Here is a 115343-nt window from a genome sequence, read left to right on the forward strand (position 1 = left end):
TATGATACCGCATGAATTTTCATCCTCAGACGAGGCCGAGAAGCGCCTTGACGTCGGCGATATCGGAGGGCTTGCCGAAGTCGATCACGCCTTCGGCCGGGGCGATGCGGCGGATGAGGCCGGACAGCACCTTGCCGGCGCCGACTTCCACGAACTTGTCGACACCGGCGCCGGCCATGGCCGACACGCTCTCGCGCCAGCGGACGGTGCCGGTCACCTGGGCGACGAGCTGCTTGCGGATGGCCTCGGGATCGGCGGTCGGCGCGGCGGTGACGTTGGCGAAGATCGGCACGATCGGCGCGGCGATGGTCGCCGCGGCCAGCGCCTCGGCCATCGCCTCGGCCGCCGGCTGCATCAGCCGGCAGTGGAAGGGGGCGGAGACGTTGAGCAACATGGCGCGCTTGGCACCCTTGCCCTTGGCAATATCGACGGCGCGGATGACGGCGAGCTTGGCGCCGGACACCACCACCTGGCCGGGAGCGTTGTCGTTGGCCGCCTCGCAGACGTCGTCCTGCGCCGCCTCCCTGGCGACGGCGACCGCCGTATCGAAGTCGAGGCCGAGCAGCGCGGCCATGGCGCCCTCGCCCACCGGCACGGCCTTCTGCATGGCGTTGCCGCGGGTGCGCAGCAGGCGGGCGGCGTCGGTCACCGTCAGCGCGCCGGCGGCGGCCAGCGCCGAATACTCGCCCAGCGAATGACCGGCGACGAAGGCGGCGTGCTGCTTGATGGTGATGCCTTCGGCTTCCAGCGCACGGAGCGCGGCGAGGCTGACGGCCATCAGCGCCGGCTGGGTGTTGGCGGTCAGCGTCAGCTGGTCCTCGGGACCATTGAAGACGATATCGGACAGCTTCTCGCCGAGGGCGTCGTCCACCTCCTCGAACACCGCCCGCGCGGCGGCATAATGGTCGGCGAGGGCCTTGCCCATGCCGATGGCCTGACTGCCCTGACCGGGGAACACGAAGGCATTGGTCATCTGTTGGCTTTCCTCAGTGGTTTTCGGGGCGGACACGACCATTTGGCCGCCCAAGAGTCAAGGCCGCGCCGCCGAAATCCGGGCAAGAGCAATGCTATATCCGGCGCGGCAACAACGCCCCGACGGCAACCGCGAGCCAGCCGAGGATCAGCGCAACGCCACCCGAGGGCGCCGCCAGCGGGAACAGGCTCCTCGCCATGACCGCCTTGAAGATCAGGTCGCCGGAGAACATCAGGCAGCCGGCGACGAACAACAGCGCCGAAAGGCCCCGCAACCGCTGGCCGCCGGCATTGGCGAGGGCCAGGAGCGCCGCCGCGTGAAACAGCAATATGCTTCCCGCGACGTCGAGGTTGGCGTCGGTGATGGCATGCGCGCCGACGGCGAGCGTCGCCACGCCGGCCGCGCCGGCAATTCCCGCGGACAATCCGATCGGTCGATGGGCGGACATGGCTTTATCCTTTGGGCATGATCCTCTGGCCTTGTGGCCCTCCAGCTAATAACGGTGGCGTTTCCTGTCCACACATTTAAAAGCGGAAAGCGAAGTCATGCTCATTCCGGTCACCGACCCGGCCGATCCGCGCCTCATGCCGTTCATGAACGTCCGCGACCGCGATCTTCGGCAGACCCATGGCGATGCCTTCGTCGCCGAGGGCGAGAGCGTGCTCGCGGTCTTCCTGTCGCGGCGCTCGCGCTTCCGGCCGGAAGCCCTGCTGATCGCCGCCAACCGGATCGACGCTACGCTGGCCTTATCGCCGCCGGACGACCTGCCGGTCTTCGTCGCCGATCAGGGCGTGATGGATGCGATCGTCGGCTTTCCCATCCACCGCGGCCTGCTCGGCCTCGGCCGGCGCTTTCCTTCCCCTCCCCTCGCCGATCTGCTCGCCGACCGCCGGCGCGTCGTGGTCGGCCTGGTCGGCATCGCCAACCACGACAACATGGGTGGCATCTTCCGCAACGCCGCCGCCTTCGGCGCCGGCGCGATGGTGCTCGACGCCACGTCCTGCGATCCGCTCTACCGCAAGGCGATCCGGGTTTCGGTGGGCGGCGCGTTGACGGTGCCGTTCACCCGGCTCGAAGCGAGGGCAAACGTCGCCGCCACCCTCGCCGCCTCGGGCTATCGGGTGCTGGCGCTGTCGCCGCGCGGAGCCATGCGGCTCGACGAGGTGCCGGCCGACCGGCCGGTGGCATTGCTTCTGGGAACGGAAGGACCGGGGTTGCCGGCGGCCGAGATGGCCGGCGCCGAAACGGTGCGCATCGACATGGCCGGCGGCTTCGACAGCCTCAACGTCGCGACCACCAGCGGCATCGCGCTCTACGAGCTGACGCGCAGGATGGCTGCAAGCTCCTGAACGAATGCGGTCGAGGCGCCCGCCTTCTCCAACCGATCGATGGGTCGGGGAAGACGGACGCGCCCTCGATTCAACAGCCGCTGGAGATCACCGTGGCCATGTCGCGCCAGGAGCGCGCCGCCGTCGGCTCGCCCAGGGCCTTCTCCCTGGCGAACAGGGCGGCCTCGCGCTTGGCGATATAGTCGCGGGTGATCGGCACCACGTCGTTCCGGTGGGTGAGCTGGAACTGATAGACCACCACGTCGAGGAAGCGGAACGCCGCCTCGCACAGGGCGAGATAGCATTCCCACATGCGGCAGAACCGCTCGTCGTAAAGGGCGAGCGCCTTGTCGCGCTGGGCCATGAAGCGGGCGCGCCACTCGCGCAGCGTATCGGCGTAGTGGTGGCGCAGCACCTCGACGTCGGCCATCATCAGACCGGACTTCTCGACCGCGGTCACCACCTCGGACAGCGCCGGCAGGTGGCCGCCCGGGAAGATGTACTTGGTGATCCAGCCGTTGGTCAGGCCCGGCGTCGAGGTATGGCCGATGGTGTGCAGCATGAAGACGCCGTCGTCGGCGAGGAGGTCGGACGCCTTACGGAAGAAGGTGTCGTAATTCTCCGGCCCGACGTGCTCGAACATGCCGACGGAAATCAGGCGATCGAAGGTGCCGCGCGTGTTGCGGTAGTCCTGAAGCTCGAACTTGACGTGTTCGTAGCCCTTGTCGGCGGCGCGCTTCTGGGCGACGGCAAGCTGCTCGTCGGACAGCGTCACGCCCTTGACGCGGCCGGCCTCGCCCACCTCGGCGAGATAGAGCCCGAGCCCGCCCCAGCCGGAGCCGATGTCGAGCACGCTCATGCCGGGATCGATCAGGAGCTTGGCGGCGAGATGCCGGCACTTGGCGCGCTGCGCCTCATCGAGCGTCATGTCCGGCGCGGCGTAATAGGCGCAGGAATACTGGCGATCGGTATCGAGGAACAGGTCGTAGAAGGCGGCGTTGAGGTCGTAGTGATGGACGACGTTGCGGCGCGACCGCATCAGCGTGTTGCGGCCGAACAGGAAGTGCCGGATCTTGCGGGCCATCAGGAACAGCTTGCGGCCGGTGAACCTGCGCATGCCCACGCCGTGCTGGAGCAGCAGTTCGAGCAGCTCGTAAAGCGTACCCTCGACGATCTCCAGCCGACCATCCATGTAAAGCTCGCCGAACCGCACTTCCGGATCGCGGATCAGCTCCGTCGCCACCTTGCGGTCGGCAATGCGGACGACGATGCGTTTGCCACTGCCGTCACCAAACGTCCAACGTGTTCCGTTATAGAGCTCGACTTCGAACGAACCGCGCGTCACCAGCTTGTTCAGCAGGCCGCGGAGAATATTTTCCGCCCAGACCATCGCATGGTCCCCCACCTAACGCTATCGCGGCGCATCGGTTCTGCGGTCTTCAACAAGGCCGAAATCAAATACGCCCGATGGCGCCAACCAAAACTTCAACCAAGGCCGTAGAGGATCGTCGCAACGACAATTAAGTCCGGTCCGGAGCCGAGTCCGCCAGCGGCGGACGGCGGCCCCTGTCGGCGGCCCATTCGTAAATATGACCGAAACTCAAAAAGGTTCCAGAAAAATTCGTAACTTCCGCTGGAAGCGGGCGATCACGACTTTGCGACCCATCCGGCCGGCAGATCGGTCAGCGCCTTCGAAATAGATCGCCGGCGGCGAGCCTTCATCCCCGACGCCCGGCCGTCGTCACACCTTGCCGGCCGGCTCCTCGAGGGCCAGTTGATCGGGAATCGGCAGACCGCGCTCGGTGAACAGCCGGATCACCCCGGCCGGCATGGCGCGGCAGGGACAATTGGCCGCATGGCCGGTGTGCCAGGCCAGGCGCTCTGCGGGCGTCGGGTTGTTCGGCATGGGATTGGCCTCATGCCATTGGCGGTTGAGCCTGCTCATCGGTCACTTTCCAGCCCGAAAACGGAACGGCCCCCGTTTCCGGGGGCCGTTCTTCATGTCGTCAGAAAAGGCCTACCGGAAACCGGTCAGTCCTTGACGGTCCAGACGTCCGGCGCACGCTCGAGGCGGGCGACCAGCAGCTGGCGCTCCAGCTCCATTTCCTTGGGCAGGCGATCGCCGAACTTGGCGAAGTGCGACACCTGGTCCTCGGCCTCGGCCAGACCCTTGTCCTTCTCGACCTTGACGATCTCGTCGTACTTGGCCTTCGGGAAGTCGACGCCTTCCATGTTCAGGTCCGAGTAGCGCGGAACGAGACCATAGGGGCTCTCGACAGCGGCGGCCGTGCCCTTGACGCGGCCGACGATCCACTCGAGGGCGCGCATGTTCTCGCCGTAGCCCGGCCACATGAACTTGCCGTTCTCGTCCTTGCGGAACCAGTTGACGCGGAAGATGCCCGGAACAGCCGGCAGCTTGCGGCCGACGTTCAGCCAATGCGCCCAGTAGTCGGCCATGTTGTAGCCGCAGAACGGCAGCATGGCGAACGGGTCGCGGCGCATGGCGGCCTGGCCGACGGCGGCGGCGGTGGCTTCCGAGCCCATGGTGGCGGCGAGGTAGACGCCGTGGGTCCACGAGAAGGACTGCATGACCAGCGGGAAGGCCTTGGAGACGCGGCCGCCGACGATGAAGGCATCGATCGGCACACCGGCGGGATCTTCCCAGGCGGCGTCGATCGACGGCACCTGCGAGGCCGGAGCGGTGAAGCGGCTGTTCGGATGGGCAGCGGCGCGGCCGCAATCCGGGGTCCAGTCCTGACCGGTCCAGTCGATGAGGTGCTTCGGCTTCTCGCCGTCGAGACCTTCCCACCACACGTCGCCGTCGTCGGTCAGAGCGACGTTGGTGAAGATGCAGTTGGCCTTGAGGGTGGCAAGCGCGTTCGGGTTCGACACGGCGTTGGTGCCGGGGGCGACGCCGAACAGGCCGTTCTCGGGGTTGATGGCGCGCAGGCGGCCATGGGCGTCCGGCTTGATCCAGGCGATGTCGTCACCGATGGTGGTGACTTCCCAGCCCTTGTAGGTCGGCGGCGGGATCAGCATGGCGAAGTTGGTCTTGCCGCAGGCCGACGGGAAGGCGGCGGCGACGTAGGCCTTCTCGCCCTTGGGGTTCTTGACGCCGAGGATGAGCATGTGCTCGGCGAGCCAGCCCTCGTCGCGGGCCATGACCGAGGCGATGCGCAGGGCGAGACACTTCTTGCCGAGCAGCGCGTTGCCGCCGTAGCCCGAACCGAACGACATGATCTCGCGGGTTTCGGGGAAGTGGACGATATACTTGGTCTCGTTGGACGGCCAGGCGACGTCCTTCTGGCCGGGCTCGAGCGGGGCGCCGACCGAGTGGATGCACGGCACGAAATCGTCGTTGCCGAGCACGTCGAGCACCTTCTGGCCCATGCGGGTCATGATGCGCATGTGGACGGCGACGTAGGCGCTGTCCGAAATCTCGACGCCGATCTGGGCGATGTCGGAACCGAGCGGGCCCATGGAGAAGGGGATCACGTACATCGTGCGGCCCTTCATGCAGCCCTTCAACAGGCCGTTCATGGTGGCGCGCATCTCAGCCGGATCGGCCCAGTTGTTGGTCGGGCCGGCCTCATCCTTGGTCTTCGCGCAGATGAAGGTGCGGTCCTCGACGCGGGCGACGTCCGACGGGGCGGAACGGGCCAGGAAGGAGTTCGGGCGCTTCTCGGGATTGAGGCGGATGAAGGTGCCGCCGTCGACCAGCTCCTGGCAGAGACGATCATATTCTTCCTGCGAACCATCGCACCAGTAGATGCGGTCCGGGGTCGTCAGCTTGGCGACTTCTTCGACCCAGGCAATCAGCTTGGCATTCTTGGTAGGAGCTTGTGACATCAGCTTTCTCCGATGGACATATCGCCGCCCGTTCCGGTCTCATTTGCGAGAGAGGACTTATGAGACGATGCGCCGACAGGGGTGGGTAAGGTTCGCAGCCTGAAGAAAAAGACTTCTGCCTTGGTGGCTACACCATAAAAGAGCATCGCCGGGAACCCTATGGCCCCCATCAGACAACCCCATGACAGTCGACTCTCCTGACAGTCTCTCCAACGCCCGGCACCCATAACCGAGCGGCCCGGATTAGCGTTCCTGAAAAAGACAATACCGACTGAAGTATGAGGGATCAATCGTTGTAAGACCGTACGGAGCGGTCGGCGGAGACTGGCAAATTACAGAACAAAATAGGAACAAATTAACACGCCGAAGGCTAGTCAACTGAGCATTTCGGCTAATTTCCGCCCTTTTTCCTGCTCCACACGATCCGGTTACGAATTTCGCCCAAAGTTCTACGTGCCATTACGTATTGAGTACGTAGTTTATACTAAGAAATCGGGAAAAGCATTCCGTCTCATGTCCGTCTCGGGCAATTCCCTGCCCAAAAGCCGGGATCGGCGGCATTCAATCGATTATGATTCCCGCCGCCGCAACGGCAAACGACGGGCGCAGGCAGGCCGGGCAGCCGGTTCACGCAACGAGCTCGATGCGTCGCTCGATGCCGATGGCTTCGAGAAAGGCCTCGTCGTGGCTCACAACTAAAAGTGATCCGTCAAAAGCGCGAAGACCGGCCTCGACGGTCTCGATCGACTCGATGTCGAGATGGTTGGTCGGCTCGTCGAGAATAAGGAGCTGCGGCAGCCGGGCGCGTCCGAGCACGCAGGCGAGCCCGGCCCTGAGCCGTTCGCCGCCCGACAGGCTGCCGACCGTCCGGAGCGCGGCGTCGGCCCGAAACCTGAACCGGGCGAGGCTGGCCCGGCAGGCCTCCTCGCCGACGCCGGGATCGAGGCGCCGGTAGTTGTCGCGGATGGTCGCCGCCTCGTCGAGCAGCGAGACCCGCTGGTCGAAGAAGGCGAAGTCGACGCGCCGGTCGACCGTGCCGGACAGCGGCGCGAGGTCGCCGGTGATCGCGCGCAGCAACGTCGTCTTGCCCGAACCGTTGGGTCCGGTGACGGCGATGCGCTCCGGGCCCCTGATCTCCAGCGACAGGTCGCGAACGAGCGCTCTGCCGCCATGGCCGACGCAGACCCGATCGAGCCTCAGCACGAGGCGGTCGGCGACGAGGCCTGTGGGCGGCAGGCTGACCGAGAAGGGCACGAGAATCTCCAGCTTGCCGCGCGCCTCGCCGACGGCCGAGACGGCGGCCGACATGCGGCGCTCGGCAAGACGGGCATCGGCGGCGCGCGTCTCCTCGGCCTTGCGCTCGAGACCGCCGGCCACGATCTTCGGCATGTCGCCCCGCGCCGCCTTGCGCGCCCCTGCCCCGGCCCGCCGCGCCTGCTTCTCCGCCTGGGCCTGGGCGGCCTGCCGCTCGCCGGCGAGCCGCCGCTCGGCGTCGTCGAGATCGTGGCGGGCGGCGGCGAGCTCGATGGCCTTGCGCGCCCGGTAGGCGCTCCATCCGCCGCCGTAACGGCGGGCGCCGAGCGACGTCAGCTCGACAATGGCGTCCATGGTCTCCAGCAGTTCGCGATCGTGGCTGACCACGACCGCGCCGCCGCGCCAGCCGGCCAGGAGATCGATGACCGCCCGGCGGCCGTCGCGATCCAGGTTGTTGGTCGGCTCGTCGAGCAGCAGCATGTCCGGTTGGTCGAAGGTGAGCGCCGCCAGCGCCGCCCGTGTCGTCTCGCCGCCCGACAATGCGGCGAGCGGCGTATCCGGCCGGACGGCGAGGTCCAACCTGGCCAGCGAGGCCTCCAGCCGCGACGGCAGCGTCCAGTCGGCATCGGTCAGTTCGGCAAGGCTGGCGGCGCCGGCTTCGGCGCGGTCGAGCAGCTTAAGCGCCTCGCGCGCGCCATAGAGGTCGGCGACGGTCAGCTCGGGCGGCGGCGCGACGATCTGCCGCAGCACGGCGAGGCGACCGGCCGTGGAGACGCTGCCGGCGCGCAGCGGAAGCTCGCCGGCAATCAGCCGCAGCAGCGTCGACTTGCCGACGCCGTTGCGGCCGACGAGGCCGGTCCGTTCGGCGCCGAAGGCGATATCCAGATTGTCGAAGAGGGAGCGGCCGTCAGGCGTAGAATAGCTGAGACCGGAAAGCGTGATGGAAGCGGGCATGAATGCGAGTCCTGATGGCAGGAAAAACGAGGTCTGCGATCAGGCTGTCATTCATTGTGGCGCATCCGTCCGGCATCGGGCTCAGGTGCCCGGGCGGGGCGCGATATAGGCCCGCGGCCGGCAAGGCGCAAGAGGCAGCGCGGTAAAATTCGATGCCCGCGCCACCTTCGTCCACCGGAGGACCGGCCAATCGACGGATCGCACTATACGCAATCCCCTTTAGGTCTATACCATCGTCGCCGCACCTCACCTCCCAAACCGGCGCCGGATGGCGCGGAGTTTCCATGACCTCCCCTTCCTCCATCGGCGCGACGGCGCACGATCTTTCGCGCGGCCTGACGCTGGCCATGGCCGCCGCCGCCGGTATCGCCGTCGCCAATATCTATTACAATCAGCCACTGCTCGGCGTGATGCAGCGCGACCTTCAAAGCTCGCTCACCGCCTATATTCCGACGGCCACCCAGCTCGGCTACGCCGCCGGCCTGTTCCTGCTGGTACCGCTCGGCGACATTCTGGAGCGGCGGGCGCTGATCGTCGGCCAGTTCCTGCTCCTGGCGGCGTCGCTGGCGGCGACGGCCATGGCGCCGGGCGCGGCGCTGGTGCTCGTTGCCTCCTTTGCGGTCGGCCTCGCCTCGACCGTCGCCCAGCAGGTGGTGCCGCTCGCCGCCCATCTCGCCGCCCCGGAGCGGCGCGGCGCCACGGTGGGCACGGTGATGGCGGGGCTGTTCGCCGGCATCCTGCTCAGCCGCACGCTGGCCGGTTTCGTCGGCGAGCATGCCGGCTGGCGCGCCATGTTCTGGCTGGGCGTTCCCCTCGCCCTCGGCGCGGCGCTCTGGATGGGGTCGCGCCTGCCGAGAAGCCATCCGGGCGGCAGCCTCGGCTATGGCCGGCTGATGGTCTCGCTCGTCCATCTTTTCCGCGAATTCGCCGAATTGCGCCTGGCGGCGGCGACGCAAGCGCTGTTGTTCGCGGCCTTCTCGGCCTTCTGGACGGTGCTCGCCCTGCGCCTCGAGGATCCGCGGTTCGGCCTCGGCGCCGATGTCGCCGGCCTGTTCGGCGTGGTCGGGCTGGTGGGTATCCTGGCGGCGCCCCTGGCCGGCCATGTCGCCGACCGGCGCGGACCGCACGGGGTGATCGCCCTCGGCGCGGCCCTGACGCTGACCGCCTGGGCCGTCTTCGGCCTGTGGCCGGCGATCGCCGGCCTCGTCGTCGGCGTCATCCTGCTCGATTTTGCCGTCCAAAGCGCGCTGATCTCGCATCAGCACGTCATCTACGCGCTGCGCCCGGAAGCGCGGGCCCGCCTCAATACGCTGTTCATGGGACTGATGTTCCTCGGCGGCGCTGCCGGCTCCGCTCTTGCCGGCACGGTCTGGCCCAGGGGCGGCTGGCCTGCCGTCGTCGCGCTCGGCGTGGCGTTCGGGCTCGTCGCCACCCTGCTGCAAGTCGGCAGCCTCGTCCGGCGCCACGCCGGATGAGGCGGCGAGGGCTCAAAGCCGGGCAACGCCGCGCCGGCGCAAGAGGTCGATCAGCCGATCGGGCGTCTTGAAACAGGCAATGCCCAGGCGCTGCTGCTCGATGATCAGCTCCAGCATCATGAAACGGCCGGGCATGGCGTCGGGCGGCGGCTGCAGGCGGAACGCCCGGACCGACGTCAGGCCGAGATAGGTCTTGCGGTAAATATAGTGAGCGAAGAAGCGGCGCCGCGTCGGCGCATCGCGATCGACAATGACCAGCTCGCTGCCCGACAGCAGGATCAGCAGACCGGTGGTGACGCGCCGCCGGTTCCGGGCATTGCGACAGGACTTTCCCGGCGCCTCGAAGTGGATGGGCAACATGAACTGGCCGCCGTGGCGCTCCTCGGCCAGCACCGCGTTGAAAAAGAAATCCTCGAACTCCTCGGGGTCGTTGACCGCGCCGGGGGCGAAGTCGTCCGGTTCCACGAAATGCTGGCGGACGAAGGCGACGACGCGGGTCATCAGGTCGGCGGAGACGGAGTTGTAGGTCACCGTCAGCGCGTCGCCCTCCTTGAGCAGCAGCACGAAGTCGGAATGCAGAAGGTTGGTCACCGCCCTGACGGCGGCCACCTCGTCCCAGGCGACCTGACGGCCGACGAAGCCTTCGACCTCGTCGACGGCCGTAAGAAGGGTGAAGCCGTCGGTGTCCAGCGCGAACACCGCGCCATAGAGATCGGCCCCCGGATAGGCATCGCGCCGCTCGATGGAGCGCGGAACCTTGATCAGGTGGTCGGCATCCTTCAGCTCGGCATACGCCGGCCGGAACCGCCGGGGCATCTCGGCGGCCGACCTGACCGGCAGAAGCCACGGCCCGAAGGCATCGTATTCGCGCAGATCTTCCGGATCGGCATCGGCCCGATTCCAGGCCGGGCGCAGCGGCGAACGTCTTCCAAAGCGTCCAAACATGACGTTCCTCCTCCTCGTCAAGAAGCACGCCGGCGCGGGATCGACGGCCCACGGCATGTCGTGCGCCGGCTTTCCAACCCGAGGTCGAAGCTCTCCGCATGGCTTTGGCCATCGCGACGCGGATCGGGCCGATGGCCGCCGAGAGACTGTCGCTGGCGGCATGCTTCCCAAGAGCTCAGGCGAAATGTTCGGCCGCATTCTACCGGTGATTGCCCGGTTCCACAAAACCGACCTTCGGCCGACGGAACGAACGGCGCGGGGCACGATGAAGCGGCGTTCCCTTTCCGATAACGTTTCAAATTTACAAATTCCGTCCGGATCGGAAAGGCAGCCTTGATACCGCCCGAACCGGGACGCAAAACGCAAGCCGCCTTGCCCGAAAGCGCCCGAAACCGCGCCAATGCGCTTGCAGATATCCGCCATGTCTAGGTAGAAACCCAAGGTGAGCTTGCATCCGCCACCGAAATGGGCCTAGACCTTTAGTCGTATCGTTTTCGTTGGCTTCGTCAAAGAACGTCGCGTTTTCAACGCTCCAGTCGCGGGAGACCATTCGCCGCCTCAAACGCCCGCTTGGACATAAGTCGAAGTTGCGTCTATTGCTCGACAACGTCTCCTGTGCTACCTCATGGAAACGCTTCCACAACATGCTTGCTCACATGCACCCGACGATTAAGGACATAGCTGAGAGGGCTGGAGTCGGCCTTGGCACCGTCTCGCGGGTGCTGAACGACAATCCGCGCGTGTCCGAAACGACGCGCGAAAAAGTCATGGGCGCGGTGCGCGATCTCAACTACGTGCCCAGCCTGGCGGCCCGCGGCCTGTCGCTGGGCAAGACGCAGAGCATTGCCGTCATTGCGCCTTTCTTCACGCGCTCGGTTTTCGTCGAGCGGCTGCACGGCATCGAGGAGACGACCTCGGCGAACGGCTACGACGTCGTCATCTACAATGTCGACGCTACCGAGAAGCGAGACCGCTACTTCCGCACCGTCCCCGATCCGCGTCGCGTCGACGGCGTCATCGTCATTTCCCTGCCCCCGTCGACGCCGGATGTCGCGCACTTCCAGCGCTCGTCCGTTCCGATCGTTTTCGTCGACGTCGGCAGTCCGCTTTGCGAGCCGTTCGATCGTATCGTTATCAACGACGTGGAAGGCGGCCGCATGGCCACCCAGCACCTTATCGATCTCGGACATCGGCGGATCGGCTATCTCGGCGACATTCCGCAGGCCGGATTCAACTTCACCGCCGGCGAGGACCGTTTCGAAGGCTACCGCCGGGCGCTGGCCGGGGCGGGCATCGCCGTTCATCCGGAGTATCATCTCGACGGCCGCTTCGGCCGCGAGGTGGCCCGGACCCTCGCCCGCCGGATGCTGGGGCTGGCCGAGCGTCCCACCGCGATCTTCGCCTCCAACGATACCCAGGCGCTGGGCGTGCTCGAGGCGGCTCGCGACCTGGGCCTCGATGTTCCCGGCGACCTGTCGGTCGTCGGCTACGACGACATCGAGATGGCCGATTTCCTGGGGCTGACGACGGTCCGTCAACTGCTTTTCGAATCCGGGCGTCGCAGCGTCGAGGCCCTTCTCAGGCGACTTGGGGAGCCGGAGGGGGTGCCGATCTGCGATTCACTGCCCGTCGAACTCATCGTGCGCCGGACGACCGCTCCGCCACGCTGATGACGCGCCGCTTTCCGTCGAGCGGAAGGCGTCAAGGTCGCGCGCGGTGCGCGATTGTTCTGTTTAGGAAGACCCGAGTTGGGAGGTTTGCATGAAACTGAAATCGCTTAATGCCTGCCTGATGGCGTCGGCCGTCGTCGCCTTCGCCGCCGTCACGGCCGCCGCCGCGGCGGACAATGTCCCGCCGGAGCTGGCCGATGCTTTCGCCGGCAAGTTCAAGGGCACCAAGGTCACCGCCTTCGGCCCCTTCACCGCCGGCGACGAAGTCCGCTTCAACGACACCATCAAGGCGTTCGAGGAAGCCACCGGCATCGACATTCAGTATGAGGGCTCGAAGCAGTTCGAGGCGACGATCGCCACGCGTTCCGACGCCGGCAATCCGCCCGACATCGCCGACTTCCCGCAGCCCGGCCTGCTCGCCAACTTCGCCAAGGCCGGCAAGCTGGTCGACCTGTCCGGCGACAAGGACTACTTCCTGCAGCAGTACATCCCGAGCTGGGTGGACATGGCGACCAAGGAAGGCAAGGACGGCAAGCCGGCCATCTACGGCGTGTGGGAACGCGTCAACGTCAAGAGCCTGGTCTGGTATCCCAAGAAGGCGTTCGACGCCGCCGGCTACAAGGTGCCGACCACCTGGGCCGAGCTCGAGGCCCTGCAGGATCAGATCGTCGCCGACGGCGACACGCCGTGGTGCGTGGGCATCGAGTCCGGCGCCGCCACCGGCTGGCCGGCCACCGACTGGCTCGAGGAGTTCATGCTGCGCACGACCTCGCTCGAGAACTACGACAAGTGGACCGAGGGCAAGCTGCCGTTCGCCTCGCCCGAGGTGAAGCACGCCGCCGAGCTGATCGGCAAGATCTGGCTCGACGAGAAGTATGTCTATGGCGGCCGCAAGGGCATCGTGTCGACCAGCTTCGGCGACTCGCCGGTCAACATGTTCTCCGATCCGCCGAAGTGCTGGCTGCACAAGCAGGGCAACTTCATCACCGCCTTCTTCCCCGAGAAGGTCAAGCCCGGCGTCGATTACTCCTTCTTCTACCTGCCGGGCATCGATGAAGCCTACGGCAAGCCGGTTCTCGTCGCCGGCGACATCTGGGGCGCCTTCAACGACCGTCCGGAAGTCAAGGCCGTCATGCAGTACTTCGCCAAGGCCGAACATCTGAAGCCGTGGCTGGCCGTCGGCGGCGCCATCGCCCCGCAGAAGGACGCCGATCTCGCCTGGTACCAGAACGAGGTCGACAAGGGTGTCGCCGAGATCCTGGCCGGCGCCACCGCCGTCCGCTTCGACGGCTCGGACCTGATGCCGGGCGAAGTCGGCGCCGGCGCCTTCTGGAAGCAGATGACCGCCTGGGTGTCCGGCACCGCCGATCTCGACACCGCCCTCAAGGACATCGACGCCTCCTGGCCGAAGTAAGTCCTCGACTTAATCCGACTGGTCAACGAGGTTGACTTTCGGTTAAGACTTAGACAAGCGCGCTCCCGCTTGCCAACAAGTGGGGGCCGCGACCTGAAAAGGCGGACCGGAACATGACGATGCTTGCAGCAAGCGTCTTCCTCCAGACCGACTTTTCATGCGGATTCTTTATCGGGCAAAGCAAAGCGCGTTGTCCCGGCCGGAACCGGGCTTCGTATCGGACGCCTGGCCGGAATCCGCCGATCGGGTTGACGCCGGACTGGGAAGGCCCGGTCGGAGCACCCGGTTTTTCAAACGCCGCCGTGCATAAGGATGAGCCGGCCGCCACGGGCCGCGCTCCGGGGGAAAGACATGACGCTTCTCAATGCCGACGCGGATGAGCAGTCCGCCGAGCTTGCGCGCGCCCGCCGACGGCGCAACCGCGCGATTTTCACCCTTCTGAGCGGCATCGTCGCGGCGCTCGTGCTGTTCGAAGGCTTCTTCGTGCTGCGCGACAGCCAGGCCCCGAAGCTGGTGACGGCGCTGTTCGCCATGATCTGGGGCGGCGGCGGCATGGCGATCCTCTACCTGATCGCCAACCAGCTGGTGGAATTCACGCCGTCGCAATGGCAGCGCCGCCTGACGCCGATCGTCTTCGTCCTCCCCGCCATCGCCTTCGTCGTCTACTTTCTGGCGCTGCCGGCGATCCGCACCTTCATCGCCAGCCTGTTCGACCGCAACGGCTCCAACTTCGTCGGGCTCGCCAACTACATCACGGTGTTCACCGAGCCGTTCATGCTGGTGACCTTCCGCAACAACGTGCTGTGGATCGTGTTCGGCGCCAGCTTCACCATCATATTCGGCCTCGTCGTGGCGGCGCTGGCCGATCGCAGCCGGTTCGAGAACCTCGCCAAGGCCATCATCTTCATGCCGATGGCCATCTCGCTGGTCGGCGCCGGCGTCATCTGGAAGTTCATCTACGCTGTGCGCGACCCCAGCGACGTGCAGATCGGCCTGCTCAACGCCATCGTCGTCGCCTTCGGCGGCGAGCCGCAGGCCTGGATCGCCATGCTGCAGCCGTGGAACAACCTGTTCCTGATCGTCATCGTCGTCTGGATGCAGACCGGCTACGCCATGGTGCTGTTCTCGGCCGCCATCAAGTCGGTGCCGACCGACATCATCGAGGCCGCCCGCGTCGACGGGGCCGGCGAATTCAAGATCTTCTTCTCGATCATCATCCCGTCGATCATGGGCACCATCGTCACCGTGTCGGCCACCGTCATCATCTTCACGCTGAAGATCTTCGACGTGGTGCTGGTGATGACCGGCGGCCAGTACGGCACCGACGTGATCGCCACCCAGTTCTACAACCAGTATTTCGTCAACCGCAATTTCGGCCTCGGCTCGGCGATCGCCATCGTCCTGCTGCTGACCGTCATTCCGGTGATGGTCTACAACCTGCGCCAGTTCAACAAGAGGGAGACCCTGTGATGGCCAAGTCAAAGGGCAATCCCTTCCCGCGCGTCTTCGTCAACGTCACGCTGGTCGTCATCTGCCTTCTGTGGCTGATCCCGACGCTCGGCCTGTTCGTCTCCTCCTTCCGGCCACGCGACGAGATCATGTCGTCGGGCTGGTGGACGGTGCTGCCGCACCGCGTCTGGGTGACCACCGAGCAGTTCACGCCCGACCCGTCGATCGACCGCACCGGCGTCATGACCTTCGAGGGCGCCACCGGCACCTTCGAGCAACTGCGGCAGGGCGTCGAATCGGCCGACGGCAACAAGCGCGTCGTGTGGATCGGCAACCGACGGGCCGGCACCGTGCAGGTGCAGGAAAAAGAGTGGAGCGGCCTGCCGTCCACCACGCTGCAGAACTATCACGACGTGCTGGCCGGCAAGGACGTCACCATCCAGGGCGACGGCGAGGAGGCGACCCGCAAGGGCGAGGACATGTCCGACGCCTTCATCAACTCGATGGCCGTCACCTTCCCCGCCGTGGTCATCCCCATCCTGATGGCCGCCTTCGCCGCCTACGGCTTCGCCTGGATGCGCTTTCCCGGCCGCAAGCTGGTGTTCGCGCTGATGGTGGCGCTTCTGGTGGTGCCGCTGCAGATCGCCCTGGTGCCGGTGCTCAGCGACTACGTCCACCTGAAGCTCAACGGCACCTACATGGCGGTCTGGCTGGCCCATACCGGCTTCGGCCTGCCGCTCGCGGTGTTCCTGCTCTACAACTACATCTCGACGCTGCCGCGTGAGATCATGGAGGCGGCGATCGTCGACGGCGCATCGCACTTCAAGATCTTCTGGCGGCTGGTGCTGCCGCTGTCGACACCGGCGCTCGCCTCCTTTGCCATCTTCCAGTTCCTGTGGGTCTGGAACGATTACCTGGTGGCGCTGATCTTCATCGGCAACGTGCCGGGCGTGCAGGTGCTGACCATGCGGCTCGCCGACATGGTGGGATCGCGCGGCTCCGACTGGCATCTGCTCACCGCCGGCGGCTTCGTGTCGATGCTGCTGCCGCTGATCGTCTTCTTCTCGCTCCAGCGCTACTTCGTCCGCGGCCTGACGGCCGGCTCGGTGAAGTGAACGGCTGAACATGGGACAGCAACCCCGCGCGTGCGGTTCCGGCAAGACGGAACCCGCCGGGTTCAGGAAACAAGGGAGTAGCTTATGGCCAGCCTCACCATGCGCAACGTGCGCAAGAGCTTCGGACGGGTGGAGATCATCAAGGGCGTCGACCTCGACATCGGCGACGGCGAGTTCGTGGTGTTCGTCGGCCCGTCCGGCTGCGGCAAGTCGACGCTGCTCCGGATGGTCGCCGGTCTGGAGGAGATCACCTCCGGCGAGATCCTGATCGACGACAAGCTGTGCAACGACATCGCCCCCAAGGACCGCGGCATCGCCATGGTGTTCCAGTCCTACGCGCTCTATCCGCACAAGTCGGTCTACGCCAACATGGCCTTCGCGCTGGAGATCGCCGGCTTCTCCAAGGCCGAGATCGCCGAGAAGGTGGCCAAGGCGGCCAAGATCCTGCACATCGAGCACCTGCTCGACCGCAAGCCCGGCCAGCTCTCCGGCGGCCAGCGCCAGCGCGTCGCCATCGGCCGCGCCATCGTGCGCGAGCCGAAGATCTTCCTGTTCGACGAGCCGCTCTCCAACCTCGACGCCGCCCTGCGCGTCTCGACCCGCGCCGAGATCGCCAAGCTGCACGAGGACCTCGGCTCGACGATGATCTACGTGACGCACGACCAGGTCGAGGCGATGACGCTGGCCGACAAGATCGTCGTGCTGGAGGCCGGCAACGTCCGCCAGGTCGGCGCGCCGCTCGAGCTCTACCATCGGCCGCAGAACCTGTTCGTCGCCGGCTTCATCGGTTCGCCGAAGATGAACTTCCTGAAGGTCAAGGCGAGCGCCGTCGACGAGGACGGCATCACCATCGCCGGCGATGGCGTTCCGGCCCTCAAGGTGGCGGTGGATGCGGCCGGCGCGGTTGGCGGCGAGGAGCTGACGCTCGGCATCCGTCCCGAGCATATCAAGCTCGGCGCCGAGGGTGGGCTGCCGGTCACCGTCACCTTCGTCGAGCGCCTCGGCCACCAGACCATCGTGCAGGCCCATCGCGGCAGCGACGAGACGCCGCTGATCGCCGTGCTCGACGGCGACGTGCCGGTCAAGGCCGGCGAGCAGCGGCAGTTCGTGTTCTCCGGCGACGACTGCCACCTGTTCAACGCCGACGGCAACGCCTACGTCCGCCGCTTCGTGCCCGAATAAATCCGCCAGCCGGCGACAGGGTAGAGAGCCGCATCGCCGCCGGGCCGTACCCGGCGGCAGCCGCCGTTCATTTCCCGCGGAGACCAGCATCGTGAAGAACCAGGTCCAGCTCATCACCTATGTCGACCGGCTGACCGCCGGCGGCTTCTCCGACCTCAAGGCGCTGGTCGATGGACCGCTGGAGGGGGTGATCGGCGGCGTCCACCCCCTGCCCTTCTTCGACCCGATCGACGGCGCCGACGCCGGCTTCGACCCGATCGACCATACCCTGGTCGATCGGCGGCTCGGCGACTGGAACGACGTCCGGGCGCTGTCGGCCTCGGTCGACATCATGGCCGACATGATCGTCAACCACGTGTCGGCCAACTCGCCGGCCTTCAGGGACTTTCTCGACAAGGGCGAAGCCTCCGGCTTCGCCGATATGTTCCTGACCTTCGGCAAGGTGTTCCCGAACGGCGCCTCGGAGGATGACCTTCTCGCCATCTACCGGCCGCGACCCGGTTTCCCCTTCACGAAGATGACCTTCGGCGACGGATCGAAGCGCCTCATCTGGACCACCTTCACGCCGCAGCAGATTGACATCGATGTCTTCTCGCAGCACGGCGCCGCCTATCTCGACGCCATCCTCAACCGCTTCAAGGAAGGCGGCGTCACCGCCATCCGGCTCGACGCGGCCGGCTACGCCATCAAGAAGCCGGGCACCAGCTCATTCATGATCCCGGAGACCTACGCCTTCCTCGGCGAACTGGCCGACAAGGCGCGGTCGCTCGGCATGGAGGTGCTGGTCGAGATCCACAGCTACTATCGCGACCAGATCGACATCGCCCGCAAGGTCGATCGCGTCTACGACTTCGCGCTGCCGCCTCTCGTCCTGCACGCCCTGTTCACCGGCGAGGCGGGGCCGCTCGCCGAATGGCTGAAGATCTCGCCGCGCAACGCCATCACCGTGCTCGACACCCATGACGGCATCGGCGTCATCGACGTCGGCGCCGCCACCGACGGCCGGTCCGGCCTGCTTGCCCCGGCCGCGCTCGACGCGCTGGTCGAGACCATGCACGAGCGCTCGGGCGGCGAAAGCCGGCAGGCGACCGGCGCCGCCGCCTCCAACCTCGACCTCTACCAGGTCAACTGCACCTACTACGACGCGCTGGGAAAACGCGACGGCGAATACCTGATCGCCCGCGCCCTGCAATTCTTCGCGCCGGGCATTCCGCAGGTCTATTACGTTGGCCTGCTCGGCGGCGTGAACGACATGGAGCTGCTCGCCCGCACCAAGGTCGGCCGCGACATCAACCGCCACTATTACACGCCGGCGGAAGTGGCGGCGGCGCTGGAGAAGCCGGTGGTGCGCCGGCTCTGCGACCTCGCTCGTTTCCGCAATACGCATCCGGCCTTCGGCGGCGACTTCGCGGTCGAGCAGCCTTCGGCGAGCCGGCTGGTGCTGAGTTGGACGCAGGGCGATGAGCAGGCTTCGCTCGACGTCGACTTCAAGTCGATCACGGCGTCGATCACCCACAAGGGCGCGGGTGGTGAGGGCCGTTTCGTCGTCGGTTGACGGGCGCCCCAGTCTGCCTGAGATGGTCCGCCTTCGCGGACCATCAGCCCTCGCCGCCCTCGGCCCCGCCGTTCATGCGGTTCAGGTAGCGGTAGATCGTCGTCTGCGAGCAGCCGAGCTTTTCGGCGACGTATTTGACGGCGCCCTTCATCATGAAGATGCCCTTGGCGTTGAGGATCTCCACCAGCGCCAGCTTGTCACGGTGGCCGAGCCGCTCGCCGCTCGCCTCGCGCGACCGCAACTCCTCGTCGAGCAGATGGTCGGTGAGCTCGGTCAGCGAATTGGGAAAGCTCTCGCTGCCCTCGGCCGGTGGCGGCGTTGCCCGCACGGTCGCCGCCTCCTCGTTGTAGGCGAAGTTGGTCTCGACGAAGATGTCGGGGTGGCGCAGCTTCAGGATGCGGTCGCTGAGCTCGCGATAGCGGCTGTCGTCGAAGTTGATGCACAGCATGCCGACGAGGCGGCCCTCCTCGTCCTTGACGAAGAAGGTGGACGAGCGCAGCAGCTTGGTGCCGGCGACGCCGACATAGTTGAGGCGGTAGTCCTGCGTCTCGTAGGAGTGATTGACGATCGACTGCAAGGCCACCGAGGTGAGCGGCGCGCCGATGGTGCGGCCGCTGACGTGACCGTTGGCGATGGCGATGATCGACTTGTCGGCGTCGCCGAGGTCGTGCAGCACCACCTCATAATCCGGCCCGAGCACGGAGCCGAGAAACTCCGTCAGCTTCATGTAGCGCTGGATCCAACCGCCCGGCATCGGCACGTCCCCCTGCCGGACTCCATCCGGCCTTTCCGCCCGACTTGCGGTGGTCGCGCCGGTTTTGTCAATCCGGGTTCTGGGCCGGATGGCGGCAGCCGATCCCTCGTACATTTCCTGAAGGCCTCCCATTGTCGACGCAACTGTTGGCAAGCTTAGGGGCGTCAGACGCAAGAAAATTTCCATCTCTCGCGTCGATTGCAAAAATATCCACACTTTCGAAGAGAGAAATCCGCGCAAACCCTATCATTATGTAAATTAATTGACACTTATCAGCCGCGATGCCACAAATGTGAACACATGAGCCGCAGAATCCCGCTCATGTGGAAAAATGTTTGCAGATTCCTAGAGACGCTGTCCGCCAGTCGCTCGCGACGACCGGGGTGCCCAATGGTCTGTAGGAGGTAACGGACAATGGCTATCAAGTATTTCCCCGAACCGTTCCGGATCAAGGCGGTGGAGCCGCTTCGGATGCTGTCGGCGGAGGAGCGCGCGGCGAAGATCGCGGCGGCGCACTACAACGTCTTCAACCTGGCCGGCGAGGATTGCTACATCGATCTTCTGACCGACAGCGGCACCGGCGCCATGAGCCAGGAGCAGTGGGCCGGCGTGATGCGCGGCGACGAGGCCTATGCCGGTTCGTCGAGCTATTACAAGCTGCTCGAGGCGGGCAAGGACATCTTCGACTACGGCTATATCCAGCCGGTGCATCAGGGCCGCGCCGCCGAGAAGGTGCTGTTCCCCATCCTGCTCGGCAAGGGCAAGTTCGCCATTTCCAACATGTTCTTCGATACGACGCGCGCCCACGTCGAGCTGACCGGCGCCCGCTGCATCGACTGCGTGGTCGAGGTCGCCAAGGATCCGTCGCACCGCGCGCCCTTCAAGGGCAACATGGATGTCGCCAAGCTGAAGAAGACCATCGCCGAGCTGGGCGCCGACAACGTCGGCCTGATCGTCATGACGATCACCAACAACTCGGCCGGCGGCCAGCCGGTGTCGATGCAGAACATGCGCGAGGTGGCGGAGGTCGCCAAGGCCAACGGCATCCCGCTCGACATCGACGCCGCCCGCTATGCCGAGAACGCCTATTTCGTGCAGCGCGACGAGCCCGGCTACCAGACCAAGTCGATCAAGGAGATCATCCGCGAGATGTTCTCCTACGGCGACATGTTCACCATGTCGGCCAAGAAGGACGCCATCGTCAACATCGGCGGCCTGATCGGCGTCAAGGACGCCAATTCGCCGCTGATCCTGAAGATCAAGGCCAACTGCATCTCCTACGAGGGCTTCTTCACCTATGGCGGCCTCGCCGGCCGCGACCTCGAGGCGCTGGCCATCGGCCTTTACGAGGGTATCGACAACGACTACCTGCGCTATCGCATCGGCCAGGTGGAGTATCTCGCCGCCCGTCTCGACGACGCCGGCATCGGCTACCAGACCCCGGCCGGCGGCCACGGCGTGTTCGTCGACGCCCGCGCCATGTTCCCGCACATTCCCTACAACGAGTTCCCCGGCCAGGTGCTGGCCATCGAGCTCTACAAGGAAGCGGGCATCCGCGCCTGCGACATCGGCTCCTACATGCTGGGCAACGACCCGGATACGGGCGAGCAGCTCAAGGCCGACTTCGAGTTCACCCGTCTCGCCATTCCGCGCCGGGTCTACACGCAGGCTCACATCGACATCATGGCCGAGGCCCTGATCGAGATCAAGAAGCGCGCCCACACCGTCAAGCGCGGCTATCGCATCACCTGGGAGCCGCCGATCCTCAGGCACTTCCAGGCTCACCTCGAGCCGATCTCCAACGAGACCAGGCGGGTGAAGGAAGAGGAATACACGGTCGCCGCCCAGTGAGGACGGACTGACCGGACCAAGCAGGCGGGCGCCGCGGGCCGAGGAGGGACGGCGGCGCTCGCTCCGACAGGGGATCAACCGGACAACGGGCCGCCATGGCCCGTGCCATCCGGCTCAACGGGAGGACAATATGTCTTCGGAAACGCAATCGCATCTCGCGCGCGGTCTCAAGAACCGCCACATCCAGATGATCGCCCTCGGCGGAGCGATCGGCACCGGCCTGTTCTACGGCTCGGCCGCCTCGATCCAGCTGGTGGGTCCGGGCATCATCGTCTCCTACATCATCGGCGGCTTCGTGATGTATCTCATCATGCGCATGCTCGGTGAGATGTCGACCGAGGAGCCGGTGGCCGGCGCCTTCAGCCACTTCGCCTACAAGTACTGGGGCGAGTTCGCCGGCTTCCTGGCCGGCTGGAACTACTGGTTCCTCTACATCCTCGTGTCGATGGCCGAATTGACGGTCGTGGGCATCTACGTCGCCTACTGGTTCCCGGATTTCCCGGCCTGGCTGACGTCGCTGATCGTGCTGGTGTCGATCACCGCGATCAACCTGATCAACGTCCGCCTCTATGGCGAAGCCGAATTCTGGTTCGCCATCATCAAGGTGCTGGCGGTGATCGGCATGATCGTGCTCGGCCTGGTGCTGATCGTCTTCGGCCTGGGCGGCGAGGCGACCGGCCTCTCCAACCTCTGGGCGCACGACGGCTTCTTCCCGCATGGCATGTGGGGCCTGCTGCTGTCGCTGGTCGTCGTGATGTTCTCCTTCGGCGGCACCGAGCTGATCGGCATCACCGCCGGCGAAGCCGACGATCCCAAGAAGTCGATCCCGCAGGCCATCCGCCAGGTGATGTGGCGTATCCTGATCTTCTACATCGGCGCGCTGACGGTGATGATGATCATCTTCCCGTGGAACCAGGTCGGCATGGAAGGCAGCCCGTTCGTCACCATCTTCTCGAAGCTCGGCATCGGTTCGGCCGCCAACATCCTGAACTTCGTGGTGCTGACGGCGGCGATCTCGGTCTACAACTCCGGCATCTACTCCAACGGCCGCATGCTCTACAGCCTCGCCGAGCAGGGCAACGCCCCCAAGGTGTTCACCAAGCTCGGCGGCAACAAGGTTCCCTACGTGGCGATCCTGTTCTCGTCGGCTTGCACGCTGGTGGTGGTCGCCGTCAACTACCTGATCCCGGAAGGCGCCTTCATGCAGGTGATGGCCGTCGCCACCACCGCCGCCACCATCACCTGGGTGATGATCGTGCTGGTGCACATGAAGTTCCGCAAGGCGCATGCCCAGGACGTCGGCAAGCTGACCTTCCCGGCGCCCTTCTACCCGATCGCCAACTATTTCTGCATCGCCTTCATGGCTATGATCATCGTGATGATGACGCAGATGGAGTCGATGCGGATGGCGGTCATCGTGCTGCCGGTCTGGCTGATCGTTCTCTACGTCGGCTTCATTTTCCGCGGCAACACCCGGACGGCCGCCGCCGAATAACCGGCGACGCCTCGAGGATACGAAACGGCGCGGTCCTCGTGGGGCCGCGCCGCTTTTTTTACCGTCAGATGAACAGCGCGGTCGCCGACCGCTGCGCCTCGCCTAGGAAGGTGGCGACGCCGCCGATCTCGACGCCGTCGATCAATTCCTCGCGGCGGATGCCCATCACATCCATCGACATCTGGCAGGCGATCAGCGCGGCGCCGCCGTCGACCAGCGCGGCAAGCAGGCTGGCCGGCGTGTCGACGTGCCTGTCGCCCATCACCTTGCGCATCAGCCGGCCGCCGATCCCGCCAAAATTCATGTTGGAAAGGCGGTTGAGCCGGCCGGCGCCCTTGGGCAGCAGGAAGCCGAAGGCGGCGTCGATCATCGGCTTGCGCGGGCTCGGCGCATCGGGTTTCCGCAGCACGTTGAGGCCCCAGAAGGTGAAGAACAGCGTCACCTTCGAGCCCATGGCGAGCGCCCCGTTGGCGATGATCAGCGATGCCATCACCTTGTCGAGGTCGCCGGAGAACACCACCAGCGTCGTGCCGTCCCGGGACGCCGCAGCCGGCCCGGCCTCGGCGGTGATCGCAGCCGGCGCCGCCTTGCGGACGCGGGCGGTGATGACGCCCTTGCCGGTCTCGACGCCGAGCAACCGGTGGCCGGTCCTGTCGGCCCAGGCGCGGATATCGCGGCCGAAGGCGGGATCCGATGCCTTCACCTCCAGAAGCTCACCGGTCTCCATCGCCTCGATGGCGCGGAAGGTCTTGAGGATCGGACCGGGACATTGCAGGCCGGTGACGTCGAGGACCTGTACGCCCGCTGTCACAGCCACGCGGCAATCCCCTTTCTGAGCTTCGATCTCCGACGGGTCGCGGCGTCGAATGTCTTCATAGTCGAAGATGTCCTGACTCGATTGCTTCTCGGTCGCCCAAGCGTAAGTCTTGAAGCCGCCGGTCAGGTTGCGAACATCCTTGAAACCGGCCTGTTTCAGGACGCGGTAGGCGAGATAGCCGCGCAGACCGACTTGGCAGAAAACGATCAGCGGCTTCTCCGGATCGAGTTCGCCGATCCGCTCGCGCAGGTGATCGAGCTCGATATTGCGGGCACCCGGCAGGGTGCGGATGGAGAATTCCTCCGGCGTACGTACGTCGACGAGCTGCACCGAAGCGGGAGCAACCCGCAGGAGATCGTGCAGTTCGCGCCAGTCGACGATCCGGTGGCTGCCGTTCAGTACGTTCTCGGCGACGTAGCCGGCGACGTTGACCGGGTCCTTGGCCGAACCGAAGGGCGGCGCGTAGGCGAGCTCCAGTTCGGTGAGGTCGGTCACCTTGAGGCCGGCGCGGATCGCCGTGGCGATGACGTCGATGCGCTTGTCGGCGCCGTCGATACCGACCGCCTGGGCGCCGAGAATGGTGCCGTCGAGGCCGTAGACCAGCTTCAGGCTGATCTGCTGGCTGCCTGGATAATAGGAGGCGTGCGAGCCGGAATGGGTGATGTTGGCCCGGTAGGGAATGCCGAGCGCCTTCGCCGCCGTCTCGCTGAGGCCGGTGCAGGCGGCCGCCAGATCGAACACCTTGAGAATAGCGGTGCCGAGCGTGCCGCCATAGCTCCTGTAGCCGGTGGGATCGGCAGAAAGCATGTTGTCGGCGACGATGCGCGCCTGCCGGTTGGCCGGGCCGGCCAGCGGGATCAGCGCCATGCGGCCGGACACCCTGTTCATCACCTCGACCGCGTCGCCGACCGCGAAGATATCGGGGTCGGAGGTGGCGAGATGCTCGTCGACCCTGATGCCGCCGACAGCCCCGAGTTCAAGGCCGGCATCGCGGGCAAGCTTGAGTTCCGGGCGAACGCCGATGGCCAGCACGACGATGTCGGCCTGGATGCGCTTGCCCGAAGCGAGGAAGACGATGGTATGGTCGGCCCGATCCTCGAAATGCTCGACCTTGTCGTCGAGGAAGAGTTCGATCGCCTTGTCGCGCATATGGGCATGGACGATGGCCGCCATCTCGTCGTCGAAGGGGGCGAGAACGTGAGAGGCACCCTCGACGACGGTGGTGAACAGGCCGCGCTCGTGGAAATTCTCGGCGACTTCCAGGCCGATATAGCCGCCACCGATCACCACCGCCCGGCGTGGCCTGGTCTCGGAAAGCGAGGCCATGATGCGATCGAGATCGGGAATGTTGCGCAGCGTGAAGATGCGCGGCGAGGCAATGCCGGGAATCGGCGGCTTCAGCACTTCGGCGCCCGGCGACAGCAGCAGGCGGTCGTAGCTCTCGGCCGTCTCCTCGCCGCTGTCGAGATTGCGCAGCGTCACCGTCCTGGCGGCGCGGTCGATGGAAAGCGCCTCGGTGCGCGGGCGGACATCGACGTGATAGCGCGCCTCGAACCCCGCTTCCGAGGTGACCAGCAGCTTGTCGCGATCGGCAATGGCGCCGGAGATGTGATAGGGCAGCCCGCAATTGGCGAAGCTGATGTAGGGACCTCGCTCGACGAGAATGATTTCCGCCCGCTCGTCGAGGCGGCGCAGGCGGGCCGCCGCGGTGGCGCCGCCGGCAACGCCGCCGATGATGATGATCTTCATGCCCGACTCCATTCCATGTAACTATTATATACGCATCTACTAAAATAATGATGCTACAACAAGACGGGGAAATAAGTAGGAGCGGCTGCCCGATGGAACGGAAGATCGCGGCGTCGCGTCCCTTTCGGAAAAGGCCGGCCCCGCCGGCGAGCCTCGACGCCGCCGCAAGCACCGGCGGCGCCATCCCTAAAGAGGATGCCCGGAGAACGAATTGGGAAGGACGCCTATCGGCAGTGCATCAGGGTGCCGTCAGCTATCGTCGCGCAGGAACATCACCGCAAAGCCCATCTGCACGCTGGAAAAGGTGAGCCCCACCGAAAAAGTGAGGACGGCCAGCGCCAGTGCGGCCGACGACGAAGCGAAAATCAGCGTCGCGATGCCGCCGATGTTGAAGGCCAGCAACAGCCCGACGAACAGCACGGCGACGCCGAATCCGATCGCCGCATGGCGGATGAGGAAGCGAACCAGAAGCGGCAGGCTGGAGATGGTCATCGTCTCGCCTCCTTCGTCCGGCGCCCGACTGCAGGGCTATGATAGCGCATTCAGGACGAGAAGACGAGAAACCTGAAAAACACTTTCATGTTCCCATCGCCGGGCATCATATTTCGCCGGACGTCTTTTCGGAACGAAAGCGCGATCGCTCGAACAGCAGCACCACCAGCAGCGCCATGACGAAGGGAATGATGAGGTAGAACAGGCGGAATACCAGGAGCGCGGCGATCACGTCGGCGTCGGCCATGTCCGGCAGGCCCATGACGAACACCAGTTCGAGCACGCCGAGGCCGCCGGGCACATGCGAGATCAGCGCCGCCGAGAAAGACATCAGGAAAATGCCGAGCACGACGAAATAGCCGGGATTGCCGGCGTCCGGCAGCGCGAAATAGATGATGCCGGCCGCCCCCAGCAATTCGCACGAGCCGATGGTGATCTGCGACAGCGTCACGTGCAGCGACGGATAGACGATGGCGAAGCGGCCGAGATGCAGCGGCTTCAGCCGCATGACGCTGCCGATCAGATAGAGCGCCACCAGAAACAGCAGAAAGGCGCCGGTGGCCCGCGACGCCGAGATGGGCAGAAGATCGCCGAAGCGAAGCACGATGTCGGGATCGAACACCAGGACGAGGCCGATCAGCGTTATCGTGCCGAGAATGAAGGTGAACGAGCAGAAGGCGATGAGAAGGCCGATCTCGGCCGGCGACAGCCCCTTGGTCGAATAGGCGCGATAGCGGACCACGCCGCCCGACACCACCGAGGCGCCGATGTTGTGCGACAGCGCATAGGTGGTGAACGAGCAAATGGTGATGAACAGCCAGTCGATTCGCTTGCCGAGGTGGAGGAGCGCCACCCGGTCGTAGCCGGCCAGCGCCGCGTAGGCGACCAGCGTCGAGAGGGCGGCGAGGGCCCAGTGGAGCGGCTCGATCGCAGCGAGACTGTCGCCGACCTTTTCCAAGGAAAGCCCGCGGAGTTCCCGGAGAAGAAGCCAGACGGAAAGCACGATCGTCGCCGTCGCCACCACCGGCCAGAAATAACGCTTCAGCTTCATTCGCTCCGGCCGCTACAGGCGCCTCGTATCGATGGGAGGCCCAGGGACCTCGGCGAAGCACCCAGTTTACGGGGGGCGACGGGACCGGATCAATCCTCAAGATTGTTCTCCGGAAAAATGCGCTACGTCATCCGCCTTAACTTGAGTTTGCGGGAAAACAAAGAACACCGTACCGTCCCGCGGCAAACTGCGAGCCGTTTGCAACTTGAGCCGAGACAGCGCCGTGGGCCGATGGGAGCATATGGCAAGGAGCATGATGGCGCTGGTGGCCGCGATGGCCCTGGCGCTGCAGCTCATGCTGCCGATGTCGCCGCCGGCCGCCGCGCAGACGACAGCCCTCGCCGACTGTCACGCGGACGCCGCCGCGCACCACGGCGGCAAGCACGATGCGCCGTCCGGCCGGGCCGGCTGCGACTGGTGCATGCTGTGCGGCAAGCTCGGCACGGCGGTGGGGCCGCTCGACCGTGTCGCCGACCTGCCGCAGCGGGTCGCCGCGCCGGTAGCGGTCGTCGCCGCCGCCGCTGACCTCGGCCATGTCATCGGCCGTCCGCGGACGGGATCCGTCGGAGCGCGGGCACCGCCGGAGATCGCATGATCGGACCCTATCCATCATTCGATCCCTAAGGACCCAATTCCATGACCAAGACCAAACTGGCCGCTCTCGGAGCCGCCGCGCTGCTCGTTGCCGCCTCCGTTCCCGCCCTCGCCCACGTCACGCTGGAGGCGCCGCAGGCGGCGGCCGGCTCCACCTATAAGGCCGTGCTCCGCGTGCCCCACGGCTGCGCCGGCGCCGCGACGCTGAAGGTGCGGGTGCAGATTCCCGAGGGCTTCATTGGCGTGAAGCCGATGCCCAAGGCCGGCTGGAACCTCGATATCGTCAAGGGCAAATACGAGCACGGCTACGACCTTCACGGCGGCAAGGTCACCGAGGGCGTGAAGGAGCTGTCGTGGACCGGCAACCTGCCGGACGACTACTACGAAGAGTTCGTTTTCCGCGGCACGCTGACCGAGGCGTTCGCCGCGGGAGCCACGGCGTATTTCCCGGTGGTGCAGGAGTGTGAGGGCGGCGTAGCCGAGCGCTGGATAGAGGTGCCCGCCGACGGCAAGAGCGCGGACGACTACGAGTCGCCGGCGCCCGGCGTCGAGATCGTCGCGCCCGCCAAGTGATCCAACGGGCGGCGCGGGCAACCGCGCCGTCCTTTTCCAAGGACGCTCCGATGCTGCGCTTCCTCGCAAGGCTCGCCCTGGTCGTCGCCGGCTGCGCGATGCTGGCCGGCCCGTGCTTCGCGCACGCCACCCTCCTCGGCAGCCAGCCCGCCGAGGGCAGCGTGGTCGCCACGCCGCCGGCAAAAATGCGGCTTTCCTTCAACGAGCCGGTCACCCCGCAGGTCTTCAGGCTGTTCGATCCCGACGGCCGGAGCGCCGACGTGACGGCGACGGCGCAGGACAACGATCTGCTTGTGGAGCTTCCCGCCGCCGGCGGCGAAGGCACCTATGCCCTGAGCTGGCGGGTCGCGTCCGCCGACGGGCATCCGATCGGCGGCACCGCCACCTTCTCCGTCGGTCACGCCAGCCATCGCGCCGCTGCCGAAACGGCGCGGACATCCGCCACCGCGCCGCTCATCTGGCTTATGCGGATCGGCGTCTATATCGGCTGGATCGGCGGCGTCGGCGGCGCCTTCTTCCTGATGGCCGTCGCCGCCGGGCGGCGTCCGGCCGTGGCGGATCGCGCCATCGCCGCGCTTCTCGGCCTTGGCGGCGTCGCGACGCTATTTTCCTTCGGCTTGCAGGGGCTCGACGAGCTCGGCGGAAATTTGGCCCACCTCGGCCGCGCCGCGCCCTGGCTCGCCGGCCTGCAATCGCCCTATGGCGGGACGCTCTGCCTCGGCGTCGTGGCGCTCGTTCTCGCCGCCCTCGCGCTTCGCCTGCCCGCCGGCAAAGTCGCGGCGGGAACGGCCTCGGCCGCGCTTGTCGCCGTGGCGTTCGCGCTGACCTTGAGCGGCCACGCCAGCACGGCCGCGCCCGCCTGGGCGGCGCGCCCTGCCCTCGCCCTGCACGGCGCGGCGGCGGCGCTGTGGGGCGGCTCGCTGCTGCCTCTGCTCCTTCTCGTTGCCACCCGCCACGAGGGCGCGGGCGGCAGCGCGCTGCGGCTTTCCGCCCTGCTGTTGCCGACGGTCGCCGTGCTGGCGCTGTCGGGCCTGACGCTCGCCGTCCTGCAAGGGGTGACGGTCGCAACGCTGGCCGGAACGGACTACGGCCGCCTCTTGGCCGGCAAGCTGCTGCTGGTGCTCGCCATGCTGGGCCTCGGCGCCCTGAACCGCCGCATCCTGGTGCCGCGGCTCGCGACCGGCGGCGACGGGCATTTTCGACACCTGGGCCGGGTGCTCATGGTCGACGTCTGCCTGCTGCTGCTGGTGCTCGCCGTCGTCGCCGGTTGGCGCTTCACGCCGCCGCCACGCAGCATCGCCGCTGCCGAGGCGGCACTGCGCCACCGTTCGATGCTGCATATCCACACCGCCCGCGGCATGGCGATGATCGAGATCGGCGGCCACGGCGACCTCGATATCCGCCTGAGCGGCGCCGACGGCCGGCCGCTTGCGGCGCAGGACGTCCGCGTCGGCCTCGCCAATCCCGCCGCCGGCATCGAGCCCTTGCAGCGGCAGGCAACGCTGGTAGCCAACGGGCACTGGCGGGTCGATGGGGTGAGCTTCCCGGTCGGCGGCGCCTGGACCCTGCGGCTCGGCGTGCTCATCAGCGACTTCGACAGCCTGTCGCTCGAAGGCACGCTGACGGTTCCGTGACGAACGGAACCGCACGCCTCCTCCGGTGGTTTCAACTGGCAGCCGGAGGACCATCGGATGGCACCCTACACATTCTGGAAGGGCTACCTGAAGCTGTCGCTCGTCACCTGCCCGGTGACCATGCGGCCGGCCACCAGCGACTCCGACAAAGTCCGCTTTCACGTCCTCAATGCGAAGACGGGCAATCGGGTCGTCAGCCGCTATGTCGATGCCGAAACCGGCAAGCCGGTCGAGGAGGACGACGAGGTCAAGGGCTATCCCGTCGACGAAAACGGCAAGCACGTCCTTCTCGAAGACGACGAGATCGAGGCCGTCGCCCTCGAAAGCACCCGCACGATCGACATCGACATGTTCGTGCCGGCCGATTCCGTCCCCTGGGTCTATTACGACAAGCCGCACTACCTCATGCCGAGCGATCCGGTCGGCGAGGAGGCGTTCGCGGTCATTAGGGAAGCCATGGCGTCGACCGAAACCGTCGGCATCTCCCGGCTGGTGCTGTACCGGCGGGAAAGGGCGGTGCTGCTCGAACCGCGCGGCAAGGGCATCGTCGTCTGGACGCTCCGCTACGGAGACGAGGTTCGGCCCGCAAAGGACTATTTCGGCGGGATCGGCGGCGACGGGATCGAACCTGATTCCATGAAGCTCGTGAAGGAGCTGATCGACAAGAAAACGCTGCCCTGGGATCCCGACATGGTGTCCGATCCCGTGCAGGAAAAGCTCCTGGATCTCATTTCGGCCAAGAAGAAGAAGCGGAAGCGCCCGGCCAAAGCCAAGGCGAAGGCGGAGGAAAAGCCGAGCAACGTCATCAACATCATGGACGCGCTGCGCAACAGCGTGGCGTCGGAGAAGAAGGGCAAGCCGCGGTAAACGGGCGCTGGCCGGCCTCGTCTCAGGCGGTTTTCCTTCGCCCTTTCCTCCCGGAAGCCAGAGGCACCGCCGCGGCGCGAAAACCGTCCCAGGGATCCGCCGTCATCGCCGCGAGGCGAGCGGGCAGATTCGCAACCGTGAAGTAGGCCGGACCGATAGCGGGCTCCAGTTCCTCCCAGGTCACCGGCGTCGAGACCGCCGCGCCCGGACGGGCGCGGGTGGAATATGGCGCCACCGCCGTGGAGCCGCGCTGATTGCGCAGATAGTCGACCAGGATCTTTCCCCGCCGCTTCGACTTGGTGATGGTCGCCACGAAACGCTCCGGGCTGTCGGACGCCATGGCCTCGGCCAGCGACTTGGTGAAGGCCTTGACCTCGGGCCACTCGGCAGACGGCTTCAGCGGCGCGACGACGTGCAGGCCCTTGCCGCCGGAGGTCTTCACGAACGGGTTGAGACCGGCATCGGCAAGGCGCTGCCGGACCTCCTGCGCCGCGTCGAGGACAGCCTGCCACGGTACGTCGTCGCCCGGGTCGAGATCCAGCGTGATGATGTCGGGCCGTTCCCAGTCGGCCACCGTCGAGCCCCAGGGATGGATTTCCAGCGCGGCCGACTGGACGAGCCCCATCAGCCCGTCGAGATCGTTGATGCTGACCAGCGGCTCCTCTTCGGGATCCTTGGGGTCGGTGACGATGGCGATGTTGGGATTGAGGCCCTTCCAGGCGTGCTTCTGGAAGAACCGCTCGCCCTCGATGCCGCTGGGGCAGCGGAGAAGCGCCAGCGGGCGGCCGACGACATAGGGCGCCATGAGGCGCCATACGTCGGCATAGAAGTCCGCGAGGCCTTCCTTGGTGATGCCCTCCTCGGGCCAGTACAGCCGGTCGGGATGGGTGAGCTTGACGGTCCGGCGCGGGGGCTTCGGCGCCGGGGCGCTGGCTTTCGCAACCTCGCGGGTGATCTCCTGCGCCGCCTTGTCTTCGCGCAGCCCACGGAAGGAGGCGTGGCGGAGATGTCCATCGGCGGTCCACGCCCGGAACTCGACCTCGGCGACCAATTCGGGGCGAACGTATCTGACGCCCCGGCGTTCGTCGGCCGTCATGGCGTTTTCGAACGGCTTCTCGTCGGTCCGGAGGCGCTCCAGCCGGGTCTGGAGAAGTTCGGCGACGCCGGCGCCGAAGCCGGTGCCGACGCGGCCGACATGCTGCAGCTTGCCGTCCTCGTAGATGCCGAGAGCCAGCGAACCGACGGCCGCGCGGGACACCGTCGACGGCACATAGCCGCCGATGACGAACTCCTGCCTTGCCGAGCACTTCGACTTGACCCAGGTTTTCCCCCGGCCCGGACGATAGGGCGCGTCGCGCTGCTTCGAGACGATGCCTTCCAGGCTGAGGCGGCAGGCGTGCTGCAGCACCATCGCGCCGCTTTCGTCGAGATGTCCGCTGAACCGGATGACGCCATTGTCCCGAGGGACCAGCTTTTCGAGCAGGCTCTTGCGCTCGATCAGCAGCAGGCCCCTGAGATCGAAGCCGTCGAGATAGAGGAGATCGAAGACGTAGAAGACGAAGCGATCGGTTCGGCCGGCGCTCAGGTCGGCCTGAAGCGCCGAAAAATCCGAGGCGCCGGAATCCGTTTCCACCACCAGTTCGCCATCGACGATGGCCGAGCCCATGGGCAGGTCCTGGAGGGCCGACGGCACGCCCTTGCCGAATTTCCGGGTCCAGTCCAGTCCGCTGCGCGTCAGCAGCTTGACCCGGCCGGCCTCGACATGGGCGAGAAGGCGGTAGCCGTCGAACTTGATCTCATGCAGCCATTTTTCACCGGTCGGCGCCGAGGATACCAATGTCGCCAGCATCGGCTCGACGACATCCGGCATGGGCGCTTTCCTGGCACCCTTGATATCGGCCGGATCCGGAGCGGCGGCTTCCGCTTCCGGCGCGGCCGGCGCCGGTTCCTCGGAAGATTTCTTCGGCTTGCGCGGCCTGGTGCGCTTTGCCGAAGCATTCGCGGCCACCTCTTCGAGCCCCCGGCCGGTCTTCACCGATTCCGGACGCTCCTCGAGAATGTCGGCGTCCGTCTCGCCGCGGGCGAACTCGTCGTCGCCTTTGATGAGAAGCCAGTTCTCGCGCTTTTCGCCGGGCTTGCCGTGCATGCGCACCAGGTGCCAGCGCCCCGTCAGCTTCTCGCCGGTAAGCTCGAACTCGAGGTGGCCCTTGGCATAGCCCTTGTGCGCGTCGCCGATGGGAGACCAGCTTCCCCGGTCCCACAGGACGACGGTGCCGCCGCCATATTCTCCCTTGGGAATCGTGCCTTCGAAATCGCCGTATTCGAGCGGGTGGTCCTCGACATGGACGGCAAGCCGCTTGTCGCCGGGGACGAGGCTGGGCCCCTTGGTCACCGCCCAGCTCTTGAGAACGCCGTCCATCTCCAGGCGGAAATCGTAGTGCAGGCGCGTGGCATCGTGCTTCTGGACGACGAAAGCCTTTCCCTCGGCCGAGGCGAGCTTTCCCTCCGGCTCGGACGTCGACTTGAAATTGCGTTTCCGGCGGTAGGTTTCGAGCGCCATCGTCAACCTGCCTTCCTGCGCGAGCCGGACCGCGATGCCGATGCGGCCTTGCCTTTCGACGGCTTGAGCGCGGCGCTTTCGCGAAGGGCGGCCATGAGGTCGACGACCTTCTCCTCCCTGACCTCCTTGCGGCGCGGGATCTTCCTGCCCTCGATCTTCGCCTTCACCAGTTCGGCCAGCGCCGTCTCGTAGCGATCGTCGAACTCGGTGATGTCGAACGTGCCCATCTTGGTGTCGATGATGTGCTCGGCCAGCTCGAGCATCTCGCCCTTGATCTTGAGGTCGGGAATGTCCCGAAACGCCTCCGCCGCCGCGCGGACCTCGTAGTCGAAGTTGAGGGTGGTGGCGATCAGCCCGTCGTCGTGCGGCCGGATCAGCAGGGTGCGGACGCGGCGGAACAGCATGGTGCGGGCGATGGCGGCGACCTTCTGCTCCCTGAGGCCTTCCCTGATGATGGCGTAGGCCTCCTCGGCGACGCGGTCCGACGGGGCGAGGTAATAGGGCTTGTCGAAATAGACGTCGTCGATGTCGCCGCAGCCGATGAAGGCCGACACCGACAGCGTCTTGTCGCTCTCGGGAACGGCGGCCGCCAGTTCCTCGGGCGTGAGCTCGATGTAGTTGCCCTCGCTGACCTCGTAGCCCTTGACCTGGTCCTCGCGGTCGACCGGCTTCTCGGTTTCGGAATCGATATACTGGCGCTCGACGCGGTTGCCGGTCGTCCGGTTGAGGGTATGGAAGACGATGCGCTCGGAGGTCGACGCCGCCGTGTAGAGCGAGACGGGGCAGATGACCTCGGCGATCTTCAGAACGCCCTTCCAGTTCGCGCGTGGTGCCATGGCTCTCGTCCCGCTTTCGAGGACAGGCGGCAATCGCCCTCTTCCGACGAAGCAGGAACTCACGGGCGGGAACCACGGTTCCGGAAAGCACGAGACCCCGGCAAATAAACGAAGCTCCGGACACCCTCGGGGTATCCGGAGCATTCTGCCTTGCAAAAAAGGCCGGTTAACTCAGCTACAGCCGCTCGTCGAGCCGCAGGTGTCGCACTTCAGGCAGGTGCCGTTGCGCACCATGGTGAAGTTGCCGCACTCCGAGCAGGATTCGCCCTCGTAGCCCTTCATGCGGGCGTGGGCGACGCGGGTGGCGTAGTCGGGCTGGGCCTGGGTCGAGCCGACCGCCGATGGCGCCGGCGTTTCCTCGGCGTCGCGGCGGAAGGCGGTGGCGGCCGAGCCGCCGACGCCGGTCACCGCCGCGCCGCCGCGCGCCGTCGCGAAGGCCGAGACGTTGGCGCCGGTCGCGCCGGCGCCGGCCGAGCCCTTCGGGTCCGGCGTGGCGGAGACCAGCTTGAGCTGCTTGCCGCGCACCAAGCCCTTGGAAACCACCGCCTCGCCGCCGCGGCCGCTGGTGTCCCTGCCCTCGCCGCCCGACGGCTTCAGGTCGTCCGGCACCACGTGCGCCAGCTCGTAGCGGCCGAGGTAGGAGACGGCGAGCTCGCGGAACACGTAGTCGAGGATCGACGTGGCGTTCTTGATCATCTCGTTGCCCTGCACCATGCCCGCCGGCTCGAAGCGGGTGAAGGTGAAGGCGTCGACATATTCCTCGAGCGGCACGCCCCACTGCAGGCCGAGCGACACCGAGATGGCGAAGTTGTTGAGGAGAGCCCGCAGCGCCGAGCCTTCCTTGTTCATGTCGATGAAGATCTCGCCGAGGCGGCCGTCGTCGTATTCGCCGGTGCGCAGGAACAGCGTGTGGCCGCCGATCTTGGCCTTCTGCGTGTAGCCCTTGCGGCGGGTCGGCAGCTTCTCCTGCTCGCGGTCGCGCACGTGCTTTTCGACGATGCGCTCGACGATCTTCTCGGAGATCAGTGCGGCGCGCGTGGCGGCCGGCAGGGCGGCCAGCGCCTCGGCGGCATCCTCGGCCTCGTCGTCCTCGTCGGCGAGAAGCTGCGAGTTCAGCGGCTGGCTGAGCTTGGAGCCGTCGCGATAAAGCGCGTTGGCCTTGAGCGCCAGACGCCAGGACAGCATATAGGCTTCCTTGCAATCTTCGACGGTGGCGTCGTTCGGCATGTTGATGGTCTTGGAGATGGCGCCCGAGATGAACGGCTGCGCCGCCGCCATCATGCGGATGTGGCTCTCCACCGACAGGAAGCGCTTGCCGATGCGGCCGCAGGGGTTGGCGCAGTCGAACACCGGCAGATGCTCGGCCTTGAGGTGCGGCGCGCCCTCCAGCGTCATGGCGCCGCAGACGTGGGTGTTGGCGGCCTCGATGTCGGCCTTGGAGAAGCCCATGTGGGCGAGAAGCTCGAAGGACGGATCGTTCATCTGGGCGTCGCTGACGCCGAGCTTCTTCATCTCGTCGTCGCCGAGCGTCCAGCGGTTGAACACGAACTTGATGTCGAAGGCGCTCTTCAGCGCGCCCTTCACCTTGTCGATGGCGGCGTCCGACATGCCCTTGGCCCGGAGCGAGCCGGGGTTGACGGCCGGCGCCTGGTCGATGGAGGCGTGGCCGACGGCATAGGCCTCGATCTCGGCGATCTGGCTTTCCGTGTAGCCGAGCGTGCGCAGCGCTTCCGGCACGGCGCGGTTGATGATCTTGAAGTAGCCGCCGCCGGCCAGCTTCTTGAACTTCACCAGGGCGAAGTCGGGCTCGATGCCGGTGGTGTCGCAGTCCATGACCAGGCCGATGGTGCCGGTCGGCGCGATCACCGAAACCTGCGCATTGCGGTAGCCGTGCTTCTCGCCGAGGGCGAGCGCGGCGTCCCACGACGCAATGGCGGCGTCGAGCAGCGGCTTGTCCTTGATCGAAGCGTGATCGAGCGGCACCGGCAGCGTGTTGAGCTTCTCGTAACCGGTCGCCTTGCCGTGGGCGGCGAGGCGATGGTTGCGGATGACGCGCAGCATGTCCTGGGCGTTCTTCTTGTAGCCGGAGAACGGCCCGAGCTCCCTGGCCATCTCGGCCGAGGTGGCGTAGGCGACGCCGGTCATCACCGCGGTGATGGCGCCGCAGATGGCGCGGCCCTCGGCGCTGTCATAGGGAATGCCCGACGACATCAGGAGGCCGCCGATGTTGGCATAGCCGAGGCCGAGGGTGCGGAAGTCGTAGGAGAGCTGGGCGATCTGGCGCGAGGGGAACTGCGCCATGGTCACCGACGTTTCCAGCACCACCGTCCAGAACCGGCAGACGTGCTTGAAGCCCTCGACGTCGAAGCTCTTGTCGGCGTTGAGGAAGGGCAACAGGTTGACGGAGGCGAGATTGCAGGCCGTGTCGTCGAGGAACATGTATTCCGAGCACGGATTGGAGGCGCGGATCTCGCCCGACTGCGGCGCGGTGTGCCAGTCGTTGATGGTGGTGTGGTACTGGATGCCCGGATCGGCCGACGCCCAGGCGGCATAGCCGATCTTCTCCCAGAGGTCCGACGCCTCCAGCGTCTTGACGACGCGGCCGTCCTTGCGGGCGGTCAGGTTCCACTTGCCGCCGGTCTCGACCGACCGCAGGAAGGCGTCGGTGACGCGCACCGAGTTGTTGGAGTTCTGGCCGGCGACGGTGAGATAGGCCTCGGAATCCCAGTCGGTGTCGTAGACCGGGAACTCGATCGAGGTATAGCCCTGCTTGGCGAACTGGATGACGCGGCGGATGTAGTTCTCCGGCACCAGCGCCTTCTTGGCGGCGCGCAGCTCGCGCTTGAGGCCGGCATTCTTCAGCGGATCGAAACGGTCGTCGCCGGTCGCCTCCTCGGCGGTGATCGCCGCCATGATGGCCGTGAGGTGCTTGGAACAGATCTTGGAGCCGGTGACCAGCGCCGCCACCTTCTGCTCTTCCTTGACCTTCCAGTTGATGTACTGCTCGATGTCGGGATGGTCGATGTCGACCACCACCATCTTGGCGGCGCGGCGCGTCGTGCCGCCCGACTTGATGGCGCCGGCGGCGCGGTCGCCGATCTTCAGGAAGCTCATCAGGCCGGACGACTTGCCGCCGCCCGCCAGCTTCTCGCCCTCGCCCCTGAGCTTGGAGAAGTTGGAACCGGTGCCCGAGCCGTACTTGAACAGGCGCGCCTCGCGGACCCACAGGTCCATGATGCCGCTTTCATTGACGAGGTCGTCCTCGACCGACTGGATGAAGCAGGCATGCGGCTGCGGATGCTCGTAGGCCGTGGCCGAGCGGACGAGCTTGCCGGTCTTGAAGTCGACGTAATAGTGGCCCTGGCTCGGGCCGTCGATGCCATAGGCCCAATGGAGGCCGGTGTTGAACCACTGCGGCGAGTTGGGGGCGACGCGCTGGGTGGCCAACATGTAGCGGAGCTCGTCGTGGAAAGCGTGCGCCGCCTCTTCCGACGAGAAATGACCGGCCTTCCAGCCCCAATAGGTCCAGGTGCCGGCCAGGCGGTCGAACACCTGCCGCGCATCGGTCTCGCCGATAATGCGTTCGGCCTCCGGCAGCTTGGCGAGCGCCTCCTCGTCGGGCACGGACCGCCACAGCCAGGAGGGAACGGAGTTCTCCTCGACGCGCTTCAGGACCGCCGGCACGCCGGCCTTGCGGAAATATTTCTGGGCCAGGATGTCGCTCGCCACCTGGCTCCAGGCGGCCGGCACGTGGATGTCGGCGGCGCGGAAGACGACGGACCCGTCGGGATTGCGGATCTCGCTGACCGCCACGCGGAACTCGATTCCGTCGTATGGCGAGTGCCCTTCCTTGGTAAAGCGCCGCTCGAACAACATTGTTTAGCCCCTTGAAATCTGCCGGAAACGCACCGCGCGGGCACGCCCGTTCATCCTGTTCGGTCCATTTTACGTCCGTGGACACCATTTGCGGAAATGACGCGGAATTCCGGTCGTTCGCCGGCTCCGCACTTCATCTTGTGCCCACACCGCTCAACTGGCCCCTACATGTAGGGTTCAGCCGATTCCGTAAATTAAGTGTTAACGCGTTTTCCCCAAACTTCGGAAGCTTTCAACAACCTTCGCCGGCCGGCCCGGATTTCACGCCTCGATGCATGATTACGTCTTGACGGAGCTTTGCCGGCAACCGATTCGCAGCGTCGATTCCCAACGCCGAACCAACTCGATAAAGGCCGGTGCCGTCCATGTGCCCGCTATCCCGAAGGCGGCGCGGACTCACTGGCGACAGAGGGGGGATTTTAGACCACTCCCCCGTCCATGACAACATCATGTAGCGCAGAAGTGATCGCATCATACCACATATAGAAAATATTGATTTTCCTGCATTTCCGGCGACCGGATTCAGACAACCTCAACCATATCGATTCAACGGTTCTTGAGGCTTTTCTGGTCTGATCGGCGTCACTGCCAATTCCGGCGCGCGCCTTTCCTGACAACGCGCGCCACCGTGCACGAGTTCCGGAGCCGACGCGACATGCCGCATCATGCCACCTATGCCGTTCCCAACGAGCAGCTTGATGTCGTGGTCATCGACGACTCCCGGACCATGCAGGGCATCATCCGCTCGATGCTGAACGCCATGAAAGTGCGGCGCATCCGGCTGTTCGACAGCACCGAGACCGCCCTGCACGCCATGCTGAACGAGCCTCCCAGCCTGATCATCTGCGAATGGAAGGCCGGTCTCGTCAGCGGGCACCAGTTGCTGCGCATGGTGCGGGCCCGCTTCATGGAGCCGCTCTGCTACGTTCCGGTCATCATCCTGACGGCGACGCCGACGCGCGCCATCATCGACAAGGCCATGGCGGCCGGCGCCAACCTCATCGTCGTCAAGCCGATCTCGCCGGCGGTGCTGCAGGAACGCATCGGCTGGCTGCAGCGCGACCAGCGCGAGCTGGTTCTCGGGCCACGCGGCGCCTTCGAGATCGAAGGGGTGCGCGAATCGATGCTGGCCCAGAAGGAGCGGGCCGCCGCCGTGCGCAAGGCGGCGATCACCAAGCCGGCCGCCAAGCCGGAAGGCGTAGCGCCGCCCGCCGCCCAGGAAGAGGCCGGCAACGGCAGCATGGCCGCCGACCAGTGGCAGGCCTTTCTGCGCACCAAGGAACAGCTCGAGCGCAAGGCCGGCCTCAAACCCGGCGAAGCCGCCCCGGCGCCGAAGCCGTCGATCAAGCCGGCCTGGACGGCGCTCCGCCGGGTATGAGCCCACTGCCGCAAAAAGCCGAAGGCGGCTCTGGACAAGACCTTGCCGCCTCGCCATAGTCCGCGCAACTACGTGGATGGCAAGGCCGTCGGTCGCGCCGATGCGATGGGTTCGGAGATCATGACCTTCAAGGAACTGCTGACCGAAATCTTCACCTGGTGGAACGGACAGACGCTCGGCACCCGCTTCTTCACCTGGAAGAAGGGCCAGCGCGTCGGCGAGGACGAGCTGGGCAACGTCTACTACCAGACGAAGAACGGCGCCCGTCGCTGGGTGATCTACAACGGCGAGGCCGACGCCTCGAAGATCTCGGCCAGCTGGCACGGCTGGATGCATTACCGCGTCGACGAGCCGCCGACCAGCGAGCATTATCGGCCGCGCGACTGGCAGAAGCCGCACCGGCCCAATTTCACCGGCACGGCCGCCGCCTACCGGCCCAAGGGGTCGCTCGCCTCGGCCGAGGGACGCCCGGCCGTGACGGGCGACTACGACGCCTGGACGCCCGGCTCCTGAATTTCGGGACCGGCGGGCACGCGCAGCGGACAGACGACGGGACGGATCGCTCCGTCCCGTTTTTCATTGGGCGGCGGAAAAGCCGGCCGGGGCGGCAGGCGCCGTTGGACTCGCCTTAGGGAAGCGGATAAGGTCGCAATTCAAATGGGTTAGTCCATTCGCCCACGATCGGTGGACGGTGAACGGAGGAATATTTCGGATGTCTCCACGCTCGATCATCATCGACACGGATCCCGGCCAGGACGATGCCGTCGCCTTCATGCTGGCGCTGGCCTTTCCGGAACAGATCGACGTGCTGGGCATCACCGCGGTCGCCGGCAACGTCGGCCTCTCCAAGACGTCGGGCAACGCGCTGAAGCTCCTGGAGCTCGTCGGCCGCACCGATGTCCCGGTGTTCGCCGGCGCCTCGGCGCCGTTCGCCGTCAAGCTCGAAACCGCCGAATACGTCCATGGCGAGACCGGCCTCAACGGCTGGACCTTTCCCGATCCGGTGACCCCTCTGCGCCCCGAGTTCGCGCCGGACTTCATCGTCGAGACGGTGATGAGCCGGCCGGAGAAATCGGTGACGCTGGTGCCGCTCGGCCCGCTCACCAACGTCGCCCTGGCGATCGCCCGCGAGCCGCGCGTCGCCAGCCGCCTCGACAAGATCGTGCTGATGGGCGGCGCCAACATCGAGGGCGGCAATTCGACGCCCGCCGCCGAATTCAACATCTGGGTCGACCCGCACGCCGCCCAGCGCGTCTTCCGCTCGGGGGCCGACATCGTCGTGATGTCGCTCGACGTCACCCACCAGGCGCTGATCCGCAAGTCCTGGCTCGCCGATCTCGCCGCACTGAAGCGCAAGGCCGCCGAGGCCTTCGTCGGCCTTCTGTCGTTCTACGAGCGCTTCGACGAGCAGAAATACGGCTCCGACGGCGGCCCGCTGCACGACCCGACCACCATCGCCTACCTGCTGAAGCCGGAGCTGTTCGAGGGCAAGTTCGTCAACGTCGAAATCGAAACCACGCCCGGCCTCTGCTTCGGCCAGACCGTGGTCGACCGCTGGTCGGTGACTGGGCGTGAGAAGAACGCCACCTGGATCACCAAAATCGACGCCGACGGCTTCTTCGAGCTGATTCTGGAAGCATTCCGGCGCCTGCCCTGATAAGGGATGCCAAGAGCTTGCCGCATTTGGCGTGTTGGGTGCCGGAAAGGCGGTTCGGCGCGCTGCGTCGAGCCTTACGCGAACCGGTGTCCACCTCGCTCGAAAATGCCCTAGAGCCACGCCAGCCAGATGTCCTCCATGACGATCAAGATCCTCCTCCCGCTTGCCGCCCTCGGCCTGACGACCGTCCTCGCCGGCCCGGCCGCGGCCGAGAAGATCGCCAACAAGGTGGCCGTCTTCACCGGGCTCGACAAGATCACCGGCCGGACCATCGATTTCGACGTCTATGTCGACGAGACCGTGCGGTTCGGCACTCTGCGCGTCACGCCCAAGGTCTGCTACAGCCGCCCGGCCACCGAGGCGGCGGAGACCGACGGGTTCGTCGACGTCGAGGAGATCACCCTCGACAACGAGATCAAGCGCATCTTTTCCGGCTGGATGTTCGCGGCGAGCCCCGGCCTCAACGCCGTCGAACACCCGGTCTACGACGTCTGGCTGATCGGCTGCCGCATGGACAGCGACGTTCCAGCGCCGGTCGCCGGCAGCACCGAGGTGCGCGTCGCGGTCTCCAATCAGGCCAACGAAGGCGCCGGCAGCGTCGACGATGGCGCTCCCGTCGTGCTCACCTTCGTCGGCGGCATTCCCCTTCCGCCGGACAAGCCCGCCGTTCCCAGCATGATGATGGAAGAGGCCCCGGCGGAGGAAGCCCCCGCCCAGGAAGGCACCGACGGCCAGATTCTCGACTAGCCCAGGTCCTCGGCTCGATTATTTTTCATTGCAACATATCAATGTAATGCAGCACTTTTCGAAAGTGCCGCATTAATCGCTGTGCGGCTCGCCGCTTTCCGGCGCCGGTAACCAGCGAAGCGCTTCCTCGCCGGAGATCGAAGGCGGCAAGGCACGGAAATTCCCTTGCGTGGCGAGCGCCGCCGTCAGCCGCTGCCCATAGATGCGTTTGGGGATTTCGATGGTGCCGAAATGCGCGAGGTGATCGGTGACGAATTGCGTGTCGAGCAACCGGTAGCCGCCGGCCCTGAGGCGCGCCACAAGGTGCACCAGCGCCACCTTGGAGGCGTCGGTCACCGCCGAGAACATGCTCTCGCCGAAGAAGGCGCCGCCGACCGACACGCCATAGAGGCCGCCGACCAACCTGCCGCCCTGCCAGCTTTCGACGGTATGGCAATGGCCCCGTTGGAACAGTTCGCCGTAGAGCTTGCGAATGGTGGCGTTGATCCAGGTCTTCTCGCGGCCGGGCGCCGGGGCGGCGCACCCGTCGACCACGCCGTAGAAGTCGGTGTCGACGCGCACGTCGAAGCCGCCTTTCCGTACGGTGCGGGCGAGGCGGCGGGGAATCCGGAAGCCGTCGAGCGGAATGATGCCGCGCCATTCCGGCTCGATCCAGAACAGGTTGGGATCGTCGGCGCTCTCGGCCATCGGGAACATGCCGACCGCATAGGCCTTGAGCAGGATATCCGCCGTGAGCGTGGGCACGCTCGATGTCCGATCCGCCATGTCCGCCCGTTCCTCCATCGCCGCAACCGATTGCACCTTCGGCGGGTTTTGCCTGGCGCGTTTATAAACCGTTTGGTCAGTTGTATAACTTAGTCTATCGCCTACTGCATCGGCGGCACAGCGGGGACGAGATGGGCGGCTTGTCAGGATACGAGATCGCAATCCTCTCCGATATCAGCACCATCCCCGCCCTGCTCGCCACGCCCGGCTTTGCGCGGACGCCCTTCCAGTCGCCCGGCTGGCTCGATGCCTGGTTCGCCGTCTTCCAGCCATCGGGCATGGACTGCTGCGTCGGCGTCATCCGCAAGGCGGGCGGCGGCCAGCCGCTGTTCCTGCTGCCGCTCGTTCGCGAGCGATGCCACGGCATGACCGTGCTGACCCTGCCCGACCGGGGCGTCAGCGACTATCACTCCGCTCTCGTCAGCCCGGAGTTCGCGCCGGACGAAGAGACCATGAACCGTCTCTGGGGCGCTCTCGTGGCGATGCTGCCCGCGGCCGACATCCTGTCGATCGAGCGTGTGCTGCCGGACATCGCGGCAGGCATGCGGATCGCCCACCTCATGCGCCCGTCCCGGTCTTCCGCCCACGCGCTGCCGATCGACGCGGATTTCGCGACGCTGCGCGACCGCCGGTTCGACCCCTCCACCGCCCGCCGGCTCGTCAAAAATCGCCGCAAGCTCGAACACAAGGGACGGCTGACCTTCGATTTCATCGCCGGACCGGAGGCGTTCGCCGATCTCGACAGCCTGCTCGACTGGCGCCGGCAGCGTTTTCAGGACGTCAACGACGACAAGCAAACGGCCATCCAGCGCCTCTTCTATCGTCGCTTGGTCGAAGAAGGATCCCTGGCGAAGGTCGGCCGGCTGCGCCTTGACGGCGAGCTCCTGGCCGGTTGCCTTGGCCTTATCGAAGGCGAGCGCATCCTGGTCCTGGTGCTCGCCTACAACACGCGCTTCGCCAACTGGGCGCCGGGCCTGTTGATGGTCGAGAGCTGCATCGCCGCCGCTGCCGCAATGGGGCTCACCGTCTTCGACTTGACGATCGGCGACGAGTCCTACAAGGAAATGTTCGGGACCGACAGCATCGCCCTTCTCGAGCTCCGCCAGCCGCTGACGCTGCGCGGCCGGCTGGCGCTTGCCCTGCTCGACCTCAAGCCGCAGGTCAAACGTATCCTTGAAAGGCTGGGACTGTTCGGTCTCGTCCAACGCCTCAGGGGGAAGGCAGCCCCTAAAAGCTGAAAGCTTCCTGCAAGAAACCAGCCCGCAAAAACAAGGACTTGGGTAAAACTCCGATCCGGTCGGCCGCTTTTTGATCTAGGCTGCGGCCAGCGGGCGGCGAATCGCCGCCATGCCGAGTGCCGAGCGGGAAGCGAGCCATGACGTCGGAGCGACCGAGAATCGCCATCTACTTCGCGAGCCACGACGGGCAGACCCGCAAGATCGTCGGCCGCCTCGCCGAGCACCTCGGCGCGCATGGCGTCGGCACGACCATCACCGAGCTCACGGCCGACGCCTCCCCCGCCGTCGATGCAAGGGCCGATCTCGTGCTGCTGGCCGCCGCCATCCGCTACGGCTTCCACCTGCCGGCCGCGCGGCGCTTCCTCGCCCGGCTGCGAAGCGAGGTTCCCGAACGGCGCATCGCCGTGGTCTCGGTCAACCTGACCGCCCGCAAGCCCGGGCGGCAGACCGCCGAGGGCAACGTCTACCTGCGCAATTGGCTGAAGCGGACCGGTCTTCGCCCCGCCCTGGCGGCCGCCGTCGCCGGCCGGCTCGACTACCCCGCCTACCGCTGGTTCGACCGGATGATGATCCAGGCGATCATGACCATTTCGGGCGGCCCGACCGACCCCGCGACCGTCATCGAATACACCGACTGGCAAGAAGTCGAGAATTTGTCGCAAAAGCTGGCGACTCTCGTCACGACCGCGCCGTAAAGACTTTCCTTACCATAACTTGCGATCCTGACCTCGGAACGGAGCTTTTCCGCCCGCCGGCGCCCTGATGTGGGAGCCGGCGCCGCGGGCTTCGTGCGTAGGCGTTGAGTGAGTTTTGGCATGGCGACGTTGGCAGCGTATTCAGGCGGTTACGAGCCGATCTCCATCAGATCGTCCATTCGTTTGTCGGGCCTGCCGGCCGCCTCCGCTTTCCTGACGATCACCGCCGCGGTCACCTTGTGGATCGGGCTCAGCCTTACCGCCGTCGGCACCGTCAGCGAGAGCCTTTCGGCCGCCCACCAGTCGATCTACGACTCCGGCCTGTCCGTCCGGCCATTGCCGGCAACGCTGGCGCCGGCGAAAAAGCCGACCAAGTTCGAGAAGCTGCCGGCGATCGCCGAACCGGCCGCCGGCACGCTCTCGGCCGACGCCATCCTGCTGTCCCGCCAGAACAAGGCGACCGCCGCCGTCGCCATGCGCCTTGCCGAAGCGGCCGCCGGGCTGAGGCAGCAGCAGTTCGAAGCCCGCTTCCAGTCGAACCTGCCCTTTGCGAGCCGCACCGCCCTGGCCGTCCGGCACGACCGGTTCGCCACTCCCGACGCCGGGCCGCGCCCGCCGATGGCGATCGCCGAAGCGCCGCTGCCGGTGCCGCGTCCGGCCCTGCCGACCAAGCCGGTCGAGATTGCGCCGGAAGCGCCGAAGATCGCGGCCGTCGCGCCGCCGGCAGCCGTGGCCCCGCCGGCGCTGCCGGAAAAACAGGAAAAGCCGGCTGCCGCCATCGTCGATCCGAAGCCAAGGGCCGAGGTCGCCGTCGTCGCGCCGTCGCGGCGGCCGGGCGTCGCCGTCTACGACATCACGGCCGGCGTCGTCCACATGCCCAACGGCGACAAGCTCGAAGCCCATTCCGGCCTCGGCGACATGATGGACGACGTGCGCTACGTCCACGTCAAGATGCGTGGTCCCACGCCGCCGGGAACCTACAAGCTCACCATGCGCGAGAGCCTGTTCCACGGCGTCGAGGCCATCCGCCTCACGCCGGTCGACGGCAAGAAGCCTTTCGGCCGCGACGGCCTGCTAGCCCACACCTACATGCTGCGCAAGCCCGGCGAATCCAACGGCTGCGTTTCGTTCCGCGACTACGGGCGGTTCCTGGCCGCCTTCAAGCGGGGGGAAGTCAAGCAAATGGTGGTGGTGTCGCGCCTCGCCACCAAGCCGGAGCCCAAGGTCGCCTCGCTGTTTTCCTGGTTCAAGAGCTGAGCTTACCGGTGCGCCGACGGGTCCCTTTGTTCCCCATATATAAAGCCGTCATCCTCGCGCAGGCGAGGACCTCGGGCAGAACAAAGCTCAACGCGGATATGGCGCTCCGGCAACGCTGGGGCACCTGATACATCCCTCATCACCTTCTCGTCCCGAGGTCCTCGCCTTCGCGAGGATGACACTCTATGGAGACGCCACGCTCGGCGACGACGGCGTGATGGGAACGTTCGGGTACGTCATCCTGCGTCCGTCAGGACGCATGGCGATCTAGGGCACGAAGACCCGGATCGCGCCCGGCCGCACGCTGAAAACCGCCGGGGTTTCGGTGACGATCTCGCCGTCGGCATTGACCGGCATCGGCCGCCGGGTGCGGATCTCGAAGCGGGTGCCGCTCATGGTCCGCACCTCGTCCTGAAGCCCGTGCCGCCCCTGCCGGAACGCCAGCGCCATGAAGGGCAGCTTCCAGACGTCCCTGAATTCGATGGAATAGAGGTCGAGGCGGCCATCGTCGATTTCGGCCGTTTCGTCGACGACCATGCCGCCGCCGTAATGGCGGCCGTTGCCGACGGCGATCTGCAGCGAGCGAACGACCACCTCTTCCCCGTCGTCGGGCCGAATGACGGCTCCGAACCGGCGAGCCTCGATCAGCACCTGGGTGGCGGTCAGCGCGTAGGCGAGCCGGCCCCAGCGACGCTTGGTCTCGCGGCTCAGCCGGTCGGCGAGCTTGGCGCTCATGCCGAGGCTGGCCACGTTGAAGAACGGCTTGCCGTTGACGTCGCCGACGTCGATGGCCCTGGTCCGGCCGGCGCAGATCACCCGCGCCGCTTCGGCCATGTCGGGCGGCAGGCCGAGGGTACGGGCGAGATCATTGGCGGTGCCGCCCGGCAGAATGCCGAGCGGCAGGCCGCTGTCGATCAAGGCCGGCGCCGCGGCGTTGAGGCTGCCGTCGCCGCCGGCCACCACGGCGAGATCGATCCTGTCGGCATAGCGGCGAATGGTGGCGGCCAGCGGCTCGCCCTCGCGCCAGGCCGGCCGAAGCACCTCGATGCCGGCGTTGCGCAGCTCGGCGGCGGCGGCGTCGACGCCGGTGCCGGCCGAGCGGCTGTGCGGATTGGCAAGAAGGAGGGCGTTTCGATTCATTTGGCTTCAGACAAAAAAACCGCCGAGATAGGCGGCGATACGGGCACCGGCGAAGATCAGCGCGGCCGTCCAGGCAAAGGTCGCCACTGTCAGAACGAGGCCGAGCATCAGGGCGAGGCCGTCGCGGGCGACCAGCGACAGGCCGATGACCAGGAGGCTGACCACCGGCCCGACGTTGCCGAACGGGATCGGCAACGCCAGCACCACGGCCAGCAGCAACACGGGGACGCCCACCAGCACGTGGCTGCACCGGCCGGTCAGCGATCGCCACCGCCCCTCGCGCACGAAGGCCTCGAGCCGCCTCACCCACGGCAATGCCCGCAAGATGACCGCCCTTACCCCATCGGCCGTCACATGGCGATCGGCGAGGAAGCGCGGCAAGGCCAGGCGGTGGCAGCCGATCAGCATTTGAAAGGCGATCAGCACCAGGCAGCAGCCGGTGACCATTCCGAACGGCCCGGGGATGGGAATCATCGCCGGCAAGGCCAGCGCCATCAATGCCAGGCCAAACCCGCTCTGCCCGAGGTGGCGCATCAGATCGCCGAGCGTCACACGGTCCCGGTTCGAAATATCGGCGGCTATGCCATGAAGCACCGACGAAGCGTGACCGCGGGCTTCACTGCCGGCCGTCATTGAGCGGATCTCCTGTCTCTACGCATCCCGGTGCCAACCGCGACGACCGCCGTTCCCTGCCATATTGGGATGCCGATAGGTACATTCAATTATAGTCCGCAAGATGACGGTTTCCGGCCCGCCGGCATGACGATGACCGCGCCCACGCCGCATAACCGTAAAATTCCTCAAGGTTTTCAAATGAGACTTTCGGAGCGGTCTTGGAGAAATCTTGCGAAATCGGCGGAGCATAAAAGCTTCTAGTTATTTCCCCGAGCTTTCTTGACCGCCCGGTAAAGATAATAGCGAGGGCTCCTGGGCTGAGACCCACTTTCCGCGGGCAACAGGCCGGCGGACAAGCAAGAACCATATTTCTGGGGGCTGGATTGAACCTCGCGAGAAAGAAAAGCATCGCCGACGTGATGGCGCAGGCGGCCGGCAAGGCCCTGCCGCGCACGCTCGGCGCCTTCGACCTGTTCATGATGGGCATCGGCGTCATCATCGGCACCGGCATCTTCGTGATGACCGGCGTCGCCGCCGCCACATACGCCGGACCGGGCATCATCCTGTCCTTCGCCTTCTCGGCGGTGGCCTGCGCCTTCATCTGCCTGGCCTATTCGGAACTCGCCGCCGCGCTTCCCGCCGCCGGCAGCTCCTATGCCTACAGCTACGCCGCCGCCGGCGAGTTCGTGGCCTGGCTGGTCGGCTGGAACCTGATCCTCGAATATACGGTGGGCGCCTCGGCGGTCGCCGCCGGCTGGTCGGCCTACTTCACCGGCATCCTGAAGTCCGGCGGCATCGAGCTGCCGCACGCGCTGACCGCCGTGCCGCACGACGGCGGCATCATCAACCTGCCGGCCGTGCTGATCATCGCCTTCCTGACGCTGCTGCTGGTGCTCGGCGTCAAGGAGAGCATCCGCCTGTCGCGCATCCTGGTGTTCATCAAGCTCGGCGCCATCTTCCTGTTCCTGCTGCTGGCGACGCCCGAGGTCAACCCGCAGAACTGGACACCGTTCCTGCCGTTCGGCCTCAACGGCATCACGGCCGGCGCGGCGATCATCTTCCTCGCCTATATCGGCTTCGACTCGCTGGCGACGGCGGCCGAGGAGACGACCAACCCGCAGCGCAACATGCCGATCGGCATCATCAGCTCGCTGGTCGCCTGCACCGTGCTCTATATGGCCGTGTCGGCGGTGCTGACCGGCGTCGCGCCCTATACCGAGCTCAACAACGCCGAGCCAGTGACCTACGTGCTGCGCAAGATCGGCTACAACTTCGGCTCGGCCATCGTCGGCGTCGGCGCCATCGCCGGCCTGACCACGGTCTGCCTGGTGCTGATCTACGCCCAGACGCGCGCCTTCTTCGCCATGGCCCGCGATGGGCTGATCCCCGCCGGCATCTGCAAGGTGCACCCGAAGTTCGGCACGCCGCATATCGCGACGATCTTCGTCGGCACGGTGATCGCTCTGATCGCCGGCTTCACGCCGATCGGCCTGGTCGCCGAGATGTGCAACATCGGAACGCTGTTCGCCTTCATCGTCACCTCGGCCTGCGTGCTGATCCTGCGCACGACCCATCCGGACCTCAAGCGGCCGTTCCGCTGCCCGGCCGCCTGGGTGGTCGCGCCGCTGGCCATCGTCTGCAGCCTGATCATCATGGTGAGCCTGCCGGGCGCCACCTGGCTGCGCTTCGTGCTGTGGAGCGTCCTCGGCGGGGTGATCTATCTCGCCTACGGTGCCCGCCACAGCAAGCTGGCAACGGCGGACGCCGTGGCGGCGCCCGCCGAATAACCGGCACCAAACTGCGCCGCCGCCGCTGATCGCTCGCGCGATTGTCATCGGCGGCGGCGGCTCCGACCCTTGATGCGATTGCCGGACGGCGGCACATAGGAGGATCACCGCACGGAGACCTCCATGCCGCCGCTTTCGATCCTCGAACTCGCCCGCGTCACCGAAGACACCGATGCGAAGGGCGCCCTCGACAACGCCCGCGACCTCGCCCGGCATGCCGAGCGCCTCGGCTACCGGCGCATCTGGGTCGCCGAGCACCACAACATGCGCGGCATCGCCAGCGCCGCCACGTCGATCGTCATCGCCCATATCGCGGCGGGCACCTCGACGATCCGGGTGGGCGCCGGCGGCATCATGCTGCCCAACCACGCGCCCTATATCATCGCCGAGCAGTTCGGCACGCTGGCCCGCCTCTACGGCGACCGGATCGATCTCGGCCTCGGCCGGGCGCCCGGCACCGACCAGTTGACGCTGCGCGCCATCCGGCGGCCACCGGAGGCGGCCGAGCACTTCCCCGAAGACGTCATCGAGCTTCAGGCCTATTTCGAGCCGGCGGCGGAAGGCCAGAGGCTGGAGGCCGTGCCGGCCGCCGGCACGCGCGTGCCGCTGTGGATCCTGGGTTCGAGCCACTTCGGCGCCCTCTTGGCCGCCGAGCTCGGCCTGCCCTACGCCTTCGCCTCGCACTTCGCGCCGGACCTGCTGCTGCCGGCGCTCGACATCTATCGCAGCCGCTTCAAGCCGTCGGAGGCGCTCGACCGGCCCTATGCCATGGTCGGCGCCAACATCATCGCCGCCGACACCGACGAGGAGGCGCGACGCCTGTTCACCACGCAGCAGATGTCGTTCGCCAGCATCCGGCGCGGCGCGCGCGGCCTGTCGAAGCCGCCCATCGACGACATCGACAGCTTCTGGAGCCCGGAGGAGAAGGCGGACGCCGGCCGCATGCTGGCCCGCTCGATCATCGGATCGCCGGAGACGGTACGGCGCGGCCTCGACGATCTCATCGGCGAGACCGGCGCCGACGAGATCATGCTGGTCTCCGACGTCTACGACCACGCGAAGCGGCTGAAGTCGATCGCCCTGATCGCCGAGGCGGCCGGCATGACCTCCGACGCGACGGTGGCGCTGCTCTGAGAGAACTTAGCTGAAGCCGACCACGGCGTGCGGCACGTATGGCGCTTCGAGCGCGGCGATTTCCTCGGCCGTCAGGCGAACGTCGAGCGCCGCCACGGCATCGGCGATCTGGCCGGGCTTGGACGCCCCGACGATGGGCGCCGACACCTCCGCCTTCTGAAGCACCCAGGCGAGCGCCACCTGGGCGCGCGGCAGGCCTCGCGCCGTAGCGATCGCCGCTACCGCCTCCACGATCTGGCGGTCGGACTCCTCGGTGCCGTTGTAGAGCGTCTTGCCGTAGGCATCGAGTTCCTGGCGGCGGGAGACGCTGTCCCAGTCGCGCGTCAGGCGGCCGCGCGCCAGCGGGCTCCAGGGGATGACGCCGATGCCCTCGTCGCGGCAGAGCGGCAGCATCTCGCGCTCCTCCTCGCGATAGAGCAGGTTCAGATGGTCCTGCATGGTGACGAACCGCGTCCAGCCGTTCTTTTCGGCAACGTATAGCGCCTTGGCGAACTGCCAGGCGAACATCGACGAGGCGCCGATATAGCGGGCCTTGCCGGCCTTCACCACGTCGTGCAGCGCCTCCATGGTCTCCTCGATCGGCGTCGCATAGTCCCAGCGGTGGATCTGGTAGAGATCGACGTAATCGGTGCCGAGCCGCCTGAGGCTGGCGTCGATGCCGGCGAAGATCGCCTTGCGGGACAGGCCGGAGGCGTTCGGCACCTTGCTGTCCTCGTTGAAGGCCAGCGGGAAATAGACCTTGGTCGCCAGCACGATCTCGTCGCGGCGGGCGAAATCCCTGAGCGCCCGGCCGACGATCTCCTCCGACGTGCCGTCGGAATAGCTGTTGGCGGTGTCGAAGAAATTGATGCCGGCCTCGACGGCCTGCCTGATCAGCGGCCGGGTCGCCTCCTCCGGCAGCGTCCAGGGATGGGCGCCACGCTCCGGCACGCCGTAGGTCATGCAGCCGAGGCAGATGCGCGAGACGTCGAGGCCGGTGCGGCCGAGCTTGGTGTAGTCCATGGCAATCCCCGATCGGTTCGATTTCGTCCGGAGCCTAGCAGGTTCGGCGGCGGGCGGAAAAGCGCCGGCCGGCAGGCCAGCCGTGCGCCTGAGGCTCATCGGCCGCGGAGAGCGGTGTCATCGGCAATGGCGATTTGTCGGCCGGCCCGCATCGCGATAAAACTTGCCGCTCACATCGTATGAGGGCGTCATGCAGAGCTTCACCTACTGGAACACCACCCGCATCCATTTCGGCAAGGGGCAGATCGCCCGCATCGCCGAGGAAGTGCCGGCCGACGCCCGCGTTCTCGTCACCTACGGCGGCGGCTCGGTGCTGAGGAACGGCGTCATGGACCAGGTGCGGGCGGCGCTGGCCGGCCGCACGGTGATCGAGTTCGGCGGCATCGAGGCCAACCCGCATTTCGAGACGCTGGTCAAGGCGGCCGAACTGGCGCGCGCCGAGAAGGTCGACTTCCTCTTGGCCGTCGGCGGCGGCTCGGTGGCCGACGGCACCAAGTTCGTGGCCGCCGCGGCGCTGTTCGAGGGCGACCCGTGGGACATTCTCGTCGAGCGCGGCACCAACGTCCGGGCCGCCCTGCCGGTCGGCTGCGTCATCACATTGCCGGCCACCGGCTCGGAAATGAACCGCAACGCCGTCATCACCCGCGCCAGCACGCAGGACAAGCTGCCGATGAACTCGGTGCACGTGATGCCGCGCTTCTCGGTGCTCGATCCCGAGACCACCTTCTCGCTGCCGCCGCGCCAGACGGCCAACGGCGTCGTCGACAGCTTCATGCACGTCCTGGAACAGTATCTCACCTATCCGGTGGGCGCCAAGGTGCAGGACCGCTTCGCCGAGGGCCTGCTGCTGACCATCCTGGAGGAAGGCCCCAAGGCGCTCGGCGAGCCTGCCAATTATGAGGTTCGCGCCAACCTGATGTGGGCGGCGACCCTGGCGCTCAACGATCTCCTGTCGCGCGGCGTGCCGGGCGACTGGGCGACCCACCGCATCGGCCACGAGCTGACCGGCCTCTACGGGCTCGACCACGCGGCGACGCTGGCGGTGGTGCTGCCGTCGCTGCTCAAGGTGAAGCGGGCGCAGAAGCGGGAGAAGCTGCTGCAATATGCCGAGCGGGTGTTCGGCATCACCACGGGCAGCGAGGACGAGCGCATCGACGCCGCCATCGAGCGGACGCGCGCCTTCTTCGAGGCGATGGGCGTCAGGACCAGGCTGGCCGACTACGGGCTCGATGCCAAGGTCATTCCCGAAGTGGCGGAGAAGCTGCGCCAGCACTGGCAGGTGCCGCTCGGCGAACACCGCGACGTCACGCCGGAGGTCGCTTCGGAAATCCTGGAGCTGGCGTTGTAAGGGCCTTTTGAAGGCGTTCGGCTCCATCGCCGAAGGCCTTCGGCCTCACCCCTCTCTCCAGCTCTCCCCCACAAGGGGGAGAGGGTTCGTCGAGCCGAAAGGTGCAATCTTTCAAGGCAATAAGTTCTGATCAGAACCAAGCCCTGCCCTCTCCCCCCTTGTGGGGGAGAGTTGGAGAGAGGGGTGAACACCACAGCCCAGGCTATAACGCCCCTCCCCCGATCACTGCAGCGGGCCGATCACCTCGACGTGGCCGGCGCCGGTTCTGGCCTGCCGTTCCGGGCGGTACATGTCCTCCAGCGTGGCGGCCGGCAGGTTGAAGCTGCCTGGGGCGATGGCGCGGACCATGTAGGCGAACTGGAACTCGGTGGTGTCCTTCAGGTCGAAGGCCACCGTGAAGCGGTCGGTCTGGTATTCGGTATGGGCGGCATTGTCGAGCGGCGCCAGCCAGTCGAGCGCCGCCACGTCGCCGGCCCTGACCAGCGACGGGTTGTCGATGGCAAAGCCGGCCGGCAGCGGATCGTTCAGCAGGAGGCGCGCCCAGCCGGATTGCGACGTGGTGACGGAGAGCACCACCACCATGCGGTCGCCGAGCTTGACCGCCGACGGGTCGATCCCGTTGCCGTCGAGGTCGTAGTAGGTGCGGGTCAGCTCGTAGCCGTTGCCGCCGGCCGGTTCCGGCGTCTCGGGAATGCCGGTCACCGTCACCCGGGCGTCGACCGCCGCCTTGCCGGTGTTCCTGATGGCAAGTCCGTTGGCAATATCGCCCGGCTGGTACTTGGCCGTGAAGACGCCGCCGTGCGGCGTGCCGCCGATATCGAGCTCGGGCTTCATGCCGTCCTTAAGCATGGCGTGGGCGGCCAGCAGCATCCAGGCCTGCTCCTGCGTCGAGGTCGTGCTGCTCGCCTTGTAGAGCTTGCCCACCTCGCGGCTGAGCCCCTGGTAGTCGAACGTCGACAGCTTCGATTCCGAGGCGAGCGCCAGGATGGCGGCGCCGTCGCGCAGGTCGGAGCCATAGTCGGCGCGCCAGAGACGGCCGCTGTCCTTGCCCTCGTCGAGCAGGTCGAGGGACGAGCGGAAGGCGCCGGCGGCCTTCTGGCCGTCGCCGTAGAGGGCGAGCGCCGCCCCGAGCTGGGCGCGGGCGAGTGGCGTCGCGAAGGCGTCCAGCTTGGTTTCGGCATAGAAGCGCAGGTCGCCGATCGACGCCCGTCCGTTGCGGGCCAGCACGTAGAGGGCATAGGCGACGTCCTCGCCGCCGTCGGTGAAGTCGGAGGCGTAGGCGATGCGGTTCTTGAGGTTGGTCACCGCCATGTCGTAGGCGATCGGCGGCACCGTGTAGCCCTTCTCCCTGGCGCGGGTCAGGAAGTCGGTGACGTAGGCATTCAGCCACAGGTCTTCCGAGCCCGGCCCCCACAGGCCGAACGAACCGTCCGAGCCCTGGTTGACCAGGAGCGCGTCGATCGCCTTCTGCACCCGCTCGCGCACCGGCGCCTCGCCGGCAAGACCGGCCGCCAGGATGACGTCGTCGAGATAGACGAGAGGCAGCGCCCGGCTGGTGATCTGCTCCGAGCAGCCATAGGGGTACTTGTCGAGCGCGTGGACGAGGCCGGGCAGGTCGATGCCGGCCACCGTGCCGACGGTCAGCGTGGCAATCCCGGTCGCCGGCCTGAGATCGGCGAACAGGTCGGCGGAAAGCCTCAGCTCGCCGCTTTCCGGCCGCAGCGAGAAATCGCTGACGCGGGTGACGGCCGGCTCGTTGTCGCGCACGCCGAGCGTCAGCGTCTTGGTGAGCAGCGTTCCGTCGGGCGCCTTCAGCGCGGCGGTGATGGTCTCGTCGCCGACGGCCTTGCCGGTGATCGGGATCAGCACGCGCGCCTTGCCCTTGTCGGCGAGCGTAACGGTGGCTTTGGCGAGCGTCCCGTCGAGGCCGACCAGATCGCCGGCCGCCGTCACTTCGAGGGAGAAGTCGCCCGCGGGACCCTCGACATGGGTGAAGTCGAGCGCGAGGCGCGAGCGGTCACCGGGCGCCAGGAAATTCGGCAGCGACGCCTGGATCACCACCGGATCGCGCACCAGCACGTCGCGCGCGGCATGGCCGACGCCGGTCTTCGACCAGGCGATCGCCATCACCTTCACCGTGCCGTTGAAGTCGGGCATCTTGAAGGAGGCACGGGCGAAGCCGTCGGCGCCGACCTTGGTGACGCCCTGGAAGAAGGCGACCAGCCGCTCGGTGGGCGGCGGTCCCATCAGGCGGGAAATGCCGCCGCCGTCGCCGCCGGTGCGCACCTCGCCGAGCGCTCCGAGCGTGGTGTCGATCAACTGGCCGTAGAGATCGCGGAACTCGATGCCGAGCCGGCGCTGGGCGAAATACCAGTCCTCCGGCGCCGGCGCCTTGAATTCGGTGAGGTTGAGAATGCCGACGTCGACGGCGGCGATGGTGACATAGGCGTCCTCGCCGGCCTTGACGCCATCCACCTTGACGGCGACGGCGAGGTCGGTCTGCGGCCGCATGTCCATCGGCGCGTCGATGGCGACGCCGAGCAGCCGCTCGCCGGGATCGACGCCGGCCCAGGCGAGGCCGAGGGCGCGCGACGGCATGCGCTTCTCGGCAAGATCGAGCGGCCGCAGCAGCGAGGCGGTCACGTAGGCGCCCGGCCCCCAGTCGGCGGTGACCGGCAGCTCGATGGTCGAGCCGCCGGCCGGCACCTCAACCGTCTTCATGGCGATCAGCCGGTCGTCGACCACCGACACCACGGCGACGCCGGCATAGCGCGGCTCGATGTGCGCCCTGATCGTGTCGCCGATGCCGTAGCGCGGCTTGTCGAGGGTGATCTTCAGGAGATCGGGCGTCTCCTCCGACTTGACCGGCACATACCAGCCGGCTTGGAAACCGGTCGATACCGGAATGACCGCGCCGTCGGCGCTGGTGACGGAAAGCTGGTACTCGCCCCACTCGACGCGCGCCTCGATGCGCGCCGGCTGGCCGGGCTCGACGTCGAGCTTGCCGTCGGCGACGCGGGTGGTCGTCTTGATGGCGTGATAGTCCCAGGAGCCGTCGCTCTGGTACCACTGGTAGTTGGTCTGAACGCGCGACAGCGTCCAGGAAAGGTCCTTGGCGCCGATCTTGGCGTAATCGGCGTCGAGCACGGCGACGTCGAAGGCGGCGTTGCCGCCCTCCTCCACCGAGCCGTCGAACAGCGGCCGGACGCCGATCCGCTCGTGACCGGTGGAGACCGGCAGCGTCATGCGGCGTTCGACCGGCCGGCCATTTGTGTCGAGCACGCGGACGTGCACGGCGGCCTGCAACGGCCGGGTGGTGTCGGCGACCTCGGGCGTCACCAGCGTGACGGTAGCGTCGCCGCTGTCATCGGTGCCGTCGGACTGGACGTCCTCGGCGGCCGAGGTGAAGTCGTCGTCGGCGAGGCCGAAGCGATAGCCGGGCGCCGAGGCGATGTCGGCGGCCGGCGTCACGTAGACCTCGCCCTCGATGGCGAGGCCCGCCGCCGGGGCGCCATAGAGCCAGTCGGCGTGCAGGCTCGCGTCGACCGTCTCGCCGGCGTGCAGCAGCGTCGCATCGGTCTTGACCGCGAAGTCGATGCGCTCGGGCTGGAAGTCCTCGACCTTGAAGGTCACCTCCTGCAAGGCGCTGGCCTTCGGATCGGTATAGGCGGCGGCGCGCCAGGTGCCGCGCTGCGCCTCGCCGGGCAGATCGAAGGACAGGTCGCGGCCGCCGGCGCCCTCGTCGGCGGCGACGCGGCGGACGAACTCGTTGCCGTCCGGCCGGCGCACCACCAGCGTCAGCGGCAGGTCGGGCAGCGCCGACGCCGTGGGATCGCGGGCCAGCACGGTGAGGTTCACCGTCTCGCCGGGCCGGTAGACGCCGCGCTCGGTGGTCATGAACACGTCGACCGGCCTGGGCGGATCGCGCCCCTCGACGCCGCGGTCGGTCAGGTCGAAGGCGGCCTTCTGCAGGTTCAGGAAGGCGAAGTCGCCATCCTTGGTGGCCAGCAGGAGCTGCGCCGCCGCGCCGCCGGTACCCTTGACCAGGCCGGCGTCGAAGCGGGCATAGCCCTGGTCGTCCGTCGTGGCCGAGCCGAGCACGTCGTTGTCGGCGGCGATCAGCTTCAGCTCGACGCCGGCCACCGCCCTGGCGTCGCTCAGCGCATGGATGACGACGTGCAGGCCGTCGTTGCCGGTCATGGCGGCGAGGCCGAGGTCGGAGACGACGAACCACTGCGTGGCGTCGGCCGACCATTCGTCCTTCTTGTTGACGTCGCGGACCACCAGCGCGTAGACGCCGGGCTCCAGCGTCTTCACCAGTTCGCTGACCGGCACGGCGGTGGTCACCTCGCGATTGGTGTCGCGCTTGATGGCGATCCGGCCGGACCAGACCTCGCGTCCCTCGCGGTCGGCGACGGCGTCGGCGCTCCACTTGTCGAGCTGGCTCAGGAAGCGATCCTCGCCGACGGCATTGACGAGGTTGCGGTCGCCCACCTTGAGGACGCGGGCGTCCAGCGTGTCGACGTTGACCGACACCACGGGAATGGTGGCGTTCGGCGTCTTCGGCAGCACGTAGGCCTTGCCGACGAAGCGCACCGACGGATCGCGGTCGCGGACGTAGACGTCGAGCTCGACCGTCTTGTTCAGCGCCTCCTCGCCGTCCTTGGCCGGCAGGCCTTTGCGGACGGTGACGTGATAGCGGTTGCCGTATTCGACGCCGGTGGCGCAGATCTGGTTGTCCTCGGCCTCGATCTCCAGCCTGTCGCCGCCCTCGACGGCGACATAGCCGGTCACCGAGGGGTCGTTGCGGGCGATCGGATCGGAGAAGGCGACGCAGAGGCGCGGCGTCGACGACTGGGTGTCCACCGAATTGTCGGTGACGCGGAAGCCATGCTGGGCGATCCAGTCGTCGAAGGCCGAGCGCCAGTCGGGATCGTCCTGCAGCGCCAGGCGGCGGCGCAGCGTCTTGATGCCGAGGTTCCAGTTGTCGCGGGTCACGAAGGAATTGGCGAGCGAGTTGAGGGCGGCGACCTGTTCGTCGACGTCGGAGGCGCGCAGATAGGCGTTGACGGCGGCGGCGGTCGATTCCCGGACGAAGGTGTCGTGCTTGTCGTTGTCGGCCGGCACCAGGATCGCCTGGTCGGAATAGCGCCACCAGAGGTCGTTGCGATCGGGATCGAGGCGGATGGCCTTGCGCAGGTCCCCGGCGGCCTTGAGGTTGTCGCCGGCGTCGATCGCCTTGTCGCTGTCGGCGAGCAGCCTGTCGAGATTGCCCTCGGCCGGCTCGTCGGCAATGGCGCCCTCGAGCTTGCGGGCCTCGTCGATGAAGCTCTGGCCGATGAAGCCGAGCTCGTCGCGGCGGGCATCGGCGACGGAGGGATCGACGGCTTCGGAGGTGACGATCCGGCCGGCCACCGCGCCGGCGAAGGTGCGGAGATCGCCGATCGTGCCCTTCTTGAAGCACCATTTGGCCTTGGTGTTGTAGGTGAAGGCGACGCAACGGTCGTCGCCGACGCAGGCCGCCTCGCAGTCGCCCAGCTCGACGCCCTTCAGCGTCTCGATATCCTCGCCGAAATAATCGGCATCCTCGGTGACGACCGCCCGCCGCTCCGCCGCCTCGCCCGGCACGGCAAGGGCAAGGGTCGCCGAGGAAAGACATGCGAGCGCGAAAAATCGCGCGAAATGCCGAACGGACAGCATGGATATCCCCCTCGGAAACCGGCGACCGGGCCGGACAATGACATCAATCAACGACAACTCTATAAAAACACCTATCCCAGCAATAGCCGCAGGACGGGCCGGCGGCAACTCGGCCAAAGGCGGTGTTTTCGTCGACGCGCAGCTAGGATGAGACCCTGGACGGGTCGGCGGCGTCGACCACCCGGATGTTGACGCGCGGCGCGCCCTGCCACCAGTCGAGATCGACGTGGCCGGCGATATGCACCGCCCCTCCCCGGCTCGCCGCCAGGAAGTCGCCGAGCGGCTGCCCGGCGGCGCGGAAGGCCATGGCCTTGACGCGGGTGCCGGCCGACGACGCCAGCGTCAGGCGAAGGTGGTTGCGGCCGACGGCGTCGAGATAGAGCAGCCGATGGGCCGGGAAGACGAACAGCGGCTCCGGCTGGGCCGAGCCGAAGGGACCGACCCGGCCGATCGCCTCGACGAGGTCGGGCGTCGCGCCGTCGGCGGTCAGCGCCGCGTCGATGTCCAGCGCCTCGGCGGCGCGGGCCAGCGCCACGCCGTCGGCGACGGCGGCTGATACGAAGGCGCGGAAAGCCTCGACGCCTTCGGCCGGCAGCGAGACGCCGGCGGCCATGGCGTGTCCGCCGCCCTTGGCGATCAGGCCGCGTTCGAGCGCGAGGCGCACCACGGCGCCGAGATCGACGCCGGGGATCGACCGGCCGGAGCCGACGGCTCCGCCCTCCCCGTCCAGGGCGATGGCGAAGGTCGGGCAGCGATAGCGTTCCTTGAGGCGGGCGGCGACGAGGCCGACGATGCCCGGATGCCAGTCGGCCGACGCCTCGACGATCACCGGCGGCGCAACGCCGTCGAGCCGGGCGGCCACCATCAGTTCGGCGGCGTCCACCGCCTCCGCCTCCAGCGTCTGCCGCTCGCGGTTGAGCCGGTCGAGCTCCATGGCGATGCGGCCGGCGGCGACGGAATCGTCGGAGGTCAGCAGGCGCGCGCCGAGGCCGCTGTCGCCGATGCGGCCGCCGGCGTTGATGCGCGGCCCCAGCATGAAGGCGAGGTTGTAGGGCGTCGGCGGTCCGGCCAGCTTGACCACGTCGGCCAGCGCGGCAAGGCCGCGATTGCCGCGCGCCCGCAGCACGGAAAGCCCCTTCACGACGAAGGCGCGGTTGAGCCCGATCAGCGGCACCACGTCGCAGATGGTGCCGAGCGCCACCAGGTCGAGCAGCGCCAGGAGATCGGGCGGCGGCGTGCCCCGCCGCTCGAACCAGCCGCGCCGCCTGAGCTCGCGGTTGACGGCGACCAGCGTCAGAAAGGTGACGCCGACGGCGGCGAGATGGCCGTGGCCGGACAGATCGTCCTGCCGGTTGGGATTGACCAGCGCCAGCGCCGGCGGCAGCTCGACGCCGGCCTGGTGGTGATCGAGGGTGACGACGTCGAGGCCGCGCCGCCGCGCCTCCTCGAAGGCCTCGAAACTGGACGTTCCGCAGTCGAGCGTCACCAGCAGCGTGGCGCCGCCGGCCGCCAGCTCGCCGACGGCGCGCGGATTGGGGCCGTAGCCGTCGACGAGACGGTCCGGGATGTAGACGGCGGGATCGAGCCCCTGGCCGCGCAGATAGCGGACGAACACCGCGACCGAGGTGGCGCCGTCGACGTCGTAGTCGCCGAAGACGGCGACCTTTTCGCCCCGCTCGACGGCGTCGGCGATGCGGCCGGCCGCCGCGTCCATGTCGGTGAACAGCGACGGATCGGGCAGCAGCGTGCGGATCTGCGGGTTGAGATAGGCTTCCGCCGCCTCGGCCGCCACGTCGCGGGCGGCGAGCAGGCGCGACACCACGTCCGGCAGGCCGACCTCCTGGGCGATCTGGCGGGCGAGCGCGCCGCCGCGCATGTCGAGCCGGTCGCGCCAGGGACGATTGGTGGCGGAGCGCGTCACGCCGAGAACGGCGCGGCGCTCGGCGGGCAGGATCGGCGGTACGGATTCGGCAGCGGACATGCCCGCTCAATAGACCATCAGCGGCCCTTCCGTCCAAAGGAAAAGGCCCGGCGCGGGCCGGGCCTTTCCTCATTCGTCGATCGAAGGCCGAAGGGCTCAGGCGCCCTTGACGACGCTGGCGCCGGCATACTTGGCCTGGCTGCCCAGCTCTTCCTCGATGCGAATGAGCTGGTTGTACTTGGCGATTCTGTCCGAACGGGCCAGCGAGCCGGTCTTGATCTGGCCGCAGTTGGTGGCGACCGCCAGGTCGGCGATCGTCGAGTCTTCCGTCTCGCCCGAGCGATGGCTCATGACGGCGGTGTAGCCGGCCTTGTGGGCGGTCTCGACGGCGTCGAGCGTCTCGGAGAGCGAGCCGATCTGGTTGACCTTGACCAGGATCGAGTTGGCCGTGCCGGCCTTGATGCCCTGGACGAGGCGCTTGGTGTTGGTGACGAACAGGTCGTCGCCGACCAGCTGCACCTTGCCGCCGATCTTGTCGGTCAGCTTCTTCCAGCCGGCCCAGTCGTCTTCCGACATGCCGTCTTCGATGGTGATGATCGGATAGTCGGCGGCCAGCTTGGCGAGGTATTCGACCTGCTCGTCGACCGAGCGGACCTTGCCTTCGCCTTCGTAGTGGTACTTGCCGTCCTTGAAGAACTCGGTGGAGGCGCAGTCGAGGCCGAGGTAGACGTCCTTGCCGGCCTTGAAGCCGGCCTTCTCGATCGAGGCGACGATGAAGTCGAGCGCTTCGACGGCCGAGCCGAGGTTGGGAGCGAAGCCGCCCTCGTCACCGACGTTGGTGTTGTGGCCGGCCTTCTTGAGGCCCGACTTCAGGGTGTGGAACACCTCGGTGCCGATACGCACGGCATCGGCGATGGACTCGGCGCCGACCGGCAGGATCATGAATTCCTGGAAGTCGATCGGGTTGTCGGCATGAACGCCGCCGTTGACGATGTTCATCATCGGCACCGGCAGGATGTGGGCGTTCGGGCCGCCGACGTAACGGTAGAGCGGCAGGCCGGCCGACTCGGCGGCGGCCTTGGCGACGGCGAGCGACACGCCGAGGATGGCGTTGGCGCCGAGGCGGGCCTTGTTCGGGGTGCCGTCCAGCTCGATCATGGCCTTGTCGACGGCCAGGAGATCCTCGGCATCCATGCCGGCGATCGCCTTGTAGATCTCGTCGTTGACGGCGGCGACGGCCTTGGTCACGCCCTTGCCGAGATAGCGGGAACCGCCATCGCGCAGCTCGACCGCCTCATGGGCACCGGTGGAAGCGCCCGACGGAACCGCGGCGCGGCCGAACGAGCCGTCCTCCAGGGTGACGTCGACTTCGACGGTGGGGTTGCCGCGGCTGTCGAAAATCTGGCGTCCGACGATATCGATGATGGCTGTCATTGTGCGATGCACTCCCAGTTGGATTGGAGTCGAATTCCTTAAGAGAACCCGAGCGTTCTATAGACCGTCAGTGTGACGCTGCAAAGATGCGAACTGGCACGGATGTCAAGATTGTAATTGGTTTAGGTGAACCGTTTGACGGCGGTCCGAATCGACTTGCCCGGCCAAGCGCAGAAGACGCGTTTCGCGGTGCGAGGGAAAGAGGGTCCGGCGGAACTGCGTGAGGCCGATCCCCGGGCCGACCCGTTCCGCCGGGCGGCGGCCGCCGAAACTTCAGGCTGCGACTTTGGTCGCGACCCTACGGGCAAAACATCGCGGCCCGCCGCCATTTAGCCGCCTTTCGCCGGTTTTCAGCCGAACTTGCAATGGGTTGAAGGCGATGTTTCTTGACCTCGGAGCGCCGCTCGCCATGCTGGGCCTTCACGGCATCTGCCGGGAGAAGATCGTCGTCCCTCGGAAATCGGAGCCCTTCATGGCCAACCATCGCGTCGTCGTCGTCGGAGCCGGATTTGCCGGCTTGCAACTGGTGCTCGATCTCAAGGGTGCGCCGGTCGACATCACGCTGATCGACCGGCGCAATCACCACCTGTTCCAGCCCCTGCTCTACCAGGTGGCGACGACGCTGCTGGCCACCTCGGAGATCGCCTGGCCGATCCGCCGGCTGTTCCGCGACCGGCCGGAGGTGAAGACGGTGCTCGGCCACGTCGTCGGCGTCGACCGGCAGGAAAAGGTGGTGCGGCTCAGGGACGGCAGCACCATTGCCTACGACACGCTGGTGCTGGCGACCGGCGCCCGCCACGCCTATTTCGGCCACGATCAATGGGAAGCCTTCGCGCCGGGCCTCAAGACGCTGGAGGACGCGACGACCATCCGCCGCCGCGTGCTCTTGGCCTTCGAGCGGGCCGAGCTGGAACCGGATCCGGAGAAGCGGCAGGCGCTGCTCACCTTCGCCATCATCGGCGGCGGTCCGACCGGCGTCGAGCTCGCCGGCATCATCGCCGAGCTGGCCCACCGAACGCTGGTCAGGGAGTTCCGGTCGATCGACACGCGCAGCGCCCGCATCCTGCTGATCGAGGCGGGTCCGCGCATCCTGCCGGTGTTCACGCCCGATCTTTCCGAATATGGCGGCCGGGCGCTCGACAAGCTGGGCGTCACCGTGCGCACCGGCGTGCCGGTGACCGACATTTCCGCCGACGGCGTTCGCATCGGCGAGGAATTCGTGCCGGCGAGGACGGTGCTCTGGGCGGCCGGCGTGCAGGCCTCGCGCGCCGCCGAATGGCTGGGCGCGCCGACCGACCGGGCCGGCCGGGCGATCGTCGAGCGCGACCTCGCCGTGCCCGGCGCGCCGGATATCTTCGTGATCGGCGACACGGCGTCGGTGACGACGGCCGAGGGCAAGCCGGTGCCGGGCGTGGCGCCGGCCGCCAAGCAGCAGGGCGCGCACGTGGCGAAGACCATCCGCAGCCGTCTCGCCGGCAAGCCGACGCCGGGGCCGTTCGCCTACCGCCACCAGGGCAATCTCGCCACCATCGGCCGCAGCGCCGCCGTGGTCGACTTCGGCTGGATCAAGCTGAAGGGCGCCATCGCCTGGTGGGTGTGGGGCATCGCCCACATCTATTTCCTGATCGGCACGCGCAGCCGCTTCGCCGTCGCCTGGAGCTGGCTGTGGATCTTCATGTCCGGCCAGCATTCGGCGCGCCTGATCACCCAGAAGGAGACGCTGAAGGAGGAGAACGGCCGCTGACGGCCGCTATCCTTCCGCTAGTCGCCGTGCCGGTGCCGTCGGGATTGGCTTAGCTCCCCATCCCAACCATTTGGGCGGAATCGCACTTTGGAAAGGTCGTTGGGCCTTTCCGGAGTCGCGCGGGAGGCCGGCATCTTCGCCAGAGGATACGGCTGCCGCAGGAACCGCCGCCCGGTCAGTCCCACGATTTCGAATAGTCGTGGCCTCGGAACAGCTCGGGCAGGCCGGACACCTGCTTGAAGCGCAGCACCTCGTCGGCATCCATGCCCAGTTGCCGGGCCACCTCGGCCTCGCTCCAGCCCGCCCGCAACAGGGTGACGACGACGTCGGTCATCGGCAGCACGCCATGCACGCCACGGGCGCGATTGTGCCGAATGGTGGCGGCGATCCGGTCCGGCGTATCGCCGCGCGCGGCGCGAATAGATACCACGGGCAAATAGCCGCGCAGCCGTTGCCGGATGCGGCCGGGCATCTTGCCGACCCGCTGCCGGTGGAAGCCGTCGACCACGACGAAACGGTCCTTGTCTGCCTGATGCGCGACGATCGGCTGGGTGAAGCCGTCGGTATCGATGGACAGCGACAGCAGCGCCATTTCCGGCGGCGCGACGGTGTTGGGATTGTAGTCATTGCCCTCGACCTGATCGCCGGGCACCCATTGGACGCAGTCCACCGGCTCGTCGGCGAACGGGCTGTGCTCATGCAGGCATCGGCGGATCCGGTTGATGGCGTCCACCCGTCTCTCCAGCGGCAAGCCGTCCAGTTCGTCGAACAGGGCCTCGGCCCGCTTCACGAGATCCGTCGCGTCCGGCATGCGCGTTCCTCACTAAAGTCACCCAGCGCCCGCGCGTGGCGCGGACCTGGAATCCGTGCGGCGCCAGAAAGCGCACGCAAGTCTCCGGCACCCGCGTCGTGCACGCGAGGTCGAACTCGTCGACGTAGCCGAGCACGTGATCGCGCAGGGCGCGGAAGAGGCCGCGCCCGCGCACCTCGGGACGCAGGTAGCCCTCGCGGATGCGCACGATGTCGAGCTGATGCTCGATGCTGATGAAGCCCAGCACCCGCGTCTGGCCCTTGAGCCGCACGACGAACCAGCGGTAGCCCGGCCCGTCGTTGAGCGGATAGCCGCCGCATTCGCGCCGCACCTTGGCGCTGGCGAAGAAGCGGCCCATGCGGGCGAAGAAAGCGGCCTCGTCGTCGGCCGAACGCATCTCGACCAGTTCGCAGTCTTCCAGGCGGATCACGACCCCCTCTCCTCGATCAATGCCAGGGCGTCGATATCGCGGCGGGCGAAGCCGAACGACAGCGAGCGGGCCATATCCTGCTTGAGCAACGACAGCGCCACGCGCCGCCAGGAGGGTTGCGCCTTGCGGTTCTCCAGCGCCGGCACGCCGGCGTCCGGCCAGGCATCGAGCGGATAGTCGTGCTGCCCCCACCAGTCGATGAAGCGCCGGATGCGGCGCATATAGACCGTGCGCAACGGCCCCGGCAGGCTCCGCAGCAGGAACTGGCTGTACTGCTTCCAGGTGCTGAAGGTGGGTGGCAGCCCGAGCCCGCCGCGATAGCCGAGGAAGCGCTGGCGGCAATAGCGCGCCGCGTAGTTGGCGCCGGCCACCCGCCGGACGACGCGGAACCAGGTCTCCGGCTCCAGCCGGTGAAACAGGTCGAGGCCCTTGCGCTGGTCGTCGCCATAGGGCTGGCAGATGCGCATCTGCGAGAACGGCACGCCGGCCCGGTACATATGGTCGTAGAGCCGGTTGTAGGCGTGGCCGTGCTCGCCGGTGTAGCGCCAGAGGTCGCCAAATTTCCAGTCGTAGATGGGAAAGAAGGTGACGGCCCGGCCGTCGGTCAGATCGCGGGCGCTCCACGCCACCGCCGCGCCGGCGCCGGTCGGCGTCCAGGCGCACTTCTTCACCCGGGTGCGGCGCTTGACGGCCAAATAGCGGTGAAGGGATTCGTCGGAGCGAATGCCGACCAGGAAGGCGGTCGGCACGTCCTGCGCCAGCCATTCGTTGAAGGCGGGCACGAACTCCTCGAACTCCATGCGGTAGCGGTAGAAGGGAAAGAACGCCTGGTCGCGGATCACCGATGGATGCGTCGGCATCGGCCGGATCCAGTCCGCCTCGCGCCCCGGCTCCCAGGCGCACCAATAGGGCTCCTGCAGGCTGGAGGCGTTGCGCAGGTTGAGCGGCAGGCAGATCCACCACGGCCGCACGTCCTCGCGGTCGAACATTTCGGTGACGTGCGCGATGGTCGCCGAATATTGCCCTTCCAGGTCGATGAACATCGCGTGCACCGGCCCGCGGCCCATTTCGCGCGCCACTTCCAATGCCAGGTGCAGCGTGACGGAACTGTCCTTGCCGCCGGAGAAGGCGACGCAGACACGCTCGAAATGCTCGAAGACCAGTCGGATGCGCGCCTTGGCAGCCGAGTAAACGTCGACGTCGCGATAGCACTTGCCCGCCATGGTACGGCCCGCTTGCTCCTTGGAAAGGTGCCAGCGGTGTAACGGAAGTTTGCTGGCGGTAGTCCAGACCGAGCGGATGCCCGAAATCGGGCTTCAGGCATCCCGCCCAATGGTCAATATACAATATATTCGACCCATTCGGGATCTGCTCGACGCTGACTCCCAATAAATTTCAATCCGTCCCAACCGTCTTCACAGCAACCCATTGCAAGATATGAATGGGTAACTGGCTGCACCTTTGTGAACAATGTCGGATGCTTTAGAATTTTTCGATTTCGACAGACACAGACTGACGGACGAGCGAAACACAGGAGAGACGGAATTATGGAGAGCAGCGATTCGCATCCCGCTCCGCCCGAGCGATCCAGGCTGAAAATATACGGAACCCGAAGCCCCTTCTTCGCTTTTCGGCATCGTCCTTCGCCGCCGGGGATCGGTTTTCGGCCTGCCGGGAACAGATCCGGCCTCTCTGCGCACCCTCGAAGCGCAAGAGTAAGCGCGGGCCGCTATTGTCCTTTCAACCAACGAGAAAGGCGCCCCTTGCGGAGCGCCTTTCGTCTTCTGTCAGTCTCGTGCGAGAGAGTTCCGCCTCACTCGCCGGCGATCGCCCATTCCATCGGCTCGCGGCCCTCGCGCGTCTTCTTGATGCGCTCGGCGACCAGGAAGGCCAGCTCCAGCGCCTGATCGGCGTTGAGGCGCGGATCGCAATGGCTGTGGTAGCGATCCGACAGTTGCTCGCCGGAGATGGCGACGGCGCCGCCGGTGCATTCGGTGACGTCGCGGCCGGTCATCTCGACGTGGATGCCGCCGGGATGAGTGCCCTCGGCGGCGTGCACGTCGAAGAAGGCGCCGACTTCCTTCAGGATGCGGTCGAACGGCCGCGTCTTGTAGGAGTTGAGCGTGATGGTGTTGCCGTGCATCGGGTCGCAGGACCAGACCACCGACCGTCCCTCGCGCTGAACCGCGCGGATGAGGGCCGGCAGGTAGTCGCCCACCTTGTCGGCGCCGTAGCGGGTGATCAGCGTCAGCCGGCCCGGCTCGTTGTCGGGATTGAGCGTGTCGATCAGGCGGATCAGCTCGTCCGGCGCCAGCGACGGGCCGCACTTCAGGCCGATCGGGTTCTTGATGCCGCGGCAGTATTCGATGTGGGCATGGCCGGGCTGGCGGGTGCGGTCGCCGATCCAGATCATGTGGCCGGAGGTGCCGTACCAGTCGCCGGTGGTCGAATCGACGCGGGTCAGCGCCTGCTCGTAGCCGAGCAGCAGCGCCTCGTGGCTGGTGTAGAAATCGGTCGTCCGCATCTCCGAGACGCTTTCGGGATGCACGCCGCAGGCGCGCATGAAGGCGAGGCTCTCGGTGATGCGATCGGCATATTCCTGATAGCGCGACGACTGGGTACCCTTGACGAAGCCGAGCGTCCACTTGTGGACGTTGTCGAGGTTGGCGTAACCGCCGCCGGCGAAGGCGCGCAGCAGGTTCAGCGTCGCCGCCGACTGGCGATAGGCCATCTCCTGGCGCTGCGGGTCGGGGATGCGCGATTCCGGCGTGAAATCCATGCCGTTGATGATGTCGCCCCGGTAGGACGGCAGCTCGACGCCATCGATGGTCTCGGTCGACTTGGAACGCGGCTTGGCGAACTGGCCGGCGATGCGGCCGACCTTCACCACCGGCTGGGCGGCGCCGTAGGTCAGCACCACCGCCATCTGCAGGAAGACGCGGAAGAAGTCGCGGATATTGTCGGCACCGTGCTCAGCGAAGCTCTCGGCGCAATCGCCGCCCTGCAGCAGGAAGGCCTCGCCGGCCGCCACCTTGGCCAGCGACTTCTTGAGCTTGCGCGCCTCGCCGGCAAAAACCAGCGGCGGATAGCTCGAAAGATGCGCCTCGACGGCGGCGAGCGCCGCCTGGTCGGGATAGTCGGGCACCTGCTCGATGGGCAGGGCGCGCCAGGAATCGGGCTTCCAGGTGGTAGGCATGACGCGGCTCTTCTTCTCGATGCACCGCCCCGCGGAAACCGCCGCGGAGCCTTCAGGATTTGGCACCCTATACACGAGGCGCCGGTGACGCACCACCACCGACGCGCATTGCGCGGCAGGGCGCGGAAGGCGGCGGTTCCGTTTTGACTGATCCGGCACCAGGGCCGGAAGCAGGCGGTCACGGAACCGCAAATGCAAAAAGCCCCGCCTTTCGGCGGGGCTCGTTCTCGCACTGGGCCTGTCGATTAGACAGCTGCGGAACCGGCCACGCCGAAGCGGCGACGCCACGCATAAAAGCCCATAAAGCCAAAGACAGTCGGAGCCGCGGCCCGCGGAAGCGGGGCGATCAAGGATGTCCGAAGGTGCCGAGAGCACAACATGGATATCGTCCGACGAAAGACGCTTCCGCAGAAACTGCCGAAGCAAGGTTGGCGGACAGAAACCATCGCCAGCCGACGACGTCAAGCGAAATCGCGCGGAACCCTACGAAGGCAGGTCAGATCAGCGCCAGTTCCCGCAAGGCTCGGCGCATGCCCTCGGGAATGTCGCCGTCGATTTCCGACTGACGGATATCGTCCGGCGCGTCCTTGGCGGGCAGATACCGCCAGCCCTGGAAGGCGCGGCAGGGCCTGTATTCCGTGCGATGCAGCTCCGGATCGAGGACAAGGCCGCAGCGCTCGATGCCGTCGCCGCCCCGGATCGGACGCAGCTCCAGGATGCGCTGGCGCGCCTGCACGATGCCCTTGATCACCCAGTAGAGCGAGCCGCCGTCGAGGATTTCGTCGACCCGCCTCGGAAACATGCGGGTGACGTGGATGCGCTCGTAGCTCTCGCCGCGGGCGGCATGGACCAGCACCTCCTCGCGATACCACTGGTCGAGTTCCTCGACCGTCTCGACACCGACGCAGAGCTTGATGATGTGAAGCGGCATTACCGATTTCCAAAAGCGCGGACCGTCCCGTCCGGGATTGCGGCTTATCATGGTGCGTCGCCGCAGGCGATACAAGTCGTCGCGAGCGGCATCAGCCCATGGAGCGTTCCGGCGCCCGGCCGAAAGGTCCCGGCCGCACGAGCTCGACGAAGGCGGCCGCGGCCCGGCCGAAATAGCGCTCGCGATGGCGAAGGGCGTGAAAACCGCGGCCGGGCAGCGGTGTCTCCACCTGCGCCAGCGTGCCGGCGGCCAGCGCGGCGCCGGCCACCATGCGCGACAGCACGGTGACGCCGGCTCCCGCCTCGACGGCGGTGCGAACGGCCTCGTTCGACGGCAGTTCGAGCGCCACGTCGACATCGGTGGCGGACAGACCGTAATGGGCGAGCGCCTGCTCGAGCGCGACGCGGGTGCCCGATCCCTTCTCGCGCAGAACCCAGCGGGCCGCCCTCAGCCGCTCCGCCATGCCGCCGGCGGCGGCCAGCCAGGGATCGGCGGGGGCCGTCACCAGCACCAGCTCGTCGTCGAACAGGCGGTCGATGGCGAGGCTCGGCTCGTCCACCGGCCCCTCGACGAAGCCGACGAGCGCCGCGCCGTCGCGCAACCGGCCGGCGACGAATTCCGTATTGCCGAGTTCGAGCGTCACGCGGATGCCAGGATAACTCTTCGTGAAAGCCCGGACGACGCGCGGGATCCAGTAGGCGCCGATGGTCTGGCTGGCGGCGATCGCCAGTTCGCCGCGGCGAAAATCGGCGAGGTCGGACAGCACCGCCTCGCCGTCGGCGGCGCGGCCGAGGATCGCCCTCGCCTCTTCCAGAAAGGTGCGGCCGGCATCGGTCAGCGCGATGCGGCGGCCGATGCGGTCGAACAGCCTGATCGCGTAGCGGCCTTCGAGCGCGGTGATCGCCGCGCTGACGGCCGACTGGGTCAGATGCAGCTCGTGCGCCGCCTGGGTGACGTGTTCGCGCTCGGCGACGGCGACGAAGATGCGGAGCTGTTCGAGGGTCATGGATGGCGGGAACCCGGGGGATCAGGTCAGACTTATCAAGATCAGGCTGAGGCTGGCAATGAAAAGGCTGGCGAGCGCGCCGGTCAGCGCCGGCTTCAGGCCCTTTGCCCTGAGCCTCACGAAACTGGTCTCGAGCCCCATGGCGGCGAGCGCCATGGTCAGCAGGAAGGTGCTGACGACGCCGGTTTCCGCCTTGAGCGCGTCGGGAAGGCCGACGACGCTGTTGACGGCGACCAGCGCGATGAAGCCGAGCACGAACCAGGGCAGCGGCGCCCGCGGCCGCTCCGACCCCGCCTCGCCGGGCGCCGGCAGGAAAGCGGCCATGGCGAACACCACCGGCGCCAGCGTCATGACGCGCGTCAGCTTGGCGACGGTGCCGAAGTCGCCCGCCTCGCGGCCGACGGCGAAGGTCGCCGCCACCACCTGGGCGATTTCATGGATCGACGAGCCAGCCCAAAGGCCGTAGTCGCGCGGCGCCAGGCCGAGGACGCCCTGCAGCAACGGATAGGCGAACATGGCGACGGAGCCGAACACGGTGACGCAGGCGACGGCATAGGCGACGTCCTCGTCATGGGCGTCGACCACCGAATTGGCGGCCGCGACCGCCGAGGCGCCGCAGATCGACGTTCCCGCCGCGATGAGGCGGGTGAGGCGCCGATCGGCGCCCATGAGCCGGCCGACCGCCAGCGTGAACAGGAAGGTGGCGGCAACGGCAGCGAGGATGACGGCAACGCCGCGCACTCCCGTCTCGGCCACCTGCCCAAAGGTCAGTTGCAGGCCGAGCAGGATGATCGCAAGCCGCAACAGCCGGCGCATCGAGAAGCCGATGCCGGCCGTCAGCGCCGCAGGGACGCCAATGGTGTTGCGGACCAGCATGCCCAGAGCGATGGCGATGATCATCGGGCTGAAATCGTGGACGCCGGGCAACGTCCTGAGCCCGTAGGCGACACCGGCGACGGCGGCGCAGGCGGCGATACCGGGCAGCGCCAGGGCGATGGCGCCCTGCCGGCCGATACCGGCAATGGATTTCGATGTCTCGATCGATTGTTGGAACATTTTGCTCTTGCCTAGGCATCCATCGTGATGGATTTCCTATCGCGCAAGCGTTCCACGCAAACCAACGCATTGTGCCGCACGAACCGTTCGCTTCGGCCGAACGATCCGACGCTGTCGCCCGGCGGGCGATGCCCTTGGGACAGGCGACCGTCAGGCCGGCTGGTCGACCGGCCCGTTCTTGCTGCCCGGCCCGAGAACGCCGAGGTCGTCCTCCGCCTTGACCCGGGCGAGCCGCGCCTCCGCCTCGTCGGCCTCGCGCTGGCGGGCCCACATGGTGGCGTAGAGGCCGCCCTTCTCGATCAGCTCGGCGTGCGCGCCGCGCTCGGCGATGCGGCCCTTCTCCAGCACGATGATCTCGTCGGCGTTGACCACCGTCGACAGCCGGTGGGCGATCACCATGGTGGTGCGGCCCTCGGCGACGCGGTCGAGCTCGGCCTGGATCTCGCGCTCGGTGTTGGTGTCGAGCGCCGAGGTCGCCTCGTCGAGGATCAGGATCGGCGGCGACTTCAGGATGGTGCGGGCGATGGCGACGCGCTGCTTCTCGCCGCCCGACAGCTTGAGGCCGCGCTCGCCGACCGGCGTGTCGTAGCCGTTCGGCAGGCTCTCGACGAAATGGGCGATGCGCGCCTGCCGCGCCGCCTCGCGCACCTCGTCAGCGGTGGCGTCCGGCCGGCCGTAGCGGATGTTGTAGAAGATGCTGTCGTTGAACAGCACGGTGTCCTGCGGCACCATGCCGATGGCCGACCGCAAGCTCTCCTGCGTCACGTCGCGGATATCCTGACCGTCGATGGTGACGCGGCCGGAGGTGACGTCGTAGAAGCGGAACAGGAGGCGCGACAGCGTCGACTTGCCGGCGCCCGACGGCCCGACGACGGCCACCGTCTTGCCGGCCGGGATCTCGAAGGTGATGCCCTTCAGGATCTGGCGGTCGGGGTCGTAGGCGAAGTGCACGTCCTCGAAGCGCACCGAACCGCCCTTGACGTCGAGCAGGCCGGCATTCGGCGCGTCGACGATCTCCGCCGGCTCGCCCAGGAGGTCGAACATCTGCTCGAGATCGGTGACGCCCTGGCGGATCTCGCGGTACATGAAGCCGATGAAATTGAGCGGGATGCCGAGCTGCATCAGCAGCGTGTTGAGCAGCACGAAGTCGCCGAGCGTCTGGGTGCCGGCCACCACCTCGTGGGCCGACATCACCATGCACACGGCGACGCCGACGGTGAAGATCACCGCCTGTCCCATATTGAGCCAGGACAGCGAGTACCAGGTCTCGTTGGCGGCCGCCTCGTAGCGCTCCATGGCGGCGTCGAAGCGCGCCGCCTCCATCTTCTCGTTGCCGAAATACTTGACCGTCTCGAAGTTCAACAGGCTGTCGACCGACTTGGTGTTGGCGTCGGTGTCGCTGTCGTTCATGCGGCGGCGGATGGCGATGCGCTTGTCGGAATAGCTGATCGAGAACCAGACGTAGAGCCAGATGGTGATGCCGATCACCAGGAGATAGCTCAGGCCGAAGTTCACCACGATGACGACGGCCGACAGGGCGAATTCCAGCACCGTCGGCATGGCGTTGAGGATGGTGAAGCGGACGATCGATTCGATGCCCTTGACGCCGCGGTCGATGACGCGGGTCAGGCCGCCGGTGCGCCGCTGCAGGTGAAAGCGCAGCGACAGCCGATGCATGTGGACGAAGGTGAGATTGGCGAGGCGGCGGACGGCGTATTGGCTGACGTCGGAGAACAGCGCGTCGCGCAGGTTGTTGAAGCCGTTCAGCAGAATGCGGCCGATGTTGTAGGCCACCACCATGGCCACCGGATAGGTGAGCCACATCAGCGTCGGTTCGGGCACGTTGGCCTTGGGCGCCAGCGCATCGGTGGCGAATGCGTAGAGATAGGGCACCAGGACGGTGATCACCTTGGCCAGCACCAGCGCCGCCATCGACAGCACCACGCGCATCCGGAGGTCGGCGCGCCCGGCCGGCCACATGTAGGGCCAGAGCTGGAGAAGCGTCGTCCATAGCGACGTGTCGCCGCTGATCTTGCCCTTGTCATCGGCGCTGGGATCGACTTCGCTCATGGTCCACCGGAAAGCGTTGCTCAAAAAACCGCCCGACGCGAACGCGCCGGGCGGCTTGCCGTCCCTCAGATAGTCTCTTTTTCCATTGCGTGCCATGGTTGGCGCGCGTGATGGCGGGAATGTTACTGGCCGACCGGCCTCCAGGCGGCGTCGCCCTCGGGAACCACGAACACCTGGCCGGGATAGATCAGGTCCGGATTGCGGATCTGGTCGGTGTTGGCCTGATAGATCGTCGAGTAGCGGATGCCCTTGCCGTAGAGACGTTTGGCGATCATCCAGAGATTGTCGCCACGGCGAATGATGAGCGTGGCCGGTTCGGCCGGCGTCGCCTCGCCTGCCGATCCGGCACCGGCCTGGGCGGAACCGACGCCGGACGGCAGCGTCGGGGCCGACAGGCCATCCTCGGCGACCTGGAAGGGCACCTCGGCGCGGGCCAGGACGTTGCCGTTGGCGTCGATCTGGTCGATGCGGACGAGGTGCTGGCCCGGCGCGAGCTGAACTTCGCCCTGATAGAGCCAGCGCCCCTTGTCGGCCTTGGCGTCGCCGGTCGCCTTGTCGTCCACATAGAGGCGGATCACGGCGCCGCTCTCGGCGGAGCCGGCGGCAAAGAAGCGCTTGCCGTTCTCGAGCTCGACGGCGTCGATGGTGACGGCCGGCGCCGGAACGGCGGCCGGTTCGGCCTCGGGAGCGGCGGCGGGCTCGGCAGCCGGCGCGGCCTGGGCCGGCGCCGCGTCGGCGGGCGCCTGGGCCGGCGGGGTCGCGGCAGCGTCGTCGGCGGCGGCAGGCGTTGCGGGCGACGCGGGCTTTTCGGCGGCAGGCGCCGGCTCGGCCTGCGCCACCGTGACCGCCGGCGCCGCGGCGTCGGCCTGCGCATCGGCCGGCGGAGCGGGAATTTCGACGTCCGCCGGCGTGGCCGGCTCGGTCGTCATGGCAGCCGGCGCCGGTTCGGCGGTGGTCGCCGGCGTGGTCGCGTTGCCGGCAATCGCCGTCGCGGTGGCGCTGGCGGAAACCGGCGGCTCGGCTGCCGGCGCGGCAACCTTCGGCAGCTCGGGGACGAAGGCCGGCACGGTATCCGCGGCATCGGCGACCTGGGTGGGATCGGCGCCGGCATCGGCCAGCTTGGCCTGCGTCTCTTCGAGACCGGGCACCTGGAGGACGGTCGATGGCGCCCCCGGCTGGTTCAGCACCACCAGCACGTCGCCGTTGCCGCCCTCGGGCACCGATACGGCGACCGACTGCTCGGAAGTCGCCACCTTGCCGTCCTTGCCGACGACGCGCACCGACAGGTCGTGGGCGCCGGGCTTCAGCGGATCGGCGAGAACGATGGCCCAGGAGCCGGTATCGTTGGCCTTGCCGTCGGCGACGACGTCCTTGCCGGAGAGGATTTCCACCTTGGCGTCGGGATCGCTGCGCCCGGCGATCACCGCGTCGCCGGTCGGCTCGACGCGGACGAGATCGAAGATGGGGACCACGGTTTCGCCGGCCGGGGTCGCGGCGGCCGGATCGGCATCGGCCTTGGCGGGCGCCGGCGTCGCAACGACGTCCGTCGAGGCGGTCGTCGCGGCGGCGGACGCCGGGTGGCCGGCGATCTGGACGTTGAGCTGGCGCAGCACGCCGTCGAGCGCACCGGAGAACAGGCCGGCCAGAAGAACCACGATCACGCCGACAGCGCCGATCAGAATTGTGCGAAGTCTCTTGCTCATCACCCGTCCACGCCCCCGTCGGATTCGCCGACAAAAGAGTCGCATCGACACGCTCGCCGAATGCTGCCTACCGGTCGATCCGTCCACTATCGACAGTCACACCTGAATGATCCACCGAGTCGTGACTGATCGAACACAATGATTTGAGCCGCCATTAAGGCGTCTCTTCTGCAACAGTCATGCCGGATCATGCCGAAGCAGTTTTTTTCATGCTGTATACTCATATGGTTAGGCTCACAAGTGCGGCTCTCTACCGGTTCCGGAGGGCAAAAGGGCCAAGGCGGATTCCACGAGGACCGATGCAAGAAAGCCGCACTTTCGCACATTTTCGGCCGGTGCGGGCGATCTGTCCACCCTATGGCCGCCCTTCATCTTCCGTCACACCGGCCGCTTGACGGCCGAGACGCAGCGGTGCGACAAGGCAAGCATGACCAAAATCAACAGCATCTGTGTTTTCTGCGGCTCGGCCAGCGGCCGCAATCCCGCCTATGTGGCCGCCGCCGAGCGGCTCGGCGCCGACATGGCCGGCCATGGCATCCGCCTGGTCTACGGCGGCGGCAACGTCGGGCTGATGGGCACCACCGCCCGCGCCGTGATGGCGGCCGGCGGCAAGGTGACCGGCATCATTCCGGAGTTCCTGATGAACCGGGAACGCATGCTCGACGGCGTCGACGACCTGCATATCGTGCCGGACATGCATACGCGCAAGCGCATGATGTTCGAGGCGGCCGATGCCTTCGTGACCCTGCCGGGCGGCATCGGCACGCTGGAGGAAGTGGTCGAGCAGATGACCTGGGCGCAGCTCGGCCGGCACAAGAAGCCGATCGTGCTGGCCGATATCGAGGGTTTCTGGCAGCCGCTCGTCGAGGTAATCCACCACATGAATCGCGAATCTTTCATCCGCGACGGCTTCGAGGTGCGCTATCACGTGGCCCGCACGGCGGCCGACATTCTGCCGACCGTGCTCTCCTCGGCGGGCGACAACGGCGAAATCGCCGGGGATGCCGAAACCATCGCCAAGATGTAAGGCCTCAGGACCCGGCGTAGCCGTTCTTCAGCAGCTTGTAGGTGATGGAATCGTCGAGCGCCTCGAAGGACGCCTCGACGATGTTGGCCGACACGCCCACCGTCGACCAGCGGCGGCCGGTCGCCCGGTCGAGGCTCTCGATCAGCACGCGCGTCACGGCGCCGGTGCCGCCGTTGAGGATGCGCACCTTGTAGTCGACCAGTTCCAGGGCGGCGATCTCGTCCTGGTATTTGCCGATATCCTTGCGCAGCGCCTGGTCGAGGGCGTTGACCGGGCCGTTGCCCTCGGCGACCGACATCAGGATCTCGTCGTCCACCTTCACCTTGACCACCGCCTCGGTGACGACCACCCGCTCGCCGATGGCGTTGATGCGGCTCTCCACCATGGTGCGGTAGGAGATCACGTCGTAGAAATGCGGCACGCCGCCGAGATGGCGCAACGCCAGGAGCTCGAAGGAGGCGTCGGCCGCCTCGTAGGAATAGCCGCGCGCCTCGCGCTCCTTGAGCGCGGCGAGCAGGCCGGTCAGCCGGCGGTCGTCCCTGGCGTAGGCGATGCCGAGCCGGTCGAGCTCGGCGAACAGGTTGGAACGGCCGGCCTGATCGGACACCAGCAGGCGGCGGCGGTTGCCGACGCCGTCGGGGCTGACGTGCTCGTAGGTGCGCGGGTCCTTCAGGATCGCCGAGGCGTGGATGCCGGCCTTGGTGGCGAAGGCCGAGAGGCCGACGTAGGGCGCGTGGCGGTTGGGCGCTCGGTTGATGATCTCGTCGAAGGCCCGCGACACCTGCGTCAGCGTCTTCAACTGCTCGGCCGTCACGCCGGTATCGTAGCGGCTGGCGAATTCGTCCTTCAGCACCAGCGTCGGCAGGATGGTGGTGAGGTTGGCGTTGCCGCAGCGTTCGCCGATGCCGTTGAGCGTGCCCTGCACCTGCCGAACGCCGGCGCGGATGGCGGCGAGCGAATTGGCCACCGCCTGCCCGGTGTCGTCATGGGCGTGGATGCCCAACCGATCGCCCGGCACCGCCTTGGCGACCGTCGATACGATCTCCGCCACCTCGTGCGGCATGGAGCCGCCGTTGGTGTCGCACAGCACCACCCAGCGGGCGCCGGCCTCGAAGGCGGTTCTTGCGCAGGCGAGCGCGTAGTCGGGATTGGCCTTGTAGCCGTCGAAGAAGTGCTCGCAATCGACGATGGCCTCGCGGCCGGCCTTCACCGCCGCCTCGACCGATTGGCGGATGCAGTCGAGATTGTCTTCAAGCGTCGTCTTCAGGGCGACGTCGACGTGATAGTCCCAGGACTTGGCGACGAAGGTCACCACATCGACCGGGGCGGCGAGCAGAGCGGCAATGCCGGTGTCGTTGGACAGCGACACGCCGGGCCGCTTGGTCATGCCGAAGGCGGCGAAGCGCGCCTTGTTCGTGCGCTTTTCGGCAAAGAAGGCGTCGTCGGTCGGGTTGGCGCCGGGGTAGCCGCCCTCGATGTAGGAAAGGCCCAGATCCTCGATGAGCCGCGCGACGACGATCTTCTCCTCGACGGAGAAGTCGATGCCCGAGGTCTGGGCGCCGTCGCGCAGCGTCGTATCGTAGAGATAAAGGCGGGCCTTGTCCGTCATGGTTGCGAACTCGATTTGAAACGTGGCGGGCGAAGGGAGCCCGCCTCCTAGATGTTTTGCCGTATTCAGTCCTCGATCTATCAGTCCCTCATGCCGCGAAGCGGTCGGTGGCCGAGATCAGTTCGTGCAGGAGGCCGGGCTCGACCAGCGAATGGCCCGCCCCTTCGACGATGCGAAGATCGGCTTCCGGCCAGGCCTTGTGGAGATCCCAGGCATTCTGCAGCGGCGTACACATATCGTAGCGGCCGTGAACGATGACACCCGGAATCCCCTTCAGCCGGCCGGCCTCCTCGAACAACTGGCCGGGCCGCATCCATCCTTCGTGGACGAAGTAGTGGTTCTCGATCCGGGCGAAGGCCAGGGCGAACTCGTCGTCGACGAAGCCGGAGGTGACTTCCTCATTGGGGAACAGCGTCAGCGTCGAGCCTTCCCAGAGCGACCAGATACGGGCGGCGGCGAGCCGCGTCTGCCGGTCCTCGGAGACCAGCCGGCGGCGGTAGGCGGCAATCAGGTCGCCCCGCTCGGCCTCGGGGATGTGCTCGCGGAACGGCTCGAACTTCTCGGGATGGATCAGCGAGGCGCCGTATTGGTAGAACCACTTCAGCTCGAAATCGCGCAGCCCGAAGATGCCGCGCAGCACCAGCTCGGAGACACGCTCCGGGTGCGTCTCGGCATAGGCGAGCGCCAGCGTCGAGCCCCAGGAGCCGCCGAACACCAGCCATTTGTCGACGCCGATCATGTTGCGCAGGCGCTCGATGTCCGCGACGAGATGCCAGGTGGTGTTGGCCTCCAGCGAGGCGTGCGGCGTCGAGCGGCCGCAGCCGCGCTGGTCGAACAGGATGACGTCGTATTTCGTAGGGTCGAAGCAGCGCCGCTGGTTGGGCGAACAGCCGCCGCCGGGACCGCCGTGCAGGAAAACGGCCGGCTTGCCGCCCTTCCGGCCGATCCGTTCCCAATAGACCTGATGGCCGTCGCCGACATCGAGCATGCCGGTCTCGAAGGGCTCGATCTCGGGGTAGTAGCTGCGCAGTTCCGTCATGATTCAGGCTTTCGGCAATGGCCACACGGAGGTGTCGTGGTCGGGATGCTGGTTGGAAATCATGTCGTTCATGAATTCGTCGCCCTCGAAGCCTTCGTCGGTGCGGACGCGTTTCAGGGACGGCAAACCGGCGGTGAACGGCAATTCGGCCTCGACGCCGTATTGGACGGTCGGCGGCAGGGCCGAGGGATCGTCGAAGGCACCGGCGGCAATCGACGGTTCGTAACCGTCGGCCTCGTAGGTGAGCGGCGTACCGCAGTCGGCGCAGAAGGCGCGCGAGACGTGGTTGGACGAGCGGTAGGACTTGCGGCTGCCGCGCGTCCAGTCGACGCCGCCCTTCTCGAAGGCGACGAAGGGCGCAAAATAGTTGCCGACGGCCTTCTGGCACATGCGGCAATGGCAGATCGATACGGAAGACACCTTGCCGCTGTCGCAGGCAAAGCGGATGGCGCCGCATTGGCAGCCGCCGGTCAGCATGGTCATGGCATGTCCTCCCGCACTTGGCGCGTCTAGCGTTTCACGTCCCAGGTGGTCTCGATCTCGCCGGTGTCCTTGTTCTTGCCGTCCTTCAGCTCGATGCCCATGGCGGCGAGCTCGTCGCGGATGCGGTCGCTCTCGGCGAAGTTCCTCGCCTTGCGCGCTTCGAGGCGGGCGGCGATCAGCGCCTTCACCCTGGCCTCGTCGATATCGGCGGCCGGCCGGCGCGCCGCCCAGGCGGCGGCGCTGTCGTGGAAGAAGCCGAGAAGGCGCAGCGATGCCGACAGCGTCGCCGGATCGTGCTTGACGGCGTGCAGCTCGGCGATCGCCTTGGCCGTGTTGAGGTCGTCGCTGAGCGCCTCGATCAGCCCGTCGGACGGGCGGCCGGGCGCCACGTCGGCGGCAACCGCGTACCAGTCGTCGAGCGTCTTCCATCCCTCCTCGAGGCCGCGAACCGTGAAGTCGATCGGCTGGCGGTAGTGCGTCTTCAGCATGTTGAAGCGCAGCACCTCGCCGGGCCAGTCGTCCAGCAGCTCGCGGATGGTGAAGAAGTTGCCGAGCGATTTCGACATCTTCTCGCCTTCGACCTGAAGAAAACCGTTGTGCATGAAGACGTTGGCCATGACGTCCTTATGGAAGGCGCAGCGCGACTGGGCGACCTCGTTCTCGTGGTGGGGAAAGACGAGATCGACGCCGCCGCCATGGATGTCGAAGGTCTCGCCGAGGTGCTTCCAGCTCATGGCCGAGCACTCGATGTGCCAGCCGGGCCGCCCCCTGCCCCACGGGCTCCGCCAGCCGGGCTCGTCGTCGGCGGACGGCTTCCACAGGACGAAGTCCATCGGGTCGCGCTTGTAGGGCGCCACCTCGACGCGGGCACCGGCCATCATGTCGTCGAGCGACCGGCGGGCGAGCTTGCCGTAGTCAGGCATGGCCGGCACATGGAACAGGGCGTGCCCCTCGGCGACATAGGCGAAGCCGCCGGCGATCAGCCGCTCGATGATGGCGATCATCTCGGCGATATGCTCGGTGGCACGCGGCGTCACCGTCGGCCTGAGGCAGCCGAGCGCGGTGACGTCCTGCTCGAACTGGGCGTAGGTCTTCTCGGTCAGGCCGCGGATCGCCTCGACCGGCGGCACGCCGGGATAGTCGCGGGCGGCGCGGGCGTTGATCTTGTCGTCGACGTCGGTGATGTTGCGCACGTAGGTGACGTGGCGCTCGCCGTAGAGATGGCGCAACAGGCGGAACAGCACGTCGAAGACGATGACCGGCCGGGCATTGCCGATATGGGCGAAATCGTAGACCGTGGGGCCGCAGACGTACATGCGCACGTTGCCGGCGTCGATCGGAACGAAATCGTCCTTGCCACGCGTCAGCGTGTTGTAGAGCCTGAGTACCAAAAGCCCGTCTCCCCTCGCCATGGAACGCAAGACACATTACCGCCGGGCCGGTCGGGGGAACCCATCATCCGTTCTGGTCTTCGGAAAGATCGTGACGGGGACGTCCGCGGCCGGCGTAAAGCTCAGCCACAAATAATGCTGGCGGTAATGGTGATGCGCGCGTCCCGGAACATGGCCGCCGATATGCCGTCAAATGCCCGGCACCGTCAAGGGAAGCAATGAAAATTCGAGCGATCCTGCATTGACGCGGGCGGCGGATCAGGTCGAGAGTACCACCTTGGCGTGCCTGTCACGCGTGAAACCCGCCATGGCCCGCCTCAACAAGAAAATCCTCTGCTTCGTCGACGAATACGGCACCGCTGGCGAACCCGGCTTCGCGCTCGGCTGCGTCATCGTCTGGGCGCGGGAATGCGGACGACTGGACAAGACGTTCAGCGATCTGCTGCCGGCGAGCGTCAACGAAGTACATGCCGCCGACTGGGAGAAGGAGGTCGTTCAGGGGGTATTGGGGCGGCTGAAACAGGCTACCCTGTCGCAAAACATGATCCTGCTCAACAAGCCCTACAGCCTGAAGACCGGCAGCCGACCGGAAATCTATGCAAATGCCTTGGTCGAAACCGTAAAATTCGCCATCAAGCGCTTCAGGGCCGCCAATCGCGGCGGGCGTTTTATTGGCAATGTCGAGGTCATCGTCGATGCCTGCGAGCAAAATACGGACCTGCGCTTTTTGCGAACCATCGAAAAAGCCCGACTGGAAGACGGCCTGTTCAAAGCCGTCATTCGCGTCGTGACGTTGGATTCGGCGGCATCGAGAGTCCTCCAGCTTGCCGATCTAGTCGCTCATGCGCGAAGCTGGATCGTCAACGGAGAGGAAAATGCCAAGGGATTGCGGGATACCTATGGGATCGAAGTATCCTGAAAGAGAAAAGCCGCCCCCGGGAGAGCGGCTTTTAATGTGGCTGGCAACCGGTCCCTTTTGAGGGGGATCCGGGTCACCACTGCTCCTGCCCGCCACGCGGACTGACAGGTCACAACGCCAATATAGGGCAAAGTCGCGATTTTCGCAACTTCCGGCTCACTCCAGCCAGTCGCTGCACTTCGGCGCCGGAGCATCGCCCCAGGGCATGATGGGTACGCTCGACGTGGAATTCTTCGGGCTGCCTTCGATCAGCTTGTCGGAATAGACGAGATAGACGAGCACGTTGCGCTTGGCGTCGCAGCCGCGGACGATCTGCATCTTCTTGAAGAACAGCGATCGGCGCTGCTTGTACATGTCGTCTCCCTGCTCGAACTTCTCCTTGAAGCTGACCGGGCCGACCTGACGGCAGGCGAGCGAGATGTCGGAGGTCTCCTCGGCGACGCCGAACATGCCCTTGACGCCGCCTTTCTCCGGCAGCGTGAAATGGCAGGCAACGCCGTCCACCACGGGATCGTCGAGCGCGTAGACGGCCAGCTTGTGATCGGGCGTCAGGAAGTGCCAGACCGTCGATCGCTTGAAAATCAGCTCGGGATCGTCGGACGCCGAGGCAAGCGAGGGAACGAGAACGGCGAGACTCAAGGCCACAAGGCCGATAAGCGACTTGGCGACATCACGCATTTTGGGAGGCATCCCGGCTTTCGGCGGGCCGGACCGATCCCGACCGCCATGCCGGACATATAGGCGCCGATCGCGGCCGGCCAAGGCCTCACCGGAAGACGCCTTCACCGAGCGCGCCGGCCACCGCGCCCTGGAGTATGCGGCCGAGACCGGCATATCCCGCCGTCGAGAAATGAAGATTGTCGTCGGCATAGTTGCCGCAGAACGCGCGCGTCGCCGCGGTGCCCTCGGCCGATAGCGGTTTGCGATACTGGCCGCAGGTGAAGGCGTCGTCGTCGATCGCCACGGCATGCACCCGGTCGAAGCGATGGCCGAGCGCGGCCACGGCTTGGTTCACTTCCAGCCGGCGGTCATCGAGGCTATGGAAGTCGGTGCCGCGCGGCGGAATGGTCAGCACGAGCACCGGCGTTTCCGGCCAAAGAAGGCGCAGTCGTTCGACGATCGTTTCTATGCCGGTCGCCACGGCGCAAGCCGGCGTGCCGGCGGCGAGATCGTTGGTGCCGATCAGCAGCACGGCCGCCAGCGGCCGGAGATGCGAGAGATCGGTGTTCTCTAACCGCCAGAGCACATTCGGCACCCGGTCTCCGCCGACGGCGAAGTCGTAGATGGCGGTCGAGGGGAAGGTGACCGGCAGATCGGTGCGCCAGCCGGCGAACAGCGAATCGCCGAGCAGCACGACGTCGGCCCGCTCGGGGCGAGCCGCCTGCACTTTCAGCGTTTCCTTGAGGCTCGCGTAAAGGAGCGTCCGCTGCGGCGTCAGCGTGAGGTCGACGGCGAGCGGATCGCAGGCGGGCGCCGCCCGAGCGCCAGTCAGCGCCAGAAGGCAGAGAACAACGGCCAGCCCGAACCATTGTCGCATCGTCCCCTCCTCGGCGCGGCAGATCACGCGGCGCTCAATGGCCGATTGCGGCAGAAAGGCGCGTCCTCACCGCCTCGGCGCCGATCAGCGGCAGAAGCGGCGCCAGTTCCGGCCCGTGATCGAGGCCAGTCAGCGCCTTGCGCAGCGGCAGGAACAGATCGCGCCCCTTGCGGCCGGTCTTCGCCTTCAATGCCGAAGTCCATTCGCGGAAGCTGTCGTCGGTCCACGGCTCGGGCGGCAGGGCGTCGCGCGCCGCCTCCAGGAAGTCGCGGTCGGCTTCCTCGACCAGCGGCGTCACCGGACCGGTGATCAGCTTCCACCAGTCGGCCGCATCGGCAAGGCGCATGCAGTTGCCCTTCACCGCCTGCCAGAAGGCCGGGTGGGCAGGGATGCCGAGAGCGGTCAGCCGCTTCTGGACGGTGGAAAAATCGAAGCCGTGAACGATGCGGGCGTTCAACGCCCTGAGCTCGTTCGGGTCGAACTTGGCGGACGAGCGGGAAACGGCGGCGAGGTCGAAGTCGGCGGCAAGCTCGGCCAGCGACCCGACCTTTTCGACGGCGTGCGAAGTCCCGACGTTGACGGCGAGCGAAGCCACCGCCTCCGGCTCGTAGCCTTCGGCGCGCAGGCTGCGCAGCGACAGCGACCCCGTCCGTTTGGAGAAGCCCTCGCCGCTGGCGTCGGTCAGAAGGTTATGGTGGGCGAAAATCGGGATAGCGCCGCCCAGCGCCTCGAACAAGGAGATCTGGACGCCGGTGTTGGTGATGTGGTCGCTGCCCCGGATGATATGGGTGACGGCCGTGTCGATGTCGTCGACCACCGACGTCAGCGTGTAGAGACAGGTGCCGTCGGCCCGGATCAGCACCGGATCGGACAGCGAGGCGAGATCGACCGTCTCCTCGCCGCGGCAGAGATCCTGCCAATGCACGAGGTGGCGGCTCGGCGTCAACGGGTCGCCGTCGAAATTGGGCAGCAGGAAGCGCCAGTGCGGCCGACGCCCTTCCGCCTCGAGGCGGGCGCGATCGGCGTCGGTCAGCTTCAGGGCGGCCCGATCGTAGACCGGCGGCAGGCGGCGGGCCAGCCGGCGCTTGCGGGCGTATTCCAGCTCCTCGGCCGTCTCGTAGCAGGGATAGAGCAGCCCCTTGGCAACGAGATCGGCCTTGGCGGCTTCATAGCGGTCGAGGCGATCGGACTGGCGGAAGGAAGCGTGTGGCCGGATGCCCAGCCAGGAGAGATCGGCGACGATGTTGGCCGCGTATTCCTCGGTCGAGCGGGCACGGTCGGTGTCGTCGAAACGCAGGATGAACCGGCCGCCGGTCTTCAGTGCGAACAGCCAGTTGAACAGGGCCGGACGGGCGTTGCCGATATGGATATTGCCGGTTGGAGACGGGGCGAAGCGGACGACGGTGTTCATGATCGTGGTTCTAGCCGAGACCGGACGCGAATGTCAGAGGGCTTTTCGCGAAGATAACAGATGCGAAGCGCAATCGCTGCCGCTTCATGCCTTGCGCACCCACCGTCCTCCTCCCTCCTGCTGCCAGTAGGTGACCTCGAGGCCGCGCCCCTTCAGCGTCTTCCAGGCGGCGCGGGCCTCGGCGAGCGCCGCCTCGTCGGTGCCGTCGAAGATCAGCACCAGACGCTCGTAGCGTTCGGCGTCGTCCGGCAGCGGCGCCCGGTCGACGAGAAAACGGACGGTGGCGCGGTTGGGCGCCTCCGGACCGGCCGTGAGATAGACCGGCTGCAAGGCGGCGTGGCCGTCGGCCGCGGTGCCGTGCGGCAGGAAGGCGGCGTCGTCGAAGGTCCAGAGATGGCCGTCGAGGGCGGCGAGCCGCTCCGGCGTTCCCGCCTCCACCACCACGCGCCAGCCGCGCTCGACCGACTTCTGCAGGAGCAGCGGCAGAACCCGTTCGAGCGGCTGGCCGTCGAGGTGATAAAAGAGGGCTTCGGTCATCGGTCGGTTCGCCCGTCAGCGGTGATGGCCGGCGCCCGCAGGCGCCGACCATATCGCGTCCTCAGCTCTCGAAGCGGTTGCGCACCAGGCGGTCGAGCAGGCGCACGCCGAAGCCCGAGGCCCAGGCCTTGTTGATGTCGGTCTCGGGGCTCGACATGGCCGTGCCGGCGATGTCGAGATGCGCCCACGGCGTCTCGCCGACAAAGCGCTTCAGGAACTGCGCCGCGGTGATCGAGCCGGCGTTGCGGCCGCCGGAGTTCTTCATGTCGGCGAAGCGGCTGTCGATCAGCTTGTCGTATTCCGGGCCCATCGGCATGCGCCACAGGCGTTCGCCGGTGTCCTCGCCCGCCTTGGCGAGATCGCCGGCAAGCTGATCGTCGTTGGAGAACAGGCCGGCCATCTGCGCGCCGAGCGACACCACGATGGCGCCGGTCAGCGTGGCGAGGTTGACCATGAAGGCCGGCTTGAAGCGATCGGCCGCGTAGGTCAGCACGTCGGCGAGAACGAGACGGCCCTCGGCGTCGGTGTTGACCACCTCGATGGTCTGGCCGGACAGCGAGGTCAGGATGTCGCCGGGGCGGTAGGAGCCGCCGTCGGGCATGTTCTCGACGATGCCGAGCAGGCCGACGGCGTTGACCTTGGCCTTGCGGCCGGCCAGCGCCCGGAACAGGCCGGTGACGGCGGCGGCGCCGCCCATGTCGGCCTTCATGTCCTCCATGCCGGCGCCCGGCTTGATGGAGATGCCGCCCGAATCGAAGACGACGCCCTTGCCGATGAACACGGCGGGACGGTCGCCGTCCTTGCCGCCGTTCCACTTCAGGACGACGACGCGCGGCGGCCGGGCCGACCCCTGGGCCACCGCGAGCAGCGCGCCCATGCCGATCTTGCGGAGGTCCTTCTCGCCGAGCACCTCCACCTCGACGCCGAGCTTTTTCAGCTTCTCGGCTTCGGCGGCGAATTCCTGCGGCCCGAGCGCGTTGGGCGCCTCGTGGACGAGATCGCGGGCAAGCACCACGCCCTCGGCCACCGGCTCGACCTCGGCCCAGGCCTTCCTGAGCTTGCCGGCGTGCTCGGCCACGATGGTGACGGCAACGGAAGCCGGCGCGTCGTCCTTCTTCACCGTCTTGTACTTGTCGAACTCGTAGGCGCGCAGGCGAAGGCCCAGCAGCACCTCGGCGCCGAGCTCGGGCGTCAGCGGCCCGCCCGTCGTCTCGAGAATCACGGTCGCCGCCTTGGCCTTGATCTCCTTCAGCTTGCCGTAGACCTGGCCGCCCAGCTTCAGCGCCGCCTTGTCGTCGAGTTCGGCGGCCGCGCCGACGCCGGCCAGAATCAGCCGGCCGACCGACAGGCCGGCAGGCGCGAGGATATCGAGGAAAGAGCCGGCCTTGCCCGAGAAGCCGGTGGCCGCCACGGCGCGGTCGAGGCCTTCGCTCAGCCGATCGAGCACGGCGCTCCCCATGGCGCCGGCCTTGTTGTCCGGCCCGACGAGCACAACCAGCACCGGGGCGTCGGCCTCGAGCGTCTTGGAAAATGAGAGAGTGGGAGCAGCCGCCATGATTTCTTCCTGATTGCCGGGCACCCCTAAGCGGGCGCGATCCGGATCTGCCGGCCGAATGTGGCGCTTGAAGACGGAGAGAGCAAGACGGGAGTTGCATTCCGACGCCATCGCCGCCGGCGGGCGTCGGGCAGCTTCCGGAACGGCCCGAAAATTTACCCTTTTCGGGAAGGAAGGATTCACTATAGGTCTGCTAGCCTCGGCTTTCCTGCCGTCGGCAGGTTTGACACGGGGTCACGATGCGGCGTTTCGGCACCTACCTCTTCTCGCGAACGCTTTCCGCCTTCCTCGGCGTGATGTTGACGCTCGCCGGCATTGCGTGGGTGACGCAGGCGCTGCGCCGCTTCGACCTCGTGACGGCCAAGGGACAGGCGATCGCCGTCTATCTCGGCCTGACCATGCTGTCGATGCCGCGCGTCCTCGGCGTGGTGGCCCCCTTCGCGCTGGTGGTGGCCCTGGTGCTGGTGCTGCAGCGCCTGCAGGCGGAAAGCGGCACCGTGGCGATCACCGCGGCCGGCGTATCGCAGCGGCGCCTCGCGTTGCCCTTTATCGCCGCGGCGCTGACGGTGTCGGTGTTCATCGCGGCGCTGGCCTTCTGGCTCAACCCGGGCGCTTCGCGCTCGGTCTACGACATGATGCAGACGGTGCGGGCGGACATCGTCGCCAACGTCATCCAGCCCGGCCGCTTCACCCAGGTCGACACCGGCCTGACCTTCCATATCCGCAACCGCGACGGCGACGGATCGCTGCTCGACCTGTTCATCCTGGACGATCGCAACCCGGAATTCTCCTACACCTATTCCGCCAAGCGCGGCCGGGTCGCCGAGGTGGCGGGCCGGTCGATGATCGTGATGGAACAGGGAACCATTGAGCGGAAGACCAAGGACAGCGGCGCCAACACCTTCGTCACCTTCGGCTCCTACGCCTTCGATCTCAGCCAGTTCGCCGCCAAGTCGGGCAATACCAACTACGGGCTGTCGGAGCGGACGCTGGGCGAGCTTTTCAGCCTGCGCAAGACCGACGACGATCCGGAGATCGCCCCGGAGATCATGAACCGCCTGGCCGAGCCGATCTATCCGCTGGCCCAGACGCTCGCCGTTTTCCTGTTCCTCGGCTTTCCGACCAGCAACCGCCGCGGCCAGACGCTGCCGGTGACGATGGCGATCATCGTGGGGTCGCTGGTGCGGGTGCTCGGCTTCGCCGTCATGGGGGTATCAAAGGGGTCGCCGGAAATCTCCTTCATGGCCGTCGCCGCGCCGACGCTGCTCACCGTCGTCTTTGCGATCATGATCATCGTCGGCGTCCATCCGGTCGTCTCCACCGGCTTCCTGGACAACCTGATCGACCGCCTGCGGCGAGCGATCATCGGCAGGCAGGAGGCGGCCCGATGATCGGCCGGTCGCTTGCCACCTATTTCACGCTGCGCTTTGCCGTGTGGATCCTGGGAATGTTCACCGGCATCTTCCTGCTGGTCTTCCTGATCGATTCGATCGAGCTGCTGCGCTCGACCGGCGGACGCGACGACATCTCGGTGGCCCTGGTCATCGCCGCGTCGGCCCTGCGCGTGCCGGCGCTGATGGAACAGGTGCTGCCCTTCGCCGTGCTGCTCGGCTCGATCGCCGCCTTCGTGACGCTGTCGCGCGGCTCCGAGCTGATGATCGTGCGGGCCGCCGGCCTTTCCGTCTGGCAGTTCACGCTGCCCGCCCTGGTGTTTGCCCTGGTGCTCGGCGTCGCCACCTCGACGATCTACAATCCGTTTGCCACCTGGGCCCGCAACCTGTCGAGCGACATCCTGGTCGGCTCGCGCGCCAGCGTGATGACGGCGCTGCTGTCGGGATCGGCGACGCCGAGCTGGACGCGGCAGCGCACCGGCGACGGCAACGCCGTGCTGCACACCGAAGGCGTCTCGGACGGCGGCCGCACGATTCAACAGCCGGTGTTCTGGGTGTTCGGCGCCGACGGCATGCTGGCCGAGCGCGTCGAGGCCAACGTCGGCCAGCTCGAGCCGGGGCAATGGCATCTCTCCGATGCCACGGTCACCAAGAGCACCGGCGTTCCCGAGCAGCACGACAGCTACTTCCTGCCGACGGCGCTGACGGCCGAACAGGTCGCCGGAGGCCTCGGTTCGCCCGACAGCATCTCCTTCTGGCAACTGCCGGCCGCCATCGCCCAGGCCCGCGCCTCGTCGCTGCCGGCAAACAGATTCAGCCTTCAGTATCAATCACTCCTGGTGCGTCCGCTGCTCCTGGCATCGATGGTTCTCATCGCTGCAACAGTGTCGCTGGGATTTGCACGATACGGCGGTGGCGAGAAGATGATTCTCGGTGGCGTCGTCGCTGGCTTCGTGCTTTATGTCGTCATCGAGGTTGCCCGTTCGCTGGGCAGCGAGGGGCTGGTGTCGCCGGCCCTCGCCGCGTGGGCGCCCTCGATCGTGGCGATCCTGCTGGGTTCCACGGTTCTGTTGTTCCGCGAGGATGGGTGAGCGTGCGTAAATCTGTCGTATCGCAGGCATCGGAGCCGGGAACCGCCGCGCGCCTTTTGTGCGGCGTAGCGGTCACGATTCTGGTCTTCCTGCCGGCTGGCGCCCTTGCCCAGTTCGTCAAGGACACCTCGCTGACCGGCATGATCAGCTCGGCCAAGCAGCCGACCAGCGACGAAAAGATGATGATCGAGGCCGACACGGTCGCCTACGACATGGACGCCGATTCGGTCACCGCCACCGGGCGCGTCGTCATCTACTATCTCAACCACGTGGTGGTGGCCGACGAGGTGACCGTCGACCGCAAGTCCAAGCGCGTGACGGCGACCGGCAACGTCGAGATCACCGACCCCTCGGGCAACGTCGCCCGCGGCGACCGGATCGACCTCGACAACGACCTAGCCAACGGCGTCATGGAAGGCCTCGAACTCATCACCACCGAGCGGGTCGCCTTCACGGCGCGCAATGCGACGCGAACCAACGGCGATCTGACCACCTTCAACGACGGCACCTATCTTCCCTGCGTCGACTGCAACGGCGTGAAGGGCAAAAAGCCGATCTGGCAGATCAAGGCGAATCGCATCCTGCACAAGCAGAAGGACCAGACGATCGTCTTCGAAAACGCCACCTTCGAGTTCCTGGGCGTGCCGCTTGCCTGGGTGCCGGTGCTGTCCCAGCCCGACCCGTCGGTGAAGAACAAGACCGGCCTGCTGATGCCGAGCATCAAGAGCAGCAAGAAGCTCGGCTACTCGATCAAGGTGCCCTATTACGTCTCGCTCGACCCCAGCTACGGCCTGACGCTGACGCCCACCGTCTATTCGCGCCAGGGCCTGCTGTTCTCGGCCGAGTGGCGGCAGCGGCTGGAGGGCGGCAAATATTCGATTACCTTGTCCGGCATCCACCAGAACGATCCGGAAGCCTATGCGGGCAGGTCCGGCGACGAGCTTTGGCGCGGCTCGGTGGAATCATCGGGCAGCTTCAAGATCAACGAGAACTGGTCATGGGGCTGGAACGTCGCGGTGGCGAGCGACACGACCTTCATGAAGAACTACGACCTCAAGTCCGGCAACTCGGACGTCGCGGTCAACAAGGTCTATCTGACCGGCGTGCGCGATCGCAACCGCTTCGACATGGCCGCCTACGGCTTCTTCGTGCAGCAGGACGATTCGCTGACATCGAAGCTGGAGCAGGACCGCGACCTGCAGGAGAAGCAGCCCTACGTCGGGGTGATCGACCACAAGGTTTACGCCAAGGACCCCGTGTGGGGCGGTGAAGCGTCGCTGACCACCAATTTCACCACGATCACCCGCACCAGGGACGACATCTACCAGATCGACAGCAACGGCAACGGCCTGTTCGACCCGGGCGAGAAAACCCGCGTTCGGGCGGCGGCCGGCACCTTCGACCGCCTCAGCATAGACGCCATGTGGCGCCGGCGGATGGTCGACCAGACCGGCGGCGTAATGACGCCGTTCCTCTATTTCCGCGGCGACGCCATCTTCTCCGACCCCCACAACAGCGCCGTTCTGCCGGAGACGTCGAGCGGCCTCCTGGGACGGGCGATGCCGGCGGCCGGCCTCGAATACAGCTACCCGGTGGCGATCACCTCGCCGGTCGGCAACCAGATCATCGAGCCGATCGCCCAGTTGATCGTCCGGCCGGACGAGACGGAAGCCGCCCATATTTCGAACGAGGATTCGCAAAGCCTCGTCTTCGACGCCAACAGCCTGTTCGACTACGACAAATTCTCCGGCTATGACCGCGTCGAGGGCGGAACGCGCGCCAACGTCGGCCTGCGCTACTCCGGCTCCTTCAGCCACGGCTTCGGCGTCAGCGGCACCTTGGGCCAATCGTTCCAGCTCGCCGGCGTCAATTCCTTTGCCGAGGCGACCCGATACGACACCGGCGCCTATTCCGGTCTAGAGTCCGATGTCTCGGACTATGTCGCGGGCCTCAGCCTCAGCACCAAGACCGGATTCCTCGCCAGCAGCGGCGTGCGGCTCGATCACGACAGTTTCGCCGTCAACCGCTTCGACGGCCAGGTTCTCGGCATCGGCGGGCCGCTGACGGCGGCGCTGACCTATGCGTATATCCGCTCGCAGCCCGATCTCGGCATCGACGAGGACCGCTCGGAACTGCAGGCGGCCACCAGCCTCAGGCTGACCGAGAACTGGCGCGCCTTCGCCTCCAGCCGCTATGATCTCATCAACGACCAATTCGTCCGGCATGCGCTGGGGGTCGCCTATGACTCGGAAGAGTTCTCGGTGTCTTTCTCCTATTCGAAAGACCTGACGACCACGCCCAACGACCAGACCTTCTATCTTCGGGCGGGATTCAAGACGCTCGGCGACCTCGGCACATCGTTCGGCATAGACAATTAGCGTTCTCGGTCTTTATGTGCCCCCGATATCGCAGACCATCGACTTGACAAATTCCATTGGTAGATGCTCCGGTTCGGACAGAAACGGGCGGAGAAGGTGAAGATGCATCATATCGTGACGATCGCGAGAAACATGCGGTGCGCGCTCTTGGCTGCGACCATTGCCGCGGTGGCCTCGCTGTCGCCGGCCGGCACCGCCCTCGTCTCCCCCGCCCAGGCGGCCAGCAACATCAAGGTGGTGGTCAACGACCAGGCGATCACCACGCTCGACGTGCAGTCGCGCGCCCGCCTGCTGCAGCTTGCCATGCATCTTTCGCCCGGCGCAGCCGCCAAGGCGGCGCAGGACGAACTGATCGACGAGCAGGTCCGGCTTCAGGAAGGGGCACGGCGGGGCGTCGTCGTCAGCGAGGATGCGGTGGTCGCCGCCCTGACCAGCATCGCCTCCCGCTCCAAGATGACGCTGCCGCAGTTCGAGCGGGCGCTCGGCCAGGGCGGCGTGCCGATCAAGACCTTCAAGGATCGCATCCGCGCCCAGATGGTCTGGGGGCGCATCATCCGCGCCAAAATCCAGCAGGACCTCAAGGCGGAATCGGCCGATCTCATCCAGCAGATGCGCAATCGCGAAAAGAACGCCGATGCCGTGACGGCGAGCGACTACATGCTCCAGCGCGTGGTGTTCGCGGTCCAGCGGAGCGCCTCGCCGGCCGACGTCAACCGCCGCAAGGCCGAGGCCGAAGCGTTGCGCGGCAAGTTCCGCAACTGCAGCGAAGGGCTGGCGCTGGCCAAGGGATTGCGGGAAGTGGCGATCGTCAACATCGGCCGCAAGCTGGCGAGCGAAGTGCCGCCCGGCCTGAAGGACGAACTGGAGAAGACGATCGAGGGCCATCTCACGCCGCCGCAGCGCTCCGAGCTCGGCTTCGAGATGTATGCGGTGTGCAGCAAGATCGAGGTGACCGGCGAGGCGGCCGTCGCCGCCGGCCTCGACGCCGAGGCGCTCGACAAGCGCGGCGAGGAGACCTCGAAGAAGCTCACCCAGGAATTGCGGCAGAAAGCCAACATCATCTACCGCTGACCATGCCGGACACAACAGCCGCCAAGCCGGGACTGCCCCTTGCCGTGTCGATCGGCGAGCCGGCCGGCATTGGCGCCGAGATCATCGCCAAGGCCTGGCTTCTGCGGCGGGAGAAGGCGCTGCCGCCGTTCTATGTCGTCGCCGATCCCGCCTTCCTTGAAAGCCGCCTCGCCCGCCTCGGCCTCGCGGCGCCCGTCGCGGCGCTGACGCCGGAATCGGCGGCCGAGGCGTTCGCCGACGCGCTGCCCGTGTTCGATCCCGGCCAGCCGGTGGAGGACCGGCCGGGGGAGTTGTCCGGGGCGACGGCGGCGGCCACCATCGCCGCCATCGAGACGGCGGTCCGGCATATCCGCGACGGCCGCGCCGGCGGCCTCGTCACCGCGCCGATCCAGAAATCCAATCTCTACGCCGCCGGCTTCAAGTTCCCCGGCCATACCGAGTTCCTTGGCGAGCTCGCCCGGCAGCTCTGGCCCGGCGCGCCGCACGAGCCGGTGATGATGCTGGCCGGCCCGGAGCTGGCAACCGTGCCGGTCACCGTGCATATCGCGCTCGCCGAGGTACCCGGGGCGCTCACCGGCGAGCTGATCGTGGCGACCGGCCGCATCGTCGACCGCGAGATGAAGGCGAAGTTCGGCCTCGCCCGGCCGCGCCTCGCCGTCGCCGGCCTCAATCCGCATGCCGGCGAACAGGGGGCCATGGGGCGCGAGGATCTGGAGATCGTCGCGCCGGCCGTCGACCGGCTGCGGGCGCAGGGCATCGAGGCGCGCGGGCCGCTGCCGTCCGATACGCTGTTCCATGCCGCCGCCCGCAAGACCTACGACGTGGTGCTGGCCATGTACCACGATCAGGCGCTGATCCCGGTGAAGACCATCGCCTTCGACGAGACGGTCAACGTGACGCTCGGCCTGCCCTTCGTCCGGACCTCGCCGGACCACGGCACCGCCCTCGACATCGCCACCCGGGGCGTCGCCGATCCGTCCAGCCTGATCGCCGCCCTCGCCATGGCCGGCCGCATGGCGGCCATCGGGGCCCGGGCATGAGCCAGATCGACGACCTGCCGCCGCTGCGCGAGGTGATCGACCGGCACGGCCTGTCGGCGCTGAAGAGCCTCGGGCAGAACTTCCTGCTCGATCTCAACCTCACCGCCCGGATCGCCCGCGCCGCCGGCCCCCTCGCCGGCCGGACCGTGGTCGAGATCGGCCCCGGCCCCGGCGGCCTGACGCGCGCCATCCTCGCCGCCGGCGCCGCCAAGGTGCATGTGATCGAACGGGACCGACGGGCGATTGCCGCGCTGGAGGAGATCGCCGCCCATTATCCCGGCCGGCTGCGGATCATCGAAGGCGATGCGCTCGAAGTGGACAGCGCCGCCCTCGGCGACGAGCCGCCGGTGATCATGGCCAACCTGCCCTACAACATCGCGACGCCGCTCCTCACCGGCTGGCTTTCGCCGCAAAGCTGGCCGCCGCGCTGGACGGCGATGGTGCTGATGTTCCAGAAGGAAGTGGCCGACCGCATCACGGCGCAGGCCGGCGACGACGCCTACGGCCGCCTCGGCGTGCTCTGCGGCTGGCGCAGCTACGCCACGCAGATGTTCGACATTTCGCCCAAGGCCTTCGTGCCGCCGCCCAAGGTGACATCGACGGTGGTTCACTTCGCGCCGCGGCCCGCGCCCTCGCCCTGCGACCAGGCCGATCTCGAAGCCGTCACCGCCGCCGCCTTCGGCCAGCGCCGCAAGATGCTGCGGCAGAGCCTGAAGGCGCTCGGCGTCGATCCGATCGCGCTGTGCGCCGCCGCCGGCATCGAGCCGACGGCCCGCGCCGAGACGATCCCGGTGAAGGGCTTCGTCGATCTCGCCAATGCCTGGAAGGCGATGCGATAGATTATGCCAAGAGCGTGCCGACGAACCCCTCGATGCCCTCGGCCGCCCGCGACCGCCGGCTGCGCTCGGCCCGCAGGATGGCGGTCAGATCGGCGAAGGCGGCATCGAGGTCGTCGTTGACGACGACATAGTCGAAGTTCGTCCACTCGGCGATCTCGCGGCGGGCGTTGACCAGGCGCTTCTCGATTACCTCCAGCGCATCCTCGGCCCGGCGGGTGAGACGCGAGCGCAGCTCGTTCATCGACGGCGGCAGGATGAACACCGAGACGACGTCGGCCGACATCTTGTCGCGCAACTGGGCGGCGCCCTGCCAGTCGATGTCGAACAGCACGTCGCGGCCGGAGGCCAGCGCCGCCTCCACGGGGGCCAGGGGCGTGCCGTAGTAATTGCCGTGCACCTCGGCCCATTCCAGCAGTTCGCCGCCGTCGCGCATCGACAGGAAGCGCTGCGGCGAGATGAAGTGGTAGTGCACGCCCTCGATCTCGCTCGGCCGGCGGTCGCGCGTAGTCACCGAGATCGACAGCGTCATGTCGCGGTCGGTGTCGAGGATGCTGCGCGACAGCGTGCCCTTGCCGGCACCCGAGGGCGAGGAAATGACGAACATCAGCCCGCGGCGGGGAAAGCGGACGTGTCTCGGCTCGTGGGTCACCATGGCGATCACTCGACGTTCTGGACCTGCTCCTTGAACTGATCGACCACCGCCTTGAGGGCGAGGCCGATCCGCGTCAGGGCCGTGTCGTTGGATTTGGAGCAGAGGGTATTGGATTCCCGGTTGAATTCCTGGGCCAGGAAATCCAGCCGGCGGCCGACGGCGGCGGCGCCCGCCATGAGCTCGCGCGCCTGGGCGATGTGCGCCTTGAGGCGATCGATTTCCTCGCGCACGTCGGCGCGGGTGGCGATGAGCGCCGCCTCGACGTGCAGCCGCTGCGGGTCGATGTCCTCGCGGGCGAGCAGCACGGCGAGCTGTTCCTCGAGGCGGTCGCGGATCGCCTCGGGCGTACGGGCCGGCAGCGCCTCGGCCTCGGCGACGAGGCGGGCGATCTCGTCGACCTGCTCGCCGAGGATGCGGCCGAGCGCCACGCCCTCGGCGGCGCGCGAGGCCTGGAAATCGGAGAGCACCTTGCCGAAAGCGGCGATCAGCTCGGCCTCGAAGGCCTTGGCGGTCTCCTCGTCCGGCCCCGCCTCGACCACTTCGACGACGCCGCGGATGGCGAGCAGGCCGTCGAGGGAGGCGTCGCGAATGCCCGGCGTGCCGGAATGGCGGCGCGCCGTGTCGATGAGGGCGGCGAGCAGAGTCTCGTCGATGCGGAAGGTCTGGGCGGAGGTTTCGCGCGTCACCGTCAGATTGACCGACACGTTGCCGCGCGACAGCGTTTCCGATGCCTTGCGGCGTATCGCCACCTCCACGGCGTCGAAGCCGGGCGGCAGGCGCAGCCGAAGATCGAGCCCGCGTCCGTTGACCGAGCGCAGCTCCCAGGCAAACCGGTTGCCGGCCGCGGAGCCGTCGAGGCGGGCAAATCCCGTCATGCTGTTGAGCGGCATAGTTTCACCTCCAGTTCAAGCGGGCTTTTACACCAGCGGGCCGAAGCGCAAAAAGAAAAATGCAGCTCCTCGGCGGAAACGACTCTTGCGGCACGGCTTCACAGCTCTCCGGCCGTGGCATAGACTCCCCGCCACAACCAAGGGAGAAAGCCATGGAATATCGTCTGCTCGGACGTTCGGGTCTCAAGGTCTCCGCGCTTACCGTGGGCACGATGACCTTCGGCGGCAAAGGCAATTTCGCCAAGGTCGGCGCCGTCGGACCCGCCGAGGCGGCGCGGTTCGTCGATCTCTGCATCGATGCCGGCGTCAACCTGATCGACACCGCCGACGTCTATTCGGAAGGCCTGTCCGAGGAGATCGTCGGCGACCTGATGCAGGAGCGGAAGGGCAAGGGGGTTCTCCTCGCCACCAAGGTCCGCTTTCCCATGGGCGGCGGCCCCAACGACCGCGGCCTCAGCCGCCATCACATCATCGCCGGCTGCGAGGCCAGCCTGCGCCGCCTGAAGACCGAGACGATCGACCTCTACCAGGTGCACCAGTGGGACGGCCTGACGCCGGTCGAGGAGTTCATGGAGGCGCTCGACAGCCTGGTGCGCGCCGGCAAGGTCCGCTACATCGGCTGCTCCAACTTTTCCGGCTGGCACCTCATGAAGGCGCTCGCCGCCGCGTCCGCCGAGCACCGGCAGCGCTTCGTATCGCAGCAGATCCACTATACGCTGGAGGCGCGCGAGGCCGAATACGAGCTGGTGCCGATCTCGCTCGACCAGGGGCTCGGCATCCTGGTCTGGAGCCCGCTGGCCGGCGGTCTTCTGTCGGGCAAGCACCGCCGCAACGCCGCCGCGCCGGAAGGCACGCGGCAGCTCGCCGGCTGGACCGAGCCGCCGATCCGTGACGAAAACCGCCTGTGGACCATCGTCGACGCGCTGGTGGAGATCGCCGACGCGCGCGGCGTCAGCGGCGCGCAGGTGGCGCTCGCCTGGCTGCTCGGCCGGCCGGGCGTGACGTCGGTGGTGATCGGCGGACGCACCGAGGCGCAGTTCGCCGACAACCTCAAGGCCGCCGACCTGCAGCTTTCCGCCGACGAGCGGAAACGGCTCGACGAGGTCAGCGCGCCGCCGCTCCTCTACCCCTACTGGCACCAGTTGCAGACGGCGAAGGACCGGCTGGGACCGGCCGACCTCGGCCTGTTCGGGCTCACGCCGTAACCGGGCAAAACGATGCCGCCGGCGGGGGATACTTTGCCCTGGGCACGCTGGCGCAGTTCCTGTCACGCCGTCATCGCCGAGCGCATCGCCTCCCATGGATCGTCATCCTCGCGAAGGTGGGGACCTCGGGACGAGAAGGCGATGAGGGATGTATCAGGCGCCCCAGCGTTGCCGGAGCGCGATATCTGTGTTGTGCCTTGTTCTGCCTGAGGTCCTCGCCTGCGCGAGGATGACAGCTTTATATATGGGGAACAAAGGGATAGGCCGGCACACTGGTACCCGAGGCAAATTCCCGCGCGTGCTGTTTCTCAAGCTTGCCCGGGAATTTGCCCGGGTACGCGAACGTTCCCGTCACGCCGTCACCGCCCAGCGCATCGCCTCCCATAGATTGTCATCCTCGCGAAGGCGAGGACCTCAGGACGAGAAGGCGAGGAGGGGCGTATCAGGCGCCTTGCGTTGCTGGAGCGCTATATCCGCGTCGAGCTTTGTTCTGCCCGAGGTCCTCGCCTGCGCGAGGATGACAGAATTATATATGGGGAACAAAGGGATAGCTCGGCACACTGGTGCCAGGGGCAAATTCCCGAGCATGCTGTTTCTCAAGCTTGCCCGGAAGTTTGCTCCGGGTACGCCAGCGGCACGAAAAGGAATTCTCAGGCGGCCTGGCCCTTTCGCGGCGGCGCCGTCGATTCTCCGACCACCAGTTCGATCGGCAGTTCCACCACCCGGCCTCCGGCGCCGTCCGGCTTGTCGCCGAGGATGAGTTCCACCGCCGCCTCGCCCTTGCCGATGCCCGGCTGGCGAATGGTGGTGAGAGAGGGAGAGAAGCTCGCCGCCTCCTCGATGCCGTCGAAGCCGACCACCGAGAAGTCGTCGGGAACCTTGCGGCCGAGCGACCGCAGGTAGGTCATGACGTGCAGAGCCACGCGGTCGGAGGTGCAGACGAAGGCCGTGGTGTCCGGATTGGCGGCCAGCACGGCATCGACGCCGGTACAGACGCCATCATACTCCGAGCCGGTCTCGAACACCGGCTGCGGCGGCAGGCCGGCGGCGCGGAACGCGTCGCGATAACCGGAAAGACGCCGCCGCACCACCTCGAAGGAGGAGCGCACGGCCCGGACATCGTCGACGAAGCCGACGCGCACTTCCTTCTCGGTCTCGAAGGTGAACACGGCGAAATGCCGGTGGCCGAGGTCGACGAGGTGCTGCGCCGCCTGGCGAGCGCCGCGGTAGTCGTCGATCCGGACGACGTCGAAGCCGGGGCCGACGGGGAAGTCCACCGCCACGAACGGCAGGCCGCGCTTCTTGGCCAGCTCGACCAGCGTGTTGCCCTCGTTGAGGCAGTTGAGGATGAAGCCGTCGACCAGCGCCGTCCGGATGTTCCAGGCAGCGATCTCGTCGTCGGTCGCCGACACCAGCGAGATGCCGGCGCCGCGCGCCTCGCAGGCCCGCGCCACGCCGGACAGGAACAGGCGGGTGTACTGGTCGTCGAAGAAGCCGTTGAGCGGCCCGATGGTGACGACGCCGATGGCGTTGACGCGTCCGGCCCTGAGCAGGCGGCCGCGCGGATCGGGGCCCCGATAGCCCAGCGACCGGGCCGCTTCCTCCACCCGCTCGCGGAGCTGTTCGGAGACGAGGCCGGGCCGGTTGAAGACGTTGGAAACCGTTCCCTGGCTGACGCCGGCGGCCCGCGCCACGTCGGCGAGCTTCACGGTCTTGTTGTGCGGAGTTGAACTTTCACCCATCTGTCCGTCCGATGCACCGGAAATCCGGCTGTAACTGACGAGGGACAACGGCGTCTCTCTTCCCGAGATCGCAATCGAAATCCGCGCAGCACTCGCCGGTGCAAACCGGCAAGTATCGCCCGGAACGTCCGCCACCCATGCCCCCCGGCGAACAGCCGACCGATCAGTTCGACGATGCGACCGATCTCGTTGAAACGATATACGCAAAACCCTTGAGAACAACAAGAAACTTGCGCTTCGCTACCATTTCGGCCGGTCAAAACTTCATGAACAGGCCGTCGATTGAACTTAAGTTCAACGACGCCGGAGGTGTCATCGGAGAAGGTATTGCTGATCTTGCGGGCCGGTTCCTCCGGGGAGCCCGAAAGTCCCCGGAGGAGGCCGTCACAGGATGAAGCGGCTGAGGTCGGTATTGCGGGCGAGATCGCCGAGCGCCGCCCTCACCGCCGCCCCGTCGACGGTCAGCGTCTCGCCGGAGCGGTCGGGGGCCGAGAAGGAGATATCGTCGAGGATGCGCTCCAGCACCGTCTGCAACCGCCGGGCGCCGATGTTCTCGACGGTGGCGTTGACGTGGACGGCGATCTCGGCAATCGCGTCGACGGCGTCGTCGGTGAAGGCCAGCGTCACGCCTTCGGTCTGCATCAGCGCCACATACTGCTTGATGAGGCTCGCCTGCGGCTCGGTCAGGATGCGGCGGAAATCGTCCTTGTCGAGCGGCTTCAGCTCGACCCGGATCGGCAGGCGCCCCTGGAGCTCGGGCAACAGGTCCGAGGGCTTGGCGACGTGGAAGGCGCCGGAGGCGATGAACAGGATGTGGTCGGTCTTCACCGGCCCGTGCTTGGTGGACACCGTCGTGCCCTCGATGAGCGGCAACAGGTCGCGCTGCACGCCCTCGCGCGACACCGAGCCGTCGCGTCCGTCCTTGGCGCAGATCTTGTCGATCTCGTCGAGGAAGACGATGCCGTTGTTTTCCACCGCCCCGATCGCCTCGGCGACGATCTTGTCCTGGTCGATCAGCTTGTCGGCCTCCTCGGCGGTGAGCAGGTCGTGGCTGTCCTTGACGCTGACGCGGCGGGTCTTCTTCACGCCGCCCATCATCTTCTGCATCATCTCCGAGAGATTGATGACCTGCCCGCCCGGCATGCCGGGGATCTCCATGCCGCCGGCACCGGCGGCGGTGGCGGTCAGCTCGACCTCGATCTCCTTGTCGTCGAGCTCGCCGGTCCGCAGCTTCTTGCGGAAGGCATCGCGCGTCGACGGGCTGGCCGAGGTGCCGACCAGCGCGTCGAGCACCCGCTCCTCGGCGGCGAGATGGGCCTTGGCCTCGACGTCCTTGCGCCGCTGCGTCCGGACGAGCGAGATGCCGACCTCGAGAAGATCGCGGACGATCTGCTCGACGTCGCGGCCGACGTAGCCGATTTCCGTGAACTTGGTGGCCTCGACCTTGACGAAGGGCGCGTTGGCGAGCCGGGCGAGGCGGCGGGAGATTTCCGTCTTGCCGACGCCGGTGGGGCCGATCATCAGGATGTTCTTGGGCAAGACCTCCTCGCGCAGCGAGGGGTCGAGCTGCAGGCGGCGCCAGCGGTTGCGCAGCGCGATGGCGACGGCGCGCTTGGCGTCCTTCTGGCCGACGATGTGGCGGTCGAGTTCGGAGACGATTTCGCGGGGCGAGAAATCGGGCATGACTTTGGTCCTTGGATGGAGCGATGCGGCGCGGCGCGCGAGGGCCGGCAATCCGGGCCGATGGAACTCAGGCCTTGGGCAGGCTTTCGACGACGACGTTCTCGTTGGTGTAGACGCAGATGTCGGCGGCGATCTTCATCGCCTTGCGGGCGATGGCCTCGGCGTCGAGACCGCTGTCGGCCAACGCCCGGGCGGCGGCCAGCGCATAGGTGCCGCCCGAGCCGATGCCGGCGATGCCGCCCTCCGGCTCCAGCACGTCGCCCGTACCGGTCAGCACCAGCGTCACGCTGGCGTCGGCGACGATCATCATCGCCTCGAGCCTGCGGAGATAGCGGTCGGTACGCCAGTCCTTGGCGAGCTCGACGCAGGCGCGCATCAACTGGCCGGGATACTGCTCCAGCTTGGCCTCCAGCCGCTCGAACAGCGTGAAGGCGTCGGCGGTGGCGCCGGCAAAGCCGGCGATCACGTCGCCGCGCCCCAGCGGCCGCACCTTGCGCGCCGTATGCTTGATCACCGTGGCGCCGAGCGTCACCTGCCCGTCGCCGGCGATCACCACCTTGCCGTCCTTGCGGACCGATACGATGGTGGTGCCGTACCAGGCGGACGGGTTCGTGTGTTCCATCATGAGATGCTCCTTGCGGCAACGGCCGCCCGCCCGTAGCGCGGAGACCGTCCCTGAATGACGCCTTTATGTAGGACGGAAATGCCTCTATGCAACTTGCCTCTGGCAAAGCCCCGCATCACGGTTCCGACACCGTTCCAACGTCAGGAGATCCCTTGATGAAGCTCATGGCCTTCGGCCTCGGCTATAGCGCCACGGCGGCCTTGCGCCGCCTTGCTCCAAAGGAAGCCATCGGCACCACGCGGTCGGCGGCAAAGGCCGCCGCCCTCGCCCCGCTGGCCGAAATGCACCTGTTCGACGGCTCAGGCGGGACGGCGGACGCGCTGAGGCCGGCGCTATCCGGCGTCACCCATATCATCGTCTCCATTGCGCCCTCGGAGGGATCGGATGGCGGCGATCGCGTGTTGCCGGTGCTGGCCGAGGCGCTGGCCGACCGGAAGTCGCTCGCCTCCATCGCCTACCTCTCGACGGTCGGCGTCTACGGCGACCATGGCGGCGCCTGGGTGGACGAGACTTCCGACTGCCGGCCGAAAAGCGCCCGGTCGGTCGCCCGCCTCAAAGCGGAAAGCCAGTGGCTGGCGTTCGGGGCGCGGGTCGGCGTGCCGGTGGCCGTGCTGCGCCTTTCCGGCATCTACGGTCCGGGTCGCAACGCCTTCGTCAATCTTATGGAAGGCAGCGCCCGCCGCCTCGTCAAGCCGGGGCAGGTGTTCAACCGCATCCATGTCGAGGATATCGCGGCGGCGGTGGAGCGCGCCTTCGCGACGAAGGCCGGCGGCCTTTTCAACATAACCGACGACGAGCCGGCGCCGCCGCAGGACGTCGTCGCCTACGCGGCCGAGCTGATGGGCGCGCCGCCGCCGCCCGAACAGGACTTCGAGACGGCCGATCTGTCGCCCATGGCCCGCAGTTTCTACGGCGAGAACAAGCGGGTCGCCAATGGCCTCGGCAAGTCGGCCCTCGGGCTCGCCTACGCCTATCCCAATTACCGGTCCGCCTTCGACCGGATGTGGGCGGAGGGAAGCTGGCGCTGAACGGCAAAACGCCTCGCCGCCGGCAACGTCCCGGACCCTATATCGTCAGGAGAAGGTCGCCGCCGCCTTCTGCAGCTTGTCGGCCGCTTCGTCGATCGACTGCGTCGAGCTGCTGATGTCGGCCAGCGCCTTGGCGATCTCCTCGACGCCATTGGCGGCCGTGTGCATGCTGCCGGACATGTTCTGCGTCACGGCCGCCTGTTCCTCCACGGCGGCGGCGATCGACGAGGATATGTCGTTGATGCGGGTGATGATGGCCGTGATGCCGTCGATGGACTGCACCGCCTTGGAAGAGATGGTCTGCACCGCCGCGATTTCGCTGGCGATCTCGTCGGTCGCCCGCGAGGTCTGGGCGGCGAGCTGCTTCACTTCCTGCGCGACCACCGCGAAGCCCTTGCCCATCTCGCCGGCCCGCGCCGCCTCGATGGTGGCGTTGAGGGCGAGAAGATTGGTCTGGCCGGCGATGGTGTTGATCAGCTCGACCACCTGGTCGATTTTCTGCGCCGCCGCCGCCAGCCCCGACACCACCTTGGTCGCGGTATCGGCCTGCGTCACGGCCTCCTGGGATACCGACAGGGCGACGCTGACCTGGCGGCTGATCTCGGCGACCGACGACACCAGTTCCTCGGCGCCGGCGGCCACCGCCTGCACGTTGGAGGCGGTGATGCCGGCGGTCGAGTTGGCGCCCGCCGCCTCGGCGTTCGAGCGGGCGATCATGCTGGCGACCTCGCCCAGTTCGCGGTTGATGTCGGCCTGGGCGGCATGCCGCCTGCGCCGCCGCTCCATGACGGCGGTGATGTCGGTGGCGAACTTGGTGACCCGGACAAGCTGGCCGGCCGCGTCGAAGATCGGATTGTAGATCGCCTGCAGAAAGACGTCGCGGTTGCCTTTGCCGATGCGGTGGAACTCGTCCGACTTGAACTGGCCGGCCCGAAGATCCTCCCAGAACGTCCTGTAGGCCGGGCTGTTGCGCTCCTCGGCGGTGACGAACATCGAATGGTGCTTGCCGACGATTTCCTCCGGCCGGTAGCCCATCACCTTCTGGAAGTTCTCGTTGGCCTCGACGATGGTGCCGTCCGGCTCGAAGGAGATGACGGCCTGGGCGCGGTTGATGGCGTCGATCTCGCCCTGAACCTTGACGTCTTCCAGCTTGCGCTCGGTAACGTCGGTGGCGAACTTGACGACGCGATAGACCTTGCCGGACCTGTCGAACAGCGGATTGTAGGTCCCCTGGATCCAGACGGAACGCCCTCCCTTGGCAATGCGACGGAACTCGGAGGACAGAAACTTGCCGGCCAGGAGATCGCGCCAGAAGGCGGCGTAGGCCGGGCTCTTCACCTCCGCGGGATCCACGAACATCGAGTGATGCTTGCCGAGGACATCGGCAAGCTCATAGCCCATCACCTTCAGGAAATTGGCGTTCGCAGCGATGATCTTGCCGGTCGGGTCGAATTCGATGATCGCCAGAGAACGGTCGAGAGCCGCGAGCACCGCAGCCTCATGACTTGAAAAGGGCCACATGGATCCTAGCTCCTACCTTCTCCCACCGGCCAGCGGCGCCGAATAACCGTCGGGGAACCGGCCGACTCATATGCAATTTGCATATATTGAAGGCCGACTGGAAAATTCACCCGTGACCGGCGCCACTTTGCCTATCAATGTCACTTAATTGATTATTTATTTACGGAGGGTTTATGCCACCGGAAATGCGATTATTTCATAGTATCTACTTTTAGCTGCGTAGTTTTGGCTGGTCTCTTCCAAGATTGTAATGAGGACCGTCGACAGAAAACCTGCGCGGCGCGGCGCCGGCGAACCGCACGCAGGACATTCTCCGCTTCCCGCCCATCGCAGGCCTGTCCGGCGCCATGGGACTGGCGTCCATTCGTCGAGCCGTATAAGAAATGGGCGCCTTTTCAATCGCGGTGACCCCAATGCTGAAAGCGCGCGTCATCCCCTGTCTCGACGTCAAGGACGGCCGGGTGGTCAAGGGGGTCAACTTCGTCGACCTCGTCGACGCCGGCGACCCGGTCGAGGCCGCCGCCGCCTATGATGCGGCCGGCGCCGACGAGCTGTGCTTTCTCGACATCACCGCCAGCCACGAGAATCGCGGCACCATCCTCGACGTGGTGCGCCGGACGGCCGAGCGCTGCTTCATGCCGGTGACGGTGGGCGGCGGCGTCCGGTCGGTCGAGGACATCCGGGAACTGCTGCTGGCCGGCGCCGACAAGGCGTCGATCATGTCGGCCGCCGTCCGCGACCGCGACCTGGTGCGCCGCGCCTCGGAGAAGTTCGGCGACCAGTGCATCGTCGTCGCCATCGACGCCAAGCGCGTCTCTTCGGACGAGGACAAGCCGCGCTGGGAGGTGTTCACCCACGGCGGCCGGCAGGCGACCGGCATCGACGCCGTCGAATATGCCGAGGAAGTGGTGTCGCTCGGCGCCGGCGAGATCCTGCTGACCTCGATGGACCGCGACGGCACCAAGATCGGCTTCGACCTCGAGCTGACCCGTACCATCGCCGACGCCGTGTCGGTGCCGGTGATCGCCTCGGGCGGCGTCGGCACGCTGGACCACCTGGTCGAAGGCATCCGCGATGGCCACGCCGCGGCCGTGCTCGCCGCGTCGATCTTTCACTTCGGCACCTTCACCATCGGCGAGGCCAAGGCACATCTTGCCGCGGCCGGCGTCCCGGTCCGCCTTCAGGGATGAACGGCATGGCTGACAGCACCTTCACGCTTTCCGATCTCGAAGCGATCGTCGCCGATCGCCTGAGGAACGGCGACGCCACCTCCTATACCCGCAAGCTGGCCGACAAGGGCCTTGCCAAGGCCGCCCAGAAGCTCGGCGAGGAAGCCGTGGAGACGGTCATCGCGGCGATCGGCGGCGACGCGGACGCGGTGACCTACGAAAGCGCCGACCTTCTCTATCATCTGCTCGTGGTGCTGGCGCTCAAGGGGGTGCCGCTTGAGGATGTTCTCTCCGAGCTGAAACGCCGCACCGCTCAGTCCGGCCTCCAGGAAAAGGCCGCCCGCCCGGCCGACTGAGCTCAACAGGTGGCGCGCCGGCCGCGGCCGGCGGCCGGTTTCCCGCGATGAAAACAGGAATCAGCGGATCGCCGGAAGGCGATCCGGAGACGGTGATGAATGGAACAGTTCGTGCGGAAAGCGCTGTCGCCCTATGAAGTCTACACCCGCGCCGACTGGGCCGAACTCAGGGCCGGCATGCCGCTGACCTTGACGCTCGACGACGTCATCCGCCTGCGCGCCCTCAACGACCCGGTGCAGCTCGACGAGGTGTCCGACATCTTCCTGCCGCTGTCGCGGCTGTTGTCGCTCTACGTCGAATCGGCGCAGTCGCTGCACTCCTCGACGCGCCGCTTCTTCGGCCGGTCCGACGCCAAGAAGCCGTTCATCATCGGCATCGCCGGCTCGGTGGCCGTCGGCAAGTCGACCACGGCGCGTATCCTGAGGGCGATGATGTCGCGCTGGCCGTCTTCGCCCAAGGTCGACCTCGTCACCACCGACGGCTTCCTGTTTCCGAACGCCGTGCTGCGCGAGGAAGGCCTGATGGAAAAGAAGGGCTTCCCGGAAAGCTACGACCGGGCCGCCCTGCTCTCCTTCCTGACCGACATCAAGGCCGGCAAGCCCAACGTCTGGGCGCCGGTCTATTCCCATCTCGTCTACGACATCGTGCCGGGCGAGCGCACCGTCGTCGACCAGCCGGACATCCTGATCCTCGAGGGGCTCAACGTCCTGCAGACCGGCAAGCTGCCGCGCGACGGCCGCGGCATTCCCTTCGTTTCCGATTTCTTCGACTTCTCGATCTTCATCGACGCCGACGAGGCCGATTTGCAGCGCTGGTATGTCGAGCGCTTCATGCGCCTCCGGCAGACCGCCTTCCGCGATCCGCAGTCGTATTTCCGCCGCTACGCCGAGATCTCCGAGGAGGAGGCGCTGGAAATCGCCCTCGGCCTCTGGACGCGCATCAACCTCGCCAATCTTCGCGAGAATATCCAGCCGACCCGCCTGCGGGCCGACCTGGTGCTGCGCAAGAGCGCCAGCCACGCCATCGAGCAGGTGATGCTGAGGAAGTTGTGACGGCGCCCTTCCCTCAGGCCGAATGCACCTTCTCGCCGCCGATCCACGTCGACCTGAGGTCGAAGCCGGGCGTCAACAGCAGGAAGTCGGCGTCGAAGCCCGGCGCGATCCTGCCCTTGCGGTTGCCGATGCGCATCGCCTCGGCCGGATAGACGGTGGCCATGCGGATCGCCTCGTCGAGCCCGATCTCGAAATGCTCGGCGGCGTAGCGCACCGAGGAGAGCATATCGATGTCGGCGCCGGCCAGCGTGCCGTCGGCCAGCGCCAGGCGGCCGTCGCGGCGGAAGATGGTGCGGCCGTTGAGCTCGAAATCGGGCAGATCGGTGCCGATGGTCAGCATGGCGTCGGTGACGAGGAACAGCCGGCCCGGTCCGCGCTTGGCCCGGAGCGCCACCCGCGCCGCCGCCGGATGCACGTGGACGCCGTCGGCGATCAGGCCGGCGGAGATGCCGCTGTCGAGGATCGCGCCGACCATGCCGGGCGCCCGGTGGCCGAGCGGGCTCATGGCATTGAACAGGTGCGTCGCCGTGGTGGCGCCGGCGGCGATATAGGCGAGCGCCGTGTCGTAGTCGCAGTCGGTGTGGCCGAGACTGACGACGCCGCCGGCCGCGGCCAGACGCCGGACCGCCTCGACCGGCGTCGATTCGGGAGCGACGGTCAGCATCGTCGGGTCGCCGCCGGCGAGCGCGCCGAGGAGTTCTCGGACGTCCGGCTCCTCCATCGGCCGCACGTAGGCGGCCGCGTGCACGCCCCGCTTGGCGGCGGAGAGGTGCGGCCCTTCGAGATGCAGGCCGAGGAAGCCGGGCACGCCGGCCGTCCGGGCCGCCTTGCCGGCGGCGATCGCCTCGGTGCGGATCTCGCGACGGTCGGTGATCAGCGTCGGCAGCAGCGCCGTGGTGCCGAAGCGGGCGTGCGCGGCGCAGATGCGCTCGATGGTGGCGACGCTCGGGTCGTCGTTGAAGTTGATGCCGCCGCCGCCGTTGACCTGCAGGTCGATGAAGCCAGGCACGAGCAGAAGGCCGTGGGCGTCGACCGCCTCGGCGCCGGCCGGCGCATCGGCGGCGGCAACGAAACGGCCCCCTTCCACGGCGATCTCGGCGTCGTCGTGCCAGGCATCGCCGTCGAACAGGCGGGCACCGCGGATGATAAGGGCGGACATCGCAACGTCTCCTTGATGGTGACGGGTCAGGACTGGGGGAGCGTCAGCTCGGCGACGAAGTCGTAGGCGTCGGCTCGATACAGCGACCGGGTGAATTCCACCACCCGGCCGGAAGCGAGATAGGAAATGCGCTCGATGGAAAGACCGGCGTCGCCGGCCTGCACGCCGAGCAGCGCCGCGTCCTGGCCGCGAATATTGCAGGCGGAGATGCGCTGGACGGCGCGCACCGGCCGGTGGCCGCTTCGCGCCAGCGCCTCGTAGAGCGAGCCGGCGACGGCACCGGGATCGGGCAGCACGTCGGCCGACAGCGAGGCGCGTTCGAGGGCGAGCGGCAGGTCGTTGGCGATGCGCAGGCGCTCCAGCCGGGCGACGCGGCCGCCGCCGGCCAGTCCCAGCATCATCGCCTCCTCCGGCGACGGCAGGTGCAGCCCGCGATCGAGCCAGCGCGAGCTGGCCTTGAGGCCGCGCCGCGCCATGTCCTCGGTGAACGAGGTGAGCAGGGAGAGCGACTGCTCCACCCGCTGCACCGGCTTCACCACGAAGGTGCCGGAGCCGTGGCGGCGCACCAGAAGGCCGGCCTCGACGAGATCGTCCACCGCCTTGCGGACGGTGACGCGGCTGATGCCGGCGAAATCGGCGATCTCCCGCTCCGGCGGCAGCGCGTCGCCGTGCTTGAGCTGGCCGCCGGCGATGGCCGCCTCGATCGCCTGCCGGAGCTTCAGGTAGAGCGGCCCGGTGCCGGCGGCCTGCAACCGCTCGGGCGACAGGATGGTGGACATATCGCCGCTCATGCCGTCCCTCCCCCGTCGCCCATGAAGCGGCGGACGGCGAGCGCCACGGCCCCGGCCAGCGCGTTGCCCATGGGCGCCACGAGGCGCGCCTGGTGACGCGCGGCGAGGTAGGCGGGATAGAGCGGCGCCAGACCGCCGAGCAGCGCGAAGCGATCCACGCCGTCACCGGCGATGCGGTCGAGCGCCCTATCGACCGAGGCGGCCGCCTTGCCGACGATGTCGAGCCCGACGGGATCGCCGCTGTCGGCCGCGGCGAAGACGGTCGGCGCGAAGCGGCCGAAATCGCCCGGCGTCGCCGTCCGGGCGAACTCGACCATCGGGCCCGGCGCGCCGCCGAACCCGGCGATCAGCCGCTCGGTGAGCGGCGAGGCGGCAATAAAGCGGTCGTGGGCGAGCAGCGTCGCGGCGAGCGCCGTCCGGCCGAGGCTGGCGCCGGAGCCGAAGTCGCCGATGACGAAGCCCCAGCCGCCATAGGAGCGGACCGCGTCGCCCTGCCGGGCGAAAAAGATCGAGCCCGTCCCGAGGATGGCCACCGCGCCGTCACCGCCGCCGATGGCGCCTTCGAGGGCGATGAGACCATCCGAGACGACCTCCACCCGGCCGGCCGGCAACGAGGCGGTGACGAAGGCGCCGGTGTCGCCGACATTGCTGCCGGCCAGGCCCAGCAATACGCCCGAGCGCTGGAGCGCGCTCCGGTCGAGGCCGGCGGCGGCGATCGCCGCGCCGATGGCGATATCGATATTGCGAAGCGATCCGGTCCGGTCACTCAGGACATTGGCGGCCCCGCCGGCGCCGGTGGCGATAATGCGCCCGTCGCGGCCGGCCACCGCCGCCCGGCAGCCCGTTCCGCCCCCATCGACGCCGATCACGAAATCCACCATGGATGCCCTCCTGTCTCGAAAGTACCAAAAAAATACCATTTGCCAATCGGCATATTGGCTCCGCCCTCCGCTTTTTTAAGGGTCATTTATCAAGTCATTGAATTATCGACGCTAATTATCCAACGCCGGTTGTCGCTTGAGATTGATCGCGGCAAAAGTGAATGAATCATGATTGCCCCTCTGGACAAGTGGTAGCTTTTTGGCATTATTGGCGAAGTGGGGAGTGACGCAATGACGGCGAAGCTGGGCACCGAGGATCGCGACAGCCATGCGAAGGGGTTCGACACCCTGCCGCCGACGCGCATTCTCGAGGTGCTCGCCGCCGCCCAGATCGCCGCCGCCCGCAGCGTCGAGGCGGCCATTCCGGCCATCGCCGAGGCGGCCGGCCGCGCCGCCGCGGCGCTGGCATCCGGCCACCGCCTCGCCTATGTCGGCGCCGGCAGCTCCGGCCTGATGGCGCTCGCCGACTGCCTGGAACTGCCCGGCACCTATGGCATCGGCGTCGACGAGGCCATCGTCGTCCTGGCCGGCGGCCGCGACAGTCTCGTCGACATGGTCGGGGCCGGCGAGGACGATGTCGCCGCCGGGTCCGACGACCTCGCGGCGGCCGGCATCGGCGCCGGCGACTGCGTGATCGCCGTCTCCGCCTCCGGTTCGACGCCCTACACGCTCGCCGCCGCGCGCGCCGCCAAGGAGCGCGGCGCCACGGTGATCGGCATCGCCAACAACGAAGGGGCGCCGCTCCTTGCCGCCGCCGACGTGGCGGTGCTGCTGGCGACGCCGCCCGAAGTGGTGTCCGGCTCGACGCGCATGGGCGCCGGCACGGCGCAGAAGATCGCCTTCAACATGCTGTCGACGCTGATGGCCGTCCATCTCGGCCACGTCCACGACGGCCACATGGTCAACGTCAGGGCCGACAACGACAAGCTGCGGGCGCGCGCCGCCCGCATCGTGACCGACATCGCTGGAATTCCGGCCGACGCGGCGACAGGGCTCCTCCGGGAGAGCCGCGGCTCGGTCAAGCACGCCATTCTGCTCGCCGCCGGCGCGGGAGATATCGAGGCGGCGGATGCCGCTCTCGTCGAGGCCGGCCAAAACCTGCGTCGGGCGATGTCGCTCGTCGCAAAATCATAATCGGGGTTCTCAACGCGCGTCCTCGGGACGCGAGCAAAGGGAGACGGACGATGTATCGCACTACGTTGCAGGGTATCCTGCTGGCATCGAGCATCCTCGCCGGCGTCGGCACGGCCATGGCGGCCGACGTGACGCTCAACATCGAGAGCTGGCGCAACGACGACCTGCAGATCTGGCAGGAAAAGATCATTCCGGCCTTCGAGGCCAAGCATCCGGGCATCAAGGTCACCTTCTCGCCGAGCGCGCCGACCGAATACAACGCCGCGCTCAACGCCAAGCTCGACGCGGGCTCGGCCGGCGATCTCGTCGCCTGCCGGCCGTTCGACACCTCGCTGCAACTGTTCGAGAAGGGCAAGCTCGAGGACCTCACCGGCCTCGAAGGCATGAAGAACTTCTCCGACGTCGCCAAGGCCGCCTGGAGCACCGACGACGGCGCCAAGACCTTCTGCGTGCCGATGGCCTCGGTCATCCACGGCTTCATCTACAACAAGGAAGCCTTCGAGAAGGTCGGCGTCGAAGTGCCGAAGACCGTCGACCAGTTCTTCGCGGTGCTCGACAAGATCAAGGCCGACGGCACCTACATTCCGCTCGCCATGGGCACCAAGGACATGTGGGAAGCGGCCACCATGGCCTACCAGAACATTGGCCCGACCTACTGGAAGGGCGAGGAAGGCCGCAAGGCGCTGATCGCCGGCACGGAGAAGCTGACCGACGAAGGTTGGGTCGAGCCCTTCCGCGTGCTCGCCAAGTGGAAGCCCTATCTCGGCGACGGCTTCGAGGCGCAGACCTACCCGGACAGCCAGAACCTGTTCACGCTCGGCCGCGCCGCCATCTATCCGGCCGGCTCCTGGGAGATCTCGCCGTTCAGCAGCGCCGGCCTCCAGCTCGGCGCCTTCCCGCCGCCGGTCGTCAAGGAAGGGGATACCTGCTACATCTCCGACCACAACGACATCGCCATGGGCCTCAACGCGGCCAGCGCCCACAAGGAGGAGGCCAAGGTGTTCCTCGAGTGGGTGGCCTCGCCCGAGTTCGCCTCGATCTACTCCAACGCGCTGCCGGGCTTCTTCAGCCTGAACTCGACGCCGGTCGAGATCACCGACCCGCTGGCCAAGGAGTTCGTCTCCTGGCGCGAGACCTGCAAGCCGACCATCCGCTCGACCTACCAGATCCTGTCGCGCGGCACGCCCAACCTCGAGAACGAGACCTGGACGGAATCGGCCAACGTCATCAACGGCACCGACACGCCGGAAGTGGCCGCCAAGAAGCTGCAGGACGGCCTCGACAGCTGGTACAAGCCGGCCAAGTGAGGTGAAACGCGGCGACGGCGCGGCCTTTCGCGCCGTCGTCTCCTCCGCCCGCCGGCCGTTCGCCGGCCGGCCCGCCGCCACGCCACCGGGACCGACATGACCGACCTTGCATCCGAACAGGGCACGGAAGCCGCGCGGCGGCGACCGCGGCGCTGGCACATCCTCGTCTTCCTCGCCCCCGCCGTGATCATCTACACGGCGGTGATGATCCTGCCGCTGATCGAGACGCTGCGGCAGTCGTTCTTCAATGTCGTGGGTGGCGAGCACGTGTTCGTCGGCTTCGCCAATTTCGCGACGCTGTTCGGCGATCCGCGCTGGGCCGCCGACTTCTGGAACGCGCTGCGCAACAACTTCGTCTTCTTCCTGATCCACATGGCGGTGCAGAACCCGATCGGCATCGCGCTGGCCGCGCTCCTGTCGCTGCCGGGCCTCAGGTTCGCCGCCTTCTACCGCACCGCCTTCTTCCTGCCGACGCTGCTGTCCTTCGTCATCGTCGGCTTCATCTGGAAGCTGATCCTGTCGCCGATCTGGGGCGTCGCGCCCTGGCTGATGGACCTCGTCGGCATGAAGGCGCTGTTCGCGCCCTGGCTCGGCAAGCCCGGCTCGGCGCTGGTCGCCGTGTCGCTGGTCTCGGTCTGGCAGTTCATCGGCATTCCGATGATGCTGATCTACGCCGCGCTGCTCAACATTCCCGAGGAGGTGATCGAGGCGGCCGAAATCGACGGCATCACCGGCTGGGGCCAGTTCTTCAAGATCAAGCTGCCGCTGGTGCTGCCGGCCATCGGCATCATCTCGATCCTGACCTTCGTCGGCAACTTCAACGCCTTCGATCTCGTCTACACCATGCAGGGCGCGCTGGCCGGACCGGACAAGGCGACCGATATCCTCGGCACCTTCCTCTACCGCACCTTCTTCGGCTTCCAGCTCCAGCTTGGCGACCAGCCGATGGGCGCCACCATCGCCACCATCATGTTCCTGATCATCCTGACCGGCGTCTGCATCTACCTGTTCGGCGTCCAGCGGCGCATCCGCCGCTACCAGTTCTGACGGAGGGGCGGATGTCCAAGGCAAGACACTCGACGCTGCGCAGCGGCCTCGTCCATCTGGCGCTGATCGCCTACACGCTGGTGGCGCTGTTCCCGGTGTTCCTGACGCTGGTCAACTCGTTCAAGAGCAAGCAGGCGATCTTCAGCCAGCCGCTCCGCCTGCCCACGCCGTCCACCTTCAGCCTGATCGGCTACGAGACGGTGATGAAGCAGGGCGACTTCGTCACCTACTTCCAGAACAGCACCATCGTCACCGTGGTGTCGATCTTCCTGGTGCTGCTGTTCGGCGCCATGGCCGCCTTCGCGCTGGCCGAATACCGCTTCCGCGGCAACACGCTGATGGGGCTCTATCTCGCCATCGGCATCATGATCCCCATCCGCCTCGGCACGGTGGCGCTGCTCCAGGGCATGGTGGCGACCGGCCTCGTCAACACGCTGACGGCGCTCGTCCTCGTCTACACCGCGCAGGGCCTGCCGCTCGCCATCTTCATCCTGTCGGAATTCATGCGCACGGTGTCGGACGATCTCAAGAACGCCGGCCGCATCGACGGCCTCAGTGAATACGCCATTTTCTTCCGCCTGGTGCTGCCGCTGGTGCGGCCGGCCATGGCAACGGTGGCGGTGTTCACCATGATACCCATCTGGAACGACCTGTGGTTCCCGCTGATCCTGGCGCCCGGCGAGAGCACCAAGACGGTGACGCTCGGCGCCCAGCTGTTCATCGGCCAGTTCGTCATCAACTGGAACGCCGTGCTGTCGGCGCTGTCGCTGGCCATCTTCCCGGTGCTCATCCTCTACGTCATCTTCTCGCGGCAACTCATTCGCGGCATTACCTCGGGAGCGGTCAAATGACGTCTCCGGTTCGCGTGCTCTCCGCCGGCCTCGGCAACATGGGCCGAAGCCACGCCCTCGCCTATCACCGCAACCCCGGCTACGAGATCGTCGGCCTCGTCAACCGCAGCAAGGTGGCGGTGCCGGACGAACTTCGGGGCTACGAGATCGCCCCCTCCTTCCCGGAGGCGCTCAGGGCGCTGAAGCCCGACCTGGCGTCGATCAGCACCTATTCGGAGAGCCACGCCGACTACGCGGTGATGGCGATGGAACAGGGCTGCCACGTGTTCGTGGAAAAGCCGCTGGCCACCACCGTGGCCGACGCCCGGCGGATCGTCGACTGCGCCGTCGCCAACAAGCGCAAGCTCGTCGTCGGCTATATCCTGCGCCACCATCCCTCCTGGCAGCGCTTCATCGCCGAGGCGCGGGCGCTCGGCGGGCCCTACGTGTTCCGCATGAACCTCAACCAGCAGTCCTCCGGCAAGACCTGGGAGACGCACAAGGCCTTGATGAACACCACGGCGCCGATCGTCGACTGCGGCGTCCACTATATCGACGTCATGTGCCAGGTGACCGACGCCGAGCCCACCGAAGTGCGCGGCATGGGCCTGAGATTGTCCGACGAAATCGCGCCCGACATGTACAACTACGGCCACCTGCAGGTGCTGTTTTCCGACGGCTCGGTGGGCTGGTACGAGGCCGGCTGGGGGCCGATGATGTCGGAGCAGGCCTTCTTCGTGAAGGATATCATCTCGCCCAACGGCTCGGCCTCCATCGTCATGAAGGAAGGCAAGTCGGACGACGTCGACGCCCACACCCGCACGTCGACCATCCGCGTCCACAAGGCGGCGACCGGTCCCGACGGCGCGTTTCTCGCGCCCGATACCGACCACACCATGGCCGGCGAGCCGGGCCACCAGGAGCTCTGCGAGCTGGAGCAGGCCTACATGCTGAAGGCGATCGTCGAGGACATCGACCTCGGCCAACACATGAACGACGCGTTGAAATCGCTGGCCGTCTGCCTCGCCGCCGACGAGAGCGTCCGCACCGGCAAGCCGGTCAAGCTGCAAGGATAATATCCCGTGGGATCGCTTGAACTCAGGAACATCAGGAAGTCCTTCGGCGCGCAGGAGGTGCTGAAAGGCATCGACCTTCAGGTGAAGGACGGCGAGTTCGTCATCTTCGTCGGCCCGTCGGGCTGCGGCAAGTCGACGCTGCTGCGCTCGATCGCCGGCCTGGAGGACGTCACCTCCGGCGCCGTGCTGATCAACGGCCGCGACGTGACGGTGACGCCGCCGGCCAAGCGCGGCATCACCATGGTCTTCCAGACCTACGCGCTCTACCCGCACCTCAGCGTGCGCGACAACATGGCGCTCGGCCTCAAGCAGGCCGGCACGCCGGCCGCCGAGATCGACGCCCGCGTCGCCAAGGCGACGGAAATGCTGTCGCTGGAGCCTTACCTCAAGCGCCGGCCGGCGGAACTGTCGGGCGGCCAGCGCCAGCGCGTCGCCATCGGCCGCGCCCTGGTGCGCGAGCCGGAGCTGTTCCTGTTCGACGAACCGCTCAGCAACCTCGACGCCGCGTTGCGCGTGCAGACCCGCGTCGAGATCGCCCGCCTGCACCGCCAGCTCGGCGCCACCATGATCTACGTGACGCACGACCAGGTGGAGGCGATGACGCTCGCCGACCGCATCGTCGTGCTGAACGGCGGCGTCATCGAGCAGATCGGCTCGCCGATGGAGCTCTACAACCGCCCCGCCAACCTGTTCGTCGCCGGCTTCATCGGCTCGCCGCAGATGAATTTCATCGAGGCGGCCCGCGTCGGCGAGAGCGGCGCCACCATCGGCATCCGGCCGGAGCATCTCGGCGTGTCGC

General features: G+C 67.0%; 91 protein-coding genes and 1 pseudogene (1 of these 92 only partly in view). 44 read left to right on the forward strand and 48 right to left on the reverse strand.

Annotation, left to right across the window (positions count from 1 at the left end):
* Positions 1 to 25: 25 nt before the first annotated feature.
* Entirely contained in the window at positions 26 to 973 is a 948-nt protein-coding gene (fabD, locus tag CJ014_RS11420) for an ACP S-malonyltransferase (protein WP_100080612.1), read from the reverse strand.
* A 94-nt stretch (positions 974 to 1067) separates the two neighbouring features.
* A complete protein-coding gene (locus CJ014_RS11425) occupies positions 1068 to 1421 on the reverse strand; it encodes a DUF423 domain-containing protein (RefSeq protein WP_100080613.1) in 354 nt (117 codons plus the stop codon).
* A gap of 97 nt (positions 1422 to 1518) precedes the next feature.
* Between CJ014_RS11425 and CJ014_RS11430 the strand changes: the two genes are divergently transcribed.
* Positions 1519 to 2322, forward strand: coding sequence for a TrmH family RNA methyltransferase (locus CJ014_RS11430; RefSeq protein ID WP_100080614.1), 804 nt, complete (start codon positions 1519 to 1521; stop codon positions 2320 to 2322).
* Positions 2323 to 2392: 70 nt separating this feature from the next.
* Here the strand turns inward: CJ014_RS11430 and CJ014_RS11435 are convergent, their stop codons facing one another.
* The 4 genes and pseudogenes from CJ014_RS11435 to CJ014_RS11450 form a co-directional block, all read right to left on the reverse strand.
* Positions 2393 to 3691: an SAM-dependent methyltransferase gene (locus tag CJ014_RS11435; protein ID WP_100080615.1), complete on the reverse strand. Its 1299-nt coding sequence runs from the start codon at positions 3689 to 3691 to the stop codon at positions 2393 to 2395.
* 351 nt (positions 3692 to 4042) lie between these two features.
* Positions 4043 to 4246, reverse strand: coding sequence for a hypothetical protein (locus tag CJ014_RS11440; RefSeq protein WP_100080616.1), 204 nt, complete (start codon positions 4244 to 4246; stop codon positions 4043 to 4045).
* Between the two features lie 86 nt (positions 4247 to 4332).
* A pseudogene (locus CJ014_RS11445) lies at positions 4333 to 6159 on the reverse strand (phosphoenolpyruvate carboxykinase (GTP)); the annotation flags it as partial.
* 618 nt (positions 6160 to 6777) lie between these two features.
* Complete coding sequence (locus CJ014_RS11450) at positions 6778 to 8358, reverse strand: ABC-F family ATP-binding cassette domain-containing protein (protein ID WP_100080618.1); 1581 nt, start codon at positions 8356 to 8358, stop codon at positions 6778 to 6780.
* 284 nt (positions 8359 to 8642) lie between these two features.
* Between CJ014_RS11450 and CJ014_RS11455 the strand changes: the two genes are divergently transcribed.
* On the forward strand, positions 8643 to 9833 hold the full coding sequence (locus CJ014_RS11455; RefSeq protein ID WP_100080619.1) for an MFS transporter: 1191 nt from the start codon (positions 8643 to 8645) through the stop codon (positions 9831 to 9833).
* Between the two features lie 12 nt (positions 9834 to 9845).
* Here CJ014_RS11455 and CJ014_RS11460 read toward each other — a convergent pair whose 3' ends face one another.
* Positions 9846 to 10778, reverse strand: a complete 933-nt coding sequence (locus tag CJ014_RS11460; RefSeq protein WP_100080620.1) for a hypothetical protein — start codon at positions 10776 to 10778, stop codon at positions 9846 to 9848.
* A gap of 596 nt (positions 10779 to 11374) precedes the next feature.
* Between CJ014_RS11460 and CJ014_RS11465 the strand changes: the two genes are divergently transcribed.
* The 6 genes from CJ014_RS11465 (at position 11375) to gtfA (ending at position 19163) form a co-directional block, all read left to right on the forward strand.
* Positions 11375 to 12448, forward strand: coding sequence for a LacI family DNA-binding transcriptional regulator (locus CJ014_RS11465; protein WP_133121843.1), 1074 nt, complete (start codon positions 11375 to 11377; stop codon positions 12446 to 12448).
* Positions 12449 to 12539: 91 nt separating this feature from the next.
* Positions 12540 to 13862: an ABC transporter substrate-binding protein gene (locus CJ014_RS11470; RefSeq protein WP_100080622.1), complete on the forward strand. Its 1323-nt coding sequence runs from the start codon at positions 12540 to 12542 to the stop codon at positions 13860 to 13862.
* Between the two features lie 351 nt (positions 13863 to 14213).
* A complete protein-coding gene (locus CJ014_RS11475; RefSeq protein WP_100080623.1) occupies positions 14214 to 15332 on the forward strand; it encodes a carbohydrate ABC transporter permease in 1119 nt (372 codons plus the stop codon).
* Entirely contained in the window at positions 15332 to 16426 is a 1095-nt protein-coding gene (locus CJ014_RS11480; RefSeq protein WP_100080624.1) for a carbohydrate ABC transporter permease, read from the forward strand. Before CJ014_RS11475 ends, CJ014_RS11480 begins: the two co-directional genes overlap by 1 nt.
* A gap of 84 nt (positions 16427 to 16510) precedes the next feature.
* Positions 16511 to 17608, forward strand: coding sequence for an ABC transporter ATP-binding protein (locus CJ014_RS11485; RefSeq protein ID WP_100080625.1), 1098 nt, complete (start codon positions 16511 to 16513; stop codon positions 17606 to 17608).
* A gap of 91 nt (positions 17609 to 17699) precedes the next feature.
* Positions 17700 to 19163, forward strand: coding sequence for a sucrose phosphorylase (gtfA, locus tag CJ014_RS11490; protein WP_100080626.1), 1464 nt, complete (start codon positions 17700 to 17702; stop codon positions 19161 to 19163).
* Positions 19164 to 19206: 43 nt separating this feature from the next.
* On the opposite strand, the gene CJ014_RS11495 is transcribed toward gtfA, so the two are convergent.
* The gene (locus CJ014_RS11495; protein WP_100080627.1) at positions 19207 to 19917 is read right to left on the reverse strand and encodes a helix-turn-helix transcriptional regulator; all 711 of its coding nucleotides are present in this window, start codon (positions 19915 to 19917) and stop codon (positions 19207 to 19209) included.
* A gap of 414 nt (positions 19918 to 20331) precedes the next feature.
* Between CJ014_RS11495 and CJ014_RS11500 the strand changes: the two genes are divergently transcribed.
* Entirely contained in the window at positions 20332 to 21768 is a 1437-nt protein-coding gene (locus tag CJ014_RS11500; protein ID WP_100080628.1) for a tryptophanase, read from the forward strand.
* A gap of 130 nt (positions 21769 to 21898) precedes the next feature.
* Positions 21899 to 23263 (forward strand): amino acid permease, encoded by a 1365-nt coding sequence (locus CJ014_RS11505; protein ID WP_100080629.1) that lies wholly within the window; start codon positions 21899 to 21901, stop codon positions 23261 to 23263.
* A gap of 64 nt (positions 23264 to 23327) precedes the next feature.
* On the opposite strand, the gene CJ014_RS11510 is transcribed toward CJ014_RS11505, so the two are convergent.
* From CJ014_RS11510 to CJ014_RS11520, 3 genes are all read right to left on the reverse strand, one after another.
* Positions 23328 to 25829, reverse strand: a complete 2502-nt coding sequence (locus CJ014_RS11510) for an FAD-dependent oxidoreductase (RefSeq protein ID WP_100080630.1) — start codon at positions 25827 to 25829, stop codon at positions 23328 to 23330.
* A gap of 249 nt (positions 25830 to 26078) precedes the next feature.
* Positions 26079 to 26321, reverse strand: coding sequence for a hypothetical protein (locus CJ014_RS11515; RefSeq protein WP_100080631.1), 243 nt, complete (start codon positions 26319 to 26321; stop codon positions 26079 to 26081).
* A 106-nt stretch (positions 26322 to 26427) separates the two neighbouring features.
* Positions 26428 to 27372 (reverse strand): lysylphosphatidylglycerol synthase domain-containing protein, encoded by a 945-nt coding sequence (locus CJ014_RS11520; protein WP_100080632.1) that lies wholly within the window; start codon positions 27370 to 27372, stop codon positions 26428 to 26430.
* 241 nt (positions 27373 to 27613) lie between these two features.
* Here CJ014_RS11520 and CJ014_RS11525 point away from each other — a divergent pair, with 241 nt between their 5' ends.
* The 4 genes from CJ014_RS11525 to ku (CJ014_RS11540) are packed head-to-tail and all read left to right on the forward strand — an operon-like array spanning position 27614 to position 31040.
* Complete coding sequence (locus CJ014_RS11525) at positions 27614 to 27967, forward strand: hypothetical protein (RefSeq protein WP_133121844.1); 354 nt, start codon at positions 27614 to 27616, stop codon at positions 27965 to 27967.
* A gap of 41 nt (positions 27968 to 28008) precedes the next feature.
* Entirely contained in the window at positions 28009 to 28539 is a 531-nt protein-coding gene (locus CJ014_RS11530) for a YcnI family copper-binding membrane protein (protein ID WP_100080634.1), read from the forward strand.
* Between the two features lie 50 nt (positions 28540 to 28589).
* Positions 28590 to 30173, forward strand: a complete 1584-nt coding sequence (locus tag CJ014_RS11535; protein WP_100080635.1) for a copper resistance CopC family protein — start codon at positions 28590 to 28592, stop codon at positions 30171 to 30173.
* Between the two features lie 57 nt (positions 30174 to 30230).
* A complete protein-coding gene (ku, locus tag CJ014_RS11540) occupies positions 30231 to 31040 on the forward strand; it encodes a non-homologous end joining protein Ku (RefSeq protein ID WP_100080636.1) in 810 nt (269 codons plus the stop codon).
* Between the two features lie 22 nt (positions 31041 to 31062).
* Here ku (CJ014_RS11540) and ligD read toward each other — a convergent pair whose 3' ends face one another.
* The 3 genes from ligD to CJ014_RS11555 form a co-directional block, all read right to left on the reverse strand.
* Positions 31063 to 33600, reverse strand: a complete 2538-nt coding sequence (ligD, locus tag CJ014_RS11545) for a DNA ligase D (RefSeq protein ID WP_100080637.1) — start codon at positions 33598 to 33600, stop codon at positions 31063 to 31065.
* 2 nt (positions 33601 to 33602) lie between these two features.
* Positions 33603 to 34436 carry a non-homologous end joining protein Ku gene (gene ku / locus CJ014_RS11550; RefSeq protein ID WP_100080638.1) on the reverse strand — a complete coding sequence of 278 codons (834 nt, stop codon included), beginning with the start codon at positions 34434 to 34436 and terminating at the stop codon, positions 33603 to 33605.
* A gap of 171 nt (positions 34437 to 34607) precedes the next feature.
* On the reverse strand, positions 34608 to 38312 hold the full coding sequence (locus CJ014_RS11555; RefSeq protein WP_100080639.1) for a vitamin B12-dependent ribonucleotide reductase: 3705 nt from the start codon (positions 38310 to 38312) through the stop codon (positions 34608 to 34610).
* 655 nt (positions 38313 to 38967) lie between these two features.
* On the opposite strand from CJ014_RS11555, the gene CJ014_RS11560 reads away from it, so the two are divergent.
* From CJ014_RS11560 to CJ014_RS11575, 4 genes are all read left to right on the forward strand, one after another.
* Complete coding sequence (locus CJ014_RS11560) at positions 38968 to 39690, forward strand: response regulator (protein ID WP_100080640.1); 723 nt, start codon at positions 38968 to 38970, stop codon at positions 39688 to 39690.
* Positions 39691 to 39810: 120 nt separating this feature from the next.
* A complete protein-coding gene (locus tag CJ014_RS11565) occupies positions 39811 to 40203 on the forward strand; it encodes an NADH:ubiquinone oxidoreductase subunit NDUFA12 (RefSeq protein ID WP_100080747.1) in 393 nt (130 codons plus the stop codon).
* Between the two features lie 199 nt (positions 40204 to 40402).
* Positions 40403 to 41347, forward strand: coding sequence for a nucleoside hydrolase (locus CJ014_RS11570; RefSeq protein WP_100080641.1), 945 nt, complete (start codon positions 40403 to 40405; stop codon positions 41345 to 41347).
* A 138-nt stretch (positions 41348 to 41485) separates the two neighbouring features.
* Positions 41486 to 42094 (forward strand): DUF2155 domain-containing protein, encoded by a 609-nt coding sequence (locus tag CJ014_RS11575; RefSeq protein ID WP_245427275.1) that lies wholly within the window; start codon positions 41486 to 41488, stop codon positions 42092 to 42094.
* 72 nt (positions 42095 to 42166) lie between these two features.
* Here the strand turns inward: CJ014_RS11575 and aat are convergent, their stop codons facing one another.
* Complete coding sequence (gene aat, locus CJ014_RS11580; protein WP_100080643.1) at positions 42167 to 42859, reverse strand: leucyl/phenylalanyl-tRNA--protein transferase; 693 nt, start codon at positions 42857 to 42859, stop codon at positions 42167 to 42169.
* A 131-nt stretch (positions 42860 to 42990) separates the two neighbouring features.
* On the opposite strand from aat, the gene CJ014_RS11585 reads away from it, so the two are divergent.
* From CJ014_RS11585 to CJ014_RS11595, 3 genes are all read left to right on the forward strand, one after another.
* The gene (locus CJ014_RS11585; protein ID WP_165790821.1) at positions 42991 to 44097 is read left to right on the forward strand and encodes a GNAT family N-acetyltransferase; all 1107 of its coding nucleotides are present in this window, start codon (positions 42991 to 42993) and stop codon (positions 44095 to 44097) included.
* 137 nt (positions 44098 to 44234) lie between these two features.
* Positions 44235 to 44792 carry a menaquinone-dependent protoporphyrinogen IX dehydrogenase gene (gene hemG, locus CJ014_RS11590; protein WP_100080645.1) on the forward strand — a complete coding sequence of 186 codons (558 nt, stop codon included), beginning with the start codon at positions 44235 to 44237 and terminating at the stop codon, positions 44790 to 44792.
* Positions 44793 to 44921: 129 nt separating this feature from the next.
* Positions 44922 to 46049, forward strand: a complete 1128-nt coding sequence (locus CJ014_RS11595) for a DUF2778 domain-containing protein (RefSeq protein ID WP_245427277.1) — start codon at positions 44922 to 44924, stop codon at positions 46047 to 46049.
* A gap of 267 nt (positions 46050 to 46316) precedes the next feature.
* Here the strand turns inward: CJ014_RS11595 and CJ014_RS11600 are convergent, their stop codons facing one another.
* Together CJ014_RS11600 and CJ014_RS11605 are read right to left on the reverse strand one after the other, a co-directional pair.
* Complete coding sequence (locus CJ014_RS11600) at positions 46317 to 47189, reverse strand: lipid kinase (protein WP_100080647.1); 873 nt, start codon at positions 47187 to 47189, stop codon at positions 46317 to 46319.
* Positions 47190 to 47195: 6 nt separating this feature from the next.
* Positions 47196 to 47822 (reverse strand): exopolysaccharide biosynthesis protein, encoded by a 627-nt coding sequence (locus CJ014_RS11605; protein WP_100080648.1) that lies wholly within the window; start codon positions 47820 to 47822, stop codon positions 47196 to 47198.
* Positions 47823 to 48187: 365 nt separating this feature from the next.
* On the opposite strand from CJ014_RS11605, the gene CJ014_RS11610 reads away from it, so the two are divergent.
* Both CJ014_RS11610 and CJ014_RS11615 read left to right on the forward strand, forming a co-directional pair.
* Positions 48188 to 49591, forward strand: coding sequence for an amino acid permease (locus tag CJ014_RS11610; RefSeq protein WP_100080649.1), 1404 nt, complete (start codon positions 48188 to 48190; stop codon positions 49589 to 49591).
* Between the two features lie 123 nt (positions 49592 to 49714).
* On the forward strand, positions 49715 to 50725 hold the full coding sequence (locus CJ014_RS11615) for an LLM class flavin-dependent oxidoreductase (protein ID WP_100080650.1): 1011 nt from the start codon (positions 49715 to 49717) through the stop codon (positions 50723 to 50725).
* 6 nt (positions 50726 to 50731) lie between these two features.
* Here the strand turns inward: CJ014_RS11615 and CJ014_RS11620 are convergent, their stop codons facing one another.
* Positions 50732 to 51727 (reverse strand): aldo/keto reductase, encoded by a 996-nt coding sequence (locus tag CJ014_RS11620; RefSeq protein WP_100080651.1) that lies wholly within the window; start codon positions 51725 to 51727, stop codon positions 50732 to 50734.
* Positions 51728 to 51917: 190 nt separating this feature from the next.
* Here CJ014_RS11620 and CJ014_RS11625 point away from each other — a divergent pair, with 190 nt between their 5' ends.
* Positions 51918 to 53075, forward strand: coding sequence for an iron-containing alcohol dehydrogenase (locus CJ014_RS11625; protein ID WP_100080652.1), 1158 nt, complete (start codon positions 51918 to 51920; stop codon positions 53073 to 53075).
* 222 nt (positions 53076 to 53297) lie between these two features.
* Here the strand turns inward: CJ014_RS11625 and CJ014_RS11630 are convergent, their stop codons facing one another.
* The 3 genes from CJ014_RS11630 to eno all read right to left on the reverse strand — a co-directional run bounded on the left by CJ014_RS11630 (position 53298) and on the right by eno (position 62130).
* Positions 53298 to 58775 (reverse strand): alpha-2-macroglobulin family protein, encoded by a 5478-nt coding sequence (locus CJ014_RS11630; protein ID WP_100080653.1) that lies wholly within the window; start codon positions 58773 to 58775, stop codon positions 53298 to 53300.
* Between the two features lie 142 nt (positions 58776 to 58917).
* On the reverse strand, positions 58918 to 60756 hold the full coding sequence (recJ, locus tag CJ014_RS11635) for a single-stranded-DNA-specific exonuclease RecJ (RefSeq protein WP_100080654.1): 1839 nt from the start codon (positions 60754 to 60756) through the stop codon (positions 58918 to 58920).
* Between the two features lie 96 nt (positions 60757 to 60852).
* Positions 60853 to 62130 (reverse strand): phosphopyruvate hydratase, encoded by a 1278-nt coding sequence (gene eno / locus CJ014_RS11640; protein WP_100080655.1) that lies wholly within the window; start codon positions 62128 to 62130, stop codon positions 60853 to 60855.
* Positions 62131 to 62602: 472 nt separating this feature from the next.
* On the opposite strand from eno, the gene CJ014_RS11645 reads away from it, so the two are divergent.
* Positions 62603 to 63874, forward strand: coding sequence for an NAD(P)/FAD-dependent oxidoreductase (locus CJ014_RS11645; RefSeq protein ID WP_100080748.1), 1272 nt, complete (start codon positions 62603 to 62605; stop codon positions 63872 to 63874).
* A 175-nt stretch (positions 63875 to 64049) separates the two neighbouring features.
* On the opposite strand, the gene CJ014_RS11650 is transcribed toward CJ014_RS11645, so the two are convergent.
* From CJ014_RS11650 to CJ014_RS11690, 9 genes are all read right to left on the reverse strand, one after another.
* Positions 64050 to 64607, reverse strand: coding sequence for an IbrB-like domain-containing protein (locus CJ014_RS11650; protein ID WP_245427279.1), 558 nt, complete (start codon positions 64605 to 64607; stop codon positions 64050 to 64052).
* Complete coding sequence (locus tag CJ014_RS11655; protein WP_118847918.1) at positions 64570 to 65115, reverse strand: N-acetyltransferase; 546 nt, start codon at positions 65113 to 65115, stop codon at positions 64570 to 64572. Before CJ014_RS11655 ends, CJ014_RS11650 begins: the two co-directional genes overlap by 38 nt.
* Complete coding sequence (locus CJ014_RS11660) at positions 65112 to 66338, reverse strand: phosphoadenosine phosphosulfate reductase (protein ID WP_100080657.1); 1227 nt, start codon at positions 66336 to 66338, stop codon at positions 65112 to 65114. The genes CJ014_RS11655 and CJ014_RS11660 overlap by 4 nt, the downstream gene beginning before the upstream one ends.
* Before the next feature lie 590 nt (positions 66339 to 66928).
* Complete coding sequence (locus tag CJ014_RS11665; protein WP_100080658.1) at positions 66929 to 68311, reverse strand: class II 3-deoxy-7-phosphoheptulonate synthase; 1383 nt, start codon at positions 68309 to 68311, stop codon at positions 66929 to 66931.
* Positions 68312 to 68807: 496 nt separating this feature from the next.
* The gene (locus CJ014_RS11670; protein ID WP_100080659.1) at positions 68808 to 69242 is read right to left on the reverse strand and encodes a DUF1489 family protein; all 435 of its coding nucleotides are present in this window, start codon (positions 69240 to 69242) and stop codon (positions 68808 to 68810) included.
* Between the two features lie 91 nt (positions 69243 to 69333).
* The gene (locus CJ014_RS11675) at positions 69334 to 70248 is read right to left on the reverse strand and encodes a LysR substrate-binding domain-containing protein (RefSeq protein WP_100080660.1); all 915 of its coding nucleotides are present in this window, start codon (positions 70246 to 70248) and stop codon (positions 69334 to 69336) included.
* Positions 70249 to 70269: 21 nt separating this feature from the next.
* The gene (locus tag CJ014_RS11680) at positions 70270 to 71304 is read right to left on the reverse strand and encodes a YeiH family protein (RefSeq protein WP_100080661.1); all 1035 of its coding nucleotides are present in this window, start codon (positions 71302 to 71304) and stop codon (positions 70270 to 70272) included.
* Positions 71305 to 71454: 150 nt separating this feature from the next.
* On the reverse strand, positions 71455 to 73374 hold the full coding sequence (locus tag CJ014_RS11685) for an ABCB family ABC transporter ATP-binding protein/permease (RefSeq protein WP_100080662.1): 1920 nt from the start codon (positions 73372 to 73374) through the stop codon (positions 71455 to 71457).
* 122 nt (positions 73375 to 73496) lie between these two features.
* A complete protein-coding gene (locus CJ014_RS11690) occupies positions 73497 to 75077 on the reverse strand; it encodes a LysM peptidoglycan-binding domain-containing protein (RefSeq protein WP_100080663.1) in 1581 nt (526 codons plus the stop codon).
* Between the two features lie 427 nt (positions 75078 to 75504).
* Here CJ014_RS11690 and CJ014_RS11695 point away from each other — a divergent pair, with 427 nt between their 5' ends.
* The gene (locus tag CJ014_RS11695) at positions 75505 to 76104 is read left to right on the forward strand and encodes an LOG family protein (protein ID WP_100080664.1); all 600 of its coding nucleotides are present in this window, start codon (positions 75505 to 75507) and stop codon (positions 76102 to 76104) included.
* 4 nt (positions 76105 to 76108) lie between these two features.
* Here CJ014_RS11695 and cimA read toward each other — a convergent pair whose 3' ends face one another.
* The 4 genes from cimA to cysS form a co-directional block, all read right to left on the reverse strand.
* A complete protein-coding gene (gene cimA / locus CJ014_RS11700) occupies positions 76109 to 77713 on the reverse strand; it encodes a citramalate synthase (RefSeq protein WP_100080665.1) in 1605 nt (534 codons plus the stop codon).
* Between the two features lie 88 nt (positions 77714 to 77801).
* Positions 77802 to 78752: a prolyl aminopeptidase gene (pip, locus tag CJ014_RS11705; RefSeq protein WP_207765727.1), complete on the reverse strand. Its 951-nt coding sequence runs from the start codon at positions 78750 to 78752 to the stop codon at positions 77802 to 77804.
* A 3-nt stretch (positions 78753 to 78755) separates the two neighbouring features.
* Positions 78756 to 79235 (reverse strand): GFA family protein, encoded by a 480-nt coding sequence (locus CJ014_RS11710; protein ID WP_100080667.1) that lies wholly within the window; start codon positions 79233 to 79235, stop codon positions 78756 to 78758.
* 26 nt (positions 79236 to 79261) lie between these two features.
* Entirely contained in the window at positions 79262 to 80626 is a 1365-nt protein-coding gene (gene cysS, locus CJ014_RS11715) for a cysteine--tRNA ligase (RefSeq protein ID WP_100080668.1), read from the reverse strand.
* A gap of 193 nt (positions 80627 to 80819) precedes the next feature.
* Between cysS and CJ014_RS11720 the strand changes: the two genes are divergently transcribed.
* Positions 80820 to 81545: a DUF3800 domain-containing protein gene (locus tag CJ014_RS11720; protein ID WP_133121845.1), complete on the forward strand. Its 726-nt coding sequence runs from the start codon at positions 80820 to 80822 to the stop codon at positions 81543 to 81545.
* A 156-nt stretch (positions 81546 to 81701) separates the two neighbouring features.
* Here CJ014_RS11720 and CJ014_RS11725 read toward each other — a convergent pair whose 3' ends face one another.
* The 5 genes from CJ014_RS11725 to CJ014_RS11745 form a co-directional block, all read right to left on the reverse strand.
* A complete protein-coding gene (locus CJ014_RS11725) occupies positions 81702 to 82223 on the reverse strand; it encodes a CreA family protein (RefSeq protein ID WP_100080670.1) in 522 nt (173 codons plus the stop codon).
* Between the two features lie 88 nt (positions 82224 to 82311).
* A complete protein-coding gene (locus CJ014_RS11730; RefSeq protein ID WP_100080671.1) occupies positions 82312 to 83082 on the reverse strand; it encodes a GDSL-type esterase/lipase family protein in 771 nt (256 codons plus the stop codon).
* A gap of 34 nt (positions 83083 to 83116) precedes the next feature.
* On the reverse strand, positions 83117 to 84493 hold the full coding sequence (gltX, locus tag CJ014_RS11735) for a glutamate--tRNA ligase (RefSeq protein ID WP_100080672.1): 1377 nt from the start codon (positions 84491 to 84493) through the stop codon (positions 83117 to 83119).
* 84 nt (positions 84494 to 84577) lie between these two features.
* Positions 84578 to 85030, reverse strand: a complete 453-nt coding sequence (locus CJ014_RS11740) for a DNA polymerase III subunit chi (RefSeq protein ID WP_100080673.1) — start codon at positions 85028 to 85030, stop codon at positions 84578 to 84580.
* Positions 85031 to 85091: 61 nt separating this feature from the next.
* Entirely contained in the window at positions 85092 to 86585 is a 1494-nt protein-coding gene (locus CJ014_RS11745; RefSeq protein WP_100080674.1) for a leucyl aminopeptidase, read from the reverse strand.
* 239 nt (positions 86586 to 86824) lie between these two features.
* Here CJ014_RS11745 and CJ014_RS11750 point away from each other — a divergent pair, with 239 nt between their 5' ends.
* The 6 genes from CJ014_RS11750 to rsmA all read left to right on the forward strand — a co-directional run bounded on the left by CJ014_RS11750 (position 86825) and on the right by rsmA (position 94395).
* Positions 86825 to 87976 (forward strand): LptF/LptG family permease, encoded by a 1152-nt coding sequence (locus CJ014_RS11750; RefSeq protein WP_100080675.1) that lies wholly within the window; start codon positions 86825 to 86827, stop codon positions 87974 to 87976.
* Positions 87973 to 89067, forward strand: a complete 1095-nt coding sequence (lptG, locus tag CJ014_RS11755; RefSeq protein ID WP_100080676.1) for an LPS export ABC transporter permease LptG — start codon at positions 87973 to 87975, stop codon at positions 89065 to 89067. Before CJ014_RS11750 ends, lptG begins: the two co-directional genes overlap by 4 nt.
* Before the next feature lie 2 nt (positions 89068 to 89069).
* Positions 89070 to 91445, forward strand: a complete 2376-nt coding sequence (locus CJ014_RS11760; protein ID WP_133121846.1) for an LPS-assembly protein LptD — start codon at positions 89070 to 89072, stop codon at positions 91443 to 91445.
* A gap of 114 nt (positions 91446 to 91559) precedes the next feature.
* Entirely contained in the window at positions 91560 to 92516 is a 957-nt protein-coding gene (locus CJ014_RS11765) for a SurA N-terminal domain-containing protein (RefSeq protein ID WP_165790822.1), read from the forward strand.
* 2 nt (positions 92517 to 92518) lie between these two features.
* Positions 92519 to 93556: a 4-hydroxythreonine-4-phosphate dehydrogenase PdxA gene (gene pdxA / locus CJ014_RS11770; RefSeq protein ID WP_100080679.1), complete on the forward strand. Its 1038-nt coding sequence runs from the start codon at positions 92519 to 92521 to the stop codon at positions 93554 to 93556.
* Complete coding sequence (rsmA, locus tag CJ014_RS11775; protein WP_100080680.1) at positions 93553 to 94395, forward strand: 16S rRNA (adenine(1518)-N(6)/adenine(1519)-N(6))-dimethyltransferase RsmA; 843 nt, start codon at positions 93553 to 93555, stop codon at positions 94393 to 94395. Before pdxA ends, rsmA begins: the two co-directional genes overlap by 4 nt.
* Position 94396: 1 nt before the next feature.
* Here the strand turns inward: rsmA and gmk are convergent, their stop codons facing one another.
* Positions 94397 to 95047 carry a guanylate kinase gene (gene gmk / locus CJ014_RS11780; protein WP_100080749.1) on the reverse strand — a complete coding sequence of 217 codons (651 nt, stop codon included), beginning with the start codon at positions 95045 to 95047 and terminating at the stop codon, positions 94397 to 94399.
* A 5-nt stretch (positions 95048 to 95052) separates the two neighbouring features.
* On the reverse strand, positions 95053 to 95937 hold the full coding sequence (locus CJ014_RS11785) for a YicC/YloC family endoribonuclease (protein ID WP_100080681.1): 885 nt from the start codon (positions 95935 to 95937) through the stop codon (positions 95053 to 95055).
* 152 nt (positions 95938 to 96089) lie between these two features.
* Here CJ014_RS11785 and CJ014_RS11790 point away from each other — a divergent pair, with 152 nt between their 5' ends.
* Positions 96090 to 97142 carry an aldo/keto reductase gene (locus tag CJ014_RS11790; protein WP_100080682.1) on the forward strand — a complete coding sequence of 351 codons (1053 nt, stop codon included), beginning with the start codon at positions 96090 to 96092 and terminating at the stop codon, positions 97140 to 97142.
* A gap of 650 nt (positions 97143 to 97792) precedes the next feature.
* On the opposite strand, the gene CJ014_RS11795 is transcribed toward CJ014_RS11790, so the two are convergent.
* The 3 genes from CJ014_RS11795 to hslV form a co-directional block, all read right to left on the reverse strand.
* Positions 97793 to 98884, reverse strand: coding sequence for a LacI family DNA-binding transcriptional regulator (locus tag CJ014_RS11795; RefSeq protein ID WP_100080683.1), 1092 nt, complete (start codon positions 98882 to 98884; stop codon positions 97793 to 97795).
* Between the two features lie 384 nt (positions 98885 to 99268).
* The gene (gene hslU / locus CJ014_RS11800) at positions 99269 to 100567 is read right to left on the reverse strand and encodes an ATP-dependent protease ATPase subunit HslU (RefSeq protein WP_100080684.1); all 1299 of its coding nucleotides are present in this window, start codon (positions 100565 to 100567) and stop codon (positions 99269 to 99271) included.
* 67 nt (positions 100568 to 100634) lie between these two features.
* Positions 100635 to 101192 carry an ATP-dependent protease subunit HslV gene (gene hslV / locus CJ014_RS11805; protein ID WP_425351910.1) on the reverse strand — a complete coding sequence of 186 codons (558 nt, stop codon included), beginning with the start codon at positions 101190 to 101192 and terminating at the stop codon, positions 100635 to 100637.
* Positions 101193 to 101347: 155 nt separating this feature from the next.
* On the opposite strand from hslV, the gene CJ014_RS11810 reads away from it, so the two are divergent.
* Entirely contained in the window at positions 101348 to 102220 is an 873-nt protein-coding gene (locus CJ014_RS11810) for an SDR family oxidoreductase (protein ID WP_100080685.1), read from the forward strand.
* 45 nt (positions 102221 to 102265) lie between these two features.
* On the opposite strand, the gene CJ014_RS11815 is transcribed toward CJ014_RS11810, so the two are convergent.
* Complete coding sequence (locus tag CJ014_RS11815) at positions 102266 to 103741, reverse strand: methyl-accepting chemotaxis protein (protein ID WP_100080686.1); 1476 nt, start codon at positions 103739 to 103741, stop codon at positions 102266 to 102268.
* A gap of 413 nt (positions 103742 to 104154) precedes the next feature.
* On the opposite strand from CJ014_RS11815, the gene hisF reads away from it, so the two are divergent.
* From hisF to coaA, 3 genes are all read left to right on the forward strand, one after another.
* The gene (gene hisF, locus CJ014_RS11820) at positions 104155 to 104931 is read left to right on the forward strand and encodes an imidazole glycerol phosphate synthase subunit HisF (protein WP_100080687.1); all 777 of its coding nucleotides are present in this window, start codon (positions 104155 to 104157) and stop codon (positions 104929 to 104931) included.
* Between the two features lie 5 nt (positions 104932 to 104936).
* The gene (locus CJ014_RS11825; protein ID WP_100080688.1) at positions 104937 to 105266 is read left to right on the forward strand and encodes a phosphoribosyl-ATP diphosphatase; all 330 of its coding nucleotides are present in this window, start codon (positions 104937 to 104939) and stop codon (positions 105264 to 105266) included.
* Between the two features lie 99 nt (positions 105267 to 105365).
* Positions 105366 to 106319 carry a type I pantothenate kinase gene (gene coaA, locus CJ014_RS11830; RefSeq protein WP_100080689.1) on the forward strand — a complete coding sequence of 318 codons (954 nt, stop codon included), beginning with the start codon at positions 105366 to 105368 and terminating at the stop codon, positions 106317 to 106319.
* A gap of 13 nt (positions 106320 to 106332) precedes the next feature.
* Here coaA and nagA read toward each other — a convergent pair whose 3' ends face one another.
* The 3 genes from nagA to CJ014_RS11845 are packed head-to-tail and all read right to left on the reverse strand — an operon-like array spanning position 106333 to position 109150.
* Positions 106333 to 107478: an N-acetylglucosamine-6-phosphate deacetylase gene (nagA, locus tag CJ014_RS11835; protein WP_100080690.1), complete on the reverse strand. Its 1146-nt coding sequence runs from the start codon at positions 107476 to 107478 to the stop codon at positions 106333 to 106335.
* 26 nt (positions 107479 to 107504) lie between these two features.
* Complete coding sequence (locus tag CJ014_RS11840) at positions 107505 to 108269, reverse strand: GntR family transcriptional regulator (RefSeq protein ID WP_100080691.1); 765 nt, start codon at positions 108267 to 108269, stop codon at positions 107505 to 107507.
* Positions 108266 to 109150, reverse strand: a complete 885-nt coding sequence (locus CJ014_RS11845) for a glucosamine kinase nucleotide-binding domain-containing protein (RefSeq protein ID WP_100080692.1) — start codon at positions 109148 to 109150, stop codon at positions 108266 to 108268. Before CJ014_RS11845 ends, CJ014_RS11840 begins: the two co-directional genes overlap by 4 nt.
* 231 nt (positions 109151 to 109381) lie before the next feature.
* Between CJ014_RS11845 and CJ014_RS11850 the strand changes: the two genes are divergently transcribed.
* From CJ014_RS11850 to CJ014_RS11875, 6 genes are all read left to right on the forward strand, one after another.
* Positions 109382 to 110284: an N-acetylmuramic acid 6-phosphate etherase gene (locus CJ014_RS11850; protein WP_100080693.1), complete on the forward strand. Its 903-nt coding sequence runs from the start codon at positions 109382 to 109384 to the stop codon at positions 110282 to 110284.
* 50 nt (positions 110285 to 110334) lie between these two features.
* Entirely contained in the window at positions 110335 to 111591 is a 1257-nt protein-coding gene (locus CJ014_RS11855; RefSeq protein WP_100080694.1) for an ABC transporter substrate-binding protein, read from the forward strand.
* A gap of 96 nt (positions 111592 to 111687) precedes the next feature.
* Positions 111688 to 112638, forward strand: coding sequence for a carbohydrate ABC transporter permease (locus CJ014_RS11860; RefSeq protein ID WP_100080695.1), 951 nt, complete (start codon positions 111688 to 111690; stop codon positions 112636 to 112638).
* Between the two features lie 11 nt (positions 112639 to 112649).
* Positions 112650 to 113489 (forward strand): carbohydrate ABC transporter permease, encoded by an 840-nt coding sequence (locus tag CJ014_RS11865; protein ID WP_100080696.1) that lies wholly within the window; start codon positions 112650 to 112652, stop codon positions 113487 to 113489.
* Positions 113486 to 114544 carry a Gfo/Idh/MocA family protein gene (locus CJ014_RS11870; protein WP_100080697.1) on the forward strand — a complete coding sequence of 353 codons (1059 nt, stop codon included), beginning with the start codon at positions 113486 to 113488 and terminating at the stop codon, positions 114542 to 114544. Before CJ014_RS11865 ends, CJ014_RS11870 begins: the two co-directional genes overlap by 4 nt.
* A 6-nt stretch (positions 114545 to 114550) precedes the next feature.
* Positions 114551 to 115343: the 5' portion of an ABC transporter ATP-binding protein gene (locus CJ014_RS11875; RefSeq protein ID WP_100080698.1), read on the forward strand. Its footprint extends 209 nt past the window's final position; 793 of the gene's 1002 nt are visible here — the first part of the coding sequence; it begins with the start codon at positions 114551 to 114553; its stop codon lies off the right edge, out of view.

Origin of the sequence: Pleomorphomonas carboxyditropha (assembly GCF_002770725.1) — a bacterium.
Taxonomy (GTDB): Bacteria; Pseudomonadota; Alphaproteobacteria; order Rhizobiales; family Pleomorphomonadaceae; genus Pleomorphomonas; species Pleomorphomonas carboxyditropha.

Excerpts from the sequence above, each read along its gene's own strand:
- recJ (WP_100080654.1), bottom strand. The coding sequence starts at position 60,756 with ATGTCCGCTGCCGAATCCGTACCGCCGATCCTGCCCGCCGAGCGCCGC.
- CJ014_RS11555 (WP_100080639.1), bottom strand. The coding sequence starts at position 38,312 with ATGTTGTTCGAGCGGCGCTTTACCAAGGAAGGGCACTCGCCATACGAC.
- CJ014_RS11690 (WP_100080663.1), bottom strand. The coding sequence starts at position 75,077 with ATGAGCAAGAGACTTCGCACAATTCTGATCGGCGCTGTCGGCGTGATC.
- CJ014_RS11475 (WP_100080623.1), top strand. The coding sequence starts at position 14,214 with ATGACGCTTCTCAATGCCGACGCGGATGAGCAGTCCGCCGAGCTTGCG.
- CJ014_RS11725 (WP_100080670.1), bottom strand. The coding sequence starts at position 82,223 with ATGCGTGATGTCGCCAAGTCGCTTATCGGCCTTGTGGCCTTGAGTCTC.
- nagA (WP_100080690.1), bottom strand. The coding sequence starts at position 107,478 with ATGTCCGCCCTTATCATCCGCGGTGCCCGCCTGTTCGACGGCGATGCC.
- hslU (WP_100080684.1), bottom strand. The coding sequence starts at position 100,567 with ATGCCCGATTTCTCGCCCCGCGAAATCGTCTCCGAACTCGACCGCCAC.
- hisF (WP_100080687.1), top strand. The coding sequence starts at position 104,155 with ATGCTGAAAGCGCGCGTCATCCCCTGTCTCGACGTCAAGGACGGCCGG.
- hslV (WP_425351910.1), bottom strand. The coding sequence starts at position 101,192 with ATGATGGAACACACGAACCCGTCCGCCTGGTACGGCACCACCATCGTA.
- CJ014_RS11865 (WP_100080696.1), top strand. The coding sequence starts at position 112,650 with ATGTCCAAGGCAAGACACTCGACGCTGCGCAGCGGCCTCGTCCATCTG.
- CJ014_RS11500 (WP_100080628.1), top strand. The coding sequence starts at position 20,332 with ATGGCTATCAAGTATTTCCCCGAACCGTTCCGGATCAAGGCGGTGGAG.
- CJ014_RS11570 (WP_100080641.1), top strand. The coding sequence starts at position 40,403 with ATGTCTCCACGCTCGATCATCATCGACACGGATCCCGGCCAGGACGAT.
- CJ014_RS11510 (WP_100080630.1), bottom strand. The coding sequence starts at position 25,829 with ATGAAGATCATCATCATCGGCGGCGTTGCCGGCGGCGCCACCGCGGCG.
- CJ014_RS11855 (WP_100080694.1), top strand. The coding sequence starts at position 110,335 with ATGTATCGCACTACGTTGCAGGGTATCCTGCTGGCATCGAGCATCCTC.
- CJ014_RS11575 (WP_245427275.1), top strand. The coding sequence starts at position 41,486 with ATGACGATCAAGATCCTCCTCCCGCTTGCCGCCCTCGGCCTGACGACC.
- CJ014_RS11440 (WP_100080616.1), bottom strand. The coding sequence starts at position 4,246 with ATGAGCAGGCTCAACCGCCAATGGCATGAGGCCAATCCCATGCCGAAC.
- CJ014_RS11425 (WP_100080613.1), bottom strand. The coding sequence starts at position 1,421 with ATGTCCGCCCATCGACCGATCGGATTGTCCGCGGGAATTGCCGGCGCG.
- CJ014_RS11795 (WP_100080683.1), bottom strand. The coding sequence starts at position 98,884 with ATGGGTGAAAGTTCAACTCCGCACAACAAGACCGTGAAGCTCGCCGAC.
- CJ014_RS11730 (WP_100080671.1), bottom strand. The coding sequence starts at position 83,082 with ATGCGACAATGGTTCGGGCTGGCCGTTGTTCTCTGCCTTCTGGCGCTG.
- CJ014_RS11505 (WP_100080629.1), top strand. The coding sequence starts at position 21,899 with ATGTCTTCGGAAACGCAATCGCATCTCGCGCGCGGTCTCAAGAACCGC.
- ku (WP_100080636.1), top strand. The coding sequence starts at position 30,231 with ATGGCACCCTACACATTCTGGAAGGGCTACCTGAAGCTGTCGCTCGTC.
- lptG (WP_100080676.1), top strand. The coding sequence starts at position 87,973 with ATGATCGGCCGGTCGCTTGCCACCTATTTCACGCTGCGCTTTGCCGTG.
- CJ014_RS11520 (WP_100080632.1), bottom strand. The coding sequence starts at position 27,372 with ATGAAGCTGAAGCGTTATTTCTGGCCGGTGGTGGCGACGGCGACGATC.
- CJ014_RS11535 (WP_100080635.1), top strand. The coding sequence starts at position 28,590 with ATGCTGCGCTTCCTCGCAAGGCTCGCCCTGGTCGTCGCCGGCTGCGCG.
- CJ014_RS11850 (WP_100080693.1), top strand. The coding sequence starts at position 109,382 with ATGACGGCGAAGCTGGGCACCGAGGATCGCGACAGCCATGCGAAGGGG.
- CJ014_RS11605 (WP_100080648.1), bottom strand. The coding sequence starts at position 47,822 with ATGACGGCCGGCAGTGAAGCCCGCGGTCACGCTTCGTCGGTGCTTCAT.
- rsmA (WP_100080680.1), top strand. The coding sequence starts at position 93,553 with ATGAGCCAGATCGACGACCTGCCGCCGCTGCGCGAGGTGATCGACCGG.
- CJ014_RS11585 (WP_165790821.1), top strand. The coding sequence starts at position 42,991 with ATGGGCGGCTTGTCAGGATACGAGATCGCAATCCTCTCCGATATCAGC.
- fabD (WP_100080612.1), bottom strand. The coding sequence starts at position 973 with ATGACCAATGCCTTCGTGTTCCCCGGTCAGGGCAGTCAGGCCATCGGC.
- ku (WP_100080638.1), bottom strand. The coding sequence starts at position 34,436 with ATGGCACCACGCGCGAACTGGAAGGGCGTTCTGAAGATCGCCGAGGTC.
- CJ014_RS11630 (WP_100080653.1), bottom strand. The coding sequence starts at position 58,775 with ATGCTGTCCGTTCGGCATTTCGCGCGATTTTTCGCGCTCGCATGTCTT.
- CJ014_RS11860 (WP_100080695.1), top strand. The coding sequence starts at position 111,688 with ATGACCGACCTTGCATCCGAACAGGGCACGGAAGCCGCGCGGCGGCGA.
- ligD (WP_100080637.1), bottom strand. The coding sequence starts at position 33,600 with ATGGCGCTCGAAACCTACCGCCGGAAACGCAATTTCAAGTCGACGTCC.
- CJ014_RS11675 (WP_100080660.1), bottom strand. The coding sequence starts at position 70,248 with ATGACCCTCGAACAGCTCCGCATCTTCGTCGCCGTCGCCGAGCGCGAA.
- hemG (WP_100080645.1), top strand. The coding sequence starts at position 44,235 with ATGACGTCGGAGCGACCGAGAATCGCCATCTACTTCGCGAGCCACGAC.
- CJ014_RS11485 (WP_100080625.1), top strand. The coding sequence starts at position 16,511 with ATGGCCAGCCTCACCATGCGCAACGTGCGCAAGAGCTTCGGACGGGTG.
- CJ014_RS11720 (WP_133121845.1), top strand. The coding sequence starts at position 80,820 with ATGCCCGGCACCGTCAAGGGAAGCAATGAAAATTCGAGCGATCCTGCA.
- pip (WP_207765727.1), bottom strand. The coding sequence starts at position 78,752 with ATGACGGAACTGCGCAGCTACTACCCCGAGATCGAGCCCTTCGAGACC.
- CJ014_RS11525 (WP_133121844.1), top strand. The coding sequence starts at position 27,614 with ATGGCAAGGAGCATGATGGCGCTGGTGGCCGCGATGGCCCTGGCGCTG.
- CJ014_RS11565 (WP_100080747.1), top strand. The coding sequence starts at position 39,811 with ATGACCTTCAAGGAACTGCTGACCGAAATCTTCACCTGGTGGAACGGA.
- CJ014_RS11645 (WP_100080748.1), top strand. The coding sequence starts at position 62,603 with ATGGCCAACCATCGCGTCGTCGTCGTCGGAGCCGGATTTGCCGGCTTG.
- CJ014_RS11530 (WP_100080634.1), top strand. The coding sequence starts at position 28,009 with ATGACCAAGACCAAACTGGCCGCTCTCGGAGCCGCCGCGCTGCTCGTT.
- CJ014_RS11740 (WP_100080673.1), bottom strand. The coding sequence starts at position 85,030 with ATGACCGAAGCCCTCTTTTATCACCTCGACGGCCAGCCGCTCGAACGG.
- CJ014_RS11845 (WP_100080692.1), bottom strand. The coding sequence starts at position 109,150 with ATGGTGGATTTCGTGATCGGCGTCGATGGGGGCGGAACGGGCTGCCGG.
- CJ014_RS11615 (WP_100080650.1), top strand. The coding sequence starts at position 49,715 with ATGCCGCCGCTTTCGATCCTCGAACTCGCCCGCGTCACCGAAGACACC.
- CJ014_RS11470 (WP_100080622.1), top strand. The coding sequence starts at position 12,540 with ATGAAACTGAAATCGCTTAATGCCTGCCTGATGGCGTCGGCCGTCGTC.
- CJ014_RS11685 (WP_100080662.1), bottom strand. The coding sequence starts at position 73,374 with ATGAGCGAAGTCGATCCCAGCGCCGATGACAAGGGCAAGATCAGCGGC.
- CJ014_RS11710 (WP_100080667.1), bottom strand. The coding sequence starts at position 79,235 with ATGACCATGCTGACCGGCGGCTGCCAATGCGGCGCCATCCGCTTTGCC.
- CJ014_RS11450 (WP_100080618.1), bottom strand. The coding sequence starts at position 8,358 with ATGCCCGCTTCCATCACGCTTTCCGGTCTCAGCTATTCTACGCCTGAC.
- coaA (WP_100080689.1), top strand. The coding sequence starts at position 105,366 with ATGGAACAGTTCGTGCGGAAAGCGCTGTCGCCCTATGAAGTCTACACC.
- CJ014_RS11790 (WP_100080682.1), top strand. The coding sequence starts at position 96,090 with ATGGAATATCGTCTGCTCGGACGTTCGGGTCTCAAGGTCTCCGCGCTT.
- CJ014_RS11460 (WP_100080620.1), bottom strand. The coding sequence starts at position 10,778 with ATGTTTGGACGCTTTGGAAGACGTTCGCCGCTGCGCCCGGCCTGGAAT.
- CJ014_RS11625 (WP_100080652.1), top strand. The coding sequence starts at position 51,918 with ATGCAGAGCTTCACCTACTGGAACACCACCCGCATCCATTTCGGCAAG.
- CJ014_RS11560 (WP_100080640.1), top strand. The coding sequence starts at position 38,968 with ATGCCGCATCATGCCACCTATGCCGTTCCCAACGAGCAGCTTGATGTC.
- CJ014_RS11430 (WP_100080614.1), top strand. The coding sequence starts at position 1,519 with ATGCTCATTCCGGTCACCGACCCGGCCGATCCGCGCCTCATGCCGTTC.
- CJ014_RS11435 (WP_100080615.1), bottom strand. The coding sequence starts at position 3,691 with ATGGTCTGGGCGGAAAATATTCTCCGCGGCCTGCTGAACAAGCTGGTG.
- CJ014_RS11480 (WP_100080624.1), top strand. The coding sequence starts at position 15,332 with ATGGCCAAGTCAAAGGGCAATCCCTTCCCGCGCGTCTTCGTCAACGTC.
- CJ014_RS11660 (WP_100080657.1), bottom strand. The coding sequence starts at position 66,338 with ATGGCGGGCAAGTGCTATCGCGACGTCGACGTTTACTCGGCTGCCAAG.
- gltX (WP_100080672.1), bottom strand. The coding sequence starts at position 84,493 with ATGAACACCGTCGTCCGCTTCGCCCCGTCTCCAACCGGCAATATCCAT.
- CJ014_RS11515 (WP_100080631.1), bottom strand. The coding sequence starts at position 26,321 with ATGACCATCTCCAGCCTGCCGCTTCTGGTTCGCTTCCTCATCCGCCAT.
- aat (WP_100080643.1), bottom strand. The coding sequence starts at position 42,859 with ATGGCGGATCGGACATCGAGCGTGCCCACGCTCACGGCGGATATCCTG.
- cimA (WP_100080665.1), bottom strand. The coding sequence starts at position 77,713 with ATGACGGACAAGGCCCGCCTTTATCTCTACGATACGACGCTGCGCGAC.
- CJ014_RS11670 (WP_100080659.1), bottom strand. The coding sequence starts at position 69,242 with ATGCCGCTTCACATCATCAAGCTCTGCGTCGGTGTCGAGACGGTCGAG.
- CJ014_RS11680 (WP_100080661.1), bottom strand. The coding sequence starts at position 71,304 with ATGTTCCAACAATCGATCGAGACATCGAAATCCATTGCCGGTATCGGC.
- CJ014_RS11600 (WP_100080647.1), bottom strand. The coding sequence starts at position 47,189 with ATGAATCGAAACGCCCTCCTTCTTGCCAATCCGCACAGCCGCTCGGCC.
- CJ014_RS11825 (WP_100080688.1), top strand. The coding sequence starts at position 104,937 with ATGGCTGACAGCACCTTCACGCTTTCCGATCTCGAAGCGATCGTCGCC.
- eno (WP_100080655.1), bottom strand. The coding sequence starts at position 62,130 with ATGACAGCCATCATCGATATCGTCGGACGCCAGATTTTCGACAGCCGC.
- CJ014_RS11870 (WP_100080697.1), top strand. The coding sequence starts at position 113,486 with ATGACGTCTCCGGTTCGCGTGCTCTCCGCCGGCCTCGGCAACATGGGC.
- CJ014_RS11665 (WP_100080658.1), bottom strand. The coding sequence starts at position 68,311 with ATGCCTACCACCTGGAAGCCCGATTCCTGGCGCGCCCTGCCCATCGAG.
- CJ014_RS11750 (WP_100080675.1), top strand. The coding sequence starts at position 86,825 with ATGCGGCGTTTCGGCACCTACCTCTTCTCGCGAACGCTTTCCGCCTTC.
- gmk (WP_100080749.1), bottom strand. The coding sequence starts at position 95,047 with ATGGTGACCCACGAGCCGAGACACGTCCGCTTTCCCCGCCGCGGGCTG.
- CJ014_RS11840 (WP_100080691.1), bottom strand. The coding sequence starts at position 108,269 with ATGAGCGGCGATATGTCCACCATCCTGTCGCCCGAGCGGTTGCAGGCC.
- CJ014_RS11785 (WP_100080681.1), bottom strand. The coding sequence starts at position 95,937 with ATGCCGCTCAACAGCATGACGGGATTTGCCCGCCTCGACGGCTCCGCG.
- CJ014_RS11745 (WP_100080674.1), bottom strand. The coding sequence starts at position 86,585 with ATGGCGGCTGCTCCCACTCTCTCATTTTCCAAGACGCTCGAGGCCGAC.
- CJ014_RS11495 (WP_100080627.1), bottom strand. The coding sequence starts at position 19,917 with ATGCCGGGCGGTTGGATCCAGCGCTACATGAAGCTGACGGAGTTTCTC.
- CJ014_RS11815 (WP_100080686.1), bottom strand. The coding sequence starts at position 103,741 with ATGTGGCCCTTTTCAAGTCATGAGGCTGCGGTGCTCGCGGCTCTCGAC.
- CJ014_RS11695 (WP_100080664.1), top strand. The coding sequence starts at position 75,505 with ATGACCAAAATCAACAGCATCTGTGTTTTCTGCGGCTCGGCCAGCGGC.
- CJ014_RS11620 (WP_100080651.1), bottom strand. The coding sequence starts at position 51,727 with ATGGACTACACCAAGCTCGGCCGCACCGGCCTCGACGTCTCGCGCATC.
- CJ014_RS11810 (WP_100080685.1), top strand. The coding sequence starts at position 101,348 with ATGAAGCTCATGGCCTTCGGCCTCGGCTATAGCGCCACGGCGGCCTTG.
- pdxA (WP_100080679.1), top strand. The coding sequence starts at position 92,519 with ATGCCGGACACAACAGCCGCCAAGCCGGGACTGCCCCTTGCCGTGTCG.
- CJ014_RS11455 (WP_100080619.1), top strand. The coding sequence starts at position 8,643 with ATGACCTCCCCTTCCTCCATCGGCGCGACGGCGCACGATCTTTCGCGC.